Below are 111,666 nucleotides of genomic sequence, written 5' to 3' on the forward strand. Positions count from 1 at the left end.
AGGCCACGGTCTCGTTGGACATGCCGCAACTCGGCCTGGACTGGCACGAGTCGGTGCCGGTGCGCGACGAGCTCACCGGCGAGACCTACCACTGGAGCAGGAACAACTACGTGCGTCTGGAGCCGGGGCGGGCCCCCGCGCACGTCTTCCACGTCCAGTCGCCGCCCGCCGCGCAAGGGAACGGAGGGGCAGAAACGTCATGACCGTGAACGAGCCCGTGCTGGACACCTTCGAGGACACTCCTGTCAGGGACCGGGACCCGGAGTGGTTCAAGCGCGCCGTCTTCTACGAGGTACTCGTCCGCTCGTTCCAGGACAGCGACGGCGACGGCATCGGTGACCTGAGGGGCCTGACCTCGAAGCTCGACTACCTCCAGTGGCTCGGCGTCGACTGCCTGTGGCTGCCCCCGTTCTTCAAGTCGCCCTTGCGCGACGGCGGCTACGACGTCTCGGACTACACCGCCGTGCTGCCGGAGTTCGGTGACCTGGCCGACTTCGTGGAGTTCGTCGACGCCGCCCACCAGCGCGGCATGCGCGTGATCATCGACTTCGTCATGAACCACACCAGCGACCAGCACCCGTGGTTCCAGGAGTCGAGAAAGGACCCCGACGGGCCCTACGGCGACTACTACGTGTGGGCCGACGACGACAAGGGCTATCCGGATGCCCGGATCATCTTCGTCGACACCGAGACGTCGAACTGGACGTTCGACCCGGTGCGCGGCCAGTACTTCTTCCACCGCTTCTTCTCGCACCAGCCGGACCTCAACTACGAGAACCCGCGCGTCCAGGAGGAGATCCTGGCCGCGCTGAAGTTCTGGCTGGACCTGGGCATCGACGGCTTCCGGCTGGACGCGGTGCCGTACCTGTACGCGGCCGAGGACACCAACTGCGAGAACCTCCCGGCCACCCACGCGTTCCTCAAGCGCGTCCGCCGCGAGATCGACACGCAGTACCCGGACACGGTGCTGCTCGCCGAGGCCAACCAGTGGCCCGAGGACGTCGTCGACTACTTCGGCGACTACGCGGCCGGCGGCGACGAGTGCCACATGGCGTTCCACTTCCCGGTCATGCCGCGCATCTTCATGGCGGTGCGGCGCGAGTCCCGCTACCCCGTCTCCGAGATCCTGGCCAAGACCCCGGCCATCCCCTCGGGCTGCCAGTGGGGCATGTTCCTGCGCAACCACGACGAGCTGACGCTCGAGATGGTCACCGACGAAGAGCGCGACTACATGTGGGCCGAGTACGCCAAGGACCCGCGGATGCGCGCCAACATCGGCATCCGCAGGCGTCTGGCTCCCCTGCTGGACAACGACCGGCACACCATCGAGCTGTTCACCGCGCTGCTGCTGGCCCTGCCCGGTTCGCCGATCCTGTACTACGGCGACGAGATCGGCATGGGCGACAACATCTGGCTCGGCGACCGCGACGCCGTGCGCACACCGATGCAGTGGACCCCGGACCGCAACGCCGGGTTCTCCACCTGCGACCCCGGCCGCCTCTACCTGCCGGCGATCATGGACCCGGTCTACGGGCACCAGGTCACCAACGTCGAGGCGTCGATGTCGTCGCCGTCGTCGCTGCTGCACTGGACCCGCCGCATGATCGAGATCCGCAAGCAGAACCCGGCCTTCGGCCTCGGCTCGTACACCGAGCTGTCCTCCTCCAACCCGGCGGTACTGGCCTTCCTCCGGGAGTACGAGGACGACCTGGTGCTGTGCGTGAACAACTTCGCGCGGTTCGCCCAGCCCACCGAACTCGACCTGCGTGAATTCGCGGGGCGCCATCCGGTGGAGCTGTTCGGCGGGGTCCGTTTCCCCGCGATCGGCGAGCTGCCGTATCTGCTGACTCTCGGGGGCCACGGCTTCTACTGGTTCCGGCTCACTCGAGTCGCATCCCGCATCGGCAGGCGACTGTGAGCACGCGCCGACGAAAGGAGGCGTGACCATGCCGAAGACCGCATCCCTCCGCCCGAGTCTCACGCGCCTGGCCGAGCCCATGGAGTCGCTCGGCGGGCTGCTGCGCGACTGGCTGCCCCGGCAGCGCTGGTTCGCGGGCAAGGACCGGCCCGTGACGGAGCTCGGCCTGCTGTCCATGACCGAGCTGTTCCCGGGCTGTCTGCACCTGCTGGTCCACGCCGGTCACGCCGGTCACACGGGCGTGCCGTCCCCGGGCGGCGCTCCCCCGGCCGGCGACTGCTACCAGCTCCTGCTCGGCGTACGGGATCATCCCGCGCCACGTCTCGGGCGTGCGCTCATCGGGCAGGTGCAGGACGGGCCGCTGGCCGGTCTGACGGTCTACGACGCGCTGCACGACCCCCGTTCGGCCCAGCTGCTCCTGGACCGGCTGCGGCACCCCGGCACCGCCGGCCCCCTGCGCTTCGACTGCGACCCGGACCAGCAGGTGCCCGGCGGACTGGTGCCGCGGCTGCTGGACGCCGAGCAGTCCAACTCCTCGCTGGTGTACGGCGACGAATACATCCTGAAGGTCTTCCGTCGCATCCAGCCGGGCGTCAACCCGGACCTGGAGGTGCCGGGGGCGCTGGCCAGGCAGGGCTGTCACCGCGTGCCCGCACCCGTGGCCTGGTTCCAGACGAAGCATCCGTTCAAGGCCACCCTCGGCGTGCTCCAGCCGTATCTGCGGGACGCCTCCGACGGCTGGACGCTGGCGCTGCACGCCCTGGCCGCCGGGGACGACTTCACGGCCCAGGCGCGGGCACTGGGCGCGGCCACGGCGGAGGTGCACCTCGCCCTGGCCTCGGCCTTCCCGGTCGGCGAGCCCGGGGAGAACGGGCACACGGCAACCGCGATGTCCGAGCGGCTGGCCGCAGCCGCGCACTGCGTGCCCGCGCTCCAGCCGTACGTGCCGGGCCTGCGGGCCGCGTTCGCCGCCCTCGCCACCTGCGACGCCGGGCCGCCCGCCCAGCGCATCCACGGCGACCTGCACCTGGGGCAGGTGCTGCGGGCCGGGCGCGAGTGGTTCGTCATCGACTTCGAGGGCGAGCCGTCCCGGCCGCTCTCCGAACGGCGCAGCGCCCACTCCCCCGTGCGGGACATCGCCGGGATGCTGCGCTCCTTCGACTACGCCGCCCGGCAGCGCCGCCCCTGGCGCCCGGAGTGGGCGCGACGCTGCCGTGAGGCCTACTGCGCGGGCTATGCCGCCCGTGCCGGCTGGGACCCGCGGAAGAAGCACGGACTGCTCCGGGCCTACGAGACGGACCGGGCCGTGTACGAGGTGCTGTACGAGGCACGGCACCGCCCCGACTGGCTGCCTGTACCGATGGCGGCGATCGAGCGCCTCGCTGTGAGAGGAGACTGAGCCGTGGCCCTGCGCGACACCTCAATCCCGGAGCCTTCCGGCCCGGTCCCGGGCGCGACCGCGCCCGCCCTGAGCCCCGAGGACCGCGGGCGCCTGCTGGCGGGCGCCCACCACGATCCGCACGCGCTGCTCGGCGCCCACCCGGTCCCCGACGGGATCGCGTTCCGGACGCTGCGCCCCTTCGCCCGCTCGGTGAGCGTGGTGACCGGCGGCAGGCGCACCCCGCTCGTCTCCGAGGGCGACGGCCTGTTCTCCGGCGTGCTGCCGCTGACGGAGATCCCCGCGTACACGCTGCACGTGGCGTACGAGGGCGATGAGCAGGAGGTGCACGACCCGTACCGGTTCCTGCCCGCGCTCGGCGAGCTCGACCTGCACCTGATCCGCGAGGGCCGGCACGAGCAACTGTGGCAGGCGCTCGGCGCGCAGCCCATGACCCACGAGGGCGTGACCGGCACCCGGTTCACGGTGTGGGCCCCGAACGCGCAGGGCGTGCGGGTCGCCACGGACTTCACCTACTGGGACGGGACGCAGTTCCCGATGCGCTCGCTCGGCGCGTCCGGCGTGTGGGAGCTGTTCCTGCCGGGCGTCGGCGAGGGCACGGCGTACAAGTTCGAGATCACCTCCCGGTACGGCCACCGCTTCCTCAAGGCGGACCCGATGGCCCGCCGCACCGAGGAGCCGCCCAACACGGCGTCGATCGTGACGGCCTCGCACTACGAGTGGGGCGACGCCCAGTGGATGGCGCACCGGGCGGACACGCCGGTGCACGAGGCGCCGCTCTCGGTGTACGAGGTGCACCTGCCGTCCTGGCGGCCGGGTCTCGACTACCGGCAGCTCGCCGAGGAACTCCCGAAGTACGTCAAGGACCTCGGGTTCACGCACGTGGAGCTGATGCCGGTCGCCGAGCACCCCTTCCACGGCTCCTGGGGCTACCAGGTCACCGGCTTCTACGCGCCGACCGCGCGGCTCGGGAGCCCGGACGACTTCCGGTACTTCGTCGACGCCTGCCACCGGGCGGGCATCGGCGTGATCATGGACTGGGTGCCGGCGCACTTCCCGAAGGACGACTGGGCGCTGGCCCGGTTCGACGGGGATCCGCTGTACGAGCCCGGGGACGGGCGGCGCGCCGAACACCCGGACTGGGGCACGTACGAGTTCGACTTCGCCCGCACCGAGGTGCGCAACTTCCTCGTGGCGAACGCGGTGTACTGGTGCGAGGAGTTCCACATCGACGGGCTGCGCGTCGACGCGGTCGCCTCGATGCTCTACCTGGACTACTCGCGCGAGGACGGCCAGTGGGAGCCCAACGCCTACGGCGGCCGGGAGGACCTGGCGGCCATGGCGTTCCTCCAGGAGATGAACGCGACCGTGTACCGGCGCGCCCCGGGCGTGGTGACGATCGCGGAGGAGTCCACCGCCTGGGGCGGGGTGACCAAGCCCACCGACACCGGCGGGCTCGGATTCGGGCTCAAGTGGAACATGGGCTGGATGCACGACTCGCTGGAGTACCTGTCCCACGAGCCGGTGCACCGCAAGTACCACCACCACGAGATGACCTTCTCGATGGTGTACGCCTACAGCGAGAACTACGTCCTGCCGATCTCCCACGACGAGGTCGTGCACGGCAAGCAGGCACTGGTGTCGAAGGCGCCGGGCGACTGGTGGCAGCGGCGCGCGAACGTCCGCGCCTACCTCGGCTTCATGTGGAGCCACCCCGGCAAGCAGCTGCTGTTCATGGGGCAGGAGTTCGCGCAGGGCGCCGAGTGGTCGGTGGAGCAGGGGCCGGAGTGGTGGCTGCTCGACGACGGCTACCACTCCGCGGGTGACCACCGGGGCGTGCGTGATCTGGTCCGTGACCTGAACAGGGCGTACCTGGCGACGCCGGCGCTGTGGCAGTGCGACACCCGCCCGGAGGGCTTCCGCTGGGTGGCGGTGGACTCGGCCGACGACAACGTCTTCGCGTTCCTGCGGTACGACGCGCAGGGCGGGGCGCTGCTGGCGGTGTCGAACTTCTCCCCGGTCGTCCGGCACGACTACGGCCTCTGGGTCCCGGGTGACGCCGTCGCCTGGCAGGAGATCCTCAACACGGACGACCCGCACTACGGCGGCAGCGGCGTCACCCATCCGGATCCGGTCAAGCCGGAGGACGGCTGTGTCCGGATCACGCTGCCGCCGCTGGCCACGGTGTGGCTGACGCCGTTCGCTCCGTGAGGTCCCGCGGCCGCACCAGGTGTCCGACCGGCCTGTGAGGGGCACTGGGTGTCGTACCACCGGGAACACCCGGTGGTCGACGCGGCAGGGTCAGGGGAAGGGCGGGCATCAGGGTGCGCACCGTCGGAGTGGAGGAGGAACTCCTCCTGGTCGATCCGGAGACCGGGGAACCGCGGGCGATGTCCGCCGCGGTGCTCGCCCGGGCCGCGCAGGACGACGCGGACCAGGACGTCTTCGAGAAGGAACTCCACGAGCAGATGCTGGAGTTCGCCACCCATCCGCAGTCGTCCATGGAGAGTCTGCGCGCGGAGATCGTCCGCTGCCGCAAGGAGGCGGCCCGGCACGCCGGGGAGATCGGCTGCACGGTCGCGGCCCTCGCCACGTCCCCGCTGCCGGTCAGTCCCGCGATCGGTGTCAACCGCCGCTACCAGTGGATGGCCGACCAGTACGGCATCGCCACCCGGGAGCAGCTCGTCCTGGGCTGCCATGTGCACGTGTCCGTCGAGTCCGACGAGGAGGGCGTCGCGGTCATCGACCGGGTGCGGCCCTGGCTCCAGGTGCTGACGGCGCTCAGCGCGAACTCGCCGTTCTGGCAGGGCAAGGACACGGGGTACAGCAGCTACCGCAGCCGGGTGTGGCTGCGCTGGCCGTCGGCGGGCCCGACCGAGATCTTCGGCTCGGCCGAGCGGTACCACCGGCTGATCGCGGACATGGTGGCCACCGGCGCGCTCCTCGACGACGGGATGATCTACTTCGACGCGCGGCTGTCCCAGCGGTATCCGACGGTGGAGGTCCGGGTGTCGGACGTCTGTCTGCACTCCGGCACGGCCGCGCTGGTCGCCACGCTCGTCCGCGGACTGGTCGAGACCGCCGCCCGCGAGTGGCGGGCCGGCCGGGAACCGCTCGGCCACAGTGTCAGCCTGCTGCGGCTGGCCGACTGGATGGCCGCCCGGTCCGGTCTCTCGGGCGAGCTGCTGCACCCCGCCACCATGCGGCGCCTGCCCGCCGAGGCGGTCGTGCGTGCCCTGCTGGACCACGTCGAGGAGGCCCTCGCGGACACCGGTGACCTGGAGCGGGCCCGGGCCGCCTGCGAGGAGCTGCTGCGGGACGGCAACGGCGCACAGGTGCAGCGCGCGCTGATGGAGCGCACGGGGAGCCTGCGGGACGTCGTCACCGGGTGCGTGCGGCACACACAGGCGTGAGGCGTCCCGCGTGCTGCGGGAGACCGGCTCCCAACCGGCCGGACCTCAGATGATCAGGGCGAGGGCGTAGGCCAGGAAGAACGCCGCGATCAGCACCACCAGGACGATGATCACGGCCATCGGTGCCTTGGCCCAGCCCTTGGGCGGGTTGTGCGTCTCCCGGGGCCCCGCCTCGGGCAGGCTGCTCTCCGCCGGCGGGGTCTCGCCCGGCGGTACGCCGCCGCCCGGTTCCAGGCCGGAGCTGCGTTCGGGTTCGGGATCGGGACTGATGTGACTCATGCCGTCCGGGTCCCCCGATCACGCCGAGATCATCAGCGGGACGACTTCCGTATTTCCCGACCCCTGAGGGCCCCGGCTCGACTACATTCGAGCCCCGCCGATGACGCTACCCGTCGGCAACGTCACACCCCGTACTCGTCAGGAGCAGCATGCGCGACCTCGCCCTCGCTCCCCCGGCCGTCTCGCCCCTGACCGGCGGGCTCGCCGACAGCGTCTTCGAGACCGCGGACCGCGAACCCACCAGGCCGGTGCTCGCCCGCCGCGCCGACCCGGCCGCCGCGTCCTGGGAGGAGGTGACGGCGATCGAGCTGCGCGACCAGGTGGTGGACATCGCCAAGGGTCTGATCGCCTCCGGGATAGCGCCGGGGCACCGCGTGGCGATCATGGCGCGCACCCGGTACGAGTGGACGGTCCTGTGCTACGCGCTGTGGGCCGTGGGTGCCGAGGTCGTCCCGGTCTACCCGACGTCGTCGCGCGACCAGGTCGAGTGGATCCTGCGGGACGCCGGCTGTGTGGCCGTGGTCGTGGAGGACGAGCAGGGCGTCATGACCGTCGGCTCGGTGTGCGCGTCGCTGCCGCTGCTGCGCCACGTCTGGCAGCTGGACGCGGACGCGCTGGAGGACCTGGCGGCACGCGGGGAGTTCGTACCGCTGGCCACGGTGGACTCGATGCGCCGCATCGTGCTGCCGGACTCCACGGCCGTCATCGCCTACACCTCCGGCACCTCCGGCCACGCCATGGGCTGCGCCCTCAGCCACCGCAACCTCGCCGCCCCGTGCGACACGCTGCTGGCGGGCTGGGGGCACACGGCGGCGCCGCGCGGGGAGCAGGGCTCCGTGCTGGCGTTCCTGCCCTTCTCCCACGTGTACGGGCTGATGATCCAGGGCCTGTGCGTGCGCGGCGGACTGCTCATGGGCCACCAGGCCGAGCTGGGCGGGGAGGCACTGGCATCGGCGCTGCGCTCCTTCAGGCCCACGTACTTCTACGCGGTCCCGTCGGTCTTCGAGAAGATCTACAAGAACTTCCTGCGCACGGCCCAGCAGGGCGGCCACGGCGGTCTGTTCGAGCGGGCCGCCGAGACGGCGCGGGACTTCGCCGCGGCCCTGGAACGCCAGCGGCTGGGCCGGGGCCGCGGCCCCGCTTTCGATCTGCGGCTCCAGCACGCCCTGTACGAGCGCACGGTGTACCGCAGGCTGCGGGCCGCGCTGGGCGGCCGCGTGCGGCGGGCGACCTCGGGCGGCTCGCCCCTCAGCCGCGACCTGTCGCTCTTCTACGAGGGCATCGGCATCTACGTGCACGACGGGTACGGCCTGACGGAGACCGGCGGCGGGGTGACGATGCAGCCGCTGGGCCGGGAGAAGTCCGGGACCGTCGGGCAGGCCCTGCCGGGCACCGAGATCCGGGTGGCCGAGGACGGGGAGATCCTGGTGCGCGGCCCGTCGGTCTTCCAGGGATACGTGGGCGACGAGGCCGCCACCCGGGCCGCGCTGCGCGGCGGCTGGCTGGCCACCGGGGACCTCGGGCAGCTGGACTCGGAGGGCTATCTGACGATCACCGGCCGCAAGAAGGACATCATCGTCACCAGCAGCGGCAAGAGCGTCGCCCCGGCCGCCCTGGAGCAGCGGCTGCGGATGCACCCGCTCATCCACCAGGCGGTGGTCGTGGGCGACAACCAGCCCTGTGTCGGCGCCCTGATCACGCTGGACCCGGAGTTCCTGGCGCACTGGCGGGCGGCACTGGCGCTGCAGGGCGAGATGCGCGAGGCGCGGGAGGAGAACGCGCTGCGGGAGGAGGTGGCACGTGCCGTCGCCGCGGCCAACAGCTCCGTGTCACGGCAGGAGTCGATCCGGGTGTTCCGGGTGCTGCCGGAGCCGTTCGACGTGACCAACGGGCTGCTGACGCCCTCGATGAAGCTGCGCCGGGACGAGATCGTGCGGCACTACGCGTCCGAGATCGACGCGATGTACCAGTCACGCAGGCGTCCCGGGCGCCCGCTCACCGGGGACGAGGCCTCGCACTGGGACGACTCGGACAGCGTGTTCCGCTGAGCACGGAGCCGGACGCGTAGGCCTCGCCCCCTCGGGAACACGCAACAGTGGCGACGCATGAGAAAGGACGACAGCCCTGACGACAGCCCTTGCTGACGCCGGGCCGGAAAGGCGATATGTCAACCGAGCCGCGTGGGGATGACGCACTGACCTCCGAGGAGATTCCGAGCCGCACGAACAGCTTCGTGGGCGAGCCGCACGACGTCACGGGAGCGCGGCTGGCCGCGGAGGAGTTCCTGCGTGATCTGTCACGCTCCTCGCCGCCCTCTGCCCCCGAGTACTGGGACGACATCCTGTTGGTGGTGACGGAACTGGCCGCCAACGCGGTGCAGTACGCCCCGGGCCCGTTCGCGCTGCGGATGCGCCGGACCTTCGACGGGGTGCATGTGGTCCTGCACGACACCAGCTCCACGGAGCCGGCCCCGCGCCCCTTCGATCCGCGCAGCGGGGGCGGCGGCATCGGCTGGCATCTGATCCACACCTTGTGCGACCAGGTCAGCGTCGTGAGCGACGAGCGCGGCAAGGACGTGCACGTCTTCCTGCCCTGGTGAGCCGGGCGTGTCACGGGCGCGGCACGCCCGTGACCGGCTCCGGGTAGGGCCTGTTGCGAAAGTGACGTCGTCGCCCGGAGGGCGGCCGCGCGGCGTCCGGTGCGTGCTCTCGGCGTGCCGGCCGGAAGTCCTCGTACTGGGCGTACTCGGGCTTTCGGCCGGGGCGCCGAGAGTGCGTGCCGGGCGTCGCGCGGCAGGCGGCACTTTCGCAACAGGCCCTAGGCCGAGGCCGTCGTGCGGGGCGGCAGCCTGTCGTAGTAGTCGCCGACGGTCGTGAGGTAACCCGGGTCCCGGGTCTCGCTGTCGGTCTGGAAGCGGGGCGCCGCCTTGGCGTCTCCCCTGGTGCAGGCCAGTGTGATCTTCCGGCCCTGCGGGTCGATGCCGGTGACGACTCCGGCCGGCACCAGGACGCTGCGGCCGAACACCCACACGCCGGTGTCGACGACCAGGTGCCGCATGCCGTGCGGGGCGTCCTCCCGGTCCACGTGCCCGATCGTGCCGTCGGTCGCGGCGACGGTGAAACCGGTCAGGTCCTGCCCCTCGACGTGACCGCTGTCCGGCGCGTACGACCAGATTCTGTCGATGGCCACGCTGCTCCATCCTCCCTGACGGTGTGCGGATCGCGGAGTCCGGCCGACGGTTCCCGCCCGACCGCTCCACAGCAGCAACTACCCTCCTGCCGCAAGCGCATTCGGCGCACACACGTGCCACCGTACGCCGTCGGCGGCGGGCTTCGCCAAGGTTCGCCGGCGGGGGCATGGGAGGCGGTTTCCGGGGTAATCGCGGGGCGCGGTGAAAACGGAGCCCGGTGGCGAAGGGAGGCAGATGAAAAACCGCAGCAGAGCCCGCACCAGAACCGGCATCGCCCCGCACCGCGGTCATCCGCAGAGGTGACCCGCCCAGGCCGTAGCACTTGTTGGAGGTACCCGTGCCCCTCGCCCAGAACCCGCTGTCCGTGGAAGTCGAACTGCCCCGGGAGGACGTGGCCCTGATCACGGTCGACGGCTACCTGGACGTCGACACCGCGACCGAGTTCCAGGCCCATCTGGCCAACCAACTCCACCACGGCCGACGGCACTTCCTGCTCGACCTGTCGTCCGTCCCCTTCATGGACTCATCCGGGATGAACATCATCCTGCGGGTGTACCAGGAGACCCGCAGGACCGCCGGCAGCGTGCACGTCATCAACCCGACGCCGGCCGTGCGGCGCGTCCTCGACCTGACCGGCGTCAGCATCACGGTGCCGATATCCGAGAACGTCGACGAGGCTCTGACCCGCGCCGACGAGGTGCCGGACACCCCCGAGGAGCCGGGGGCGCAGAGCGCCTGACGGGCCGGGTGGCCCCTCGGGGCACGCCGTCGGCGGGACCGGCGGCCCGGTACCCTCGTCCGCCCTGCCCGGACGGCCGTTCGTCCTGTGCGCGCCGGTGACGGCGCCGGTCAAGTGCCGTTCCTCCGGACCGGATCGGTTGCGCCGGATCCGGTGTCGTACGAGGTCGGCGCATGGTTAGAGTTGTCGCCCGGCAAGTGTCACAGCACCGTCCCGTTGCCTTGAGGCGGGCTCGGTCGACGCAACGCGGATGAGGAGAGAACCAGGTGCCGGAGCACGAAGCGGACGGACAGCTCGCCACGCCGACACACGAGGTCAGGGACTTCCTGCACCGCAGGCGTGAGCAGATCGCCCAGCGGTGGGCGGACGAGCCCTTGTTCCGCACCGTGTTCACCGTCTCGCGTGACGAGGCGGTGGAGGCGAGCAAGGTCGTCGTGGACGCGCTGGCCCAGGTGGCCGACTCGGATCAGGTGGAGGACCCGGACGCCGCGGGATTCAGCGGCGTGCGTGAGCAGCTGGCCCGGATGGGGGCGGCCCGCTCGCGTGCCGGGCTGTCGAACACCCAGGTCGCCACCGAGCTGGCCGCCCTGCGGCCCCCCGTGGAGAACCTGCTGGCCGCCGATCTGGAGCAGGCGCCGCCCGAGCATCTGAGGGCGTGTTCGACGGTGCTGACGGTGCTGATGGGCACCCTGCGGCTGGTGGCCATGCAGACGGCGCTGAGCGAGTGGCAGGCGCTCAGCGACCGGCAGCGGCTCCAGCTGATGGAGGTGGCGACGCCCGTCATCCGGCTGTGGGACGGCGTCGTGGCCGTGCCGCTGATCGGGACGCTGGACAGTGCCCGCAGCCAGGTGGTGATGGAGACGCTGCTGAACGCCGTCGTCGACCAGCACGCCCGGTTCGCGATCCTCGACATCACCGGGGTGCCGACGGTGGACTCGCTGGTGGCGCAGCACCTGATGAAGACGGTCGCCGCGGCGCGTCTGATGGGCGCCCAGTGCATCGTCTCGGGCATCCGCCCCGCCATCGCGCAGACCATCGTCCATCTCGGGCTGGACCTGGACGTGATCACTCGCGCCAGCCTTTCCGACGCGCTGCGGTACGCGCTGCACGAGCTCGGCGCGGACATCGTGAACCCGGGTGCGGGTCAGCGGTGAGCGACGCGTACTCCCGTCCCGTCCCGGGCCACGTACCGGTTCTCCGGCTCGGTGACGTCCTGCTGGTCACGCTCCAGGGGGACCTGCACGACAGCACGGCACAGCAGCTCCAGCAGGATCTCGCGGAGACCATCTCCCGTACCGGGGTGCGCGGGGTCCTCATCGACATCTCCGGCGTGGAGATCGTCGACTCCTTCCTCGGCCGGGTGCTGGCCGAGATCGCCGCGCAGGCCAAGCTGCTGGCCGCGCGGACCGTGGTGGCCGGCATGCGCCCGGCGGTCGCCATCACCCTGGCGGAACTGGGCCTGACCCTGCCCGGGCTGAGCACGGCGCTGAGCACCGAGGCGGGCATGGAGCTCCTCACGCAGCAGACCCCGGCGTACCGTCCGGGCGGCCCGCGTCAGGAGAGTCCGTGATGCACACTGCCGCGGGCGTGGAGGCCTGCCTGCCCATCCGGTCGGACATGGACCTGGTGTGGGTGCGACAGCATGTGCGGCAGGCCGCGGCCCGGCTCGGCTTCGGCCTGGTGGAGCAGACCAAGCTGGTCACGGCGGCCAGCGAGCTGGCCCGCAACACCCTCGTGCACGGCGGTGGCGGACAGATGGAGGCGACGCACCTGTGCAGCGGCGGTGCGCAGGGGCTCCGGCTGGCCTTCACCGACGAGGGGCCGGGCATCGCCGACCTGGACCAGGCGCTCAGCGACGGCTACACCTCCGGCGACGGGCTGGGGATGGGCCTGAGCGGCGCCCGGCGCCTGGTACACGACTTCGAGATCGACAGCACGCCGGGCGACGGCACCACCGTGCGGGTGACCTGCTGGGCGGCCCAGCCGCCGCGTCCGCGCGAGGAGGCCTGATGCCGCGCGTGTGGGACGTCCCGGTGCGCGACTCGACGCGGGTGCGCGACGCTCGGGTCGCCGCGGAGAGCGCGGCCGCGCTGGCCGGGCTGGACGAGCGGCGCACCGCGGCCGCCGCGCTGGTGGCGACCGAGCTGGCCACAAATCTGCTCAAGCACGCCGAGGGCGGTCAGGTGCTCATCGACATCGTGACCGCGCCCGCGCTGCGGGAGGACGGTGCGGAGTCCCGGGTCGTGCAGATCACCACGATCGATCACGGACCCGGCATTCCGGACCTGCCCGCGGCCATGAGCGACGGTTTCTCCACGACCAGCTCGCTCGGCGCGGGCCTCGGCACGTGTCAGCGGCTCGCCGACGACTTCGCCCTGCACAGCACGCCCGGCCGCGGCACGGTCGCGGTGGCCCGCGTGGGCGGCACGCCGCGCGGTGGCGGCGGTCCGGCCCTGCGGGCCGGGGCCGGCTTCGTGTCGGACGGCCGGGGTCCGGCGACCGGTACGGCTGTTCCCGGCGCCCCGGCCCGCTCCGAGGTCGGGGCCTTCGCCGGCGGCTGGTGGCCGGGCGCTGCCGCACGGGCTGGCGACGCGCCGGTGGGAGCCGTGGCCTGCGGCACCCTGACGGGGCACGCGGCGGTGCCCGGCGGCGCGGCGGTCTTCCCCGGGCGGGCCGACGGCGAGGCCGGGGACGGCGGCGTGCCCGAGGTCAGTGGCCGGCCCGGGGTCGGCAGCGTGCCCGAGGTCAGTGACCGGCCCGGGGTCGGCAGCGTGCCCGAGGTCAGTGACCGGCCCGGGGTCGGCAGCATGCCCGAGGTCAGTGACCGGCCCGGGGTCGGCAGCATGCCCGGAGACGGCAATATGCCCGCGGACAGCGACCGGCCCGAGGTCAGCCGCGTGCCCGGAGACGGCAGCATGCCCGCGGACAGCGACCGGCCCGAGGTCAGCAGCATGCCCGCGGACGGTGACCGGCCCGAGGTCGGCAGCATGCCCGGAGACAGTCAGGGCCTCAGGGGCAGTCGGGGCAGGGACAGTCGGGGCCTCGGGGATGGTCCCGGCTCCCGGCAGGTCTCGGCCGTTCCGGACGGCGAGGTTCGGGGGGCCGGCGCAAAGGGGCGGGCAGGGCAGCCCGGCCCGTCGGGTGACCGGTCCGTGTCCGTCGCCGGTGTGCGTGCCGGAGGCGTGAACATTCCCTACGGCGGAGCCGAGTACTCGGGTGACGCCTGGGCGTGGGTGCGTTCCGGGGACCGGCTGACGCTGATGCTGGCGGACGGCCTGGGGCACGGCCCGGAGGCGGCCCGGGCCTCGTCCGCCGCGGTCACGGCGCTGCACCGCTGGGCCCACCTCTCCCCCGCCGAGTCACTGCGGCGGCTCCACGACGCCCTCAAGGGCACCCGGGGCGCGGCCGTCGCCCTGGCCCAGCTCGACGTGCGGGCCGGGCGGCTGCGGTTCGCCGGTATCGGCAACGTGGGGGCGCGGCTGCGCGCGGACGGCACCTGGCGTCCGCTGCTGTCGCGGCCCGGCATCGTCGGCGTGCACCGGCCCGGCACCCTCCGCGAGGAGGAGGCCGACTGGGCCGCCGACCGGCTGCTCGTCCTGCACACCGACGGCCTGCCCAGCCGCTGGACGCCGCCGTCCGACGCCGGTCTTTCCGCGGCCGACCCGGCCGTGACGGCCGCCTTGGCCATACGTGACGCGAGCAGTCCCGCCCGTCCGGTGCGGGACGACACCGCCGTGGCCGTGCTGACTCCGACCCCGCCGGAACACCCATGATGCGTACTTGGCAGATCACCACCGTCACCGATGCGGCGCGCGCCCGCATCGCCCTCGCGCGCCTGGCCGCCGCGTACGGTGTGCCCACCGTCGAACGGACGAGGCTGGCCGCCGCTCTCAGCGCCCACCTGCGGCAGTGCCTCACCAAGGGCGGCACCTGGCTGCTCACCCTGGACATGGCCGGGTCCCCCGCCGAGGAGGGGCTGCTGCACGCCGTGGTGACGCCGTCGCCGGACGCGTCGGCCGCCGCCGGGGAGCCGCCCTGGGAGGTCACGGTCCCCTGCCCCGAGACGGCCCGGGCCACGGAGGGCGGCGCCGTCGAGGACGATCCCGCCGCCCTCGCTCAGGCGCTGCTCGGCGCCGACGAGGACACGGCCGTGGTGCTGGACAAGCTCGGCGAGCAGGAGGATCTGGTCGCCTTCCACCGCGAGGAACTGCACCAGACGAACCAGGGCGTCCTGGCGCTGCACGCCGAGCTGGACGCGGCCGGCCGGGCCCAGCGCGAGGCCTTCGCCGCCGAGCGCAGGGCACGCAACGAGGCGGAGAGCGCCCGCCGCAGACTGACGTTCCTCGCGGACGCGAGCGCCGTACTGACGGCCTCGCTCAACCACGAGGAGATCGTGCGCCGGCTGCCGGACCTGCTGGTGCCCGAGTACGCCCGCAGCGTCGACGTCTGGCTGTTCGACCACGAGGACGACAAGCACCGGTCGGCGCCGCATCCGGCCGCCGCCGTGGTCGCGGCCCGGACCGGGCGGCCGCAGTACGCGGCCGACCATCCCGGCGGCCTGCCCGGCGTCGACGACCAGCCGCCGTCCGCGCTGGACCCCACCCGGCCGCTGCTGTGCGTTCCGCTGCCGACGCGCCGGGCCCCGCTGGGCGTGCTGACCCTGTCGCCGCCCGGTGCGCGCTGGGACCCGGACGACGCGGTGATGCTGATCGAGCTCACCCGGCGGGCCAGCATCGCGATCGACAACGCCCGGCGCTTCGAGCACAACCGCGACATCGCCGAGACGCTGCAACGCGCCCTGCTCACGGATCTGCCGGCCACGCCGGGCCTCAGACTCGCCGCGCGCTATCTTCCCGCCACCCACGGGCTGAACATCGGCGGTGACTGGTACGACGCGTTCCCTCAGCGGGACGGCGGTCTCATCACCGTCGTCGGTGACGTGACCGGGCACGGACTGCACGCGGCCGTCATGATGAGCCAGCTGCGCACGGCGCTGCGGGCGTACGCGGTCGACGGTGACAGCCCGGGCCGGCTGCTGACCCGGCTGCACCGGTTCCTGCACCATCTCCAGCCGGATCTGTACGCCACCGCGGTCATCGCCCGGTTCCACCCGGACGAGCCCACCATGACCTGGGCCGCCGCGGGCCATCCGCCGCCGGTGCTGCGGCTGCCCGACGGAACCGTGCGCACCCTCGACGCCAAACCCGGCGCCATGCTGGGCATCCCCCTCACCCAGGAGATCGGCGACCACACGGTGCGCCTGTCGCCGGGCTCGACGCTCGCGCTGTACACGGACGGGCTGGTCGAACGGCGTGCGCAGGGCATAGACCCGGGCATCGAGCGGCTGGCCTCGGCGCTCGGCGATTTCCGCTCGGCGGAGCTGGACGCCGATCTGGAGGGTTCGGCGGACCGGATCCTGCATCCGCTGCTGAGCGATTCCGAGCGCGACGACGACGTGTGTCTGCTGCTGTGTCATCTCCAAGGGGACGCCGCGTCCTGACGGCAGGCCGGCCGGCCGTGTGTGCACGCGTTCTTCACTCCCGCCTGGTGCTTTTCGGCCACGGGGCGGGCATGGTGGTGATCGACGCGTTCGTCTGCCTGCCGCGTCCGACTGGCGTGCCGGTCGGGGACGCGGTGGGATCAATGGGGTGCGAACCAGCGATCCAGGGGCAGTCGATAGGCGTTCGAGGCAGACCGCCTGGAGCCGCAGAAAGGGATGAACACCGTGACACGACCCAGGATCCTGGTGGTTGGCGCAGGCTTCGCCGGTGTGGAGTGCGTCCGCCGTCTGGAACGGAAACTCTCCCCGGACGAGGCCGACGTCACGCTGGTGACGCCGTTCGCCTACCAGCTCTACCTGCCGCTGCTCCCCCAGGTCGCCTCCGGCGTGCTGACGCCGCAGTCGATCGCCGTCTCGCTGCGCCGCAGCAAGAAGTACCGCACGCGGATCATTCCGGGCGGGGCCATCGGCGTCGATCTGAAGTCCAAGGTCTGCGTCATCCGCACGATCACCGACGAGATCGTCAACGAGCCGTACGACTACATCGTGCTGGCCCCCGGCAGCATCACGCGCACCTTCGACATCCCGGGGCTGACGGACCACGCGTTCGGGATGAAGACGCTCGCCGAGGCCGCGTACATCCGTGACCACGTCATCTCGCAGCTGGACCTGGCCGACGCCAGCCAGGACCCGCAGGAGCGGGCCTCGCGGCTGCAGTTCGTGGTGGTCGGCGGCGGCTACGCGGGCACCGAGACCGCGGCGTGCCTGCAGCGGCTGACGCACGCCGCCGTCAAGCGGTACCCGCGGCTGGATCCGGGCCTGATCAAGTGGCATCTGATCGACATCGCGCCGAAGCTGATGCCGGAGCTCGGCGAGAAGCTCGGCAGCAGCGCGCAGGAGATCCTGCGCCGGCGGGGCATCGAGATTTCCCTCGGCGTCTCCATCGCCAAGGCGGGCCCGGAGGAGGTCACCTTCACCGACGGGCGGGTGATCCCGACCCGCACGCTCATCTGGACGGCCGGGGTTGTCGCCAGCCCCCTCATCGCCACGCTGGGCGCGGAGACCGTCAAGGGGCGGCTCGTGGTCGCCCCCGAGATGAACCTGCCGGGCGACGACGGGGTGTTCGCGCTCGGCGACTCGGCCGCCGTGCCCGACCTGGCCAAGGGCGACGACAGCGCCATGTGCCCGCCCACCGCGCAGCACGCCCTGCGGCAGGGCAAGCACGTCGCGGACAACGTCATCGCGACGCTGCGGGGTCAGGCCAGGAAGCCGTACGTCCACAAGGACCTGGGGCTCGTCGTCGACCTCGGCGGCACCGACGCGGTCTCCAAGCCGCTGGGCATCGAACTGCGCGGCCTGCCCGCCCAGGCCGTCGCACGCGGCTACCACTGGTCGGCACTGCGCACCAACGTCGCCAAGACCCGGGTGATGACCAACTGGCTCCTCAACGCGGTCGCCGGCGACGACTTCGTACGGACCGGGTTCCAGGCCCGCAAGGCCGCCAGGCTGAAGGACTTCGAGTACACCGACGCCTATCTGACGCCGGAGCAGGTGCGGGCTCACGTCGAGGGAACCGCCCGGCAGGAGTAGGCCGGGCCGGACGGGGCCTTCCGCTCGTGGCATGTCATGCTGAGGTGCGGATCTTGGTGTGGTGAGTCGGGAGAGAGTGCGGCGGCGTGAGGGCAGCGGGACGGTCGGTGCGGGCACGACTGCGGGACCGGATCGCGGCGTCCGACCCGGGGCTGCTGCGCCTGACGGCCGGGCTGCGGACCGTCGGCGCCATCGCCCTCACGCTGGCCGTGCTCACCCTGTTCGGGGCCGACGTGCATCTCCTGGTGGCGGGGGCCATGGCGGCGATGGTCGCCACCTTCGCCATCCGGGAGAAGCAGCTCGGCGCCCAGGCCGTGACGCTGGCGCTGGGCCTGCCGGTGGCGCTGGTCTCCGTGACGCTGGGCGCGGTGCTCAACGCGCGTCTGTACGCCGGTGACGTCTTCTTCGTCGTCCTGATCTTCTGCGCGGTCTACGGCCGCCGGTTCGGCGACCGCGGCACGGCGCTCGGGCTGATCGGCTTCCAGATCTACTTCCTGTCGCTGTTCGTCGGCGCCAAGGTGTCCGCGCTGCCCACGCTGTGCGGTGCCATCGCCGTGGCGTTCTGTGCCAGTGCCGTGCTGCGCTTCGCGGTCGTGCCCGCGACCCCCACGGGGGTGCTGCTGCGGCTGCGGCTGGCCTTCCGCGCCCGGCTGGCCCAGCTGGTGTCCGCGCAGCTCGACCTTCTCGACGCCGCCCCTGACGAGATGGACAAGGCCCTGGAGGCCGTGCGCGAGGGCACGGCGCGGCTGCACGAGACGGCGATGATGATCCAGGCGCAGCTGGAGGAGGGCACCCCGGACGAGTCGGCGGCCCGTCTCGTGCAGCGGCGTATCGCGGACGCCGAGATCGCCGCCGAGCGGCTCGGTCTGCTGCTGCTGACCTCGCGCAGCGCCGAACGGGCCGACACCCTCACCCTGCACCTGCCGGGCGCTCCCGCGCCGTCGGTGGGGCAGCCGGCCGTGCCGGACGAGACCACGGCCACGCTCCGCCGTGATCTCCAGGCGCTGCGCGCCCTCGTGCTGCGGGCCGGGAGCGGGGATGTGGGGACCGGGCTGGCGCACGTGCGCAACCGTCTCCTCGGTTACCGGGACGAGGAGAACCTGCCGCCCGCGCCCGCGGCCGTCCAGGACGTGTTCCGTGGCATCGGCGAGGCGGCCCGCTCGGTGCTGGGTCTGCGGATCGCGCTGGACGGGCCGCAGGACGAGTCGGACGACACCCCCGCGACGGCCCGCTCCCGTGAGGAGCTGGACGCGGAGGACGCCGCGATCGACGGCGGCGAGGAGCCGTCGGAGGAGCAGGAGACGGGGCTGCGGCGGCCGACCACCCGCGCGGCCGTGCAGGTCGCCGTGGGGTCGGCACTGGCCATCGTGGGCGGTGAGCTGCTGTCCACGCAGCGCTGGTACTGGGCGGTGCTGACGTGCTGGATCGTTTTCCTGAACACCGCCTCGACGGGCGAGATCCTCGTCAAGGGGTACCGCCGGCTGCTGGGCACGGTGTTCGGCGTGGTGGCGGGCATCGTCCTGGCGGGTCTGGTCGGGCAGCACACCTGGACGGCGTTCGGGCTGGTCCTGGTGCTGATCTTCGCGATGTTCTACGTGGCGCCGCTGTCGTACACGCTGATGTCGTTCTTCGTGACCGCGATGCTGGGGCTGCTGTACACGCTGCTGCACACCTACAGCCTCGACGTGCTCCTGCTGCGGGTGGAGGAGACGGCGCTGGGTGCGGCCTGCGGTGTGATCGCGGCGGCGCTGGTGCTGCCGGTGCGGACCGACCGCCGGACGAACGAGTTGCTCGGCACGGTGCTGGAGCGGCTGGCCGATGTCACCGAGGCCGCGGTCGGCCAGCTCAGCGGCGGGCCGGCGGACGAGCTGCTGGACAAGGCGCGCGACCTGGACCAGGCGCTGGCCGACCTGCGGGCCGCCACGCAGCCGCTGACCCATCCGGTCACTCCGCTCCGGGCCCGACGCCACACGGCCCGCTACGTGGTGGCGCTGCTGGAGACCTGCGCGTACCACGCGCGGACGCTGGCGGCCACCGCCGAACTGTTGCCCACGCATCCCTCGATCGCGGCGGACCCCCGGCTGCGCGGGGCCGCGGGGCGCACGGTGCGCAACATCGAGACCATCGCGGCCCGGGTCGCGGACGAGCACGCGGGCGCCCGGGTCGAGACCGGGCCGAGCATCGCCTCGCTGCTGGGCTCAGACGCCGGCACACCACGCTACGGCCGGATCACCGACCGCGTGCTGCGACACCTGGAACGCCTCGACGAGGCCGTGGTGGGCCTCGCCCGGCCACTGGGCGTGCCGGTGGGGGAACCGCGGGCCTGAAGGACCGGGGACCGGAAGCCCGGGGCACGAGGCCGTGGTGGGACTTGCCCAGCCGCTGAGCGTGCTGGTGGCGGAACCGCGCGCCGGAAGGGCCGCGGGCCGGGCACCGGAGGGCCAGGGCCCCCGAGACCGGAGGCAGGAGAACTGGGAGAACCGGGGCACGAAGCCGCGGCGGGCCTTGCCCAGCCGCTGAGCGTGCCGGGTGGCCGAACCGGGTGCCGGAAGGCCAGGGCCGGAAGGCCGGGGCCGGAGACCGGAAACCGCGGACCGGGGACCGGGGACCCGAAGACCCCGAACCGGGGGTCGGGGCCCCGCAGGCCAGGGCACGAAGCCGTGGTGGGACTTGCCCAGCCGCTGAGCGTGCCGGTTGAGTGGCAGAACCGCGCGCCTGAAAGGCCGCGGACCGGAGGCCAAGGACCCGGAAGCCCTGCGACCCCACACGCGCAGCGGGGCCCGGAGGGCCGGGGCCTGGGCACCCGGGGATCGAAGGCCCAGAGGCCGAGGAGGCTGAGGAGCCCGAGGACAGGGGACGGGGCCCCAAGGGCCCGGCGCACTGGCCGGATCTCGGGGTCGAAGGCTGGCGCCAGGGGGCCCGCCGCCAGGGCCCGTCAGAAGTCCGTGGGCAAGCCGCTCACCTCGGCGATGCCCCGCAGTTCCTCCGTCTGCCGGTGGCGTTCCTTGATGTAGTCGGCGATCTCGCCGAGGCGGACCGGGTCGGACGCGGTGGACGCGTCCGTGACGATCCTGACCGGGCCGGTCTCGTCGACGTCGAGTTCGATCACTTCGTTGTCCAGGCGGCCGGTGACGGCGGTGGCGATGACGAGGGCCACCTCGTCACGCACCTCTTGGGGCAGTTCGTCGTCGGCCCCGGAGTCGAGCGCGAAGTCGAGGCTGGACAGGCGCTCCTCGTCGATCGCCTGGAGGACCGGTTCCACCACGCGCCTCAGGAGGCGGTAGTCCTCCGTGTCCATCCGGATGCGCAGGAGGTCCAGGTACACGTCCACGGGCCGGCCGTCGCCATGCGGAATCTCGGAATCGCTCATTGGCTTCGTGTTCCCCGGATGGCGCGGCTCAGACGCGGCGCCAGCGGGCCATGGCGAAGGAGAACACCCCGAACAGCACCAGGCCGACCGCGACGCAGACCAGCAGCCAGGGGCCGAAGGGGGTGTCCGCGAAGCTGCGCAGCGTGTCGTCCAGGCCCTTGGCCCGGTCGGGTTCGTAGTCGATCGCGGCGCGGACGGCGAACACGCCGGCCACGGCGAACACCAGCCCCCGGGCGGCGCCGCCGGCCATGCCCGTGACGTCCACCAGCCGTCGTGTCCGGGGGCTCATCTGCCCGAGCCGGAGCTTGTCGTGGTACTTCCGGAGCACCGCCCGTACGCCGATCCACCCGCCGACCGCGACGATCGCGAGGCCGGCCGCGCCGACCAGCCACTGGCCCGCGGGCATCTCCAGGGCCCTGGCGGTGGCGTCCTGGGACTGCCGGTCGCTGGATCCGCCGCCGCTTCCGCCCCGGTCCGCCGCGAACGACAGCACGGAGTAGGCGACGAAGACGTAGAAGAGGAAGCGGGCCGTCGCCAGCAGCCGCTTGCGGGCGCTGCGGCCGTCCTGTCCGACGGAGCCGAAGAGCGCCTCGGACAGCCGCCACAGGGCCATGCCGGCGAGGCCGATGCCCAGTGCCCACAGCAGCACCGCGCCGAACGGCTTCTGCGACAGTTCGGCCAGGGCTCCCCCGCGGTCGGCCTGCTCACCGGTGTCGCCGAAGGCGATCTGCACCGCCAGGGCCCCGACGAGCAGATAGATCACACCGCGGGCGGCCAGGCCCGCCCGGGCCGCCCCCTCGACCGCCGAACCCCGTGCCGCTCGCCGGGCCCGGATCCGACCGCCTTGTGCCAACGCACTCGTGTCCATGTCGACCTCCCGGCACTCCGGATGCCCCGGCTCGCCCGGCACACACCCGGCCCGGCCACCGGACCAGGGGATTCCGGTCAGAGCGGCGGCCCGCCGCGTGTGCTTCAGGACCGCCGGAACCTCGTCCCACGGCCGGCGCGGCCGAGGGCGTGCAGGTGCTCCAGGGCGTCCAGGACCACCGTGCGGTCGTGCCAGGCGACCCACCGGCCCGCCTCGCCCCCCACGGTGTCGAGGGCCTTGGTCTGGGCCGTCGTCAGTCCCTGGAGGGGCCGGTCCAGGTGGGCCGAGACCATGCCGACGCACAAGCCGGACGCGGTGGTCAGCGGGACGCTGTGACAGGCCCTGCTGCCCGCCGCGAGGATGGCCCGGCGGGCCGGCTCGCTGAACACCGGATCGCTCTCCACGTCCCGCACGGTGACCTGGGCGACGTCGCGGGCGGCCCGCGCGCAGGCGGTTCCGTCGTCGTCGACGTGGGCGAAGAAGTCGACGAAGTCGGGCGGGTGTCCGGTGTGCTCCTCGAGGCGCAGGCCGCCCCGGGCCCGGTCGGTGAGCTGGACGTTGCCCATGTCGGTGTCGACCACGGCAAGGGTGCTGCTCAGCACGGCCTTCAGGACGGCGCTGCGGCTGCCGGACCCGGACCGGTGGGCCGAGGTGAAGGTCAGGTCGGGTTCCGGCCGGCGGACCCGGCGCGGGAACCACAGCCGTTCCCGGCTGTCGGGAGGCGGTGCGGTCACCAGGAACCCCACCAGGGTCCGCAGCTTGACGTTGTACCGCTGGGAGGCCCGCTGCATCAGCGCGAAGGCGCTCTCCGCGTCGGGCAGCGCGTACCGCTCCTGAAGCATGCCCTGGGCCTGTGAGATCAGCGGGTAGACGCGAGCCCGGGCACGCAGGTCGCGCACTTCGGCGCGCAGGCGCTCCAGTTCGGCATCGTCGTCTGCGGCCTTCCGTCCCGCTGTGGACATGGAACTCCCTGGTCTAGGTGGCGTGACACAAGAGAGCCCGGCCTCGGCTGCCGCCGTCGGCCGGGCCCCTTCGGTGCCACGCCTTCCCCGTCACGTCATGCGCACACTCCCATCACGCGGGCTCCGGGGTCGGTGTGCGCTGCCCGGTGACGGTGGGCGGGGCGGACTCTCCGGCCGGTGCGGGTGCGGTCGCGAGCCACTGGTGAGCGACTTCCAGGGCGCGCTCGACGTTCCGGGTGCCGGTGGACACGCACAACGTGTACTCGAGGTCGCGTGCCCGCGCGCTCAGGTCGGCCGGTTCGCCCGGTCTCGCGGCGGCCGCCAGCGCTTCGTACTCGTCGACGAGACGGCGCAGCACGGCGGGATGGGGCCTCAGCATGGTTTCTCGCTCCTCGGTGGGTCGGGTGGTCAGGCCGTCGTGGAGGTGCCGCGGGTGCCCGTCCGCTGTCCCAGGACCTCGTCGCGCACGCGGGCGCAGCTGCGGCTGATGAGGCGGGAGACGTGCATCTGGGAGATGCCCAGGTGGTCGGCGATGCGGCTCTGTGTCATGTCCTCGAAGAACCGCATGTAGAGAATGGCCCGCTCGCGCTCCGGCAGGCGGCGCAGGCCTTCCTTGGCGGATTCGCGGTCGACGACGACGTCGTAGGACGAGTCCGCCGCGCCGAGGGTGTCCGCGAGGCTGTAGCCGTCGTCATCGGCGGAGAGTTCGGCGTCCAGTGACAGGGTGCTGAAGCTCTCCAGTGCCTCGAGCCCGGCGCTGACCTCTTCCTCGGTCAGGCCGGTGTGGGCGGCGATGTCCGCCACGGAGGGCTCGGGGCTGCCGGGGTTCTGGGTGAGTTCACGACGTGCAAGCCGCACCTTGTTGCGCAGTTCCTGCACGCGGCGGGGGACCCGCAGGGCCCACATACGGTCCCGGAAGTGCCGCTTGACCTCGCCGGTGATGGTGGGGACGGCGTAGCTCTCGAAGGCTCCCCGGCTCGGGTCGAACCGGTCGATGGCCTTGACGAGCCCGAGGGCGGCAACCTGCCGGAGGTCCTCGATCGACTCTCCGCGGTCGCGGAAGCGGCCGGCGATCCGGTGGGCCATGGGCAGCCACAGCGTGACGAGCTCGTCGCGGACGGCTTCCCGTTCGGGCCCTTCCTCCAGTTCCGCCAGCCGGGCGAAGAGAGCCGCGGTGTCCGGAGCGTCGTCGTGCCGCCGCCGACTGGCGGTGGTCGTCGTTTCGGGCGTGCCGGGACGGTTCGTGGGCGTATCGATGAGCATGCGGATTCGCTCCTGAACAACGATGGTCTCAGGGACTTACCGCGGGACGGTCGCTGCCCGGATCGCCTGGAGGGCCTCCGGGGCAGTCGTACATACCGCTCCCGCTGGCGCGCCTCCGGTCCGAAGCACGAGATTGCGTCTGCCCTGGCCCCGGTGGAACAAACTCCACTTTGCTGAGCAATGTGGAGCGAACCGGTCCCGGGCGTTCAGGTCAGGGGTACGACGGCGGTGATGCGCTTGCCGCCGGCGGGCAGATCGGACACGCGGACGTCACGGGAGAGCCGGCAGACGATGGGCCAGCCGTGGCCGCCGTGCCGCAGCCGTCCACGCGGATCGGCGGGCGGCGCGGTCACCGGCAGTTCGTCGCTGCGGTCGCTCACCGAGAGCCGTACGCCGGGCCCGTCGACGTCGACCTGGAAGTCGGTGACTCCGCCGCCGTGCAGGATGGCGTTGGTCGTCAGCTCCGAGGCTACTAGCAGCGCGTCCGACAGGGCGTCGGCGTCACAGGCGGTATGGGTCGTGCGGCAGCGCTCGGCCACGGCGCGCTCCACGGCCCGGCGTGCGTCGGCGGGTTTGCACGGCCGGGCCCGGTGTGCACCGGGCGGCTCGAATACTGATTCGATCATGTGCTCCTCGCACATCCTTAAGCTCCCTGCTCGGTCAGGACATGACCCGGGTCCGGATCCCGCACCGTGGCCGCCCGCCCGGGCACACCTCGGGCTCATGGACCGGCAATTCGGTGTTCTTTTCCTTCCACCGCCCGCGGTTTCGGGGCGCGTCGCGCGAGCACCGCGGGTCTCCTTAGTTCGGCTGACCTCTCCCCGCACCTGCAAACCTCGGTCCGCACCACTGTCGGAAAATCAACCCGAAAAGACCCCCTGGGAGATCCGGGGAACTCCGGGAAATCCGGGACGGCCGTGAATCGTTGCCATCACCACGCGTCGCCGGGGTACGCGGGGTGCATGACCGATGTGGTGGATTCCGACGAACTGCTGCGGCGCATCCAGCGCGCGAGGGCCTGCGCGGTGCGCGAGGAGCGGTCCTGGCGGACCAGGAGCGAGGAACTGGGCCCGACCGACCCGCAGGGGGCCCGGGACGCGACCGTGCGGCAGATGTCCTACGAGGCGGTGCTGACGGTGCTGGACGAGATCCTGACTCCGGGCAAACACACCGCGGAGGGCTGACCAGGAGGTCCGCTGCCCGCTGCCGGGCAGGGGCGGATTGTGCGGGCACCTGCCGGGAACCCGGTGCGCATGACAGCCGACCACACCAGAGCACCGGTCCTGGAAGCCCTGGACGAGTACCGCCGCAAGGGACACCTGTCGTTCACCCCACCCGGGCACAAGCAGGCCCGCGGCGCCGACCCGGCGGTCCGGGAGGTCCTCGGTGACGCGGTCTTCCACGGTGATGTGCTGGCCTCCGGCGGTCTGGACGACCGGCTCACCCGCGGGCGGGTGCTGCAACGCGCCCAGGAGCTGATGGCCGACGCGGTGCACGCCGAGCACACGTTCTTCAGCACCTGCGGCAGTTCCCTGTCGGTGAAGGCCGCGATGCTGTCGGTCGCCGGGCCGCACGAGAAGCTGCTGATCGGGCGTGACGCCCACAAGTCGGTGGTGGCGGGCCTGATCATCTCCGGCATCGAGCCCGTCTGGGTCGAGCCGCGCTGGGACGCCGAGCGGCACCTGGCCCATCCCCCGTCCGCCGAGGACCTCGACCGGGCCTTCGACGCGCATCCGGAGGCGCGGGGTGCGCTGATCACGAGCCCCACACCGTACGGCGGCAGCGCGGATCTGCGGGCGGTCGCCGAGGTGTGCCACCGGCGTTCGCTTCCGCTGATCGTGGACGAGGCCTGGGGCGCGCATCTGCCGTTCCACCCCGGTCTGCCGTCCTGGGCGATGGACGCGGGCGCGGACATCTGCGTGACCAGCATCCACAAGATGGGCAGCGGCCTGGAGCAGGGCTCGGTCTTCCATCTCCAGGGTGATCTGGTCCCGCCGGCGCTGCTGGGGATGCGCGCGGACCTGCTGGGCACCACCAGCCCGTCGGTGCTGATCTTCGCGGGTCTGGACGGCTGGCGGCGCCAGATGGCGCTGCACGGCGAGGAACTGATGGGCGGCGCGCTGGATCTGGCGGCCGACGTCCGCTCCGCCATCGAGGAGATCGACGGGCTGCACGTCAACGACCGCGACGACTTCTGCGGTCCGGGCCTGTCCGACGACCTCGACCCGCTGCCCGGCGTCATCGACGTCGCCGGGCTGGGGATCACGGGCTTCCAGGCGGCGGACTGGCTGCGCGAGCACCGGCGGATCGACGCGCATCTGGTGGACCACCGCCGCATCGGCGCGCAGATCACCCACGGCGACGACCGGGAGACGACCGGGCAGCTGCTGGAGGCGCTGCGGGACCTCGCGGGGGCCGCGCGGGAGCTGCCGCGGGCGCCGCGGGTGGAGGTGCCGTCGCCAGCGGGGCTGCGGATGGAACAGGCGGTGCTGCCCCGGGACGCGTTCTTCGGTCCCGCCGAGGACGTGCCGGTGGCGCGGGCGGCCGGACGGGTCGCGGCGGAGATGATCACGCCGTATCCCCCCGGCATCCCGGCCGTCCTGCCCGGCGAGCGCCTCACCGAGCCGGTGCTGGCGTACCTGCGGACCGGTCTGGCCGCGGGGATGCATCTGCCCGACCCCACCGACCCGGAGCTGGAGACGGTCCGGGTCCTCGCCGGGGACGCGGACTGAAGTGAAACGGGTCACGCGACCCGGTCCGGGGTGCACACAGGCCCCAGGGATGGTTTACGGTTCATCCATACGTGGTGACGGAGTCGACCCCCTGTCCTCCGCACCACCGCTTACGGCCCTGGCTGGTCTCCCCCGTCCAGCCAGGGCTTTTTCATGCCCCGGAAAAGTTCTGCACGCCGAGGTGCCCGGGGGCCCGGCAGCGGCTGAAATGGGCGTAGGGAAAGCACCGGAAGTCGACCGCCCGGCGAGGAGCTCCGCGTCATGACCAAAGCGATCAAACTCCTGACCGCCCTGCCCCCGCCCCAGCGGCAGCGCCTGACGACGCTCGCCCGGGAGGTGTCCTTCCCCGAGGACGCCCGGATCTTCGAAGCGGGCGGAACGGCCGACCGCTTCTGGGTCATCCGCTCCGGCGCGGTCTCCCTGGACCAGCAGGTGAACTCCCTCCAGCGGGTGACCGTGGCCAGCCTCGGCGCGGGCGACCTGCTCGGCTGGTCCTGGCTGTTCCCGCCGTACACCTGGGACTTCGGCGCCGTGGCGTTCAGTCCGGTACGGGCCTACGAGTTCGACGCGGCGGCCGTGCTGCGGCTGTGCGAGGAGGATCCGCAGCTCGGGCTGGTGCTGGTGCGCAATGTCGCCGAGGTGCTCGCGCACCGGCTGGAGATGACCCGGGGCAAGCTGATGGAGCAGTACACGCTGCACCGGCGAGGCGCCCTGTGAGGCGTCAGACGCGGTAGCGCCGCAGCGCCGGTACGGTGGCGGCCAGGACCAGCATCACGGCGACGACCAGCAGCCCACCGCCCGCGACGGCGGTCCGGGGGCCGAAGGCGGAGCCAGCGGTCCCGTGCAGCACGTCGGCCAGGCGTGGGCCGCCCGCCACGACGACGATGAAGACGCCCTGCATGCGCCCGCGCATCTCGTCGGTCGCGGCGGACAGCAGGATCGCCCCGCGGAAGACCATCGACACCATGTCGGCGACCCCGGCCACGGCCAGGAACGCCACCCCCACCCACAGACTGCGGCTCAGCCCGAAGCCCGTGATGGCCACGCCCCAGACGACGACCGCCCCGATGACCATCCAGCCGTGCCGGCGGGCCCGGGAGAAGGTGCCGGAGAACAGTCCGCCGAGCACGGCACCGATGGGGATCGCCGCGAACAGCAGCCCCAGCGCGAGCCCCTCGCCGTAGGGCGCGTAGGTCTGGGCGGCGAGCTGCGGGAACAGGGCCCGGGGCATGCCGAGGACCATGGCGATGACGTCGGCGAGGAAGGAGAGCAGCAGCACGGTGTGCCCGGAGATGTAGCGGAAACCGGCGGCGATCTCCTTCACGCCCGCGCGGCGCACCGCCGTTCCGGCCAGGGGCGGCAGCGACGGCAGCCGGTACACCGCCCACACCGTGACGCACAGGGCGACGGCGTCGATGAGGTACAGCTCGGGCAGGCCGATGACGGGGATGAGGGCACCGGCCAGCAGCGGGCCCGCCACCTGGCCGGTCTGCATCACGGTCGAGCCGAGGGCGTTGGCCGCGGGCAGTTCGTCCTCGGGGACCAGCCGGGCTATGGAGGCGTTGCGGGCCGGGGCGTTCAGGCCCCAGAAGGCCTGCTGCACGGCGAGCAGCAGCATGAGCGCGGTCACCGACTCCAGGCCGGTGAAGGCCTGGAGCCAGAACAGCAGCGAGGTGACGGCGATGCCGCTGTTGGTGATCAGCAGCAGCTTGCGCCGGTCCATGCTGTCGGCGATCGCCCCGCCCCACAGCGCGAACACGATCAGCGGCACCAGGCCGGCCATGCTCGCGGCACCGACCCACGCCGAGGAGCCGGTGATGTCGTAGATCTGCTTGGGTACGGCGACGGCGGTGAGCTGGCTGCCGACGGCCGTGACGACGGTCGAGCTCCACAGCCGCCGGTAGGCGGGGCGGCGCAGGGGGCGGGTGTCCATGGCCCAGCGCCGCCAGCCGCGCCGCCGGGGGGCCTCCGGCGCCGGATCCCGCTCGCCCTTCGTGCTCTCACTCGTGTCCACTCGCCGCTTCCTGGATGCTCGCTACACCGACCGGGCCGTGGATCACTATCGCACCGGCCGCCGGGCGCCGGATCTCCGAGGTCTCAGCTCCCGGTGATGAGCACGGCACCGAGCACGATCATGGTGGCGGCGACCAGGCCGTCCAGGACCCGCCAGGCGGCGGGCCTGGCGAGGAAACGGCCGAGCAGCCGGGCGCCGAAACCGAGGGCGGCGAACCAGCACAGGCTGGCCAGCACGGCGCCGAGGCCGAACGTCCAGCGCAGCGGGCCGTGGTCGGCGGCGACGGAGCCGAGCAGGAAGACGGTGTCGAGGTAGACGTGCGGGTTGAGCCAGGTCATCGCCAGGCAGGTGAGGACCGCCCGGCGCATCGATCCGGCCGCCTCCCCCTCCGTCTTCAGCGCGCCACCGTCCGGCCGGAACACCCGCCGGGCGGCCAGGGCGCCGTAGCCCAGGAGGAACGCGCCGCCGATCCAGCCGACCGCCTTCAGTGCGCCCGGCCAGGTCACCACCACCGCACCGACCCCGCCGACACCGAGGGCGATGAGCGCGGCGTCGGACAGGGCGCAGATGGCGACGACGGCGAGGACGGCCTGGCGGCGGATCCCCTGACGCAGGACGAAGGCGTTCTGGGCGCCGATGGCGACGATGAGGGACAGTCCGGTGCCGAATCCCGCGGCCGCGGCGGTGAAAGTGCTGGTCATGGCCGTGACGCTACGGACCGGCCCGGGCCGCGTACAGCTAAAGATTCTTACGTATCATTAGCAGATGTGATGACTGATCTGCCTCTGGACCAGGTGCGGACCCTGCTCGCGGTCGTCGACGAGGGGACGTTCGACGCGGCGGCGGCCGCGCTGCATGTGACGCCCTCGGCGATCAGTCAGCGCGTGAAGGCGCTGGAGCAGCGCACCGGGCGGGTGCTGCTGCTGCGGACCAAGCCGGTGCGGCCGACGGAGTCGGGCGAGGTGCTGGTGCGGCTGGCCCGGCAGGTGGCGCGGCTGGAGCACGACGCGTACGCGGAGCTCGGGCTGAGCGGCAGCGGGGAGCCGACGCGGGTGTCGGTGGCGGTGAACGCGGACTCGCTGGCCACCTGGTTCCTCCGGGTGCTCACCCGTGTGCCGGAGGAGCTGCGGCTGTACTTCGAACTGCGCCGCGAGGACGAGGACCACACGGCGGCGCTGCTGCGGGAGGGGGTGGTGATGGCCGCGGTGACCTCGTCGCCGGACCCCGTGCCGGGCTGTTCCGTCCGGTCGCTGGGGCGGATGCGCTACCTCCCCGTGGCCGCGCCGGACTTCGCCGCGCGCCGGCTCGGCGGGCCGCTGGACCGGGTGCTCCCCGACCTGCCCGTGGTGGCCTTCGACCGGCGGGACGACTTCCAGGACGGCTTCGTGCGCCGGCTCACCCGGGGGCGGAGCGGCGCGAGCGCGCTGCGGCACTACGTGCCGACGTCGGAGGGTTTCGTCGATGCCGTGGTGGCCGGACTGGGCTGGGGTCTGGCGCCCGAGGCGCAGGCGGATCCCCTGCTGCGCGCCGGGCGGCTGGTCGAATTCGCCCCGGGCCGGACGGTGGACGTGCCGCTGTACTGGCAGCAGTGGAAGCTCGACTCGCCCGCGCTGGCCCAGGTGGCCGAGACGGTGACGGCCGCCGCCGCGGAGGCGCTGCGGGTGTGACGGCCTACTCCCGGACACCCTCCAGCTGGGCGGCGGCGCTGTCCAGCAGCATGTCCAGGGCCGTCGGACAGGCGCTGGTGACCATGCGGGTGGCGAGCAGGGGTGACGCCTCCGCGATGCGGGGGTGGGTGGTGGCGGGCAGCCGGGCGTACGTCGAGCGCCACATCTCCTCGTCGGCCCGCAGCGAGGCGCTGGGCAGGGCGAGCGAGGCGGCGTCGAGGGCGGCGAAGGCCAGTGTGGTGTCGACGAAGGCGTGGTAGACGCGCACCGCGTCCGGCACCGGGAAGCCCGCCGTGCGCAGGATGTCCAGGACGGCCTCGTCGGCCGCGAGTTCGTGGGCCCGGCCGGAGACGCGGCTCGCGGTGAGCACCGCGGCCTGCGGATGCTCCACGTACGCGGCGTGGATGCGCAGCCCGACCGCCCGCAGGTCCGCCCGCCACTCCCCTGTCGGCTCCCAGCCGTCGAGCGCCTGCCCGATCAACGCGTCGCCGATGGCGAGCGTCAGATCGTCCATGCCCCGGAAGTACCGGTAGAGCGTGCTCGGGTCGGCGTCCAGGGCCAGACCGAGCCTGCGGGCGGTCAGCCCCGCGCTGCCGTGTTCGCGCAGCATGCGCAGCGCCGTCTGGACGATCAGCCGCTCGGACAGCACGGTGCCGCTCTTGGTGGGCCTGCGCCGGCGGCGTTTCTCCTCGGGCACCACGGGCTTCGGCACGACGGTCTCCCTCCTCCGGCGGCCTCCAACGCCTTATGCCAACGCCATTGACCTTAAAACACCTGGCGGCGTTGTATCTCCTCCGAGGGCGCGCCACGTTCTTCGCAAAAAGGGAGTTTCTGTCATGCGTGTACTGCTCGTGGGTGCCGGAGGCGTGGGCGGCGCGATCACCCGGATCGCGGCCCGGCGGCCCTTCTTCGAGGCGATGGTGGTGGCCGACCACGACCCCGGCCGGTCCGCCGCGGCGGTCGCGGCCCTCGGCGGCGACGCGCGGTTCACCGCCGAACAGGTCGACGCGGGCGACGAGCCGGCGGTCGCCCGCCTGCTGGCACGGCACCGCTGCGACGTCCTGCTCAACGCCACCGATCCCCGCTTCGTGATGCCGCTGTTCCGCGCGGCCCGCGCCGCGGGCGCCACGTATGTCGACATGGCGATGTCACTGTCCCGGCCGCACACCGAGCGCCCGTACGAGGAGTGCGGGGTCAAGCTCGGCGACGAGCAGTTCGCGCAGGCGGCCGGCTGGGAGAAGGAGGGTGTGCTGGCCCTCGTCGGCATGGGCGTCGAGCCGGGCCTGTCTGACGTCTTCGCGCGGTACGCCGCCGACGAACTCTTCGACGAGATCGAGGAGATCGGCATCCGTGACGGCGCGAACCTGACCGTCGACGGCTACGGCTTCGCGCCCTCGTTCAGCATCTGGACCACCATCGAGGAGTGCCTCAACCCGCCGGTCGTCTACGAGGCCGGCCGGGGCTGGTTCACCACCGAACCCTTCAGTGAGCCCGAGGTCTTCGACTTCCCCGAGGGCATCGGGGAAGTCGAGTGCGTGAACGTGGAGCACGAGGAGGTGCTGCTCGTCCCGCGCTGGGTCGACGCGCGCCGCGTCACCTTCAAGTACGGCCTGGGCCGCGAGTTCGTCGAGACGCTGAAGACGCTGCACCTGCTGGGCCTGGACCGCACCGAACCGGTGACCGTGCCGGGGCCGCACGGTCCGGTGGCGGTCTCGCCCCGGGACGTGGTCGCCGCGTGCCTGCCCGACCCGGCGACGCTCGGCGAGCGGATGCGCGGCAAGACGTGTGCGGGCACCTGGGTGCGGGGCGTGCGGGACGGGAAGCCGCGCGAGGTGTACCTCTACCACGTGGTCGACAACCAGTGGTCCATGGCGGAGTACGGCTCCCAGGCCGTGGTGTGGCAGACGGCCGTGAACCCCGTCGTCGCGCTCGAACTCCTCGCCTCGGGCGCCTGGTCGGGCGCGGGTGTGCTCGGCCCGGAGGCCTTCCCGGCCCGCCCGTTCCTGGACCTGCTGACGGCCTACGGCTCGCCCTGGGGCATGCGCGAGCAGTGAGCGGTTCCGGGGCGGCGCTGTTTCACCAGGCGTCGACAGGTGACCCGAAAAGGAGCACTCATCCGAACGGGCACGTTTCTACTGCGATCGCAGGTGACTTCGATGGACAACTGGCGAGACCACGCTGCCTGCCGGCACGAGGACCCCGAGCTCTTCTTCCCGATCGGCACCTCCGGCCCGGCCCTGCTTCAGACGGAGCAGGCCAAGGCGGTGTGCCGGCGCTGCCCCGTCCAGGAGCAGTGCTTGCAGTGGGCGCTGGACACGGGGCAGTCCATCGGTGTGTGGGGCGGGACCAGCGAGAACGAACGGCGTGCGCTGAAGCGGCGGGCGGCGGCCCGGCGCCGCTCCGGCTGACGCCTGGCACCACCTCCCCTGGGGGATTCAGCTGCGGCGCAGCGGCCCCCAGGGGTTCTCCTGCCGGGAGACCTCCGCCTTCGCCTCGTCGATCACCTGCTGGTCGATCCAGCACATCGGCCGGGCGTCGGTGACGAGTGGTTCGTTGTCGGGGCCGCGCGAGGTCTCCTTGCCCGCGAGCACCCAGGCCCGCACACCGGGCCCCTTCTCGTGCGGCAGATGGGCGTAGTCGTGCAGGCGGCGGGCCACCCACACCCGGACGGGCCGGTCCTCCCACCAGTCCTCGACGTCGAGAGGGTTGGCGGACAGGCCCGGCATGGACACGCCCGTCAGATCGTCGGTGCTGGACACGTCGCGGAGATCGGTCGCGGGGCCGCGCGACCAGCGGACGTACAGGCCTTGGTGCCGTTCGACCAGTTCGGTGAGCTCGGCGAGTGTGCGCACGACCGGCAGGTCGTCCGATCCACTCATGTCGTGACCTCCTCCCTCGACGCCGTCAGGCGGACGGAGTACCCGCTCGGCGTGAGCGGAATCGGCCTTCGGCGCGGCCGGGCGCCGGTGCCCGGCCGGGGTTACGCTCGCGGCACACCCGTCCGCCGGAGCAGCACAGTCGCCACAGCGAAGGGGCCGAGCATGAGCGTCCGCGTCCGCCGCGTCTACGATCCGCCCGAGCCGGAGGACGGGGTGCGGGTCCTGGTCGACCGGCTGTGGCCGCGGGGCCTGGCGAAGGACGCGGCCCGGGTGGACGAGTGGCCCAAGGCGATCACCCCGTCGACGGAGCTGCGCCGCTGGTACCACGCGGGCGAGGGCTCGTACGAGGAGTTCGCCGGGCGGTACGAGGCGGAGCTCGCCGCCGGCGAGGCGGCCGAGGTCCTCGACCACGTCCGTGACCTGGTCCGCGCGGGCGATGTCACGCTGCTGACCGCGTCGAAGACGCCGGAGCAGAGCCACGCCGCGGTGCTGGCCCGCCTCCTGCGGAGCTGAACGAGGCGGGCCGTCCGGGCACGGTCAGGCGGTCTGCTTCGCCGCCGCCCGCCCCGCCGCGCGGCCCGAGAAGAGGCAGCCGCCGAGGAAGGTGCCCTCCAGCGCGTTGTAGCCGTGGACACCGCCGCCGCCGAATCCGGCGACCTCGCCGGCCGCGTACAGCCCCTCGATCGGCTTGCCGTCGGTGCCGAGGGCGCGCGAGTCGAGGTCGGTCTGGATGCCGCCGAGCGTCTTGCGGGTGAGGATGTGCAGCTTGACGCCGATGAGGGGGCCGGCCGCCGGGTCGAGGATGCGGTGCGGGGTGGCGACCCGGCCGAGGCGGTCGCCGATGTAGCGGCGGGCGTTGCGGATGCCCTGCACCTGGGCGTCCTTGGCGTAGGGGTTGGCGATCTGGAGGTCGCGGGCCTCGATCTGGCGCTTGATCCCGGCCGCGTCGAGGAGCGGCTTGTCGGTGAGTTCGTTCATCTTCTCGACGAGCTGTTCGACGCTGGGGGCGGTCACGAAGTCGGCGCCCTTGCGCAGGAACGCGTCGACCGGTCCGGGCGCGCCCTTGCCGAGGAGGCGTTCCTTCAGGAACCCGGCGCGGTCCTTGGCGGTGATGTCGGGGTTCTGCTCGGAGCCCGACAGGGCGAACTCCTTCTCGATGATCTTCTGGGTGAGGATGAACCAGGAGTGGTCGTACCCGGCGATGTCCTCGGTGGTGCGCAGGTGCTTCAGGGTGCCGAGGGTGTCGTAGCCGGGCAGGTAGGGCCCGGGCAGGCGGCGGCCGAGGGCGTCGAACCACATCGAGGACGGGCCGGGCAGGATGCGGATGCCGTGGCCGGGCCAGATCGGGTCCCAGTTCTGCAGGCCCTCGGTGTAGTGCCACATGCGGTCCCGGTTGACCAGGCGTGCGCCCGCCTCGGCGCTGATGTCGAGCATCCGTCCGTCGACGTGGGCCGGTACGCCGGTGACCATCTCCTTCGGCGGGGTGCCGAGGCGCTCGGGCCAGTAGCGGCGGATGGTGTCGTGGTTGGCGCCGATGCCGCCGCTGGTGACGACGACGGCCTGGGCGGTGAGTTCGAACTCGCCGACGGCGTCGCGGCTGGAGGCGACGCCCCGGGGTGAGGGGTCCTCGGCCAGGACCGTGCCGCGCACGCCGCGGGCGCTGCCGTCCTCCATGACCAGTTCGTCGACGCGGTGGCGGTGGTGGAAGGTGAGCAGTCCGTCGCGCGCGGCCTGCTTGGCGTGGCGGACGAAGGGCTCCACCACACCGGTGCCGGTGCCCCAGGCGATGTGGAAGCGGGGCACCGTGTTGCCGTGTCCGTGCGCCGTGAGGTCGCCGCGCTCGGCCCAGCCGACGGTGGGCAGGAACGTGATGCCGTGCCCGTTCAGCCAGGACCGCTTCTCCCCCGCGGCGAACTCGACGTAGGCGCGCGCCCAGCGCACGGCCCAGGAGTCCTCGTCGTCCAGCCGGTCGAAGCCGGCGCTGCCCCGCCAGTCGCTCCAGGCCAGGTCGAAGGAGTCCTTGATGCCGAGGCGCCGTTGCTCCGGCGAGTCGACGAGGAACAGCCCGCCGAAGGACCAGAAGGCCTGTCCCCCGAGGTTGGCGGCGTTCTCCTGGTCGACGAGGGCGACCCTCCTGCCCCTGCTGGTCAGTTCGTGTGCCGCGACCAGGCCTGCGAGGCCCGCTCCGACGACGATGACGTCGGCGTCCATGGCGACGTTCCCTTCTTCAGTTCTGCCTGTGGTCGGGGGTGCCGCTGCCGTCGGTCAGCAGGGCCGTGAGCAGTTGCTTCAGCCAGGCACGGGCGTGTTCGACGTCCCGGTCCAGCAGCAGTTGCGTGGTGACGCCGTCGTAGGCCGCGACCACGGCGTGGGCGGCGCCGTCGGTGTCGCCCAGGACGGCGGGCAGTGCGGTGTGCCCGCGGGCGCGGGCGAGCCGGTCGGCGATCGCCTGCCGCAGCCGCGCGCGGTGCTCCAGCAGGCTCCGGGCCACCTCCGGATCGCGGGCGGCGTGCACCAGGAAGTCCGTCTTCACCAGGAGCCAGTCCCGGTCGAGGAGCAGCACGTCGGTGACGCGGTCCACGGCGGCCGGCACGTCGAGCCCGGGCCCGTCGAGGGCGAGGGCCCCGGACACCTGTTCCGCGATGAGGTCGGCCCGCTCCTGGTAGAGGGCGAAGAACAGCTCGTCGAGGCTGGAGAAGTTGGAGTAGAAGGCGCCCCTGCTGTAGCCGGCGGCCTCACAGACCTCCTCGATGGAGACGTGCCCGAAGCCCTTGGCCGCGAACACGGAGAACGCCGCGTCCAGGAGGTTGGCGCGGGTGCGGACACGGCGCCTGGTCACCCGCCCGGTCGTTCCCTCCACGGCCATGTCCCGCCCCCTTTCGATACAGGACTGTATTCGATACACCGATGTATCGAAAGGCCGTCATCCCCTCGGCGTACCAGGAAATCAATGGAACACATTTTCGATTAAGAGGTACTCTGAGTCCATGCACCTCCAGGGCTCCCTCTTCGACCAGACCGACGAGCTGCGGCTCGGGCCTCTCGACGGGATCAGCCGTACCCAGCTCGGTTTCGGCGCCTGGCTCGACGTCCTGCCCGGGTGGCTCAGCGGTTCCGACACGCTGTTCGAACAACTGGCCGCCGAGGTGCCGTGGCGGGCGGAGCGGCGCACGATGTACGACCACGTCGTCGACGTCCCCCGGCTGCTCGCCTTCTACGGCGCCGAGGACCCGCTGCCGCACCCGGTCCTGACCGAGGCGCGCGACGCGCTGAGCTCCCACTACGGCGAGGAACTGGGCGAGCCGTTCACGACGGCCGGCCTGTGCTACTACCGCGACGGCCGGGACAGCGTTGCCTGGCACGGCGACCGGATCGGCCGCGGGGCGCGCGAGGACACGATGGTCGCGATCCTTTCGGTGGGAGCGCCCCGGGACCTGCTGCTGCGGCCGATGCGGGGCGGTCGCGACACCGTGCGCCGGCCGCTGGGCCACGGCGACCTGATCGTGATGGGCGGCTCCTGCCAGCGCACCTGGGAGCACTCCATCCCCAAGAGCACGCGCGCGACGGAGCCGCGCATCAGCATCCAGTTCCGCCCGCACGGCGTGCACTGAGCCCGAACGGCCATGCCCCGCCGGTCCGTTGAGGCGGACCTGGCCATTCCACCCGCCGTGGGTCTGCTTTCCTACTCTCGTCGGAACGGGACCACACCAACGCGGGGCGATCATGCGGGCAGACGTACACCACGTCGCGGACGGCACCTACCTGGTGCACGGCTCCCACACCAACTGGGTGATCCTCGCGGAGGGGGACGCCGTCACGCTCGTCGACACCGGCTACCCCGGCGACCGCGAAAGGCTCCTCGCCTCGCTCGCCGAGGTGGGAAGCTCCCCGGAGGCGGTGGCGGCCGTGCTGATCACGCACGCGCACAACGACCACCTGGGCTCCGCCGAGTACCTGCGCGCCACGTACGGCACCCCCGTCCACCTGCACGAGGCCGAAGCACCGCACGCGCGCCGGGAGTTCCTGCACCAGGTGTCCATCGGGACGGTGCTGAGGAACGGCTGGCGGCCGGGTGTACTGCCCTGGGCCGTGCACGTGCTGCGCTCCGGCGGTACGACGCACAACCCCGTCACGGCCCCCGAGCCGTTCCCGGCGGCGGGCCCCCTGGACCTGCCCGGGCGGCCCGTGCCGGTGCACACGCCGGGCCACACCGACGGTCACTGCGCTTACCACGTGCCCGGCAGCGGTGTGCTGATCTCCGGAGACGCCCTGGTCAGCGGGCACGCCACCTCGCGGGTCGAAGGACCGCAGCTGCTGCCGGACATGTTCCACCACGAGCGTTCGCGCGCCGTGGCCTCCCTGGACGTCCTCGCGGAACTGGAGGGCGAGCTGCTGCTGCCCGGGCACGGCCCGGTCCACCGCGGCCCGTTGAAGGACGCCGCACACCGGGCCCGGGAGCGCGCCCTCTAATCTGAGGTGACGATCAGCGGCGAGACAAGGACACCCGGCTCATGGCACTTCAGATCAGCGCGACCAACCCGGAGCATCCCGCGCTTCTGCTGGAGCTGCCGTGGGACCTGCCCCTGGAGGAGTGGCCGGAGGAGTACCTCGTGCCGCTGCCCCGCGGCATCTCGCGGCACGTGGTGCGGTACTCCCGGGCCGGCGACGAGGTGATCGCCGTCAAGGAGCTGGCCGAGCGGCCCGCGCAGCGCGAGTACGGGCTGCTGCGCGACCTGGACCGGATCGGCATCCCGGCGGTGGACCCGCTGGCCGTGGTCACCGGCCGTACCGACGCCGACGGCGCCCCGCTGGAGAGCGTGCTGGTCACCCGGCACCTGGGCGGCTCGATGCCGTACCGCTCGATGTTCGAGACGACCATGCGCCCGGCCACCATGCACCGGCTGATGGACGCGCTCGCCGTGCTGCTGGTGCGGCTGCACCTGGCCGGGTTCGCCTGGGGCGACTGCTCGCTGTCCAACACCCTCTTCCGGCGCGACGCGGGCGCCTACGCCGCGTATCTGGTGGACGCCGAGACCGGCGACCTTCATCCGCAGCTCAGCTCCGGGCAGCGCGAGTACGACCTGGACCTCGCCCGCGTGAACATCAGCGGGGAACTGCTGGACCTGGAGGCGTCCGGGGCGCTGCACCCGTCGGTGGACCCGGTCGAGTTCGGCATGGAGATCTGCGCCCGCTACCGCGGCCTGTGGGACGAACTGACCCGCACCTCCGTCTACCCGGCCGGCAAGCACCACTACATAGAACGCCGGATCCGCCGCCTGAACGACCTCGGTTTCGACGTCGCCGAGATGCAGATCGAGCACGCCTCGAACGGCGACACGGTCACCTTCGTGCCCAAGGTCGTCGACGCGGGCCACCACCAGCGCCAGTTGCTGCGCCTGACCGGGCTCGACGCCGAGGAGAACCAGGCTCGGCGGCTGCTCAACGACCTCGAGAGCTGGATGGCGACCCAGGAGGACTACGCCCCGGGCGATCCCCTGGGTGCCCGCCCGGAGGTGCTGGCCCACCGCTGGGTGCGGGAGGTGTTCCGGCCCACCGTGCGGGCGGTGCCGCCCGAACTGCGCGGTTCCATGGACCCGGCGGAGATCTACCACCAGCTCCTCGAACACCGCTGGTACCTGTCCGAGCGGGCCCAGCACGACATCGGCATCGACACGGCGGTCGAGGACTACATCAAGAACATCCTCCCCAAGGCCCGCAAGACGCTCCAGCCGACGGCGGAATGAGCCACCGCCACCGTCAGGCGTGCGGGACCACGGCCACCGGGCAGTCCGCGTGATGCAGCACCCCGTGCGCCACCGAGCCGATGCGGGCACCGACGGCCGTACGGTGGGCCCGCCGTCCGACGACCATCAGCTGGGCCGTCCCGGCCACCGACAGCAGCACCTGGCCGGCGCTGCCCATCTCCACGTGCTCCTCCACCGGCACGTCGGGGAAACGCTCCCGCCACGGCCGGACCGCGGCGGCCAGTGCCTTCTTCTCGTACGGCTCCAGTCCCCCGGCCTCGTCGAGGAGCTTCAGCGAGCCGGGGCTGTAGGCGAAGACGGGGGGCAGGGTCCAGGCCCGTACGACCCGCACGGTCGCCCCGCGTACGGCCGCCGTCTCGAACGCGAACCGCAGCAGGTCGGCGCTGTCCTCCTCGTCGCCCTGCTGGCCCACGACGATCTCCCGCCCGGCGGCCTCGGCCGAGGGCTGGTCACCGGCCCGGACGAGCACGACGGGCCGGGTGGTCCCGGCGATGACCTGCTGGCCGACCGAGCCGAGCAGGAAGCCGACGATCGGCCCGTGCCCGCGCGAGCCGAGCACCAGCAGCTCGGCATCGGCCGCCGCGGCGACCAGGGTGTCGACGACCGGGCCCTCCACGACATCGGTGGTCACCTCCAGCTCCGGGTGCCGTTCGTTGATGGTCCCGACGGCTTCGGTCACCGCGCTGTGCACCCACTCCGCCTGGCTGTCCGCGTCCCCGGCGATCCCGGCTTCGAGCGCCTCCTGCGGCTGGAACCGCCAGGCGTGCACCACGCGCAGCGGCCGGTCGCGCCGCACCGCCTCGCGGGCCGCCCAGGCCAGCGCGGCCAGGCTCTCCTGCGATCCGTCGACGCCTGCCGCGATCGGACGTGTCATGCAGCTGCCTCCATCGTGTTCAAGGTCCTTGCGTGCCGCCCAGTCTTCACCACTCTGCCCCTACGACCTCGGAGCGGGGCTGCGTGCTGAGGGTTCACCGGAGTTGATCTCCTTATCGGAGCGCGGCGCGGCGATCGAACATACGATGGGCGGAGGTCGGCGCGGTGCCCCGGGGCGCCGTGCCGTGAGTCGACCGCCCGGTGTGGGGGACGTATGGCACAGGCCGCCGATGCGGCGCGGACCGTCATCATGACCGTGGACGACGATCCGGGGGTCTCCCGGGCCGTGGCCCGTGATCTGAGGCGGCGGTACGGCGCGTCGTACCGGATCGTGCGCGCGGAGTCCGGCGAGTCCGCGCTCGGCGCGCTGCGGGAGCTGAAGCTGCGCGGCGATCTCGTGGCGGTGATCCTGGCCGACTACCGGATGCCGCAGATGAACGGCATCGAGTTCCTCGAACAGGCCCTGGACGTCTACCCGGGCGCCCGGCGGGTGCTGCTGACGGCGTACGCGGACACGAACGCGGCGATCGACGCGATCAACGTCGTCGACCTCGACCACTACCTGCTCAAGCCGTGGGACCCGCCCGAGGAGAAGCTCTACCCGGTCCTGGACGACCTGCTCCAGGCGTGGCGGTCGAGCGACTACCGGCCCGTGCCCAGCACGAAGGTCGTCGGGCACCGCTGGTCGGCGCGCTCCTCGGACGTGCGGGAGTTCCTGGCCCGCAATCAGGTGCCGTACCGCTGGTACTCCTCCGACGAGCCGGAGGGGCGGCGGCTGCTGGCCGCGGCCGGTGCGGACGGGATGCGGCTGCCGGTGGTGATCACGCCGGACGGGACGCCGCTGATCGAGCCGGAGGCCGTCGACCTCGCGGCCCAGGTCGGGCTGGCGACGACCCCGACGGCCGACTTCTACGACCTGGTCGTCATCGGCGGCGGTCCGGCCGGGCTCGGCGCGGCGGTCTACGGCGCATCCGAAGGGCTGCGGACCGTGCTCGTGGAGCGATCGGCGACCGGCGGGCAGGCGGGCCAGAGCTCCCGGATCGAGAACTACCTCGGCTTCCCCGACGGGGTGTCGGGGGCCCAGCTCACCGACCGGGCCCGGCGGCAGGCGGCGAAGTTCGGCGCCGAGATCCTCACCGCGCGCGAGGTCACGGCGCTGGAGGTCAACGGCGCCGCCCGGATCGTACGGTTCTCGGACGGCTCGGCGGTCGCCGCGCACAGCGTGATCCTGGCGACCGGCGTGTCCTACCGGCAGTTGTCGGCGCCCGGCTGCGAGGACCTGACCGGGTGCGGGGTGTTCTACGGGTCGGCCCTGACGGAGGCTCCCTCCTGCCAGGGGCAGGACGTGTACATCGTCGGCGGCGCCAACTCCGCCGGGCAGGCGGCGATGTACCTGGCGCGGGGCGCCAAGTCGGTGACGCTGCTGGTGCGCGGCGAGTCGTTGTCGGCGTCGATGTCGCACTACCTCGTCCAGCAGATCGAGGAGTCCCCCAACATCCAGGTGCGCGCCCGCACGGTCGTCGAGGAAGCGCACGGCGACGGTCACCTGGAGCGGCTGACCCTGCGGGACGTGGACACCGGAGAGACCGAACAGGTCGACGCGCAGTGGGTGTTCGTGTTCATCGGCGCGGCCCCGCTGACCGACTGGCTGGACGGCACGGTGCTGCGGGACGAGCGCGGGTTCATCCTCGCGGGGCCCGACCTGACCGCCGACGGCCGCCCGCCGGAGGGCTGGGAGCTGGACCGGCCGCCGTACCACCTGGAGACCAGTGTGCCCGGCGTGTTCGTGGCGGGCGACGCCCGCTCCGAGTCCGCCAAGCGGGTCGCGTCCGCCGTCGGAGAGGGAGCCATGGCCATGATGCTCGTCCACCGTTATCTGGAGCAGTCGTGAGCGGGCAGCCCGCGCCGTGCAGCCCGCAGGAGATCGGCTCGCTGTTCCTGTTCGAGAAGCTCACGCCCGAGCAGCTGGGGCGGTTGTGCGGCGAGGGGCGGGTGGAGACGTTCGAGCCCGGCCCCGTCTACACCGAGGGAGACCCCGCCACCTGCTTCTACGTGCTGCTGGAGGGCACGGTCGTGCTGTACCGCCGGGTCGGCGGTGACGACGTGGAGGTGACGCGGACCTCCCAGCGCGGGGTGTACGCGGGGTCCATGCAGGCGTATCTGGGCGACCGGGTTCCGCAGGTCTACAACAACTCCATGCGCGTCACCGAGCCGACGCGGTTCTTCGTGCTGCCCGCCGACACGTTCGCGGGCATCATGCAGGACTGGTTCCCGATGGCGGTGCATCTGCTGGAGGGGCTCTTCTTCGGTTCGCAGAGCACCCAGCGGGCCATCGGGCAGCGCGAACGGCTGCTGGCGCTCGGCTCGTTGTCCGCCGGTCTCACCCACGAGCTCAACAACCCCGCGGCGGCGGCAGTACGGGCGACCGCGACACTGCGGGAACGGGTGGGCAAGATGCGGCACAAGCTGGCGGTCATCGCGCAGGGCTCGTACTCCCCCGAGGTCATGGCGAACCTCATCGACCTCCAGGAACGCACCGCCGAGCGCGTCGCCAAGGCCCCGACGCTGAGTCCGCTGGAGGCCTCCGACCGCGAGGACGCGCTCACCGACTGGCTCGACGACCACGGCATCCCGGACGGCTGGCGGATCGCGCCCGTGTTCGTCCAGGCCGGTCTGGACGAGGACTGGCTGGACCAGGTCGCGGCGGCGGTGGACGAGGAGCTCCTGCCGAGCGCGATCGGGTGGCTCAACTACACCGTCGAGACCGAGCTGTTGATGGACGAGATCAACGACTCGACCACGCGCATCTCGCATCTCGTCGACGCGGCCAAGCAGTACTCCCAGCTCGACCGGGCGCCCTTCCGACACGCCGACGTGCACGAACTCCTCGACAGCACGCTGCTGATGCTGTCGGGCAAGATCGGCCGGCAGATCAAGGTCGTCAAGGACTACGACCGGACGCTGCCGAGGATCCCGGCGTACCCGGCGGAACTCAACCAGGTGTGGACCAACCTGGTCGACAACGCGGTCTCGGCGATGAACAGCGTCGGCGGGGAAGGGACGTTGACCGTACGGACGGCCCGGGACCACGACCGGCTGCTGGTGGAGTTCCGGGACACGGGCGTCGGCATCCCGGCGGAGGACCGGGGACGGATCTTCGATCCGTTCTTCACGACGAAGCCGGTCGGTGAGGGGACCGGGCTCGGGCTCGACATCTCCTGGCGGATCGTGGTCAACAAGCATCACGGGACGATTCAGGTGGAGTCGGAGCCCGGGGACACGCGGTTCCAGGTGCTGCTTCCGCTGACAGCGGTCGAGGAGGAGTCGGCATGAGTGGTGGGAACGGGATCGACGGGGTCGACCCGGGTGCCGCGCCGAGCGGCAGCGGGTGTGCGGAGTGCGAGGCGGCCGGCGGGTGGTGGTTCCACCTCCGGCGGTGTGCGCAGTGCGGGCACGTGGGGTGCTGCGACAGTTCGCCCGCGCAGCACGCGACGGCTCATTTCAGGGAGTCGGGGCATCCGTTGGTGCAGAGCTTCGAGCCGGGTGAGGGCTGGTACTGGGACTACTCGACGAACGAGTTGTACGAGTCCGGGCCGGAGCTGGCCGGGCCGGTGAGTCATCCTGCGGATCAGCCGGTGCCGGGGCCTGCGGGGCGGGTGCCGGATGATTGGGCCAGGGTTTTGCGGGCCTAGGAGCTCGGGAGCTTCTGTTCGGTGGTGGCTGCGGGTTGTGTGTGGTTGATCGCGCAGTTCCCCGCGCCCCTGAAAAGAGAGTTGGTCCTGTGCCGCAGGCTTCATCTGTCACGCCGGTTGTCGGGCGGGAAGCCGAACTCGACCGGCTCTCCGGCGTGCTGGAACGTGTGCGTGCCGGTGAGGCGCGGGCCGTGCTGATCGCCGGGGATGCCGGGGTCGGTAAGACACGGCTGCTGGACGAGGTCGGTGGGCTGGCCGCTGACGCCGGGATGACCGTGGTCACCGGGCACTGCGTGGATCTCGGTGATGTGGGGCTGCCGTATCTGCCGTTCACCGAGATCCTGGGCGTGCTCGCCGCCGACGAGCGGTTCGCTTCCGCGCTGGCCGCTCATCCGGTGGTCGAGCGGCTGCTGGGGGCCGGGACCGATTCCGCTCGGGACGTCGACGGGCGGTTGCGGCTGTTCGAGGGGATGGCGGGGCTGCTGGCCGATGTGGCGGACGCCGCGCCGTTGCTGCTCGTGCTGGAGGACCTGCACTGGGCCGACCAGTCGTCGCGGGATCTACTGCGGTTCCTGCTCGCCCGGGGCGTTCTGCGGCACCGGCTCGCGGTGTTCGCGTCGTACCGGGCGGACGACCTGCACCGGCGCCACCCGCTGCGGCCGCTGCTGGCGGAGCTGATACGGCTGCCCTCGGTGGAGCGGCTGGAGCTGCGGCCGCTGGGCGACTCGGATGTGGCCCGGCTGGTGCGTCACCTCGAACGGCGTCCGCTGGCGGACGCCACGGTGCGGCGGATCGTGGAGCGGGCCGAGGGCAACGCCTTCTACGCGGAGGAGTTGCTCGCGGCGACGGACACGGAGTCCGGCGGGGTGCCCAGCGGGCTGGCCGAGGTGCTGCTGATCCGCTTCGAGCAGCTGTCCGACACCGCGCAGCAGGTGCTGCGGACCGCGGCCGTCGCCGGGCGCCGCGTGGAGCACGAGCTGCTGCGGCAGGCGGTGGGGCTGCCCGAGGAGGAGCTGGAGTCGGCGCTGCGGGAGGCGGTGGGGCGGCAGTTGTTCGTCGCAGGGGACGACGACACGTACTCCTTCCGGCACGCCCTCGCCCGTGAGGCCGTCTACGCCGATCTGCTCCCCGGGGAGCGGGCGCGGCTGCACGGCGCGTTCGCCCGGCTGCTCGCCGCGCAGGGCCGGGCCGCGGAGAGCGCTGCCGAGCGGGCCCACCACTACCGGGAGAGCCACGATCTCGCCGAGGCGCTGACCGCCTCCCTGGAGGCCGCCGATCACGCCCAGCGGGTCGGGGCGCCGGCCGAGGAGCACCGGCACCTGGAAGCGGCCCTCGACCTGTGGCCGGCGGTGAGTGCCGAGGCGCGGCCCAAGGGCGGGGGCGTCGACCGGGTGACGCTGACGTTGCGGGCCTCGGCGGCGGCCGCGCACGCCGGGGAGTTGCACCGCGCGGTCTCCCTCACGCGGTCCGCGCTGGCGGAGCTCGGCCAGGACGCCGACTCCGAGCTGGCCGCCCGGGTCCGCTACACCCTCGCCGGGAACCTGCTGAGCGTGGACAGCCTGACGGCGGCGTTCGCGTACAGCAGCGAGGCCCTGGCGATGATCCCCGAGGATCCGCCGTCGCGTACATGGGTGTGGGCCGCGGCCACGCATGCCATGGCCGCACGCCACGTCGGGGGGAACGAGACCGCGCTGCGGGTCGCCCGGAGGGCCCTGAGCGTGGCCGAGGAACTGCGGATGACCGACGCCCAGGCGGACCTGCTGATCTCCCTGGCCGTCTTCGACGGAGGCGGGCGGCGCGGCCCCGAGGGCCGTGAGCGGCTGCTGCGGGCCCGGGAGCTGGCACGGAGCTCGGGCAACGCGGCCGTGGAGCTGCGCGCCCTGTTCAACCTCGCCATGGGCTACTACGAGTCCGGTGCGCTGGCGGAGTGCGTGCCCTGGCTGACGGAAGGCCTGGACCGGGCCCGGCGCGCCGGGCTGCTGTCGTCCCCGTATCCGCTGGAGATGCGGTACCTGCGGCTGGTGGTGCTCCATGTGCTGGGCCGCTGGGACGAGTGTGTGCGGGCGGCGGCGGCCGATGCCGAGCTGCTGCCGGCCGCCGGCGCGTACACGGTCGGTCCCGCGCTGTACGTCGCCCTGGCGCGGGGCGACCTGACGGCCGCCGACCGGGCGCGTGCCCTGCTGGAGGGGCCCTTCGACTGGATGGCCACCCTGGTCGCGGGCATCGTGCTCACCGACGCCGCGGCGCTGCGCCGCGATCCCGAGGACGCGGTGCGGTGGACCCGGTCCACGGTCGCGGCCCTCACCGACGAGGCGGGGACCCGCCCGGACGTCGCGGTCAGGCTCGCCGCCCTGGCGTTGTCAGCGGTGGCCGACGCGGCCGCCGAGCTGCGGTCGGCCGGTGACGAGGCCGGGGCCCGGCGCTGGACGGACACCGCGGCCGAACTGGTGGAACTGGCACGGCCCACCGCGGCCCGCGGCCAGACCGGCACCCCGCAGGGGCCCGAGGGGCAGGCGTGGCTGGCCCGTGCGGAGGCGGAGTTGCTGCGGGCCGTCTCGGGGCCGGACGCCTCCGCCTGGTCGGCGGTGGTGACGGCGTTCGGCTACGGCGACGTCTACGAGCAGGCGCGCTGCCGGTTGCGGTACGCCGAGGCCCTGCTGGCGGCGGGGCGTCGTGAGGAGGCGGCGGTCGAAGCCGACGAGGTCCGCGAGACCGCCGACCGCCTCGGCGCCACGCCGCTGCGGGAGCGGGTGGAGGCCCTGGCCCGGCGCGGCCGCCTGGCGGACACGCCGGACGCCGATCAGCGCGCCGGGGTGCTCACCGCACGCGAGCGGGAGGTGCTGCGGCTGCTCGCGCTCGGCCGCAGCAACCGGCAGATCGGCGAGGAGTTGTTCATCAGCGGCAAGACGGCGAGCGTCCACGTCTCCAACATCCTGGCCAAGCTGGGTGCGTCGAGCCGCGGCGAGGCGGTGGCGGTCGCCTACCGGGAGGGGCTGATCACTCCGGAGCCGTCGGCGTCCGGCTGAGGGGCCGGACGCCGGTGCGAGCCGCCGCGCACCCCCGACCCGGGCTACCGGCCCGGGCAGTCGAGGCTCTCCGGATCGACGGCGTCGGCCATCGCCCGCATGCCCTTGTCGTTGGGGTGCAGATGGTCGCCGCCGTCGAAGGCGGGGCGGATCCGCTCGGGGTCGTCGGGGCTGCGCAGGACCCGGTCGAAGTCGGTGACCGCGTCGAACGCGCCGCCGGTGCGGAGGAACGCGTTGACCTTCCGGCGCACGGCTTCCCCTGCGGGGTCCCATTCCCGCCAGCCCTTGTAGGGCGCGATCGTGGCGGCGACGACGCATTTCCCGGCGGCGTGCACCCGGCCGGCCAGCGCGCGGTACCCGGCGATGAGCTCCTCCGCCGTGGCGCCGGGCTCGGCCTTGATGTCGTTGACGCCCTCGAAGAGGAACACCGTGCGCAGGCCCGGCAGTGCGAGCACATCGCGTGACAGGCGGTTCAGGGCGCTCTGTCCGGGGCCGTCGGCGACGACCTTGTTACCGGCGATGCCCGCGTTGGCCACTGCCTTGACGGTCGTCGTGGGGGACGCGCGCAGCCGACGGGCGAGGTAGTCGGGCCAGCGGCGGTTGAGGTCGGTCGTGGAATGCCAGCCGTCGGTGATGGAGTCGCCGAGGGCGGCCACGGCGCCCGCCGCGGGGCGGGGCCGCACGGTGACGGCATCGAGGTAGAACCAGGAGCCGGTCCGCTGCGCCCAGTGGGCGCCGCTCTCCTCCGCGGTGTGGTCGCCGTCGGTGGTGTACGACGTCTGCATCGCCAGCCAGTGCCCGGTGAGCATCCCGCCCGCCCGGGGCACGTAGAGGCTGACGGCGAGATTGCTCGCGGCGGGGACGCGGACGGGCAGCGGGTCGCTGTAGACGATGCCGCCGGCGGGGACCGTGACGGAGCGGGCGCCGCCGAAGGTCAGGCGCCGGTTGCTGCCGGGGACGAGTGCGGCTCCGTCGCGCTGGAGCCCCGCGTGGACGCTGCCGAACGTCACCGGCTGGTCCCCGAAGGCGTTGGACAGCCGCACCCTCAGGCCGGTGCCGCCGACGCTGGTGTGCACGACCAGCCGGTAGCCGCGGCCGTCGACCGCCGCGCCGAAGCGGCCGGCGGAGGCGGCCCAGGTGACCACGTCGTTCCTGGCGCCCGCCGGGGCGCCGGCCGGCGGGGACGGTCCGTCGCCCTGGGGTGTCCCGCCGGAACCGCAGCCCAGTGCCAGGCACAAGGAGAGGGCGGCCGGGGCGGTACGGCCGCGGGGGCGTGCGGTGCGGGGCATCGTGGGCGCTCCTTCGGCCGGTGTGCACGGTCGGGCGGTGTCAGGGGGCGAGTTCCCGCAGCGTCGCGGAGCCACCGGGAGCGAGCCCGGCACTGCGTGCCGTCCCGGCGTACGACACGCTAGTGGTGCCGGCCTCCGGCACGGCGCGGGGGTGCCGATGCCTGCGCCGGTCCGGGAGTTGCCGACCGGTCTTCGAGATGGCCACGGGCGGACACCGGCTTCACGGCCGTGGGTTGGCACCGGCCTCACGGCCGCGGGTGGCCGCCGGTTGCACGGCCGCGCGCGGACACCGGCCTCACGACCACGGGCCGACACCAGCCTCACGACAGTCGGGCCGACACCGGCCTCACGGCCGTGCGTGGACCCCGGCTACACAGCCGTGGGCAGGGGCTGACGTGGGAACCCTCGCGTCGCCACGGCCGTTGTCGGGGCACGGTGTCCTCGCGGGGAGGCCGGTACGACGAGGAGCAGGGGGGCGTGATGAACGAGTTGGTCCCCGGTGGAAATCTCCCGCTTCCGGGCGGGGCGGTGACCGTCCGGGTGCCCGGCCCGTTCGACGTGTCCGCGCTCGTCACGGACGACGGCGGAAAGGTGCGGGGCGACGGCGACTTCGTCTTCTACAACCAGCCGGCCGCGCCGGGAGCGGCGCTGCGGGACGGCGCGCTCACCGTGGACCCGGCGAGGCTGCGTGCCGGCGCCACCCGGGTCACCGTCGCCGTCAGCCCCGCCGAGCCCGGAACCGCCCTCGGTCTCCTGCCCTCCCCCACCCTGCACGTCACCGACGCGGCGGGCCGCCCGCTCGCCCGGTTCACCCCGCCACACCCCCGGCAGGAGACGGTCCTGCTGCTCGCGGAGCTCTACCGGCGCGGCGACCGCTGGAAGCTGCGCGCCCTGGGCCAGGGGTACGCCGACGGACTGGCGGGACTCGCCCGGGACTTCGGCGTCGACGTCGTGGACGACCCGCCCGCACCCGTGCCGGGCTCGGCGGGGATCGGCGGGCCGGGCGCCGCGCGGCCCGGCCGGTTCGACGGCGGGGCTCAGCGAGCAGCCCACGCACCCGTCCCCGGGCCGACGGCGGTCCCGTCCGCGCGGCGTCCGGCCGGGAGCGGGCCCCCGGGTCCTCCCGCCGCCGCACAGCACGCCCCCGACCCGGACGGCTTCGCCGCGCAGGTCAACTCCGCCCGCGACGCAGCCGGTTCACCACCGGTCTCACTCGACGCCCGGCTCGTGTCCGCGGCGCGGGCCCACGCCGCGGCCATGGCCGCGTCCGGACGACTCGGCGTGGAGAGCCGGGACGGCGTGTCGGTCTACCAGCGGGCCGTCGGCGCCGGGTACGCGTACCTCACCGTCGGCGAGCACCTGGTGTCCGGCCCGCGCACCACCGCCGAATTCGTCGCGTACTGCCTGCGCGCGGACGGGCCCCGCCGCACGCTGCACGATCCGGCGTTCACCCACACCGGAGTGGCCCACGTCCACGACGGACCCACCGGCGACACCTACTGGACCGCGCTGTGGGCCAGGCCCCTCACGCCGGAGGGGCTGGCCGGCGCGGCGGCGGCCGTCACCGACCTCACCAATCGCGAGCGCGCCCGCGCCGGACTCCCGCCCCTGGCCGCCGATCCCCTGCTCACCGCCGCCGCCCAGGCGCACAGCGCGGACATGGTGGCCCGCGACTTCTACGCGCACACCGCGCCCGGCGGCAGCCAGCCCTGGGACCGGGCCGCCGCCGCGGGCTCCACCCGGCGTTCCATCGGCGAGAACATAGCCTGCGGCCAGCGTTCCCCCACCGAGGTGGTGGAGGGCTGGATGAACAGCCCGGGCCACCGGGCCAACATCCTCAAGCCCGGCTTCACGCACCTCGGCGTCGGTTTCGCGGGCGGCGGCCGCGCGGGCACGTACTGGACGCAGCTCTTCGGCGGCTGACACCGCGCCCCCGCACGCCCTGCCCGTCACTCGCCCCCGATCTTGGCGGAGGGGAACGCTCCGGGCGAGGATGCGCGTATGAAGGGTGACCTCTTTTCCAGCAGGCACATGGCGCAGCCGGCCGTCGCACCGGGTATGACGGTCGAGAACGCCAAGTGCCTCCGCTACACGGTGAACGGCGAGATGCTCGCCCGACAGGGCGCGATGATCGCCTACCGCGGCAACCTCCAGTTCGAGCGCAAGGGCCAGGGCGTGGGCGGCATGCTCAAGCGAGCGGTCACCGGGGAGGGACTTCCGCTGATGGCGGTGCGCGGGCAGGGTGATGCCTGGTTCGCCCACGAGGCGCAGAACTGCTTCATCGTCGACATCGAGCCCGGCGACGAGTTCACGGTCAACGGCCGCAATGTCCTGTGCTTCGACGCCACGCTGTCCTACCGCATCGCGACCGTGAAAGGCGCCGGCATCACCGGCGGCGGCCTCTTCAACAGCGTCTTCACCGGGCACGGCAAGCTGGGGCTGATCTGCGAGGGCAACCCGCTGGTCATCCCGGTCTCACCGCAGTATCCGGTGTACGTCGACACCGACGCGATCGTCGGCTGGACGGCGGGTCTCCAGACCACGCTGCACCGCTCCCAGTCCATCGGCTCGATGCTGCGCGGCGGCTCCGGCGAGGCCGTCCAACTGGTGCTCCAGGGCGAGGGATACGTCGTCGTGAGGCCGAGCGAGGCGACCCCGCAGAAGGCCGGCCAGCACTGAGGTCCCCACAGTGATCTGCGCCTCACAGGCAACCCCGTCCGTACGGTCGTCGTCTTGATCCACAACAGGTGATGCCCTGGCCCTGGTGGCCAGGGCAGGTTTCCACCCTTCTATACACACCATGTATACGCTCTGTGTATACATGGCGTGTATACGGACCGAAAGGCATCGATGTACGGCAAGGCATTCGCCCCGGAGTACCAGGGCGCGCTCACCACCCTGTCCGTCAACTCCTCCCTGACCGACGTCCTGGCCGCCGGTACCGAGCAGTTGAGGGCGGCCGAGCGCGCCGGGAAGCCCGGGGAGGCGGCGCGTTCCGGACTCGCGGTGGCCGAGGCACACCGCCGGCTGGGCCGGGTCGAGGACGCCGACCGGGCGTGGAAGGCGAGTTACCGCGCCGCCCGCCAGGCCGAAGACGTGGCGGCGATGGCCTGGGCGCTGTGGAGCGGCGGCACACTGGCCCGGCAGCGCGGGGCGCTCCGGCTGGCCCGCCGGCTGCTTCAGCTCGCGGCGGACCTCGGCGAACGGGGCGGGGACATCGTCGTACGCGGCTACTCGCTGGCGGGGCTGGCCGAGACCGGCCGCATCCAGGGTGACTACGAGGCCGTCGGCCGGCTGCACGAGCAGTTGCTCGCCGAGGCCCGGCGGCGGGGGGAGGCGCGGCACACGGTCTGGGCGCTGGAGGGCATCGCGCAGATGCACCGCAACACCGGGGACTACGACACCGCGTACGCCCTGTTCGAGGAGTCCGCCGAGATCGCCGCGCGCGCCGACGACCGGCGCGGTCACGCCTGGGCGTTGCGCGGCCTGGCCGACGTGGTGTCGGTGCGTGACGGGGACACCGAGCGGGCGCTGGAGCTGTTGGGCGAGGCGGAGGCGACGTGCCGCGACATGCGGCTGTCCAGCGCGCTGGCCTACAACCACAAGATGCGCGGCAACGTCCTGTACCGGGCCGGGCGTTACGCCGAGGCGCGCGCCCTGTACGAGCAGGCCCTGGCGGAGTTCCGCGAGATGAGCGAGCCGCGCGGGGAGGCGCTGTCCCGGCTGGGCCTCGCCAAGTCCCTGGCCCGGCTGGGCCGCGACCGCGCCGAGACGGCGGCCGAACTGGCCGAGCTGGCCGGCACGCTGGAGCGGATCGGCCTCCAGCACGCCCGCAGGATGGTGGCGCGCGCGTACGACGAACTCGGCATACCGGACACCGGGGTCGTCGAGGCGAGGATGGCGGAGGTGACACGGTGACGGTGTCCTCCACGGCGGTAGAGGCGGCACGGCAGGACACGGTCCCGCACGGCGGACGGCGGCACGACGCGCTGAGCCCCAGCCTCTCGGCCGAGCCCCACCGGATCCTCCACCGCTGCCGCACCCTCGTGCGCCCCGCCCTCGCCGAAGCCGTCGGCCGGCTGCACCCCTGGGTCGGCGAGATGGCCGCGTACTCCTTCGGCTGGTGCGAGGTGGGCGGCACCCCGGCCGCCGCCCAGGGCGGCAAGGGCGTACGGCAGGCGCTCGCCGTGCTCGGCGCCGAGGCGGCCGGTGCGTCCGGGCGGGACGGGGTGGCCGCGGCCGTCGCGGTGGAGCTGGTGCACGCCTTCTCCCTGCTGCACGACGACATCATGGACGGCGACGCGGACCGGCGCCGCCGCCCGGCCGTGTGGAAGGCCTACGGCACGGGCCCCGCGGTCCTCGCGGGCGACGCCCTGTTCGCGCTCGCCGTCGAGACCCTCGCCGCACAGCCGGGCGGAGCCGCGGCCGTGCGGACGCTGTCCGTCGCGCTGGGCGACCTGGTGCGCGGACAGGCGGACGATCTGCTGTTCGCCGACCGTCCCTGGACGGGGCCGGAGCGGGTCCGGCCGGACGAGTACCGGGCCATGACGGAGCACAAGACGGGCTCGCTGCTGGGCTGCGCGGCGGCGCTGGGCGCCGTGCTGGGCGGCGCCGCTCCCGAGACGGCCGCCGCGCTCGACCGGGCCGGCCGGCACCTCGGGATCGCCTTCCAGATCGTCGACGACGTGCTGGGCATCTGGGGCGATCCCCGGGTCACCGGCAAACCCGTCCACGGCGATCTGCGGGAACGGAAGAAGACCCTCCCGGTGCTGGTGGCGCTCGATTCCCCGCACGGCGGCCGGCTCACCGCGCTCCTGGAGACGGGCGACGATCCCGGCGCCGCCGCGGAGCTGATCGAGCGGGCGGGCGGCCGTGCGGCGGCCATGGCGGAGGCCCGGCACCATGCCGCCGCCGTCGAGTCGGCGCTCACCGGGGTGCCGCTGGAGGCGAGGGCCCTCGGTGAACTGCGGTCCCTGCTCGGCTTCCTGGTGCGGCGCGACGTCTGAGCCGACCCCCCGGATAATCCGTCGCCGAATTGATCGGAGGGGTGTCGAGTTCGATCGTCGGACACCTTCGCATTTACCGCCGGTTACCGGCAGGCCAGGCGGGGATTCGGGAATCCGCGGGCCGCGGAGGTCAATTCTCCGCACCCGCGGCGCCACCCTCGACGGCCCCGGGGCGGCCGAGGTGAGCCGCTCCCGAGCCTCGAAAGACCGTTTTCTCTCGCACACTTGATCCCCTCTCTTGAATAAAAGACAAGAATGAACGCGGAGTTGCGATCCAGTTGAACGCAGCACGGCTCATCCCCCGTACTTCTGGAAAAGGTGAGAGCCAGGTTTCCAGCGAGGGATGGCCATGGGCAGGGCGCACGTCTCCACACACCAGTTGGTCGCCGGCCGGTACCGGCTGCTCGAGATCATCCAGCGCGAGACCAACCGCATCTGCTGGTACGCCGAGGACCTCGGCGCCGGGGAGATCTCCCGTCCGTGTCTCGTCACGCAGATCGGGCTCCCGGACGACGCGTACGAGACCGAACGCCGGGCCGCCGGCCGCCTGCTGCGCACGTCCGAACGCATGGCGCTGCTGTGCCCCGGCCGGATCGCCACGGTGGTCGACGCCGTCGAGGAGGCCGGCACCCTGTGGACCGTCACCGAGTGGATCGACGGCAGCCCGCTCGGCGAACTCCTCTCGGAGCAGGGCACGTTCAACTACGTGCGGGCCGCCCGTATCGGCCTCGAGCTGCTCGACGTGCTGGACGCCGCGCACGCCGAGGGCGTCACGCACGGCGAGCTCAGCCCCGGCCAGGTGTTCGTACGCGAGGACCAGTCGGTCGTCGTCACGGGCTACGGCCTGGTCGGTGCGACCCTCGCGCCCCGGCTCACGGCCCCCGCGTTCGCCTCCCCGGAACAGGCCCGCGACCAGCACATCGGGCCGGCGGCCGATCTGTGGGCGCTCGGCGCGATCCTCTACACGATGGCCGAGGGCCGCCCGCCCTTCCGGGACCGGGGCCGGCCCGAGAACACCCTGAAGGGCGTGGACCGGCTGCCGCTGCGGACGCCGGTGCGCGCCGGGCCGCTCACCCAGGTCGTGCAGGGGCTGCTCCGCAAGGACGCGCGGGAGCGGCTGACCCGCCCGGTGGTCCGGGAGGCGCTGACCCGTGCGCTCAGCGAGGACCCGGAGGCGGTCATGGGGTCGGTGCCCGTGCCGCGGCTGCGCGGCGCGTACGCCGCGATGCGGCCGGGGGGCCCGGTCTGGAGCAGACGGACCATGGTCGCCGGGACCACCCTGGCCGTGATCACCGTCGCGGTCGCCGTGCTCGCCGCGACCCAGGGCCTGCCCGGCAGCGACACGGGCAGTGACGCGGCGGAGTCCCCGGCCCGGCCACCGGCCTCCGCCGCCCCGCCGGGCGAGGGCACCGGCGGCGTCCCCGACCCGTCCGGGCCCCCCGGCCGGACCGGCTCCCCCTCCCCCACGCCCTCTCCGTCGTCCCCCGACCCCAAGCCCACACCCACACCGACTCCCACGCCGACGCCGTCCGCCCCCACCACGGCCCTGCCGCCCGGCTTCCACACCTACCGCGCGCCGGAGGGCTTCTCCGTCGCGCTCCCCGCGGGCTGGGAGCCGCTGGACACCGATCGCCAGGGCGATCTGCGGTACCGCGTGACCTTCGGTGCCGACGGTGACGACCGCACGCTGGCCGTCACCTACAGCGAACGCGTGGGGCCGGACCCCGTGGCCGTGTGGCGCGACGAAGTCGAACCCAACCTGGAGCGGTCCGGCGACTACCGGCGCATCGGCGAGATCCGCGCGACGACGTACCAGGGGCGCGAGGCCGCCGACATGGAGTGGACGGCGGACGTCGACGGCACGCGGGTGCACACCTTCGGCCGGGGCTTCCTGCTGGGCGGGGGCCGGAGCTTCTCGCTGCGCTGGACGACCCCGGACGCCGACTGGGAGGACGAGGCGAACCAGCAGGCGCTGCGAACCCTCCTGAAGACGTTCCGGCCGGACTCAGACTGAGCGGCGCGGGGCGCGCAGGGAGGTGAGCGGGCCGGGGCGGAGCGGCTCGGTGCGCCAGCTCGCGGTGAGCGTGCGGTCCGCGAGGGTGCAGGTCAGCGCCAGGCGGTGCGGGGTCTCCAGGAACGCGACCTCCACGGTCAGCGTGCCCGCGTCCGTCCAGCCGCCGCTCACCGCGGTCGGCAGCGGCTCCTCCGCCACCGTCCAGCTCTCCCCTCCGATCCGCAGGTCCAGCCGGTGCTCGCCCTCGGTGAGCCGGAGCATCCAGCCGTCCGCGTCCGGTACGAGCCGGGCCGACCGAGCGGGGCCGTCCTTGTCGGTGGAGGACGTGAACTCGGCGGCCGCCCAGGTCTCCGCCCGTTCCGGCGGCGCCGGCCTTCCCGGGGCGGGCGGCAGCGCGAGCCCGGCGAGGCGCTCGCGCAGGGCCTCGTCGGCGCTCTCGCGTCCGGGCAGCGGCTCGGGGCCGAAGGCGGGCAGCAGGTGCCGCCAGACCAGGTTCAGGACGTCCTGCATCCGTTCGGTCGCCGCGGTCATGGCGATCACCGCGTCCTCCTCGGGCAGCACCAGGCAGAACTGGCCGTAGGCGCCGTCGCCCCGGTAGCCGTGCCGGGAGATCCAGAACTGGTACCCGTAGCCCCGGTCCCAGTCCTGCCGGTCCTCGTCTCCCATGGCTCCGGCGGTGGGTATGTGCGGGCGCGTGGCCCGGGCCACCCATCCCTCGGGCAGCAGCCGCTCGCCCTCCCAGACCCCGTCGCGCAGGTACAGCTCACCGAGCCGGGCGATGGCGTCGGTCGTGGCGTGCAGACCGCTGAAGCCGATCTCGCGGCCGGACCGGTCCCGCTGCCAGAACACCTCGCCGATGCCGAGCGGATCGAGCAGCCGGGGGCGCAGATAGGCGGAGAGCGGCTGCCCGGTCACCCGCTGGACGATCGCGGCAAGGGCGTAGGTGGCGGGCTGGTTGTAGGCGAAGACGGTGCCCGGGTCGCGGTCCGGCGGCAGCAGCAGGAACCCTCGCACGGGCTCCGCCCTGTCCAGCCGGTAGACCTCGTCGACGGTCTCCCGCTCGTGGCCGCTCGACATGGACGCCACGTGCCGGACGAGCATGGCACGGCTGCGCGGGTCGGTGATCTCGGCCTCGAACTCCGGGAAGTAGGAGATCACCGGCGCGTCGAAGTCGAGCAGCCCCTCGGCCTCGGCCAGGGCGGCGGCGGTCCCGGTGAAACTCTTGCTGAGGGAGTACAGCAGGTGGGGGCGGTCGGGGGTGTACGGCGCCCACCAGCCGGAGGCGACCAGCCGGCCGTGCCGCATGATCATCAGGCTGTGCGGCTCGAGCTCCGGATCCGCTTCGAGGGCGTCGAGGAAGGCGTGGACACCGGACGCGTCGACGCCCTGGGCGGCGGGGCTGTCCGCAGGCAGAGAGGAGGCACTCATGGGGGCATCCTGCACCGCCGACGGACCTTGATCGAGCAGTTTTCACGCCTGCTGTCAGGGGACTCGGCGGTTATGGTGCAAATCGGATACACGATGATGACCGAGCAGGCCGGCCCCCGAGAGCTCGTCGACCACGTGGTGCGGGCCGAGGAGGCGGGCTTTGACTTCTCGGTGACCTCTGACCACTACTTCCCGTGGCTGCGCTCGCAGGGTCACTCGCCCTACGCGTGGGCGGTGCTCGGCGCGGCCGCCCAGGCCACGTCACGTATCCCGCTGATGACGTACGTGACGTGCCCGACGTTCCGCTACCACCCGGCGGTGGTGGCGCAGAAGGCGGCGACGGTCCAGTTGCTGTCCGAGGGGCGGTTCCGGCTGGGGCTCGGCTCCGGCGAGAACCTCAACGAGCACGTGGTGGGCGGCGGCTGGCCGTCCGTCGACGTCCGGCACGAGATGTTCGAGGAGGCCGTGGAGATCATCCGCGCCCTCTTCAAGGGCGGCCACGTGAACCACCGCGGCACGCACTTCGACGTGGAGTCGGCCCGGCTGTGGGACCTGCCGGACGAGGCGCCGCCCATCGGCATCGCCGTCTCTGGCGAGCAGTCGTGCGAACTCGCGGGCCGGCTGGCTGATCTGGTGATCGCCACGGAGCCCAAGGCGGGGCTGCTGGAGGCGTTCGACCGGCACGGCGGCGAGGGCAAGCCTCGCGTGGGCCAGTTGCCGGTCTGCTACGACCCCGACCGGGACACGGCGATCAAGCGGGCGCACTCCCAGTTCCGCTGGTTCGGCAGCGGCTGGAAGGTCAACTCGGAACTGCCGCATCCGGATTCCTTCGAGGCGGCGACCCAGTTCGTCACGCCCGACGACGTCGCGGACTCCATCCCGTGCGGTGACGACCCGGACGCGTTCGTCGAGGCCGTGCGCCCCTACGCGGAGGCCGGCTTCACCGAGATCGCCCTGGTCCAGATCGGCGGTGATTCCCAGCCGGCGTATCTGGACTGGTCGGAGAAGACCCTGCTCCCGGCCCTGCGTGACGCGTTCGGCTGAGATCCGCCCCTTCCGGTCCGGGCCACAGGCACGTATAGGCTGCCGACCTGCACATACTCAACCGGCCAGCCTATTCAGGAGAGTCGTCCGTGACCCTGGTGATCACCCCGTCCGAAACCTCCCCGGCGCCCGTCTCCGAACCGATCGCGCGGGACGCGCGGGAGTTCGGGGCGTACGCCCGGACCGGAGGGTGGGCCTTCGGGTTGAAGGTGGCGCGCAGCGTGCGGCCCGGCGGGCAGGGCCCGGACGAGACGCCGAAGGTGTCGGCGAAGGAGTTCGCGAAGCTCGCCGAGTGCTCCCCGGAGCGGGTCATGCGCTACTACAAGGCGTGGGACCGGGCGGCCGACGACGGACTGGTCCCGCACTTCGAGGCGCTGACGCCGGGTCAGGAGGTGGAACTGCCGGACGCCGACGTGTGGCTGAGCTACTACGTCTCCCGCTCCGGGGCCACGTCCGAGCGCGGCACCGCCATCGCCGAGGCCGCCGAGGCCGAGGGCATCCGGCCCACGAAGGCGCTGGAGGTCGCGGAGAACCCCACCGCGCTGCGCGCCGCGATCCTCGCCGACCCCGCCACCGCCCGCGCGGCCCGCCAGGCCCTGCTGGACCGGGTAAGGGAGGACCCCGAACTCCAGTCGGAGCTGGCCCGTGACGTCGTGCGCACCGACGAGCTGAAGAAGGCCGTCGCCGGCGAGAGCAGGGCGGCCGACCGGATCGGTTACGTGCGCCAGATCGCCGAATCGGGGCAGATCAAGACGCCCGCCGGGCAGACTCTGGACGCGCCGGCCGATCTCCGTCAGGAGGCCGAGCGGCACCTGTCCCTCATCGACGAGCTCGACGAGGACGAGGACGCCGGCGAGTGGGCCGCCGAGGCGTACGACACCATGAAGTCCCTCGTCGTCGAGACCGTCGAGACCGACCCGGCACTGCGGGTACGGGAGCGGCGCACGAAGTTCTACAGCAGCCTCCAGAAGGCGACCAAGGTGTTCGAGGAACTGACCTTCGACGACGCCGGGGAGTTCTACGAGGACGACATGGTCCAGCGCCTGGAGGAGCTCCAGCGGGCCGTGGCCGTGTGCATCGAGTCCCTGCGCGGTGCCCGGGGGAATCACCCGGAGGGCTGAGCATCTTGTGCGTGTGGGGGGTACTAGAGGGCTCTACGTCGGTTGGTTCTTCCCGGAGGCCCTTTCGTGAACTCCTTCGTGCACAAGACCCTGGTGGTGCAGCTCCAGGCGGGTGACACGGACCGTTTCTCCGTGCTCGCCCACCTGAGCTACGACGCCGCGGATCCGTTCGCCGTCACCGTGGTCTTCAGCCACGACGGCCGTGTGCTCGCCCGCTGGCAGCTGGACCGCGAGATGCTCGGCGAGGGGCTGCGGCGTCCGGTCGGGGTGGGGGACGTGCGGATGCGTCCCGAGTCGCTGGGCATGTGGCAGGAGCTGCGCATGGAGTTCCTCGGTGACGCCCGCCCCGACGGCGGCCGGCACCACGCGGTGGTGTTCGCGTGGGCCCCGGCGTTCGCGGCGTTCCTGCGGGAGACCCACGAGATGGTCCCGCCGGGCCGCGAGGAGGTCCGCGTCGACGACTTCCTCGCGGACGTCATCGCCGGGGGCTGATCAGGGAGTTCCCGCTGGCGAACCTGCGGTGCCGTCCGCCGCCGGACGGACGCCGCCGCAGGTTCGTCACTTCGACGTGTGGCGGTGCCGGGTCCACAGAGGCAGGGCGAACCAGCACAGCAGGTACCAGCCGACGACGCCGGCCACGATGTAGGGCACGAAGCCGTCGTGCGTCGCCACGCGCAGGATCAGCAGCAGTGAGGCCGTCGTCGTGGCGAGCAGCAGCACGAGGCCGAGCAGCGTGAGCCTGGAGGCCAGCCGCACCGCCTGGGGCTTGACGCGCCGCCCGGACACCAGGCGGTGCAGGGACACCGGTCCGATGAGCGCCCCCGTCGCGCACGCGCCGAGGACGACCGTCACCAGGTAGATCGTCTGGTCCGTGTCGGTCAGGTCGTCGTACTTCGCGGTGAATACCACGGTGAGCAGAAAGCCGAACAGGATCTGCACGCCCATCTGCGCAACGCGGACCTCCTGGATGAGCTCCTGCCACATCCGGTCCGCTCTCTCCTCCTCCGTCTCGTTGCGTCCCCGGCGCCTGGGCGCGCCGTCTGCCGTGTCCGCCACTGTGACTCCCCGGTGTGAGACGTGGGTGCTTGTCTCACGCGGGTTCCCCGTAAACGGCCGTCGTCCCCGCCCGCACGGCGGTTTGAGCGATCAGCGGAGGGTTACACGGACGGCGACTGACGCACAGCCCGAGGAGGTCGTGGACGCATGTCCGGTACGCAGCTCACCGTCACGCTCAGCGGCGGGGGCGCCGACGACGCACGAGCGGTCGTCCGGGCCCTGCAAGGCACGTTCGGGGCGCCGGACGAGCTGCCCGCCGACGAGAACGCGACGGTGCACATGGCGACCTTCGACGACGGCACGGACGCGAGTCCCGCCGGCGCCCCCGGCGCGGGGCCCGAGCGCCTGTCCGCCCCGGTGACCGTCACGGTGCAGGGCGCCCCGGAGGCGGTCCGGCGGGCGAGCGACACACTCACCCGGGCCTTCACGGCCCGCGACGACGGTGCCGCCTCCGGCGACCAGGAGCAGGAGAGGCAGCTGCTCCTGGTGCCGTGAGGGGCGCGCCTCACCAGCGGGATTCCACCTGGTCCTTGATCCGCCGGTCGTAGAGGTCGCGGATCGCCGTGAGCGTCTCGCCGGGCAGTTCCGGCAGACGGGCGGCGGCCGCGTTGGCGCGGGCCTGCTCGGGTGAGCGGGCGCCAGGGATCACGGTGGTGACGCCGGGCTGGTCGATGATCCAGCGCAGGGCCAGCTGGGCCGGGGTGTACCCCGCCGGAGCGAGCGCGGCGAACTCGGCGGCGGCCTCGACGCCGGTGGCGTAGTCGACGCCGGAGAAGGTCTCGCCCACGTCGAAGGACTCGCCGTGCCGGTTGTAGGTGCGGTGGTCGTTCTCGGCGAAGACCGTGTCCCGCGTGTACTTGCCCGACAGCAGGCCGGAGGCCAGCGGGACGCGGGCGATGATGCCGACGCCGGCCTCGCGGGCGGCCGGGAGCACCTCGCGCAGGGGCTTCATGCGGAACGGGTTGAGGATGATCTGCACGCTCGCCACGTTCGGCCGGGCGATCGCGGTCAGCGCCTCCGCACAGGTCTCGACGCTGACGCCGTACGCGGCGATCCGCTCCTCCTCGACCAGGGTGTCGAGGGCGTCGAACACCTCGTCCGTGGAGTAGACGGGCGTCGGCGGGCAGTGCAGCTGCACCAGGTCGACGCGGTCGACGCCGAGATTGCGCCGGGAGCGGTCGTTCCAGTCGCGGAAGTTGTCGAGCACGTAGTTCTCGGGGATCTGGTCGACCCGGCGGCCCATCTTGGTGGCGACCATCACGTGCAGGTCCGGCCTGCCGCTCAGGAACGCGGCGATGGTCTGCTCGCTGCGGCCGTCGCCGTACACGTCCGCGGTGTCGAAGAAGGTCACCCCGGCCTCGGCCGCCGCCTCCAGCACCGCGAGGGCTTCCTTGTCGTCGACGTCTCCCCAGTCGGCTCCCAGCTGCCACGTCCCGAGACCGACGACGGAGGCGTGCTGACCCGACCTGTCGAATGTGCGCTCGTCCATGGCGTCAGTCTGTCATCCGTCACGGCCCCGCGCGGAACATCCGGCTCCGGGACCCGACCCCGCCCAATTCACTCACACGAGTGAATAGAGTCGACAGGTATACGTCACGTGTCAACGGGCCCCTAGCGTGACTCGACGTGACAACTGGTGCAGTGAACAACTTTCCGTCGGACGAGGCGCGTTGGTCGCGCCGGGGTTTCCTCCTCACCGCGGCGGCGCTGGCCGCCGTGCCGGGCCTGCCGGCGGATCCGGCCTCCGCCGCGGCGGAGGTGCCGGACTTCCCGGCGGACGTCGCGCTGTACCGCTCGGTATACCGGAACTGGGTCGGCGAGATCACCGCCGACGGCCTGTGGGCCTGTGCGCCGGCAAGCCCCGCCCAGGTGGTCGAGGTCGTCAACTGGGCCTGGCGGCACGGGTGGCGGGTGCGTGCCCGGGGCGCCGCGCACGGCTGGTCGCCCCTGACGGTGACGGAGGGGACGCCGTCCGGCGCGCCGGTCCTCCTCGTCGACACCGCGCCCCACCTGACCGGCCTCGCCCTGGACTCGCCGACCGCCGTACGCGCGGGCACCGGCGTGACCATGGAGGCCCTGCTCACCTTCCTGGAGGAGCACGGCCTCGGGGTCACGGCGACTCCCGCTCCCGGGGTCCTCACCCTGGGCGGCGCCCTGGCGATCGACGCGCACGGCACCGCCGTTCCCGCCCGGGGAGAGCAGCGTCCGCCGGGGCACACGTACGGCTCGCTGAGCAATCTGATCCTGTCCCTGACGGCGGTGGTGTGGGACTCCCGGGCCGGCACGTACGCACTGCGCACGTTCCACCGCGACGAGGCCGACTGCGCCGCGCTGCTGACCCATCTCGGGCGGTCCCTGGTGACCGAGGTGGTGCTGCGGGTGGGCGCCAACGCCGACCTGCGGTGCGTGAGCCGTACGGACATCCCGGCCGGCGAGTTGTTCGCCGCGCCCGGCTCCGGGGACGGGCGCCGGACGTTCGCGAGCTTCCTTGAGGAGGCGGGTCGGGTCGAGGCGATCTGGTTCGCCTTCACCGAGCACCCCTGGCTGAAGGTGTGGAGCGTCTCCCCCACCCGACCGCTGACCTCACGGCACGTGACGCGGCCGTACAACTACCCGTTCTCCGACAACATCCCGGCCCCGGTGGCGAAGCTGGTCGGCCGGATGACGTCGGAGGCGGCCTGGTACCTGGCGCCGCTGCTCGGCACCGCGCAGTACGACGCGGCCGCGCTCGGACTGGTGGCGACCCTCTCCGGCGACATCTGGGGACCGTCCAAGAACACCCTGCTGTATCTGAAGCCGACCACACTGCGGGTCCACGCGAACGGCTACGCCGTGCTCACCTCCAGGGACCAGGTGCAGCGGGTCGTGGCCGAGTTCGCCGCCTTCTACCGGGAGCGGCTGGCCGCGTACGCGGCCCGGGGCAGCTTCCCCGTCAACGGGTCGGTGGAGATCCGGGTGACCGGACTGGACGATCCCGGCGACTGCGGGGTGGCCGGGGCCCGTCCGCCGCTGCTGTCCGCGCTCCGGCCGCGCGAGGACCGCCCCGAGTGGGACACGGCCGTGTGGCTGGACATCCTGACGCTGCCGGGCACGCCGGACGCGGAGGCGTTCCTGCGCGAGATCGAGCGGTTCCTGCTGCGCGCGTACGACGGCGGATCCGCGCTGACCCGGGTGGAGTGGTCCAAGGGGTGGGCGTACACGGACGACGGAGTGTGGAGCGACGAAGAGGTGCTGGGCACGGTCGTGCCGGCCGCGGTCGGCACGACCGAGTGGGCCGAGGCGGGCGCGGTGCTGGACCGGCTGGACCCGCACCGGGTGTACGGCAACGCCTTCCTGGACCGGCTGTTCGGGCAGGGCGCCGAGAAGTGAGGCCGCCTCACCCTTGCGTCTGTTCACCTGCCGCCAGGGCCCGCGTGTGCACGCTCCGCGCGACCTTCGGGCCGAGCCAGCGCTTGAACCGGCGCAGCGGCTCCAGCTGCCCGGCGGCCCGGTCGAGCCGGTAGTACAGCTCCGGCGGGACGTGCGGCAGCAGGGGTGAGTGGCGCTGGCCGAGCAGGGCGAACATCCGCTCGGGTGGCAGGTGCATGTAGCGCGCGAGGTTCTCGTACCACTGGGCGCTGTAGCGGGCGGCGCTCTGCGCGGGCAGCAGGGCGGTCTTGCGTTCCCGCTCGTAGTGGGCGAGGGCCTGCGGGAGCGCGGCGTGCTCGCGCAGCGCGGCGGCCAGGGCGATCGCGTCCTCCAGGGCGAGGGTGGTGCCGGCGCCGATGGAGTAGTGCGTGGTGTGGGCGGCGTCGCCGAGCAGGACGAGGTTGTCGCGGTACCAGGTGCGGTTCGTGAGGGTGCGGAAGGTCTGCCAGGGCGTACCGCCGGAGCGGCCGAGCAGCGGGTGGCCGTCCAGGACGTCGGCGAAGAGTTTCTCCAGCAGGGCCCGCCCGTCGTCCTCGCCCGCCCGGTCCAGTCCCAGTCCGGTCCAGGTCTCGGGCGCGCACTCGATGACGCAGGTGCTGCGGCCGGGGCCGTATCCGTAGCCGTAGCACCAGATCCAGCCGTGGCCGGTCTCGACGAAGGCGAAGGTGAAGGCGTCGAAGACCTTCGTGGTGCCGAGCCAGACGTAGGGGTTGCGCCCGGCCGTGACCTCCGTGCCGAAGTGTGCGGCGTGGCGGCTGCGCAGGGCGCTGCGGACACCGTCGGCCGCGACGACCAGGTCGGCGTCGGCGGGCAGGTCCTCGGCCGTGATCTCGCGCTCGTACTCCAGGCGTACGCCGAGCTCGCGGGCTCGGGCGGCGAGGATCTCCAGCAGCCGGTGGCGGCCGATGCCGTGCCCCTGGTCGCCGCTGTGCCGGGCCGTCAGGTCCCGGACGTGGGCGACGCCGTCACTCCAGCGGACGGAGTCGCGGTCGAGGGCGCGCGCCGACTCGGGGTCCTGCTCGTGGAGCCGGTCGTACAGCCCGCGCCAGTACGTCACGCCCCAGCCGTAGGTGGAGCCCTCCGGGTCGCGTTCGTGGACGGTGATGTCGTGGGACGGGTCCTGCCGCTTCAGCAGGATCGAGAGATACAGACCGGCGGGCCCGCCGCCGACACAGGCGACCTTCACGCACACCCCTGAGGATTACCGAGAGCTTTCGATGGGGGACGCAGAGTAGCAGGACAAAAGCATCATCGTCCGGACCGCCGAATCGCGTCAGTTTCCCGGCGTGACGCGCACCACGGGCAACCGGTCGCACGGGGAGAAACATCCGTCACAGCGCCCTGCTCGGGCGGAACTTCCCCTTCCGGACTCACCCGGGCGCCTCCCACGGCAAGATCATCTTGGTTCAACCTTGCACGACAAAAGGGGAATTGCCCGAATCGCAGCCAACCGGCTCGCGTGGATTTCTCCCGGTACCGGACGGGCCGATAGGCATGCGGGGTCATCACCCGAACGAACCCAGGAGGTCCGCATGCCGGAACTCAGCCGTCGCCGCGCGCTCACCGCCGCGGCCGTCGTCGCCACGACCACGGCCACGTGGACGGGGTCGGCCAGCACCCCGGCCACCGCCGCCGGGCACCACGACTCCCACCAGACCTTCGACGAGGTCTACAAGGGCCGCCGGATACAGGGCCGGCCGGCCGCCGGAACCGGTCACCACCAGCACGGCGCGGGATACGCGGTGTTCGTCGACGGTGTGGAACTGCACGTGATGCGCAACGCCGACGGCACCTGGATCAGCGTCGTCAGCCACTACGACCCGGTGCCCACCCCGCGCGCCGCCGCCCGGGCCGCGGTGGACGAGCTGCAGGGTGCGCCGCTGCTGCCCTTCCCCGCCAACTGACCCACCCCGCAAGGCATCTGGAGCACCCGCACATGACCGTCCGCAAGAACCAGTCCGCCCTGACCGCCGACGAGAAGCGGCGTTTTGTCGCCGCGCTCCTGGAGTTGAAGCGCAGCGGCCGCTACGACGAGTTCGTCACGACGCACAACGCGTTCATCGTCTCCGACACCGACGACGGCGAGCGGACGGGGCACCGCTCACCGTCCTTCCTGCCCTGGCACCGAAGATTCCTCCTGGAGTTCGAGCGGGCGCTGCAGTCGGTGGACGCGTCGGTGGCCCTGCCGTACTGGGACTGGAGCGTCGACCGGTCGCCGCGCGCCTCGCTGTGGGCGCCCGACTTCCTCGGCGGCACCGGGCGCGAGCGGGACGGCCGGGTGACGGACGGGCCGTTCTCCGCGTCGTCGGGGAACTGGCCGATCAACGTGCGGGTCGACGGCCGCACGTTCCTGCGGCGCTCCCTCGGCGCCGGGGGACGCCAGCTGCCGACGCCGGCCGAGGTCGAGTCCGTGCTGTCGATACCCACCTACGACATGGCGCCCTGGAACAGCGCCTCGGACGGTTTCCGCAATCACCTCGAAGGGTGGCGGGGCGTCAACCTGCACAACCGCGTCCACGTCTGGGTCGGCGGGCAGATGGCCACCGGGGTCTCCCCCAACGATCCGGTGTTCTGGCTGCACCACGCCTACATCGACAAGCTGTGGGCCGAGTGGCAGCGGCGGCACCCCGGCTCCGGCTATCTGCCGGCCGCGGGCACGCCGAACGTGATCGACCTGCGCGAGACGATGCGGCCGTGGCACGACACGAGCCCGGCGGATCTGCTGGACCACACGGCGCACTACACGTTCGACGCCTGATCAGACGGTCGCACCAGCGCGGCACTCCGGGTGGCCCCAGCCGCTGTCGTTCTTGGCGATGGACTCACCGGCCGCGTAGGAACGGCCGCACTGGCAGCGGCCGGGGAACTTCGCCTTGATCGTGCGCGTGGAGCCCTTCGCGGCCGACGCCTTGCCGGTACGAGCAGCGCCGCCGCGCGAGCGGGACCGCGGGGCCTTGGCCGGGGTGTCGGGGGCGGGCGGCGGCTCGGGGGAGCCGAGGCCGCTGCCCGCGGGCTCCTGGACGGTGGCGGCCTGGCTGGCGGCGCGGTCGGCGAAGTCGTTGAGCCGGTCGCCGTCGACCTGGTGGGCGGGCACGTAGCGGAACTCGACCGAGCGGCCGTCCAGAAGCTCGTCGATGCGCACGACGAGGTCCTGGTTGGCGACCGGCTTTCCGCCGGACGTCTTCCAGCCGTTGCGCTTCCAGCCGGGCAGCCAGGTCGTGACGGCCTTCATCGCGTACTGCGAGTCCATCCGGATCTCGAGCGGCACGTCCGGGTCGGTCGCCGCCAGCAGGCGCTCCAGCGCGGTGAGTTCCGCGACGTTGTTGGTCGCCTTGCCGAGCGGCCCGGCCTCCCAGCGCACCGGGATCTCGGAAGCGTCGGCGACGACCCAGGCCCAGCCCGCGGGCCCGGGATTTCCCTTCGAAGCCCCGTCACACGCGGCCACAACACGTTCACGCATGGGCTCGATCATGCCATGGCCGCGTGGGCCGTCCGGCCCGAGGTCTCAGCTCACGTCGGTCATCTTCGGCATGTCGCCCTCGGTCCTGGTGATGTCGATGACCGAGAAGTTGGCGCCCTGCGGGTCACTGAGGGCCGCGAACCGGCCGAACGGGGTGTCCATGGGCCCGAACCGCAGGACCCCACCGATCTTGGTGGCCTTCGCGACGGCGTCGTCGCAGTTGTCGACGGCGAAGTAGACGTTGATGTAGGGCTGCACCTCGGGCGGGAAGTCGTCCGTCATCTTCATCCGGCCCAGCACGCTGCGGTCGCCGAGGTCGTAGACCCGGAAGTCCATCGCCTCGCCCTCCATCTCCTTCTGCCGGTAGGAGAAGACGGCGGGGAAGAACGCGTCGGACTTCTCGGGCTCGCGGGTGAAGACCTCCGCCCAGGTGTAGGCACCCGGTTCGGCCATCGTGTCGAAGCCCTCGTGCGTGCCGGCCTGCCAGACGCCGAAGACGACACCGCCGGGGTCGCGGGCCAGGCACATGGTGCCGAAGTCGCCGACCTGCATCGGCTCCATCAGCACCTCGCCGCCGTGGTCACGGATCCGGGCGGCGGTGGCGGCGGCGTCCCGGGCCGCGATGTACAGGCACCACTGCGACTGGCCCTCCTGGCCGGGCATGGGCGGGACGACGGCGGCGACCGCCTTGCCGTTCGCATAGGCCTGGGTGTAGTTGCCGAACTCCGTCGACGCCTCGGCGAAGGTCCAGCCGAGGACGTCTCCGTAGAAGCTCTTGGCGCCTTCGAGGTCGCTGAACATCGCGTCGGCCCAGCACGGGCTTCCTTCAGGTTGCACGGCCATGACTGCGGCCCTTCCGAATGAGTGGATAGTCCGTTTCCTCACGCTAGTCACCCGCGCACCGACCCGCGCGCCGAACGGGCGGTTCCGTCAGCCGGGCCCGGTCGAGGAGGGGTCTCTGAGGCTGGTCGAGAAGCCGGTTGCGGTGCCCGCGGACGACGAGCTGCTGGTACGGGTGCGGGCCTGCAGGGTGTGCCGGACCGACCTGCACGTCGTGGAGGGCGACCTGCCCGTGCGCCGGGTGGGCGTCACGCCCGGTCACGAGGTCGTCGGGGTGGTGGCCGGGGTGCGGCGGTGCGCGGCTTCGCGCCGGGCGACCGGGTCGGTGTGGCCTGGCTGCGCCGCACCGACGGCACCTGCGCGTACTGCGCGCGCGGCGCGGAGAACCTGTGCCCCCGCTCCGCGTACACGGGCTGGTACGCCGACGGCGGCTACGCGGAGTACACGACGGTGCCGGCGGCGTTCGCCTACCGGCTGCCGGACGGCGTGCCGGACGTGGCCCTGGCTCCCCTGCTGTGCGCGGGCATCATCGGCCACCGGGCGCTGCGGCGGGCCGGGCTGCCGCCCGGGGGACGGCTCGGGTTGTACGGCTTCGGGGGCAGCGCCCATCTGTGCGCGCAGGTGGCGCTCGCCGAGGGCGCCACCGTGCACGTCATGACGCGTGGTGCGGCCGCCCGGCGGCTGGCCCTGGAGCTGGGCGCGGCCTCCGCCCAGGACACGTACGCACGGCCTCCGGAGCCGTTGGACAGCGCGATCCTCTTCGCCCCCGCCGGCGAGCTGGTCCCGGTCGCCCTGCGCGCCCTGGACCGCGGCGGTGTCCTGGCCGTCGCCGGCATCCACCTCACCGACACACCTCCGCTGCACTACGAGACCGAGCTCTTCCACGAGAAGGAGTTGCGCAGCGTCGCCTCCAACACGCGTGAGGACGGCCGCGAGTTCCTGACCCTCGCGGCGAGGTACGGCGTGCGCGCGACCACCCATCCGTATCCGCTGTCGCGGGCCGTGGCAGCGCTCTCGGACCTCAAGGCCGGGCGGTTCGACGGGGCGGCGGTGCTGGTGAACGACTTGTCGTGAAGCCCCCCGCGGACCGCGTTCCGTGGCCGACGCGTGTCTTCCCCCCGGGGTCCGGCTGTGCTTGCCTGGGGAGCCGTTTCACCGGCCCGGGGCGGGAGTTGCCGTATGCGCAGACCGTGGATCGTGGGTGTGCTGGTGGCGGGGTTGCTGCTCGGTGCGTGCGGCGATCCGTCGTCCGGGCCCGGGACTCCCCCGCCGTCCGCTCCGGCGGTGTCCGCGACCACGCACCAGCGTGCCCCGGCCTCGCCCAGCGTCCGGGCCCCCGTGAAGGCGCCCACCGTGCTGTACCTCGGCGACTCGCTCGCCACGGAGAACCACAAGGTCCTCGGCCAGGAGCTGCGCCGGGACCTGCGCGCGAAGTACACGAGCGCCCCCTACTCGGGCACCACCCTGTGCGACTACCTGGAGGGCACGGCCGAGCGGTCCCTCGTCCCGGCCCGGGCCAAGGCGGCCGCCCTGGTGCGGTCGCTGCGTCCGGACTACGTGGTGCTGCAGTTCTGGGGCAACGCCTGGGACTTCACCTGGTGCATGGACGGGATCACGTACGACGGTTCGCGGGAGCGGTACTTCCAGCGGTACGAGGCCGACGCGCGCAGGCTCGTCGAGCAGATCGCGACGGCCGGCGGCTCCCACCGGCCACGGATCGTGTGGGTGCTCCAGGGCCCGGACCCGATCACGCCCGACCGGGTGCGCCGGGTGAACGGACTGTACGAGCGGCTGGCCGCGACGACGGGCGGCGTCGTCGCCGACGCCGGGAAAGCGGTGAGTCCGGGCTCGGACCGCTACGCCTGGACGCAGTACCTGCCGTGCACCGCCTACGAGCGGGCCCATCCCGACTACTGCACCCAGCCGTCCCGCGACCGGACGGCCCTGCACCGGGACGACGACTACCTGCACTTCTGCCTGGCGCCCACGACGTCCACGCCGAAGCCCTGCCCGGTCCGCTCCCCCGGCATCCTGCGCATCGCCCGGGAGATCACGAAAACCATTCGACACTCGGCGAGTTGACCGCTCGAATGACGCCATGTGCGCGGTGCGAATGCATGAGGACGAAGTGGACATCGACGTCTCGCTCGTCGGCCGGCTGGTAGCGGAACGGTTTCCGCGGTGGGCCGGGCTGCCCCTGCGGCGCCTGGAGTCCTCCGGGACGGAGAACGCCATGTTCCGGCTCGGCGCGGACAAGGTCGTACGGCTCCCCCGGCATCCCCGCGCCGTCGAGGGCATCACGCACGAACTGCGCTGGCTGCCCCGGCTGGCTCCCGGGCTGCCCGCCGCCGCGCCGGAGCCCCTCGGGCAGGGTGAGCCCGGCGACGGTTTCCCGTGGCCCTGGGCGGTGTACAGCTGGCTGGACGGCCGCAATCCGGTGCCCGGCGCGCTGGAACGGCCCGGACTGCTCGCCGAGGACCTGGGGGCGTACGTCACCGCCCTGCGCCGGATCGACGCGGCGCAGGGCCCGGTCGGCTACCGGGGTGTGCCGCTGGGGACCCGGGACCGGTTCATGCGGGAGGCGCTCGCGCGGCTGGCGGGGCGGATCGACACCGCGGCGGTGACGGACCTGTGGGAGCGGGCCCTGCGCGCCCCGGAGTACGCCGGACCGCCGCTCTGGGCGCACGGCGATCTGATGGCCGGGAACCTGCTGGTCAGGGACGGGCGGCTGGCGGCGGTGATCGACTACGGCACGGTGGGGGTCGGTGACCCCGCCGTCGACCTCATCAGCGCCTGGTGTCTGCTGCCCGCCGAGGTCCGCGGCGTCTTCCGCGAGGCCGTGGGCGCGGACGAGGCCGAGTGGGCGCGCGGCCGGGGCTGGGCCCTGTCGATCGCGGTCATCGCGCTGCCGTACTACTGGGACACCAACCCGCCGGTCGCGGAGAACTCGCGGCATGTGATCGGGGAGATCCTGGCCGAGTCCCGGTAGAGGCGGAAAAAGTCTCCGCCCCTCCCGGGGTGCGTCATTCGCCCGCGTACGCCTTCTCCAGGGTCGCGATGTCGAACTTGCTCATCGCCATGAACGCCTGGGTGACCCGGGCCGCCTTCGCCGGGTCCGGGTCGGTGATCATGTCGTCGAGCCGGTCGGGGGCGACCTGCCAGGACACGCCGAACCGGTCCTTGAGCCAGCCGCACGGGCCGGGCTCGCCGCCGCTCTCGGTGAGCTTGGTCCAGTAGTAGTCGATCTCCTCCTGGTTCTCGCAGAAGATCATGAAGGAGACCGCCTCGGTGAACTTGAACTGGGGGCCGCCGTTGAGTGCGAGGAACCTGTGGCCGTTGGCCGTGAACTCGACGGTCATCACGCTGCCGGCGGGCTGGGGCGCTCCCTCCGGGTAGCGGGCGGTCTTCCCGATGCTGGAGTTCTTGAAGACGGAGACGTAGAAGTGGGCGGCCTCCTCGGCCTGGCCGTCGAACCAGAGACACGTGGTGAAACCGTCGGATGCCATGAGTACCTCCCGGAGCGTGGATCGCTGTCATCTGTGTCGACCGGTCCACGCCCGGAAACTCATCGGCCGGGCGGGCGGCATTTTCGGCGGGGCGGCGTCACGGCCGGCGTTCGGCACCGGCTGTACGACGGCGTGCTCTGCCGGGAGCGGATCTGCCGAGGGCAGAGAATCGGTCTGCGGGCATCGTCCGAGGCCAAGAGTGGAGTCGACGGCACGCTCGCGGCACGTCCGCGGGCCTTCTGCCACGACTGTCCCACGACGAGGAGAACCGATGACTCCACTCTCGACACTCGCCCCGCGGGCGGAGGAGGGCGACACCCCTCCGACCCGGTTCGACGACCATCTGGCCGCCCAACTGCTCGCGCAGCGCATCGTGCTGCTGGGCACGCAGGTGGACGAGGTCTCCGCGAACCGGGTCTGCGCCCAGCTGCTGATCCTTTCCGCCGAGGACCCGCGCACCGACATCAGCCTGTACATCAACAGCCCCGGTGGGGCGGTGCACGCGGGACTCGCCATCTACGACACGATGCGGCTCATCCCGAACGACGTCTCCACGCTGGCGATGGGCTTCGCCGCCAGCATGGGCCAGTTCCTGCTCAGCGTCGGCGCGCCGGGCAAGCGCTACGCCCTGCCGAACGCTCGGATCATGATGCACCAGCCGTCGGCGGGCATCGGCGGCACCACCGCCGACATCGAGATCCAGGCGGAGAACCTGGAGTTCACCAAGCGGACCATCGAGCGGATCACCGCCGAGCACACCGGCCAGAGCCCGGAGACGATCTCCCGGGACGGCGACCGGGACCGCTGGTTCACGGCCGAGGAGGCCAGGGAGTACGGCATGGTCGACCGGGTCGTGGAATCCCTCGACGACGTCCGCCCGGCCACGACGCGACGCAGGATGGGGCTGCAGTGATGGGGAGCTACACGATTCCGAACGTCATCGAGCGCACCCCGCAGGGCGAGCGGTCCTTCGACGTCTTCAGCCGGCTGCTCAACGAGCGGATCATCTTCCTCGGCACCGAGATCGACGACGGCGTCGCCAACGTCGTCATCGCGCAACTCCTCCATCTGGAGTCGTCATCGCCGGAGAGCGAGATCTCGGTCTACATCAACTCCCCCGGCGGCTCGTTCACCTCCCTGATGGCCATCTACGACACGATGTCGTACGTGCGGACGCCGATCTCGACGTGCTGCGTCGGGCAGGCGGCCTCCACCGCGGCAGTGCTGCTGGCCGGCGGGGACCCCGGACGGCGGTTCGTCCTGGAGCACGCGCGCGTGCTGCTCGGCCAGCCGGCGGCCGGCGGGCAGCGCGGCATGGTCTCCGACCTGGCCCTCCAGGCCAAGGAGATGGTGCGGATCCGCTCCCAGGTGGAGGAGGTGCTGTCCCGGCACACCCACCACGACGTGGCGACCCTGCGGGCCGACATGGACCGCGACAAGGTGTTCACCGCGCAGGAGGCGGTGAGTTACGGACTGGCCGACGAGGTGCTCAGCCGGCGTCTCGTGCGGGTCTGAGACGCCGGCCGGCCCACCGGGCTCAGGCGGCCATGCACAGTCCGTCGCGCGACGGGACGGACGCCCCGCGCCGGCCGCCGCCCGTGTACCGCGAGGTGACGCGGGTCAGTTCGCCCTGCGCCCTCGACAGCAGGTCGCCGAGGCCCAGTCCGAGGGCGTGGGCGGCGGCCGCGAGGACCTCCGAGGAGGCCTCCTTGCGGCCGCGTTCCACCTCCGACAGGTACGGCATGGAGATCCGGGCCGCGTCGGCGACGTCCTTCAACGTGCGCTCCTGCGCGAGACGTTCGCGCCGCAGCACGTCACCGACGAGGTCGCGCCACAGGGGCTCCTTCGGGGCGGGAGGCGGCGGCGCGTGGCGTGGCGGAGCGATGACCGGACGGGCGGCCTGAGGGCGCGCGCCGGACGGGCGCAGGGGGATGACGCGGGCTTCGTTCGGCACGTGGTTGCTCACTTCTCCAGCCTAGGAGTCATGGTCGCCAGGGGAAGGGGACGACGTTCCGCTCTGGGTGGAATCGCCGAACGGGCCGCGGTCCGGGCGGTGTTGGGAGGCCGTGCCTCCGCCGTACGGTCCGTCCGCCCCTGCCCCGCGCACCCGGCGCCGGTCATGCCCGGTACCCGGATGCGGAACGGCCGCGCATGTGTGGCACGGAACCGGGTACCCGCAACCCGGAGGGACCTAGGCAGATGTCCGCCGAGTTCATGGGAGAGGTAATGGAGACCGCCGTGATCCGGTCGCAGGCACAGGTCGTCGAAGAGAACGCGGAGGCCGGCACGGGTGACGGAACACTGCCGGGAGTGGTGGATCCGCGGTCGGTGGCTCCACGGGACGCCAGGGAGCTGTCCCGCCAGTTCTTCCAGCGCCTGACGGAACTCGAAGAGGGCACCCACGAGTACCAGTACGCGCGCAACACGTTGATCGAGATGAACATGTCGCTCGTGCGGTTCGCGGCCGGCCGGTTCCGGGGCCGCGGCGACGACATGGAGGACATCGTCCAGACCGGGATGATCGGTCTGATCAAGGCCATCGACCGGTTCGAGCTGTCGCGCGAGGTCGAGTTCACCTCCTTCGCGCTGCCGTACATCGTCGGTGAGATCAAGCGGTTCTTCCGGGACACGACGTGGGCGGTGCACGTGCCGCGGCGGCTTCAGGAACTGCGCGTGGAGCTGGCCAAGGCCCGTGAGGAGCTCGCCAGCCGGCTGGACCGCGAACCCACGGTCACCGAGCTGGCCACCCTGATGAACATCTCCGAGAAGGAGGTCGTCGAGGGGCAGATCGCCGCGAACGGGTACAACTCGTCGTCGCTGGACGCCGCGCTCACCGGCGACGGCCCCGAGGGCGGCGAGGCCGTCCTGGCCGACTTCATCGGCGTGGAGGAGGACGGGCTGCGGCTCGTCGAGGACTTCCACTCGCTCGCCCCGCTGATGGCGGAGCTCAGCGAGCGGGACCGGCAGATCCTCCACATGCGGTTCGTGGAGGAGGCCACGCAGGCGGAGATCGGGGAGCGGCTGGGCTGCTCGCAGATGCACGTCTCCCGCCTGATCAAGCGGATCATCACGCGACTGCGCGAGGGCATGCTGGGCGAGCTGGGCTGCGCCTGACGCGGCCGGCGGACCAGCGGGTGCCGTCCCCACACGCGGGAGTGGGACGGCACCCGCCTCCGTGCCGGCTCCGGGCGGGCGTCGGTGGCGTCGGTGGACGGCCCAGTGAGCGATGTGATCGCTGTGGACGGCTCAGTGATCGGTTTCGTCGGCGAGCGGCAGCACGGCGCGTACCCGCTTGCCCACCGGCACCCGCTCGACGCTGACCTGCTCCGCGAGCGCGTGGACGATCTCCAGGCCGTGCCGTCCGACGCGCTCGGGGTTGCGGGGGAAGATCCGGGGCAGTGCGGAGCTGCTGTCGTAGACCGACACCGTCACCGCGGTGTCCGTGCCGACGAGCTCGAGGATGTACGGCCCGTTGCTGTGCCGGTCGGCGTTGGTGACCAGCTCGCTCACGACGAGCTGGACCGCCCCGCCGGCCCGGTCGTCGATGCGCGCGCACCACTCGGTCCTGAGCTGGTCGAGGAAGAGCGCGGCGAAGGACCGCGCCTCGGCGATGCAGCCCTGCTCGCCGGTGTAGTGTGCCGCCCGCCTCAGCGGTTCCACGGGCACGTCGAAACCAGTCGGTATCACTGCCCCGTCCAGGTGGTCGATCATTCGTTTCTCTCTGGGAAGCCGGACTGGCCGGACGCTCTGCACTGTGCTCGTACCCCGAGCCGGGCTTCGCAGTCCTGACAGGTCTTCGGCCCGTCCGGTGCCCCGGGCATTGTCCCCTGTCCGCGGGGCACTCGGCAGGAACCGGGGCCGGCAGCCGGCGGGTGACGGCCGGGGACGGTGATCGCGGTACGGGCCCGCCCGGTGCGGAGGTCGCGCGATGAACGAGCTGAGGGCGGCACGGAGCCTGACGACGCTGCCGGTGGTCACCCTGGGCGGCGACGCCGTCGCGCAGGTCAAGGACACCGTCTTCGACACCGCCGCCGCGCGGGTCACCGGCTTCACGCTCAGCGGCCGGGGACTGATGTCGGGCCCGCTGAAGCAGAGCCTGCCCTGGACGGCCGTGCACTCCCTGGGCCATGACGCGGTCATGATCGTGGACGCCGGTGCCCTGGCGGACACGCCCGTCGCGGTGGCGCGCCGCGCGGCCCTGCAGGGCCGGGTGCTGCACGCGAGGTTGCTGACCGACGAGGGCGCCGAGGTGGGCACGGTGCTCGACGTGGTCGTCGAGGGCGGCACCAGCGGCCGGGTCGTGGGCTTCCGGATCGCCGCGGGCAAGGCGCTGACGCGGGGCTCCGGGCGGCGCCGGCACCGGGTGTACGTACCGCGCGGCGAGACGCTCGCGGTATCCGGCCGGACGCTGGTGATCCCGGCGGACGCCATCCGGTACGCGGCCGCCGACCTGCCCGCCTTCGCCGCCCAGGTCGGCGCTTTCCATGAGGGCCATGAGGGGCATGAGGGCCGCAGGGGGCACGCGGGGCCTGAGGGGACACCGCCGTGATGCTGTTCTCGCAGGCCCGAGGGCTGCCGGTGCGGACGATGGCCGACGCGGACGAGATCGGCGTCCTCAAAGCCCTGACGGTCGACGCCCCGGCCGGTGTGGTCACCCACGTCCGGGTGCGCCGCAGGCACTCCCGCAAGGAGTCCGTGCTGGCCTGGGGTGCCCTGCACGCCATCGGCCCGGACACCGTGCTGGTCCGCTCGGCCGCCGCCCCGTCCGAGGTGCCGCCGCACCACGAGCTGCCGGGCGTCAGGATCCTCACCGAGACGGGTGACGGGCTCGGCACGGTCCAGGACGTCGTCTTCGAACCCGAGACCGGCCGCATCGAGGCGATCCGCACCGCCCACGGCGACCTGCCGGCCGATCGCCTGGTCGGGCTCGGCGACTACGCCCTGGTGGTCCGTGCCGGCTGAGCCGAGCCGAGTGAGCCGGTCCGGTTGAGCCGGTCCGGTGAGCTGGTCCTGTTGAGCCGGTCCTGTTGAGCCGGTCCTGTTGAGTCAGCCCGGTCAGGAGGCCGGGGGCTGGTCCGTCGTGTCGCCCCCGGTGGTGTCCCCGGGCGGAGGCGGGGGCGGGGGCTCCGACGACGTCTCCGGGTCCGAGGCGGGCGGCTCCGACGACGTCCCCGTGTCCGAGCCGGGCGGTTCGCTCGTGGGGGGCTCCGACGAGGTCGTGTCGGCCGGTGACGTCGGCGTGGTGACGCTCACCGACGGCGAGGGCTTGTCGGGCTTCTCGGTCTTGCGGTCCTTCTGGCCCGTGTCACCCGGGTGCCGCTTGAACCACTCGCCGTCGGGCTCGCACACGATGAAGGCGTCGACCGGCTTGGGAGCGGGCGTGACCGCGACGACGTTCGAGTGCTTGAATCCCGGCCACGCCTTCCCGGTCGTCTTCGGCGCGCTCTGCTGGGCCACCGGCGCGGACAGCGGGTTGCCGCACGCGCAGCGCACCCGGGGCACTCCGCGGTCGTCGACGAGGACGGCGGTGCCGGACTGGAGGACGGCCTGATAGCTGGTCGCGCGGCCGTCGCTGTAGCCGTGGTTGGTGACGCGCGTGTCGATGCGCAGCACGACGGGCGTGAGCGAGCGCAGGTAGGCGGGGACGTCCGGCGGGTCGACGCGGGCGACGGAGGCGAACGCCCGCTGCTTGTCCGGAGCGCCCTGGAAGTACGTGATCTGCTTCTCGACGTCACAGCTGGCGACGTTACGGGTGCCGCCGTACAGGCCGGGCGCTCCGCCCTGGACTCCCTGTACGGCGTTCTGCGTGGCCAGCTCGGTGGGCGAGGGCGAGACCGGTGAGGCCGAGCTCTCCTTCGCCGTGGACTCGGTGAACGGGTCCGGGCCGGTGTCGGCCGCGGGCTGGAGGAAGACCTCCCCCTCCGACGTACTGGTACCGCCGTCGGACGCGCCGGTGCCGCCGCCGTCGGGCCGGGTGAGCACCACGGCCAGGATCACGGCGGCCACGACGGCGGTGGCGATCAGGGCCACGCGGGGTACCGACCCCCACCAGGGGCGGCGGGGTTCCGGCGCCGGCCCTCCCCCGCTCGGCGGCTCGGGGGGCGGTCCGCCTCCCGACGGCGGCTGGGAGGGACCGGACAGCGGGCCCGACGGGGGCCCTGTGGGGCGGCCGGACGACGGCGGTTCGACGCTCACGAGCTCTTCTTCCCACGTGGGTTCTCTGCGGCCTGCACACATCCGGGCGATAAATCCCGGTGTATACCGCTCTTTTCGCTACGAGTTCTTTTTTGCCACTACGAGTTCATTGTGTGCTCTGGTCCCGTACGGCTCGCAAGCCGACGCGGACGGACCTCCCGACGGGCGTCCGGCGCGGGTGCTGCTTAGCGTGACAGCGTGAGTTCACGCATCTCCTCCGGCCGGGCACGTACCTCCGGCGAGCGGGCCGTCGCCCGCCACGGCTGGGCGCATGCCCTCCTCACGGTGCTCGGCGGGCTGCTCGCCATGGCGGTGGTGGCCGCGCTGGGCCTGTGGGCGGCCGGGGCGGCGGACCTCCCGGACGGCGCGTTCGCACCGGTCGTCGCGGCGACCGTGGTCACCGCCGTCGGCGGCGCCGTGAAGCTCTCCGGAAGCGCGGGTGACCTAGCCGACACGCAGGCGGGCCTGACCGTCATCCCCCTGTCCGTCACTCTCACCGGGGCACTGGTGATCGTCTGGGGCTTCCTGCGGCCCCTGCGGCACCGCGCGGTCGCCGGAACGACGGAGCTGGCCGGCTGGGCCGCGAGGATCGCGGCCCTGTGGCTGCTCGCGCTGATCGGTCTGACCCTCGCCGCCCGCCACACGTTCGACATCTCCCTCGGGAACGACGACCTGGGCGAACTGGGCGATCTGTTCGGCGCCTCGCCGAAGGTCGGTTTCACCACCGACGTACCGCTGTCCGTGTTCGTCGGCGTGGTGTGGCTGGCCGGTGTGCTGGTGCTGGCCCTGCTGGTGTCGCGCGGCGCTCCGCTGCCGGCCCGGCTGCTGCGCTTCCAGGCCTCGGTGCGGCCGGCCGCCTACGCGATGGTCGCCCTGCTGCTCGCCTACGTCGTCATCGGCGTGGTCGTCGCCCTGGTCGTCGCGGCGACCCGGGGGCACGCGGCGGAGACGTTCGCCGTGATCCTGCTCGGCATGCCCAACCTGGTGTGGCTGGCGCTGACGATCGGACTCGGCGCCACCTGGAACGGCCGGGTGGAGGGGCCGTTCGGGCTGCCGATGCCGCATGTGCTCGACCAGGTGCTGCGCACCCCGGACATCTCCGAGCTGAACCTGCGGACGCTCTCCGAGCACGACGGCAGGGTGTGGTGGCTGCTGGTCGTCGACGTGGTGCTGCTGCTCGCCGCCGCGTTCGTGATGGCGGCCCGGTCGCCGGCCCGGGTACGGGCCTGGGAGCACGCCCTGCACATGACCATCGCGCTCGTGCTCACGGTGTTCATGATCTGCCTGGTCGGGCGCGTCTCCGCGCACTTCGGTCTGTCCGTGCTCGGCATCGGCGACCTGGGCGGCGGCCTCTCGGGCGAGCTGTTCCTCAGACCCCGGCTGTGGGGAGCCGTGGGCCTGGCCGTCCCGTGGGGGCTGCTGACCGGGTTCGCCGGGGCGCTGCTGGCGCGGCACGTGCGGCGTCGGGGCGAGGTGCGCGCCGAGCGGGCGGGCTGACACCGGGCACACCGACTGCGCTGCGGGTCGCCGGGCTATGTCCGCTGCACGAAGACCGGTTCGGCCCAGCGCGGGGGCGGCTTCGGCCCCTCCTCCCCCGGCGGCCGGCCCATCCGGGCGGGGGCGGGCCCGGCGCCGGATCCGGCACCGGTCGTCGCGGCGCGCAGGGCGGCGACGAACGTCAGGCAGGAGGGGTAGCGGTCGTCGGGGCGCTTGGCGAGGGCCTTGGCGAACACCGGGTCCAGCTGGGACGGGAGGTCGGGCCGGGACTCGGTCAGCGGCGGCGCGTCGTCGTACTGGTGGGCCCACAGCAGGGCCATGTCGTCGTCCCGGAGGAAGGGCGGGTGGCCGGCGAGGGTCTCGAAGACGACACAGGCGAAGCCGTACACGTCGCAGCGGGCGTCCACCGGCTTGCCGGAGATCTGTTCGGGGGCGACGTAGTCGAGGGTGCCGACGAACTGGCCGACCGTGGTGAAGCCGGTCAGCGACAGCGACTTCTTGGTCAGGCCGAAGTCGGTGAGGTAGACGTGCTCGGGGTGGTCGCTGTCGGTGCCGCGGGAGACCAGGATGTTGCCGGGTTTGACGTCCCGGTGCACCAGCCCGTGGTCGTGGGCGGCGTCGAGCGCGGAGGCGACCTGGGCGGCGACGCGTACGGCGGTGGCGGGCGGCAACGGGCCCTCCCGGTCCAGGAGATGACGCAGGTCGCTGCCGGCGACGAACCGCATGGCGATGTACAGCACTCCGTCCGTCTCGCCTGCTTCGAAGACCGGCACGATGTGCGGGTGGTCGATCGCGGCGGCGGCCCGGGACTCGTGGGTGAAGCGGCGTCGGAAGGTGTCGTTGCGGGCGAGTTCCGGGGCGAGCAGCTTGAGCGCGACGGTGCGCTCCAGACGCAGGTCGCGGGCCCGGTAGACCACGGCCATGCCGCCGCGCCCGATCTCCTGCTCGATCCGGTACCCGGCGATCTGCTGCCCGATCAGCTCGGAGGGCCGCCCCGAGAACAGGCTCGTCTCGCGGTTCAACGGACGTCACCCTCGGGCGACACGATCCGCGTGGGCTCGGCCCCCACGACCCGCGTGGGCGCCGCGTCGGCCGCCCCACCCGCCTCCTCGTCCGAGGCCGCGTCGCCGTCCTCCTCAGGGGAAATGACCCGTGTGGGCGGCGCCTCGGGGGATACGAGCCGGGTGGGTGGCGCCTCGGGGGGCACGCCCCGCCTCGGTTCCGGCGCCTCGGGAGACACGACCTGGGTGGGCTCGGGCGCCTCCGGAGACATGACCCGTGTGGGCTCAGCGGTCTCAGAAGACGCGCTCTGTGGCGGTTCCGGCGCCTCGCGAGACGCAGCCCGAGGGGGCTCAGGAGCCTCCGATGACACCACCCGCGTGGGGGCAGGGGCTTCAGGGGGCACGGACGGCGCCGGCTGGGACGCCTCAGGAGACACAACCCGCGTCGGCTCGGCGGACTCAGGCGACACGGCCCGAGGGGGCTCGGGCTCGGCAACGCCCGGCGACACCACCCGTGTCGGCTCCGGGGCCTCGCGGGACGCGGCCGGCGAGTCCTCGGGAACCTCCGATGACACCACCCGCGTGGGATCGGGAGCCTCGGGAGGCACGAACTCCGAGCGGGGTGGCTCCTCGACGGCCTCCGCGGGGACGACCCTGGTCGGGGTGCGTGCCGGGGCCGGGGGTTCGACCGGGCGGGGTTCGGGGTCGGAGCGGGGTGTCTCGTCCGTCGCGTACGTGGTCGCCCGGGTGCCGTCGGCGTACACCCAGTGCCCGTGCGCGGCGTCGTAGAGCCACACGGACTCGCCGTCGACGACGACGCCGATCCGCAGCCCGTGCGTACGGGCGTGAAAGGACTCCCGGTCCGAACCGCCCGCGAGGTCCTCGACCGCGGAGCGGTAGCGCGCCAGGGCTTCCTGCGCCCGGCTCAGCAGCGGACGCGGATCGGCGCTGCGGGTGAGCGGCCCGTCCGCGGCGGGCGGATCCTGCGGTACGGCGACCAGGCGGCGGCCGTCGACCCAGGCCGACCAGCCGTTGAAGCACAGCACGTGCCCCCAGTCGCCCTGCCGCTCCAGCAGCTGCACCGGCAGCAGCGGGTCCAGGTCCACGGTGGGCCGGGACGGGTCGGGGGCCTCCCAGGCGGGCATCCCGTTCTGCGGGACCACGTGCGTGGGCCGGAATCCAGGAGTCGTCACAGGCGCTGCCTACTTCCGCATCACGGCCGGTTCGTGGCGGCGCAGCAGGCGGGACACCAGGAAGGCGAAGAGCGCCGACAGCACGAGCAGCATCCCGACGTCGAGCAGCCACGTGCCCGCCGAGTGCTCGAAGAGCGGATCCTTGGTCAGGTCGTCGGGCACGATCCGGTCCAGCCCGACGGTGCCGGCCATCGCGGCCAGCGCCCAGCGCGCGGGCACCAGCCAGCCCAGTTGCTCGAGCCCGGGGACACCGTCCAGTTTCAGCAGGGCGCCGCAGAAGACGACCTGGACGATGGCGATGAGCACGAGCAGCGGCATCGTCACCTCCTCCTTGCGCACCAGCGCGGAGATGAACAGGCCGAGCATCATCGCTGTGAACGCCAGCAGGGCGACGGCGACCGTGATCTCCACCAGGGGCGACATCAGCACGCCTTCGCCACCGGGTGCGTTGAGGTCCACGCCGAGCAGCGCGACGAGGGTCAGCACCACCGCCTGGAGCACGGTGATGACGCCCAGGACGACGACCTTGGACATCAGGTACGCCGATCTGGACAGGCCCACCGCCCGCTCACGCTGGTAGATCACCCGTTCCTTGACGAGTTCCCGCACGGCGTTGGCGGCCCCGGTGAGCACCGCGCCGACGCACAGGATGAGCAGGGCGTTCATCGCCGTGTCCTGCGTCAGCTTGCCGCCCGCTAGGGCCCGCGCCATGATGCCCATCACGAACGGCAGGGCGATCATGATGATCAGGAAGGTGCGGTCGGCGCCGAGCGCGGCCGCGTACCGCCGCACCAGCGTGCCGAGCTGGGCGCCCCGGCTGCGCGGCCGGGGCGGCGGAGCGATGACCACGGGCCCGGACCGGGGCTGCTGGGGCTGGGCGGTGGCGTCGGCGACGTACCGGCCGTGGAAGGGCGAGGCGCTGTAGTCCCCGGCCCAGTCCCGGTCCGCGTCCCGGTCGAAGGCTTCGAAGGCCTCCGGCCACTGCTCGAAACCGAAGTACGCCAGGGCGTCCTCGGGCGGCCCGTAGTAGGCGATCTTCCCGCCGGGTGCGAGCACGAGCAGCCGGTCGCACACGTCCAGGCTGAGCACGCTGTGGGTGACCACGATGACGGTCCGGCCGTCGTCGGCGAGGCCGCGCAGCATGTGCATCACCGAGCGGTCCATGCCGGGGTCGAGTCCGGAGGTCGGCTCGTCGAGGAAGAGCAGCGACGGCTTCGTCAGAAGCTCCAGGGCCACGCTGACGCGCTTGCGCTGACCGCCGGACAGGCTGTGCACGTGCTGGTCGGCGCGCTGCTCCAGGCCCAGTTCGCGGATCACCTCGTCGACCCGGGCGCGCCGCTCGGCCTTGGCGGTGTCCTGCGGGAAGCGCAGCTCGGCGGCGTAGGAGAGGGCTTTGCGGACGGTCAGCTGGGCGTGCAGGATGTCGTCCTGCGGGACGAGGCCGATGCGCTGGCGCAGCTCGGCGTAGTCGCGGTAGAGGTCGCGGCCGTCGTAGAGGACGGTGCCGTGGTCGGCGGGCCGCTGGCCGGTGAGGGCGTTGAGGAGCGTGGACTTCCCGGCGCCGCTCGGGCCGACGACGGCCAGCAGGCACTTCTCCCCCACCGGGAACGACACGTGGTCGAGCAGCGTCTTGCGGCCCCGGTCGACGGAGACCGCGAGGTCCTGCACGTCGAGCGAGACCTCACCGGTGTCGACGTACTCCTGGAGCTGGTCGCCGACGAGGCAGAACGCCGAGTGGCCGATGCCGACGATGTCGCCCTGGCCGACCGCGGCGCTGGTGACGCGGCTGCCGTTGAGGTACGTGCCGTTGTGGCTGCCGAGGTCGGTGATCTCGTAGGTCCCGTCGGGCAGGGCGCGCAGTTCGGCGTGCCGGCGGGAGACCACCAGGTCGTCGATGACCAGGTCGTTGTCGGTGGCACGGCCGATGCGGACGGTGCGGGCGGGCAGCGGCCGTACGGTGGTGGGCTGCCGGTAGGTGCCCGTCATGGCCGGCATGGAGACGGCGGAGGGGCGTTCCGGGGCCGGTGCGGGGCGGCCCGTCAGGACCACGCGCGGCCCGTCGGCCGGGTTGCCGAAGCGGATGACGCTGCCGGGGCCGACATCCCATTCGTGGATGCGGCGGCCCTCGGCGTAGGTGCCGTTGGTGCTGTTCTCGTCCTCGATGGTCCAGTGTCCGTCGTCGGGTCTCAGGACCGCGTGGTGCCAGGAGACCCGGTCGTCGTCGATGACGATGTCGCTCATCGGGTCGCGTCCGACGTGGTAATCGCGGCCCGGGATCATCACTGTGGAGCCCGTCTCGGTCTCCAGGACGAGTTCTGGTGTTACCGACGACTGCGCCATGACCAAGATTCTACCGATTTGCCTGATATCTGACTCGGCGAGCCGCTCAGGCCACGGGCACGCCCAGGGTGGGAGCCGTCCGCTGCATCCGCAGGGCATCCACGGACTCGGCGAGCAGTTCGTACTCGGTGGTGTCGTCGCTGGTGGCGATGCGCACCAGCCGTCCGGCCGCCAACTCCTCGGCGACTCGCTCCTGTTGGGCGGGATCGGCGCACCAGGCGCGCAGCAGGGTGGGCACGTCCGGCACGGTCTCGGCGACCGGCACGAGCGCGCCCGGCGGTAAGTGCTCGGCGTCGGGCCGGGGGTCGAGGCGCTGGGCGATCCAGGAGGCGCGGTCGCGCAGCCACCACAGGGCGAGGGCGAGGGTCGGCGCCCGGTAGGTGCCCAGCGGGACCCCGATGCGGCGGCCGTCGCAGACTCCGTACGCCGTGACATGGCACAGAAACTCGTCGTGCACGTGACCCTCCCCCGTTGCCCTGCCCGCCTGCCTGCCCGGCCTTGCCTGTCCTGCGGCTCGCGTGCTGTGCGTGAGGGCGCCGTCGCTGGATGTGAAGCGCTCTCGCTGGTCAGTATGTTCACTACTGAAACACTGTCACCATGTCTTTCCGGCCAGTCTCCTGGCATATTCACACCCGGAGTTGGCCGAAACGCTGCGGGCGGTCGCCGCCGCGAGCGGTGGTCCGGGGGCTGACCATCCCCATCGCGTGCTTCGATGAGTTTTCCGGAGTCCGGCGGTCTGGTGTGTGAGAGGCGACCGAACAGCGGAGGACACCATGGCCACGACCGGAAACACGACCGGAAGACTGGACGCGGAATTCACCGCGGTCCTGCGCAGGAGCCCCGCCGAGGGCGGCTGGACCTACCTGGTCTGGCCCCCGTCGGCCGAGTACTTCGGCACCCGCGGCCTGGTCAAGGTCCGCGGGACGATCGACGGGCACCCGTTCCGCAGCTCGTTCATGGCCCTGGGCGACGGCACGCACAAGCTGCCCGTGAAGGCCGACGTCCGCAAGGCCATCGGCAAGGAGGAGGGCGACACGGTGACGGTGCGCCTGGAGGAGCGGATCGGTCCCTAGACCTCCTGGAGCCTGCCCGGGGGCGGTCGCCGCCCCCGGGCAGGCGGGGAACGGCTACTGCTTGACGATCGCGTCGATGCGGGCCAGCTCGTCCGCGTCGAAGTCCAGGTTGGCGATGGCCCCGACGCTGTCCTCCAGCTGCTGCGGGCTGCTCGCGCCGACCAGCGCGGAGGTGACCCGGCCGCCGCGCAGCACCCAGGCCAGCGCCATCTGGGCCAGGGTCTGGCCGCGCGTCTTGGCGATGTCGTTCAGGTCGCGCAGCCGGCCCACCAGCTCCTCGGTGACCGCGTCGGAGTTCAGGAACGGGCTGTCGCTCGCAGCCCGGGAGCCCTCCGGGATGCCGTCGAGGTAGCGGGCGGAGAGCAGGCCCTGCTCCAGCGGGGAGAAGACGATGGAGCCCACCTGCAGCTCGTCGAGGGCGTCCAGCAGGCCCTCGTCCTCGGGGCGGCGGTCCAGCATCGAGTAGCGCGGCTGGTGGATGAGGAGCGGGGTGCCCAGCTCGCCCAGGATGCGGGCGGCCTCGCGGGTCTGCTCCGCCGAGTAGTTGGAGATACCGACGTACAGCGCCTTGCCCTGCTGCACCGCCGAGTGCAGCGCGCCCATCGTCTCCTCCAGCGGAGTCTCCGGGTCGGGGCGGTGCGAGTAGAAGATGTCGACGTAGTCGAGGCCCATCCGCTTGAGGCTCTGGTCCAGCGAGGACAGCACGTACTTGCGCGAGCCCCACTCGCCGTACGGGCCCGGCCACATCAGATAGCCGGCCTTGGTGGAGATGACCAGCTCGTCGCGGTAGGCCGCGAAGTCCGACTTCAGGAACTCGCCCAGCGCGGACTCGGCGGCGCCGGGCGGCGGGCCGTAGTTGTTGGCGAGGTCGAAGTGGGTGACGCCGAGGTCGAAGGCGCGGCGCAGGATGGCTTCCTGGGTCTCGACCGGCCGGTCCGGGCCGAAGTTGTGCCACAGGCCGAGCGAGAGCGCGGGGAGCTTCAGGCCGCTGCGTCCGGTGCGCCGGTAGGGCATGTCCGCGTAGCGGTCGGGGTGTGCGGTGTACAACGCGACTCCAGAGGGTTGGCTCGGTCGGGAGGAAACCGGTGTCCACTCTGTCGTGACCTGCTCCCATGCGTCCAACAGAAGAATCCGATGGAATTCAGCGGCTACGCTTCTCAGTCATGGAACTGCGCCACTTGCAGCACTTCGTCGCGGTCGCCGAGGACCAGCACTTCACCCGGGCGGCGGAGCGGCTCCTGGTGTCCCAGTCCGGCCTGTCGGCCTCGATCCGGGCGCTGGAGCGGGAGCTCCAGACGCCCCTGTTCGTGCGCACGACCCGCCGGGTGACGCTCACCCCGGCCGGGCGGGCGCTGCTCGGTGAGGCGGAGCGGATCCTGGCGCAGGTGCGGGCCGCCCACGAGGCGGTGGCGGCGGTGCAGGGCGTCCTGCGCGGCATGCTCGCACTCGGCAGTGAGCAGTGCATCGCCGGGGTGCATGTCGCGGGGCTGCTCGCCGCCTTCCGGCACCAGCATCCGGACGTGGAGATCTGTCTGCGGCAGGCCGGGTCGGGCGCGCTCGCGGAGGAGGTCGCGGCCGGGCGGCTCGACCTGGCGTTCGCCGTACGGACACAGGCGGACAGCGACCAGCTGCGGTCGGTGCCGCTGACCAGCGAGCCGATGACGCTGCTGTGCCACTCCAGCCACAGGCTCGCCGCGGCCGGTGCGGCCGTCACGCCGGAGGAGCTGGGCGGGGAGGTGTTCGTCGACTTCCACCCGGACTGGGGGCCGCGCCGCACCACCGACACGGTGTTCGCCGCCGCGGGGGTACGGCGGACCGTGGCCCTGGAGGTGAACGACGTGCACACCCTGCTCGACCTGGTCGACGAGAACCTCGGCGTCGCCGTCGTGCCGCGGCACTTCGCGCACAAACGGGCCTCCCTGACCGCGCTGCCGGTGAAGGGCACCGGCGAGGCGGTCTACGAGACGGTGGCCCTGCTGCCGCCCCGGCAGGCCACGAGCCCGGCGGCCCGGGCACTGATGGCGCTGCTGGAGACCACGGGCGGGTCGACGGGGAGCACGGGCGCGTCGGCGGGGAGCACTGGCCCGTCCCTGGGGGCCGCGGCCGGCCCGCCGGGGGCCGACAGCGCGGCACCAGGGGCCGCGAGCGCCTCGCCGGGGGCCGCGGACATGACACCAGAGGCCATGGGAACGTAAGACGCAGACCACAGGCCGCAACACCTGAGACCGCGAGGACGCAACTGGGGACCCAAGCGCGACACCGGAGACGGTGGGTGCGTCACGGGAGACGGCGAGCACACCGCCGAAGAGGCCACGGCACACGGCGAGCACGCAGCAGCACCCACCCAGCGCGCCACAGAGGACTCCGGGCTCACCGCGAGACGCCGTGCACGCTACGGAAGACTGCGAGCACGCCACGGACAAACAGGCGCGCACGCGGAGACCACCGGCGTGCGCACCCGGGGGCGCACAGGGCGCGGGGATGCGCCATGGTGGAGGCATGCATGCGAAGGACATCCTCATCGACGGCTACAACCGCATCCGGGAAGAAGTCCACGCCACCGTCGAGGGCCTCGGGCCCGACGAACTGAGCGCCCGCCCCTCCCCCGACACCAACTCCATCGCCTGGCTGGTCTGGCACCTCACCCGTGTCCAGGACGACCACGTCGCCGACGCCTTCGGCCTCGACCAGGTGTGGCTGTCCCAGGACTGGGAGAAACGCTTCGGCCTCGGTCTGCCCCGGCATGACACGGGCTACGGCCACAGCCCCGCCAAGGTCGCCAAGGTCCGGGTCGACTCCGGCGAGATGCTGACCGGCTACTACGACGCCGTGCACGACCAGACCCTGGAAGCCCTGCGTGGCCTGGCGGCCAAGGATCTGGAGCGCGTCGTCGACGAGCGCTGGGACCCGCCGGTCACCCTGGGCGTCCGGCTGGTCAGCGTCCTGTCCGACGATCTCCAGCACATCGGACAGGCCGCCTACCTGCGAGGAATCCTTCAGAGCGCGGCCTCGTAGCCGGGCAGGACCACGTCCCGGATCAGCGCGTTCCGCTCGTCGAACGGGAGGAACGCGCTCTTCAGGGCGTTCACCGTGACCGTGCGCAGGTCCTCGACGGTCCAGCCCGCCTGCTCGACCAGCAGGGACATCTCGCGGGTCATCGTGGTGCCCGACACGAGCCGGTTGTCGGTGTTCAGGGTGACGCGGAAGCCGAGGTCCTTCAGCGCGGTGATCGGGTGCTCGGCGATGGAGGCCGCGGCGCCGGTCTGGAGGTTGGAGGTCGGGCACATCTCCAGGGCGACACGCCGGTCGCGCACCCAGCCCGCGAGGCGGCCGAGCTTGCCGGAGGTGAGGTCGGGGATGTCGTCGGTGATGCGCACCCCGTGCCCGATGCGCTGCGCGCCACAGACCTGAAGGGCCTGGTGGATGCTGGGCAGGCCGTGGGCCTCCCCGGCGTGGATGGTGAACGGCACGTTCGCGCGGCGCAGGTGCTCGAAGGCGGCGAGGTGGTCGGCGGGCGGGAAGCCGTCCTCGGCCCCGGCGATGTCGAAGCCGACGACACCGGCGTCCCGGAACGCCACGACCAGGTCGGCGATCTCCCGGCTGCGGTCGAACATCCGCATCCCGCACAGCAGCGTCCCGACGCGCACGGGCGTCCCCGCGGCCGCCGCCTTGGCCATCCCCGCCGCAAGGCCCTCCTGCACGGTCTCGACGACCTCGGGCAGGGCCAGCCCGCCCTTCACCATCAGCTCCGGGGCGTAGCGCACCTCGCCGTAGACGACACCGTCCGCGGCGAGGTCGAGCACGTACTCCTCGGCGGTGCGCAGCAGGCCCTCGCGGGTCTGCATCACGGCGAGGGTGTGCTCGAAGGTGGCTATGTAGCGCACCAGGTCGCCGGAGTTGGCGGCGTCGTAGTACCAGGCGGCGAGTTCGGCGGGGTCGGTGGCGGGCAGGGTGTGGCCGACCGCGTCCGCGAGCTCGACCACGGTGGCGGGGCGCAGGCCGCCGTCGAGGTGGTCGTGCAGCACGGCCTTGGGCAGCCGGCGGAGGGTGTCGGTGTCGATGCGGGGCGCGGTCATGTGCGTGTTCCTCGGCAGTGCGTACTCGGTGGGAGTCGGAGTTCTAGTCGGTGGCGGGCTGGAGCAGGTCCCAGCGGTTGCCGTACAGGTCCTGGAAGACGGCGACGGTTCCGTACGGCTCGTGCCGCGGCTCCTCCAGGAACGTGACGCCCGCGGCGGTCATCCGGGCGTGGTCCCGGGCGAAGTCGTCGGTGTGCAGGAAGAAACCGACCCGCCCACCGGTCTGGTCCCCGACCCGGTCGGCCTGCGCCTCCCCCTCGGCACGGGCGAGCAGCAGGCCGGTGCCCGTGCCCGGATTCCCGGGTTCGACGACGACCCAGCGTGATCCGCCGGGCCGGGGAGCGTCCTCGGCGAGCCGGAACCCGAGGGCCTCGGTGTAGAAGCGGATCGCCTCGTCGTAGTCGTCGACGACGAGGGTGACCAGGGCGATACGTCGCATCAGGACCTCTCGGAGCGGGTGGTTGACGGGAGAGGTTATACGTAACACCTGCGTGACGCAAAACAGCCCGCCTGCGTGACGAAAACAGCCCGCGCTCGGGGCGCGGCGGGCGCGGGCCTCGCTCCCGCGACGACCTAGGTCCGCGGCCTACGCCCCCAGCCCGAGGCGGTGCGCCCGGCCGACCGCTAGCGTGCCGCCCATGAAGATCACCGAGCCTCCCCGCACCCCAGAACAGCGCAAGGCGGACCTCCTGGACCGTATGGAGCGGGAGATCGACATCTGGGTCGCCACGGCGGACACCGAGGGCGTGCCGTGTCTGGTGCCGCTCTGGTTCGTGTGGCACGACGAGGCCGTGTGGCTGTGCACTCGGCTGACCAATCCCACCGGCCGTAATCTGCGGGACGGCCGGCGGGCCCGGCTGGCCTTCGGGGACACCCGGGACGTCGTGCTCCTCGACGGTGACGTGGAGACCTTCACGACGCCCGAGGTGCCGCCGGCGGCTGCCGAGGCGTTCCGCGCGAAGACCGGCTGGGATCCTCGCGAGGACCACGCGTCGTACGCGTTCTTCCGGGTGCGGCCGCGCGCGGTGCAAGCCTGGTGCGAGGTGCACGAGTTGCCGCGCCGGCATCTCATGCGGGACGGGGTCTGGGTGGTCTGACGGGTCAGCCGGCCGCCGAGCGCAGCCCGTTGAGCCGGTCCAGCTCCCCGTCCGTGAGGCGGATCGCGCCCGCCGCCACGTTCTCGGTGAGGTGGTCGGGGTTGCCCGTGCCGGGGATGGCGAGCACATGCGGGCTCTGGTGCAGGGTCCAGGCGATGCGGATCTGCGCCGGGCTCGCCCCGTGGGCGCGGGCGACGGCGCGTACCTCCTCGTCATGGGCGGTGGCGGCTCCGTGCTCCCCGCCCTCGCCGGCGACGGCGTAGAACGGCACGAAGGCGATGCCCTGTTCGGCGCAGATCCGCAGCAGTTCGTCGGTGACGGGGTCGGGGCGGTCGAGGGCGTACCGGTTCTGTACGCAGATCACCGGTGCGATGGCCTGCGCCTCGGCGAGGTGGCGGGGCTCGACGTTGGAGATGCCGAGGTGGCGTATCAGCCCGGCCTCGCGCAGTTCCGCGAGTGCGCCGAAGTGCTCGGCGATCGAGTCGTACTTCGGCATCCGGCGCAGGTTGACCACGTCGAGGTGATCGCGGCCTAGCTGGCGCAGGTTCTCCTCGACGTGTCCGCGCAGGTCCTCGGGGCGGGCCGAGGTGCCCCACTGCCCGTCGTAGGTCCGGTGGGGGCCCACCTTGGTGACGATGACCAGGTCGTCGGGGTACGGCGCCAGCGCGCTGTTGATGAGTTCGTTGGCGGAGCGCAGCGACGAGAAGTAGAAGGCGGCCGTGTCGATGTGGTTCACGCCGAGGTCGATCGCCTTGCGCAGGACGGCGATCGACCGGTCGCGGTCACTGGGGGTGCCGAGATGGAAGGCGGCGCTGCCCGTCAGCCGCATCGCGCCGAAGCCGAGGCGGTGGACGGGCAGGTCGCCGAGTTTCCAGGTGCCGGCGGCGTCCGCGGTGATCGTCTGTGAGCTCATCGACGGAGTCTCACACACGGCTCGCTCTCAGCAGTAGAGATTGCCTCCGGGCGAGGTTCCGAGGATCTGCGTGAACCGCTGGTAGTTGGTCACGCGGCTCTGCACCTGCGCCGGGTTCTTGCCGTCGCACTCCAGGGAGCCGTTGATGCTGCGGATCGTCTGGCCGAATCCGGCGCCGTTCACCATGGCGTTGTGCGGGGTCATGCTGCCGGGGCCGGTCTGGGTGTTCCAGTACCACAGGGCCGTCTTCCAGGCGACGGCCGCGTCGTTCTGGACCAGCCAGGGGTTGTTCAGCAGGTCGATGCCGAGCGCGTCGCCGGCGGCCTTGTAGTTGAAGTTCCAGCTGAGCTGGATCGGTCCGCGCCCGTAGTAGGCGGCCTGGCCGGCCGGGCAGCCGTAGGGCCGGCTCCAGTCGCAGTAGTGCGGGTAGTTGGCGGTGTTCTGCTCCACCACGTGCACCAGGCCGCCGGTCTCGTGGCTGACGTTGGCGAGGAAGGCGGCGGCCTCCTGCTTCTTCACCGTGTCGCTGCCGGTGTTGGCGAAGCCGGGGTAGGCGCTCAGGGCCGCCGTCAGCCCGCGGTAGGTGTAGAAGGGATTCCGGTTCGGGAACATCTGGTTGAACTGCGCCTCGCTCACGACGAAGCGCGCGTCGGGCGTGCCCGGACCGCTGTCGCAGGCGTACGGCTCCCAGTACCAGGTGCTGATGGTCGGGTCGTAGCCCGGGTTGGCGTGCTCGGCTCGGTACGCCTTGCCGTCGGTGTAGCGGACGATGTCGCCGGCGGCGTAGGACTTGCCCGCCACCCAGTTGGGATAGCTGGAGCACGCGGCGGCGGAGGCGCTGGTGGCCGGCAGGAGCACCGGCGCGGTGCCGGCGAGGGCGAGGGCGGCAAGGACAGCGGAGACACGGCGTCTCGACACGGGTTCAACTCCTTTGCGGGACACGGCCGCACCCGGCCAGGCAGGGTGAAGCACAGCCGTGGCGCGGCCGTGGTGGGGGGTTGTCGGAGGCACACTCAACCGCGTTGGTCTGTACCAGTCAAGGGTGTAGACCAGTCATCGTGCGCAGGGAGCCGCTCGGCGGCTCGCAGGTGTCCGCGGGGCCTGCACACGCCCCGGACGCTCACACGTGTGCCGACTCCGTCAGCGTCGCGGCCAGCCGGTCCAGCAGGGACCGCAGCAGTTCGTCGTCGCCCTCGCCGAGCGGGGGCCAGCCGGCGCGCACCGCGCGGTCGAGCCGCTGCCGGTACTGCCGGCCGCGAGGAGTGAGGTGGGCGAGGACGCGACGGCGGTCGAACGGGTCGACCCGGCGGTGGACGAGGTTCTGGTCGACGAGCTGGTCCACGAGCTTGGTCAGCGTCGGAGGCGGCAGAAAGGCGGCCTCCGCGATCGCCGTCATGTGGTGCCCCTCGCCGTCGGCCAACAGCGCCAGCACCCGCCACGCGTCGAGCGAGCAGCCCTCCTCCTCCAGCACGGCCTGCAACCGCCGAGCCGCCAGCCGCTCGGCCCGCGTCAGCAGCTGCACGAGGTCGTCGGGCCGGCGCGGGGGCGGGGTGGGCATCCTGCTCCTCGGGGCTGTTGCGACAGGAAGTGCGTCCATCCTAGGAGACGCGCTGGAGTTCGTACGGCGGAGCCGGAATCATGACGCCATGGTCCGGCACGACCTCCCCGCACCCGAGTGGTTCACGGCCGACGACTCCGTCCTCGGCGTGGCGCTCGTCTTCCCCCTGCAGGGGCCGGCCGGGATCTTCGGGCCCACCTGTGAGCTGTGTGCGCGGCTGGCCGCCGAGGAGGTCAACCGGGACGGCGGCGTGCTCGGCAGGGAGCTCCGGCTGGTGCCGGTCGACGGCTCGGGCGCGCCCGGCGAGGTCGCCGGCCAGGTCGAGGCGCTGGTGGACCTGGGTGTCGTGCAGGGCGTCACGGGCTGGCACATCTCCTCGGTGCGCCGGGCGCTGGCACCGCGGATCGCGCACCGCGTCCCGTACGTGTACACCGCGCTGTACGAGGGCGGTGAGGACACCGCGGGCGTGTTCCTGACGAGCGAGACGCCGCGGGACCAACTGCGGCCCGCGATGGACCTGCTGGCGCGTGAACGCGGGGTGCGGCGGTGGTTCGTCGTCGGCAACGATTACGTGTGGCCGAGGCGGACGGCACGGTCGGCCCGGCGGTACGCGCACACGTCCGGCGGATCCGTGGCCGGCGAGGTCTATCTCCCGCTCGGCACCCACGACTTCGAGCCGGTGCTGCGCGGCATCGAGCGCTCGGACGCCGACGGGGTGCTGATGCTGCTCGTCGGCAGCGACGCGGTGCGCTTCAACCGGGCGTTCGCGGCGCACGGCCTGCACGCGCGGTGTCTGCGGCTGAGCACGCTGATGGACGAGAACATGCTGCTGGCGAGCGGCCCGTCGGCCACCGAGGACCTCTACAGCACGGCCGGTTTCTTCGCCTCGCTGGCCAATCGGGACACCCTCGATTTCCAGGGGCGGTACGCGGCCCGCTACGGCGTCGAGGCACCCGCCCTGGGCAGCCTCGGCGAATCCTGCTACGAGGGCGTGCTGTTGCTGGCCGCGCTGCTGAAGCGGGCCGGGACGCTGGACGTGTCGGCGATCGGTGCGGCGGCCGGCGCGGTGTCGTACGAGGGTCCGCGCGGACTGCTGCACCTGCGGGACAGCCACGTCCGCCAGCGCATCTATCTGGCCCGCGCCGACGGGCTCGACTTCGACGTGCTGACGGAACTGGATCTGCGCGGCGCGCATTCCTGACGGTTCCGGGCGAACGACATACCCCGGGGACGGCACCCCGCGCCGCACGACCCGCGAGAATCTGTCCCATGAGCTCCATGCCCCTCGCCTCGTCGCCGCACCCGTCCCACCCGCTCGTCATCCGCGCACAGCGACTCGCGCGCGATCTCCTCGTCCCGCACGCCGAGCGCGTCGACCAGGAGGGGGTGCCGGTGAGCCACATCGAGGCGGTGCGGCGGTCGGGGCTGCTCGGACTGGGCGCGCCGACGGAGTACGGCGGGGCGGACGCGCCCGTCGCCGTGGCCCGGGAGGTCGCCGAGATCCTGTCCGGGGCGTGCTGCTCCACCTGGTTCGTGCAGACACAGCACCACACGCCGGTGAAGCTGCTCGCCACCTACGACTCGCCGGTCCGGGAGAGGCTGCTGCGCCCGCTGGCGACCGGCGAGTCGCTGGCCGGCATCGCGTTCGCACACGTCCGTGCCTTCCCCCGGGTGCCCGTGCGGGCGGTCCCCGAGCGGGGCGGCTGGCGCTTCGAGGGCACGGTGCCCTGGTACACGGGCTGGGGTCTGAACGACGTGATGCTGCTGGCCGGTGTGACGGACACGGCCGAGGTGGTGTTCGTCGTCGCCGAGGCCCGCGAACAGCCGGGGATGCGTCCGTCGGCGCCGATGCGGCTAGCGGCCCTCACCGCCGCCCGTACGGTCTCCCTGGAGCTGGACGGCCTGTGGGTGCCGCAGGACGCCGTCGTGCTGCGCACCCCGCGGGAGCAGTTCGCCCTGATCGACCTGCCCAGGGCCGCCAACACCAGTCCGGCCGTGTTCGGGGTGGCGAGCGCGGCGCTGGACCTGGTGGCGGACACCCCGGACGGCCGGGAGCCGGCCCGGGCGCTGCGGGCCCGGCTCGACGAGGTGCGGCGGGAGGCCTACGCCCTGGCCGACCACCCCGCCCCGCACGAGTGCGTCCCGGAACGCCTGGCGCTGAAGACACGGGCGTACGGCGTGCTGCGGGCGGCCACGACCGCGGCGATCGTGGCCGGGGGCGGCCGGTCCATGGCCCTGGACAGCCGGGCGCAGCGGCTTGCACGCGAGGGGATGTTCCTGCTGGTGCAGGCCCAGACGGCCGAGGCACGCCGGACGCACCTCGGCGCACTGGCGGCCGGTTAACCGAGCCGGGGCAGCGCCGACGGTTCGTCCGTGCGGGACGGGACGCTGCCGCAGAACTCCGCTTCGATCACGTTCGTGTAGAGCGACGGGTCCGGGAGCCAGTCACCGTTGATGTTGAACGTCAGCTGGTGCTTCCCGTCCGGGGTGCCGACCATCGCGGACAGGGAGCCGTTCGTGCGGCCGCTCTTGCCCACGACCTTCACGCCGCAGGACAGCTGCGCGAACTCGACTCCGAGGCCGTATCCGAGCCCGCCCCCCGCGGGCACCTCGTCGAGCATCTTCTCCATCTGCTTCCGAGGCAGCAACTCGCCCTTGGTCAGGGCGCGTTGGAAGCGGTTGAGGTCGCCGCTGGTGGAGATGACGTCGCCTGCCGCGCCCAGCCAGGTCATGTTCTGTTCGGTGGCGTCGTGGATCGGGGCGTCGGGGGCGTCCTGGTGGAGTCGGGAGTAGCCGACGGGGTGGGGTTTCGGCATGTGGGGCGACGTGCCCGGGAACCATGTGCCGCGCAGCTTCAGGGGCCGCACGATACGGCGGGTGATCTCCTGCTCGTACGAGCGGCCCGTCGCCTTCTCGATGACCATCCCGGCGATGACGAAGTTGGTGTTCGAGTACACCGGCGCCGTCTCCGGGTCGGGCAGCGGCGGATACTTCAGGGCAATCGCCACGAGTTCCTCGGGCGTGTGCGTGTCGTACCGGTGCTCCGGGAAGCCGGGACCGGCGGCGTCGTGGAGGAAGGCGGGGTCGTCGGTGTAGTTGGCGATGCCGCTGGTGTGGTTGAGGAGCTGACGCAGCGTGATCTCGTCGCCGTCGTAGCCGTTGCCCCGCACCAGGCCGGGCAGCCATCGCTCGACGGTGTCGTCGAGGCTCAGTCTGCCTTCCGCCTCCAGCTGGAGCAGGACGGTCGCGACGAAGGTCTTGGTGATGCTGGCTCCGCGGAAGTGGTCGCCGGGGGAACGCTCACGGCCCGTGGCGGTGTCGGCGTGGCCGGCCTCCGCGAACCAACTCGCCTTCCCCTCCTGGACCTTGGCGGCCACTCCGGGCAGTCCGCCCTTGTCGACGAGATCACGCAACGCGGTCCGGGTCGCCTCGTGGCCGCGCGGCGACTGGGCCGCGTGCGCGGACGGGGCGAGTGCCGCCACCCCGGCGCACAACGCCACGGCCAGGCCGAATGAGATGGTGCGTGAAGCCCGCTGCTTCATGATGTGTGCCTCCCGTTCACCGAGGGGCAGGGCTGCCCCTCGGGACGGAATGACGCCCAACGCGGGCCGGAGGGTTGATCGTTGGGGCGGGAGGCCGACGAGCTGGGGCGGGAGGCCGCCGAGCCCTAACTCGCGAAGGGCGCGAGCACGGCGGGCTCGGTGGGCGTCGCGGGTGCGGTGCCCTGGTCCGCGGGATGCCGCCACAGCCCCTGCGCGGCGAGGCGCGGCAGCACGCCCTCCCCGAACCAGTACGCCTCCTCCAGATGGGGATAGCCGGAGAGGATGAACTCGTCGATGCCGAGGGCCTGGTACTCCTTGATCCGCTCGGCGACCTCGTCGTGGCTGCCGACCAGGGCGGTGCCCGCGCCGCCGCGCACCAGGCCGACGCCGGCCCACAGGTTGGGGTGGATCTCCAGGCTGTCGCGCCGGCCGCCGTGCAGGGCGAGCATGCGCCGCTGGCCCTCCGACTCGCTGCGGGCGAGCCCGGCCTGCACCGCTGCCACGGTCTCCGGGTCGAAGCCGTCCAGCAGCCGGTCCGCCTCGGCCCAGGCCTGCTCGGCGGTGTCGCGGGTGATGACGTGCAGCCGGATCCCGAAGCGGAGGGTGCGCCCCTCGGCGGCGGCCAGCGAGCGGATCCGGTCGAGCTTCTCGGCGACCTGGGCGGGCGGCTCGCCCCAGGTGAGATAGACATCGGCGTGCCGGGCGGCGATCTCTCCCGCGATGGCCGAGGAGCCGCCGAAATACACCTGGGGAACGGGGTCGGGCACGCGGGCGAGCTTCGCGTCCTGCACCCGGAGGTGCTCACCGTGCAGACCGACGGTTCCGCCCTGCCACAACTCCCGTACGAGGTGCAGGAATTCACCGGTACGGCGGTACCGGCTGTCCTTGTCGAGGAAGTCGCCGAAGGCCCGCTGTTCCCGGTTCTCGCCGCCGGTGACGACGTTGAGCAGCAGCCGTCCGCCGGTCTGCCGCTGGAACGTGGAGGCCATCTGCGCGGCGAGGGTGGGCGAGATCAGCCCGGGCCGGAAGGCGACGAGGAACTTCAGGCGTTCGGTGTGCTGGCTGACCATGGCCGTGGTGAGCCACGCGTCCTCGCACCAGGCGCCGGTGGGCGTGAGGGCACCGGCGAAGCCCACCTCCTCGGCGGCGCGGGCGATCTGGCTCAGGTAGGCGACCGTCGGGGGCCGGTCCCGGCCGGAGGCGGTGGCCGGGGAGCCGTGGCCGCCGCCGACGACATGACGGCTGTCGCCATTGGTGGGCAGGAACCAGTGGAAGGTGAGGGACACGGGGAGTCTCCGATCGAGGGGGGAACGTGCGGCGGCGTGGCGGTGAGCGGGTGTCAGCCCGCCACGGCGAGCAGCGGGGTGCGGCCGAGCGCCGTGGAGAACTGGTCGACGACCTGCGTGAGCGCCTCGTCTGCGGCCGGTGCGACGGTCAGGGATCCGTCGTCGTGCACGGTGATGTCCTTGTCGAGGGTGAACCAGCCCTGCACGGTGTGCGCCGCACCCATGGAGGTCAGCACCGGGCGCAGGGCGTAGTCGATGGCCAGGACATGGGCGACGCTGCCGCCGGTGGCCAGCGGCAGGACGGTCTTGCCGGTGAGTGCGTACTGCGGGAGCAGGTCCAGCAGGGCCTTGAGGACACCGGAGTAGGACGCCTTGTACACAGGGGTGCCGACGACGACACCGTCGGCTCGTGCGAACAGGTCGGTGGCCTCGACGATCGCGGGGTGACGGAAGTCCGCGCCGAGCAGGGCCTCGGCGGGGATGGTGCGGACGTCGAGCGGGATCACGTCATGGCCCTGTGCGGTCAGCCGCTCGTCCAGGTGGCGCAGCAGTCGGCTGGTGCGGGATGCGGCGGAGGGGCTGCCGGAGACGGACAGGACGGTGGCCATGGGGTCTCTTTCCGGGAGGGGGCGCGAGCGCGCGCGGCGACACCGAAATCGGGGACGCCGTGCTCAACGGGCGTGGCAACGGGCGTGACTACGCGCGACTACGGGCGTGGCTGAGCACCGGATTCAGGCGTGAGTGACGCCGAATTCAGGCATGAGGGAAATGCACCGCGCAGGACGTCCCGACGGCGCGACGGTGTGCGGCCGAGGGCGAATACGGCGGTGGGGAGAAGCGGCGAGCCGGGAGACTCAGGCTGCGGCGCGACAGGAAGCGCTGGAGACGCGTGCGAGGTCGACGTGGCGTCGCCGCGTGAGGTCCAGTCGCATGGTCATGCCATGGATCGTGGCAGCGGTGGACGACGGCCGTCAAGGAAATCCCGGCTCATCTCGCATCCCGGACCCTGGATTTGGCGGTCCGGGGATTTCGGGGTCCGGTTCCGTTCAGTCCTCGTCCGACGGAACCACCACGAGGAAGGCGTCCGACTCCAGGTCCATCACGACGGTGGCCGGTTCGCCCTCGGCCCGGCGGCGTGCCGCGTACTCCTCCGCCGGCCATGATCCGCGCGGAGCTCCCGCCGGGAACCGCTCCAACACCTTCGCGCTGATGGCCGCAGACACGTCCGCTGCCCTCCCCTGTCCCGCGCCGCCTGCCGGCGACGCCGATCGGTCACTGTCGTACACATCCGCTTGCCCCCGATCCCCCCGGACATGTACCGCCCGGTAGAAGTTCACGTCTCTACCAACCTCTACACATAAAGGAAAAATAAGAGCAGAATGTGCTTACGCGGCGCTTACCGCACACCCCACCAGACGCGGTCGCCCTGCAAGACGAAGGAGACGAGTCATGGCCAACGTCTCGCCCACCAGGGGTGACATCACCAGCCACCCCGATGCCTCCGAGATGCGGGATCGGTACGCCCGCGTGCTCGGTGGTCGCGATGTGGCGCTCGTGGACGGACCGGTGTTCCTGCTCGGTCTGTACTGCGCGGCCTCCCCGTGGATAGTCCATTACACGACCAGCCAGCCGCCGCTCGTGACCCACAACCTGATCATGGGCATCGCAATCGGCCTGCTGGCGCTCGGGTTCACTCGCGCTCCGGAGCGCATGTACGGCCTGAGCTGGGCCATGTGCGCACTCGGCGTATGGATGATCATCTCGCCGTGGGTCGTCGGCGACAGTCCGGACGCCGGCGTCGTGTGGAACAACATCATCATCGGCGCGCTGGCCGTGATTCTGGGTCTGGCGTGCACCGCCACGGCGGCGAAGGCCTCCAGCACGAGGCCGTAGACCCACCGGAAGGGACGACCCACCGGAAGGGAAACCGAAGGCCGGTCCGCACCCCGGGCCGGCCTCTCCGTGTCCGCGCCGGAGTGTCCCGGCCGACCGGGGGCAAAAGCACTACAGCGGGGGTCCTGAAGAAAAGGGGCGGAGATGGAGATCGACGGCATCATCAGTGCCATCGTGATCGGCATCGTCATCGGCGTCCTGGGCCGGCTCGTGGTCCCGGGCCGTCAGCGGATCGGCATCCTGTGGACGATCCTCGTCGGCATCCTCGCCGCGTTGGCCGGTTCCGCGATCGCCGGCGCGTTCGACGTCGCCGACAGCAAGGGCGTCGACTGGGTCGAGTGGCTCATCCAGATCGGGCTCGCCGCGCTCGGCGTCGCCGCACTGGACCGCTCGAAGGCGCGCCGCTGACGCGCGCCCGCGGCATCAACGGCCCGCCGACCGCAGCGCGGCGAGCCCCTCACGGCTGGACGGGTACCGCGGGGTCCATCCCAGCTCGCGTTCCGCCTTGGCGCAGGAGACCACCAGCCGCGACGACATCACCGTGTGCATGTACGACATGGGCTTCACCAGCCACAGCGGTACGGTCATCGGCCTCGGCAGTCCGAACGACTCGACCACACACTCGGCATGGGCGCGCAGGCCGAGCGGGGTGCGGTCGGCGATGTTGTACGCCTGTCCGGGCCGGCCGCGTTCCACGGCGGCGAGCACCGCGCGGGCCGCGTCGGTGAGTTCCACCCACGGCAGCACCCGGTCCCGGTCGGCGGGCAACGGCATCTGCCGCCTGCGCAACAGGGGCAGGAGGGCGTCGGTGCCGCCGGGGCCGTAGAACAGGCCGAAGCGCAGGGCGATGCCCTCCAGCCCCTCGGTCTCGAAGGCGAGCCGTTCCTTGGTCCGCATGCCCGCGATGTGCCGCTCCAGCTGCGGGGTCCTGCCACGCGGGCCGAAGGGGTCGTCCTCCGTGATCGGGCGGTCGCCGTGGTCCCCGTAGCCGTAGCCGAAGACCATCGACTCCACGACGAAGCGGCGGGCCCCGGTGAGGCGGGCGGCTTCGACGAGGTGGGCCGTGCCCTCGGTGCGCAGCGCGTCGGTGGTGAACATGTCGCGGTCGCGCATGGGGGGCTTGCGCAGTGCGGTCGCGGCGTGGATCACGGTGTCGAAGTGGTGTCCGTCGACCTCGCGCAGCAGTGCGTCGCGGTCCATGAGGTCGGCGCGGATGCCGTTGCCGGGGCTCCTGCCGAGTCCGGTGACCTTGTGGCCCGCCTCGGTCAGGGCCCGGGTGACGTGCCGGCCGAGGACGCCGCTCGCGCCGGCGAGGAGGATGCTCTGGTTCTTCTGGTTCGTCGTCATGACCATGCGACGGATCGGGCGGGCGTGGATGTGACATCCGGGCCGGGTCGGGGCGGACGGCTACGGCGTGTACACGTACGGCGTCGTCGTGGTCAGCGGTGTGAAGCCCAGGCGTTCCAGGATCGGGCGGCTCTGGTGGGAGGCGTCGACCTGGAGGTAGCGGTGGCCGCGTGCCGCGGCGGCGTGGGCGCGGTGGGCCACCAGGGCGCGGTAGATGCCGCGGCCGCGCCAGCCCTCGACGGTGCCGCCGCCCCACAGCCCGGCGAACCGCGTGCCGGGCACGAGCTCCATGCGGGCCGCGCTCACCGGCTCGTCGCCGGCCATCGCCACGACGGCGACGACGGTGTCCGGGTCGGCCGAGAGCCGGGCGAGGAGCTGGTCGCGCAGCCAGGCGCTGTCGGCGCCGAACGCCTTCTCGTGGACGTCGGCCACGAGATCCACGCCTCGCGGACCGGTGACCGGCACGAAGCGGACGCCCTCGGGAGGTTCGGCGTCGAGGGAGAGGGTCGCGATCTCGCCGATCATCAGCGTCTCGTCGGGTTCGGGCCTGAACCCGGCCGCGCGCAGCCGCTGCCCGAGGTCCGCCGGCCGGTCGTGCCCGTACAGCTTCCACTCGAATGCGAGGCCGAGCCCGGCGTAGTGGGCGATCTGCCCGGCGATGGCCGCGTCCGCCGCCGCCTCGTCGAGGGCGGACCACAGGACGCCGTTCCAGCCCTGTGCGCCGGCGACCTGGCGCACCACGTCGCCGGTCCGCTCGACGCGGGCCCCGGGGCCGTCCGGCCGCGCCCCCTCGCGCAGCTCATGGTCGAACAGGGCGAGCAGCGCGGTGTGATCCTTCTGAGTCATGGGCACACCCCAGCACGCGCCGGGCGGCCCGGCAACGCGTTTACCGGTGCGGCCGCGGACCCCGGCGGCCGTACAGTCCTGTTGATCACACCGTCACCAGGAAGGGGCCCGGCACCATGGTCGTGAAGGACACGGAACTGCCGTACCTGCGCCGCTGCGTGGAGCTCGCGGCGGAGGCGCTCGAAGCCGGGGACGAGCCGTTCGGTTCGGTCCTGGTCGGCGGGGACGGCACGGTCCTCGGCGAGGACCACAACCGGGTGGCCTCGGGCGATCGCACGCGGCATCCGGAGTTCGAACTGGCGCGCTGGTCGGCGGCCCGGCTCACTCCCGAGGAGCGGGCGGCGGCCACGGTCTACACCTCCGGCGAACACTGCCCGATGTGTGCGGCCGCGCACGCCTGGGTCGGCCTGGGCCGCATCGTCTACGTCGCCTCGTCCGCACAACTCGCCTCCTGGCTGGGTGAGTTGGGCGTACCCGCGCCGCCGGTGCGAACGCTCCCCGTCCAGGAAGTCGCACCGGGTGTGGTCGTGGACGGCCCCGTGCCCGAGCTGACGGACCGGGTGAGGGAATTGCACGTGCGGTTCCACCGGGGACGCGGCTGAGGGACCCGGGCGACCCTGGCCCGCCGGGCAGTTTCCCCTCCGCCGTGCCTCGCGGGACCGGCAGCCCGAGATGCAGGACCGCGCGGGCGAATTTATGATCGAATTCAACAGACCGGGTCTACGCCTCGGTCTCCCCGACGGGGGGAGGCGCATGTCCTTGCTGTCAGCACGTCGGCTGATGGCCGCCCAGATCGCCCTCGTCACGGCCGCCACAATCGTGTACATGACCGTCCCGGCGGCGGGTCCCGCCCTGTGGGCCGTCATCGGGCTCGCCGGCGTCGTCGCCGTGGTGACCGGCATCCGCGTCCACCGGCCCGCCCATCAGTGGCCCTGGTGGTTCCTGGCCGGCGGGCTGCTCACCTTCATAGCGGGCGACACGTACTACAACGTCATGGAGGAGTACTTCGACGCCTCCAACCCGTTCCCCTCCCCCGCCGACGCCTGCTACCTCGCCACCTACCCGCTCTTCGCCATCGGGCTGTCGGGGCTCGTCCGGCACCGGTGGGCCGATCGCGACCTGCCGAGCCTGCTCGACGCGCTGATCATCACCGCGGGCCTCGCGCTGCCGGTGTGGGTGTACCTGGTGCAGCCGCTGACAGTGGTGCAGGGGCTGACCTGGGAGCAGCGCGCCATCAGCATCGCCTATCCCCTCGGCGACGTCCTCGTGCTGGCCCTGCTGGCCCGGCTGCTGACCCCGAGTCCGGTCGACGGGCCCAACCGTGCCGTGCGGCTGCTGGTCGTGGGCACGGTGACACTGCTCGGCTTCGACATCGCGTACGGGATGCTGCAACTGAACGACCTGTGGCAGACCGGCACCCTGCTGGACCTCGGCTGGATCGCCTTCTACACCGCCTGGGGCCTGGCCGCCCTGCACCCCTCGATGGTCACGCTGACCGCGGCCGTGCCGCAGCGGGAGTCCCTGCTGCCGCCGCCGCGCCGGCTGGTCGTGCTCGCCGTGGCCACGCTCATCGCGCCGGGGATCCTGCTGTACGAGGGGCTGAGCAAGCAGACGCGGGACGCCGCCGTGATCGCGGCCTTCTCGGGCGTGCTGTTCCTGCTGGTGATCGCGCGGCTGGCGGGGATGGTCGTGGCCCATCGCCATGCGGTGACACGGGAACTCGCGCTGCGCGGGGCCGCCGCCTCGCTGGTCTCGGCCTTCCGGCAGGAGGAGGTCGACCAGTCCTGCCGTACGGCGGTCGACCGGCTGATGGGGCCGGAGGTTCCGCACCGGACGCTGCTGCTGCCGACGGAGCGCGCGGCCGACCTCGGCGCGCACGGCAGTCACCTCGTGAGCCCGGCCGCCCTCGGACCCGACCTCGCCGCCGAACTGGACGGTCTGCCCTCCGTCCTGGCCTGCCCCATGACCCAGCCCGACCGTCCGGCCGGGACCGCCCCGGGTGTCCTGCTGGTCGCCGCCCCCGAGCGGCAGCTCACCGAGACCTGGGGCTCGCTGGAGATCCTGGCGTCGCACGCGGGCCTGGCCATGGAGCGGGTCAAGCTGCGCCAGGAGGTCTTCCGGCGGGAGAGCGAGGCGTACTTCCGCACCCTCGTCCGCAACGCCTCCGACGTCATCCTGATCCTCGAGGAGGACGACACGATCCGCTACGCCAGCCCGTCCGCGCTGTCCGTGTTCGGCACCGACGACCTCATCGGCGTCCCGCTGCCGGACCTGGTGGACCCCGGGGACCGGGAGCGGGCCGCCCGGGAGCTGGCCGCCGTACGGGAGCGGGGGGCGCGGGCCGGACACGACCACTGGTGGGTGCGCCGCCGGGAGGGACGTGTCGAGGTGGAGGTGCGGTGCAGCGACTTCCGGGACGAGCGGACCGTCTCCGGCCTGGTGGTGACGCTGCGGGACGTGACCGAGCAGCGGCGGCTGGAGCAGGAGCTGACGCAGCGCGCCTTCCACGACTCGCTGACGGGTCTGCCCAACCGGACCCTGCTGCTGGAGCGGATCGAGCGCGCCCTGCTGCGCGGCCGCCGCGAGTCGTCCCTGACCTGTCTGCTCTACATCGACCTGGACGACTTCAAGCTGGTCAACGACACGATGGGGCACCGGGCGGGCGACGATCTGCTGATCGCCGTCGGCAACCGGCTGTCCCGGACACTGCGGCGCACCGACACCGCGGCCCGGCTCGGCGGGGACGAGTTCGCCGTGCTGATGGAGGGCGCCAAGCAGCCGCTCGACGCCGAGCTCCTGGCGGCCCAGGTGATCCAGACACTGGGCCGGCCGTTCGACCTGGTCGACGAGTCGGTGACGGTGTCCGCGAGCGTGGGCGTGGCCACCGCGCGCGACAGTACGGACGCGGAAGAACTGCTGGGCCACGCCGACCTCGCGCTGTACGCGGCGAAGTCGGCGGGCAAGCGGCAGTGGCGCCGCTACCGGCCGCTGCTGCGCAGCCGCATGGTCGAGCGGCACGACCTGCAGTCCCAGCTGGCCCAGGCGGTCGCCGACAAGGCGTTCGCGCTGCGCTACCAGCCCGTCGTGGACATCGCCGGAGGCGAGGTCGTCGGGTTCGAGGCCCTGGTCCGCTGGCCGCACGAGCAGCGGCCGTCCGTCGAGCCGGACCAGTTCATCAGTCTGGCCGAGGAGACCGGGCAGATCGGCCCGCTGGGCTCGTGGGTGCTGGAGAACGCGGTCAGCGACATCGCCGATCTGCAACGGCTGCCGGGTCCCGCCCGTCCGCCGTACGTCAGCGTGAACGTCTCCGCGCGCCAGTTCCGCGACGCCGGCTTCGTCGAGCAGGTCGGCCAGGCGCTGAGCACGCCCGGGCTGGAGCCCGGGTCCTTGCAGCTGGAACTGACGGAGACGGTGCTGCTGCACCGCGACGACCGACTCCAGACGGTGCTGCACACGCTGAAGGAACTCGGGGTGCACATCGCGGTCGACGACTTCGGCACCGGCTTCTCCTCGCTGCGCTACCTGCGGGACTTCCCCATCGACGTGCTGAAGATCGACAAGTCGTTCATCGACGACATCGCGAGCGACGCCCAGCAGGTCGCCCTGGTCGAGGGCATCGTGCGGATCGCCGACACCCTGGGCCTCCAGGTCATCGCGGAGGGCATCGAGGACACCGCGCAGCGGGACCTGCTGGCCGGGATGGGCTGCCGGTTCGGGCAGGGATACCTCTTCGCCCGGCCCATGACGGTGGAGCAGAGCGCGCAGACGCTGCGGGAGCCGAGCGCCCACCCCTTCGCGCCGCCCCGGCCGCGGCGGCCGCGTGTCGACGCCGCCCGGGGACGCCGGGAGGCGCGCTGGGCGGACCTGGAGCACCTGCGCCGCACCAGCCCGATGAGCGACGCGGTCCTCGACGAGGTGCGCGGCCGGCACATCCGCAGCGGCGACCACTGGCTGATCGACTTCGCGTCCTGCAACTACCTGGGTTTCGACTGGGACCCGGAGATCATGGAGGCCGTCGATCCCGCGGTGCGCGCGTGGGGCACGCACCCCAGCTGGTCGCGGCTGCTGGGCAGTCCGCGGCTGTACCCCGACATCGAGGAGCGGCTCGCCGCGCTGCTGGGCGCGCCGGACACGCTGCTGCTGCCGACCCTGACGCTGGTGCACGCCTCGGTGATCCCGGCGCTGGCCGAGGACGGGCACGTCTTCGTGGAGGCGACCGCGCACCGCACCGTCTACGACGGCTGCGTGGTGGCCCGCGCACAGGGCGCGACCCTGCACCGCTTCCACGCCGAGCGGCTCGACGAGCTGCGCGCCCTGCTGGCCGGGGTGCCGCCGGGCACGCCCCGGCTGGTGTGCCTGGACGGCGTCAACAGCATGAGCGGCAACATCCCCGACCTGCCCGCGCTGGCCGCGGTGTGCCGGGCCGAAGGAGCGACGCTGTACGTCGACGACGCGCACGGCTTCGGCGTGATCGGGGAACGCGGGCCGGACGAGTCCTGCCCGTACGGCATGCGCGGCAACTGCGTGGTGCGGCACACCGGGGAGTCGTACGACGGGATCGTGCTCGTGGCCGGTTTCTCCAAGGCGTACTCGTCGCTGCTCGCGTTCCTGGCGCTCCCGCCGGAGCTCAAGAACCGCCTCAAGACCGCCGCGGCCCCCTATCTCTACTCGGGGCCGTCCCCGACGGCGTCGCTGGCCACCGCGCTGGCCGGGCTGGACGTCAACGAGCGGCGCGGCGACGCCATCCGGGCCGACCTGTACCGCAAGACGGTCCGGGTGCTCGCTCACCTGGAGGGCCTCGGGGTGAACACCCTCAACACGGACCGGCTGCCCATCGTGGAGGTTCCGCTGGCCAACCCCGCGGACCTGGACGCGGTCGCCGCGTACCTGTGGGAAGAGGGCATCTACGTGACGCTCGCCGCCTATCCGCTCGTCCCCCGCGACCGGGTCGGCTTCCGTGTCCAGATCACGGCACTCAACTCGGACGACGACATCGACCGCCTGAACGGGACCCTGACGCGGCTGTCCGAGCGCTTCCCCCTGCGGCTGAAGGGCTAGAGGGCCATGACGACGCACAACGACGACGTGGACTGGGACCGCTGGCCGGTCGCCGACTACCTGCGCGAGAACTACCGCGAGGTGCATCCCGCGGACGCGGCGGTCATCACCCACCACAGCGCCTTCTACCGCCGCTTCCGGCCCGGCGCCGTCGCCCGCTCGGTGGAGTTCGGGGCGGGACCGAACCTCTACCCGCTGATCCTCGCGTCCGCCGCCAGTCGCAGGATCGATGCCGTGGAGGCGGGCGCGAGCAACGTCGCCTATCTCCGGGACCAGATCTGCCACCGCCTCGACGCGAGCTGGCTGCCCTTCCACGCGCTGTGCCGACGGCTCAACCCGGACGTGCCGGCGACCCTGGCCGGGGCGCTGGCGCATGTGAACGTCGTCCACGCCGACGTCCGGACCCTGTCCCCCGGCTCGTACGAACTCGCCTCCATGCACTTCGTCGCCGAGGGCGCGACGGAGGACTTCGCCGAGTTCGCGGAGTTCTGCCGCACGTTCGTCCGCGCCGTCGAGCCGGGCGGCCATCTGGTCGCCGCGTTCATGGAGAACATGCCTACGTACCGCATCGGCCCGGCGTCCCGCTGGCCCGGCTGCCCGGTCAGTCCGGACACCGTGACCGAGGTCTTCACCCCGCTGACCCGGGACCTGGACGTCACCCACATCGACCCGGACCCGACCCTGCCGGACTACGGCGATTCCGGGATGGTGCTGCTGACGGGGGTGGCGGAGGCGGTGTGAGGGCACCGCCTCCGTGACGGCTCCCGCAAGGCGCGGGCGAGCCGTCCCTTCAGTTGTCGGTCCCCGGGCGGAACCGCCGGCGCAGGACGACTCCCCCCAGCACCAGCGCCGCGCTCGCGGCGACGGCCTGGAGGGTGTGGTCCGTACCCGTGTGGGCCAGGGCGCCGGTGGCATGGGGGGCCATGGCATCGGGGGCGGTGCGCGGGGCCGGTTCGGGGGCCGGGTGCGGCCGGGGCGGGGTGGGCGGCTCGGCGTCCGGCTCGGCGGGGTGGTGGGGGCGGACCGGCCGGTCGCCGGGGGTGTTCGAGGACTCGTTGCCGGTCGACGGGTTGCCGATGCCGACCACGTCCACGGTGTTGCCGGTGACGTTGACCGGCAGGTCGACGGGCAGCTGCACGCCGTTGCCGGAGACCACGCCCGGTGAATCCTTTCCGCTGCCCTGCGCGAGCGCGCCGCCGGGCTCGCCGGGCCGGCCGGCCCGCCCGTCGTCCTTGTTCGCGCAGCTGTTGCCCGCGGCGGGATTGAGGAGCCCCACCACGTTCACGGTGTTCCCGCACACGTTCACCGGGACGTGCACCGGCAGCTGGACGGTGTTGCCGGAGACCACACCGGGCGAACCGGCCGCCGAGCCCTCCGCCCCGGAGCCGGCGTACGCGGGGACGGTCAGAGCCATCGCGCCCGAGGCGGCGGCGACGGCGATCACTCCGTTTCGGGTAACCCGTTTCATAGGTTCCCTGCCTTCCAGACATCGTCGCGGGCGCTCACCCGCACGAGATAAAACGCGGACGGCCCATCCGAGTTATGGCTTATCCGCCTTTCACTCCATCGAGCGGCCCGGTTGTCGAACTAGCGGTAAAGCCCTTCGTATGCGCGACGCGGCCGCGCAGGATAAGGCACTCCTCCCCCGGCCGCTCGTCCGGAGGCGAGGCTTCCGGTGCGCGCTTATGGTGAGCGAGGGCGCCGGTCCCCGGTCCGCTGTGGGGCGCCCCTGGAGGCATCGATGCTGGCCAAGCTGTCCACGCGCTCCTCGGTGAGGCGTTGCGCGGTTCCGTGTGCGGCCGGGCTGGCCCTGCTGGGTGCGGGGCTGCCGGCCGCGGACGGTCCCGGGCCCGGTCTGGGGCGCTTTTACGACCAGAAGGTGAAGTGGTCGGCGTGCGAGGGCGAGGACATGCCGAAGGACCTCCAGTGCGGCAAGGTCACCGTCCCCCTCGACTACACCCGGCCCGGGAAGGGCACCCTCGATCTCGCCTTGGCCCGCTACCGGGCCACGGGAAAGTCCCGGGGTTCGCTGCTGCTGAACTTCGGCGGCCCGGGCGGTCAGGGCGTGGGCCAACTCGCCATGGCCGGCAAGGACTTCATGGGCCTGACGAACGGCTACGACGTGGTCGGCTTCGATCCCCGGGGCGTCGGCCGCTCCTCGCCGGTCAGCTGCGGCAACGCCCCGGACGACCCGCTGGACGCGACGGACGGCGACGCGGCCGTGGCCGACCCGCAGGCGGTACTCGACAAGCTGCGCGACGCGGCGGCCGAGTGCACCGAGCACTCCGGTCCCGTCCTGCGCCACATCGGCACGGTGAACGCCGCCCGCGACCTGGACGTCATACGCGACGCGCTCGGCGACGGCAAGCTCAACTACCTGGGCTTCTCCTACGGCAGCCGGCTCGGCGCGGTGTACGCGGCCCAGTTCCCCGGCAGGGTCGGCAGGATGGTGCTGGACGGCGTCGACACCCTCACCGAGCCGCTGGCCGAGCAGGGTGTGGTGAGCGCACAGGGGCAGCAGACCGCGCTGGAGAACTTCCTCGCCTGGTGCACCGAGGACATCGCCTGCCCGTTCGGGCAGAACCCGCGGGAGGCCAGGGAGCACGTCGTCGAGGTGGTCGAGTCGCTCGACCGGGACCCGGTGCCGACCGACTTCGGTGAGGCGTTCTCCGGGCAGGACTTCGCGGGCGCCCTCGCGCAGGGGCTGTTCAGCAGGGAGCTGTGGCCCTCGCTCCAGCGGGCCGTCGCGCAACTGCTCGAGGACGGCGACACCAGCCGCCTGGAGGCCTTTGCCTCCGGCGGCGTCGCCCACCCGCCGTGGCGGGCGGCGCACACCGGGCTCACCGACCCGCAGGAGGTGCCCATGGACAACCTGCCGGCGGCGCTCATGGCGGTGAACTGCGCGGACGATCCCGACCGCCCCGCCGCCGCGCAGATCGGCAGGGACCTCGGCCGGCTGCGCGCCCGGTACGAGCGGGCGTCGCCGGTCTTCGGCCGGTACCGGCTCACCCAGGTGCTGATGTGCTACGGCCGCCCCAAGGGCACCGACTTCATCCGTGACGAGGTCAAGGATCTCGACACCCCGCGGATGCTGCTCGTCGGCACCCGGGGCGACCCGGCCACGCCGTACCGCTGGACGGTGGAGACGGCCGAACGGCTCGGGTCGTCGGCCGTGGTGCTCGACAACCGGGGCGAGGGCCACACCGGCTACGGCTCCTCCAAGTGCGTGCACCGCAAGGTCGACGCGTTCCTGCTGTACGGCACACTCCCGCCGGACGGCAGCTCCTGCGGCTCCGACCACGACACCGAGTGAGCCGGCGCGGCCACGGGTCCCCCGGTCAGCCGAGTGACACCTCGGGTGCGTACAGGTCCAGCCACATCGCCAGGTCCAGGGCCCGCTCCAGCCCCCGGCGCGCGGCCTGGCCGCTCACGGGCGTGTCGCGGTGCGCGGCCTGCCGCAGCCGCTCGGGGTCGACGAGGTCGAAGACCGGGTGGTCCGGCCGTGCCAGGAGGTCCTTCGCCTGGTTCCGCAGGGCGTCCGCGTACTTCGGGTCCTGCGTGGACGGGTAGGGGCTCTTGACCCGGTCGTACACGGACCGGGGGATCAGGTCCGCGGTCGCCTCCCTGAGCAGGCTCTTCTCCCGGCCGTCGAAGGACTTCAGCGCCCAGGGCGCGTTGTAGACGTACTCGACGAGCCGGTGGTCGCAGAACGGCACCCGGACCTCCAGGCCGACGGCCATGCTGGCGCGGTCCTTGCGGTCGAGCAGGATCCGGACGAACCGGGTCAGGTGCAGGTGGCTGATCCGCCGCATCCGGAACTCGAAGTCGCTCTCGCCGTCGAGGCGCTGGACCCCGGCGACGGCGGAGCGGTAGCCGTCGGCGACGTACGTCTCCAGGTCCAGGGCCTTGACCAGCTCCGGGCGCAGGACGCCGGCGTCGTCGCCGAAGTGCCGGCCGAGGCTCACCAGCCAGGGGAAGGTGTCGGCCCGGCGGGCCTCCTCGTCGAAGAACTGCTGGTAGCCGCCGAAGACCTCGTCGGCGGACTCGCCGGACAGGGCCACCGTGGACCGTTCGCGGATGGCCCGGAAGAGCAGGTAGAGGGAGGCGTCCATGTCGCCGAGACCGGCCGGCAGGTCACGGGCCCTGATCACCTTCTCCCGTACGCCGGGGTCGGCGAGGGCCTCCGCGTCCAGCACGATGTCCTGGTGATCGGTGCCGGCGTCCCGGGCCACGTCGTGCACGAAGGGGGTGTCGGGGGTGGCGCGCAATTCGTCGGCGACGAAGTGGTCGGCCTGGCCCGCGAAGTCGACGGCGAAGCTGCGCACGCGCTCGCCGTGCGCGGCCAGCTGCCGGGCCGCGAGCGCCGTCATGGCGGAGGAGTCGAGGCCGCCGGAGAGCAGGGTGCAGCGGGGCACGTCGGCGACGAGCTGGCGGCGCACGATGTCGTCGAGGAGCGAGCGGACGGTGGCGACGGTGGTGTCGCGGTCGTCGGTGTGGGGCCGGGTCCGCAGCTCCCAGTAGACGCGGTGGCGCACGCCCGCGCGGTCGACGGTGACGACGGTGCCCGGCTCGACCTCGTGCATGCCCTCCCAGAGGGCGTGTCCGGGGGTCTTGATCATGGTGAACAGCTCGCGCAGGCCGTCGAGGCCGACGCGTCGGCGGGCCAGCGGGTTGGCGGGCCAGCGGGTTGGCGAGGATCGCCTTGGGCTCGGAACCGAACAGGACGCCGTCCGGCGTGGGGTGGTAGTAGAGGGGCTTGATGCCCATGCGGTCGCGGATCAGCAGGAGCCGGTCGGTGCGGCCGTCCCAGACGGCGAAGGCGTACATGCCGTTCAGGCGCTCGGCGACGGCGTCGCCCCATTCGAGGTAGCCGCGCAGGACGACCTCGGTGTCGGAGTCGGTGGTGAAGCGGTGGCCGCGGGCGGTGAGCTCGCCGCGCAGTTCGCCGAAGTTGTAGGCCTCGCCCGAGTAGACCAGGGCGACGGTGCCGTGCGGGGTGGCGGCGGTCATGGGTTGGCGGCCGCCGGGCAGGTCGATGATCGCGAGCCTGCGGTGGCCGAGGCCGGCGGGTCCCTCGGCCCAGACACCGCGGTCGTCCGGGCCGCGGCAGGCCATCGTCTCGGTCATCGCGTCCAGGGCCGCCCCCTCGGCACTCAGGTCGCGGTCGAAGGAGACCCAGCCGGTGATGCCGCACATACGCGTACCTCCCGCAAATCAGTTGTATTGACCATCTAGATTTCGAGCGTGTGACAGCGACCGGTGTGCGGTCAACTCGCCCGTAACGTGAGCGCGGCCCGCGACCCCCGCTTTCGGCCGGACTTTGCACGCGCAATATCCGGTGACCCGCTCTCCGTCGGGGCCGCCTCCGGCGGAAATCAGCCAGCGGCAAAAACTTCCCCAACTTCCGGGGCGCCGACGGCTCGACGGGCGGGTACCGATT

General features: G+C 72.5%; 104 protein-coding genes and 5 pseudogenes. 63 read left to right on the forward strand and 46 right to left on the reverse strand.

The features are described from left to right. From ACZ3I3_RS30640 to ACZ3I3_RS30660, 5 genes are all read left to right on the forward strand, one after another. On the forward strand, positions 1-203 hold a 203-nt coding region (locus ACZ3I3_RS30640), incomplete at its 5' end, for a hypothetical protein (protein WP_467370381.1). After that, positions 200-1,918, forward strand: coding sequence for a maltose alpha-D-glucosyltransferase (treS, locus tag ACZ3I3_RS30645; RefSeq protein ID WP_467370383.1), 1,719 nt, complete (start codon positions 200-202; stop codon positions 1,916-1,918). The genes ACZ3I3_RS30640 and treS, both read left to right, overlap by 4 nt. A 28-nt stretch (positions 1,919-1,946) precedes the next feature. After that, positions 1,947-3,317 (forward strand): maltokinase N-terminal cap-like domain-containing protein, encoded by a 1,371-nt coding sequence (locus ACZ3I3_RS30650; protein ID WP_467370385.1) that lies wholly within the window; start codon positions 1,947-1,949, stop codon positions 3,315-3,317. 3 nt (positions 3,318-3,320) lie between these two features. Next, on the forward strand, positions 3,321-5,528 hold the full coding sequence (gene glgB / locus ACZ3I3_RS30655) for a 1,4-alpha-glucan branching enzyme (protein ID WP_467370386.1): 2,208 nt from the start codon (positions 3,321-3,323) through the stop codon (positions 5,526-5,528). 113 nt (positions 5,529-5,641) lie between these two features. Next, on the forward strand, positions 5,642-6,730 hold the full coding sequence (locus ACZ3I3_RS30660; RefSeq protein ID WP_467370388.1) for a glutamate--cysteine ligase 2: 1,089 nt from the start codon (positions 5,642-5,644) through the stop codon (positions 6,728-6,730). Positions 6,731-6,775: 45 nt separating this feature from the next. Here ACZ3I3_RS30660 and ACZ3I3_RS30665 read toward each other — a convergent pair whose 3' ends face one another. After that, positions 6,776-7,009, reverse strand: a complete 234-nt coding sequence (locus tag ACZ3I3_RS30665; protein ID WP_356927297.1) for a DUF6480 family protein — start codon at positions 7,007-7,009, stop codon at positions 6,776-6,778. A 149-nt stretch (positions 7,010-7,158) separates the two neighbouring features. Here ACZ3I3_RS30665 and ACZ3I3_RS30670 point away from each other — a divergent pair, with 149 nt between their 5' ends. After that, on the forward strand, positions 7,159-9,057 hold the full coding sequence (locus ACZ3I3_RS30670) for an AMP-dependent synthetase/ligase (RefSeq protein WP_467370390.1): 1,899 nt from the start codon (positions 7,159-7,161) through the stop codon (positions 9,055-9,057). A gap of 116 nt (positions 9,058-9,173) precedes the next feature. Then, a complete protein-coding gene (locus tag ACZ3I3_RS30675) occupies positions 9,174-9,608 on the forward strand; it encodes an ATP-binding protein (protein ID WP_010033269.1) in 435 nt (144 codons plus the stop codon). A 218-nt stretch (positions 9,609-9,826) separates the two neighbouring features. Here ACZ3I3_RS30675 and ACZ3I3_RS30680 read toward each other — a convergent pair whose 3' ends face one another. Then, positions 9,827-10,198, reverse strand: a complete 372-nt coding sequence (locus tag ACZ3I3_RS30680; protein ID WP_467370392.1) for a PRC-barrel domain containing protein — start codon at positions 10,196-10,198, stop codon at positions 9,827-9,829. Between the two features lie 338 nt (positions 10,199-10,536). On the opposite strand from ACZ3I3_RS30680, the gene ACZ3I3_RS30685 reads away from it, so the two are divergent. From ACZ3I3_RS30685 to ACZ3I3_RS30725, 9 genes and pseudogenes are all read left to right on the forward strand, one after another. Next, positions 10,537-10,938 carry an STAS domain-containing protein gene (locus ACZ3I3_RS30685; RefSeq protein WP_467370394.1) on the forward strand — a complete coding sequence of 134 codons (402 nt, stop codon included), beginning with the start codon at positions 10,537-10,539 and terminating at the stop codon, positions 10,936-10,938. Positions 10,939-11,204: 266 nt separating this feature from the next. Continuing rightward, complete coding sequence (locus ACZ3I3_RS30690) at positions 11,205-12,092, forward strand: STAS domain-containing protein (protein ID WP_467370396.1); 888 nt, start codon at positions 11,205-11,207, stop codon at positions 12,090-12,092. Next, a complete protein-coding gene (locus ACZ3I3_RS30695) occupies positions 12,089-12,508 on the forward strand; it encodes an STAS domain-containing protein (RefSeq protein ID WP_086558899.1) in 420 nt (139 codons plus the stop codon). The genes ACZ3I3_RS30690 and ACZ3I3_RS30695 overlap by 4 nt, the downstream gene beginning before the upstream one ends. Beyond that, on the forward strand, positions 12,508-12,948 hold the full coding sequence (locus tag ACZ3I3_RS30700) for an anti-sigma regulatory factor (RefSeq protein ID WP_467370585.1): 441 nt from the start codon (positions 12,508-12,510) through the stop codon (positions 12,946-12,948). Before ACZ3I3_RS30695 ends, ACZ3I3_RS30700 begins: the two co-directional genes overlap by 1 nt. Continuing rightward, positions 12,948-13,292 (forward strand): annotated as a pseudogene (locus ACZ3I3_RS30705) (ATP-binding protein); the annotation flags it as partial. The gene ACZ3I3_RS30700 and the pseudogene ACZ3I3_RS30705, both read left to right, overlap by 1 nt. A gap of 762 nt (positions 13,293-14,054) precedes the next feature. Further along, positions 14,055-14,711: pseudogene (locus ACZ3I3_RS30710) on the forward strand (PP2C family protein-serine/threonine phosphatase); the annotation flags it as partial. Then, positions 14,708-16,438, forward strand: a complete 1,731-nt coding sequence (locus ACZ3I3_RS30715) for a PP2C family protein-serine/threonine phosphatase (protein WP_467370399.1) — start codon at positions 14,708-14,710, stop codon at positions 16,436-16,438. The pseudogene ACZ3I3_RS30710 and the gene ACZ3I3_RS30715, both read left to right, overlap by 4 nt. Positions 16,439-16,654: 216 nt before the next feature. Next, positions 16,655-18,028 (forward strand): NAD(P)/FAD-dependent oxidoreductase, encoded by a 1,374-nt coding sequence (locus tag ACZ3I3_RS30720; protein ID WP_467370401.1) that lies wholly within the window; start codon positions 16,655-16,657, stop codon positions 18,026-18,028. 86 nt (positions 18,029-18,114) lie between these two features. Further along, a complete protein-coding gene (locus ACZ3I3_RS30725) occupies positions 18,115-20,355 on the forward strand; it encodes an FUSC family protein (protein WP_467370402.1) in 2,241 nt (746 codons plus the stop codon). Positions 20,356-20,963: 608 nt separating this feature from the next. On the opposite strand, the gene ACZ3I3_RS30730 is transcribed toward ACZ3I3_RS30725, so the two are convergent. From ACZ3I3_RS30730 to ACZ3I3_RS30755, 6 genes are all read right to left on the reverse strand, one after another. Continuing rightward, complete coding sequence (locus tag ACZ3I3_RS30730) at positions 20,964-21,398, reverse strand: hypothetical protein (RefSeq protein WP_467370404.1); 435 nt, start codon at positions 21,396-21,398, stop codon at positions 20,964-20,966. A gap of 28 nt (positions 21,399-21,426) precedes the next feature. Beyond that, positions 21,427-22,266 (reverse strand): DUF1206 domain-containing protein, encoded by an 840-nt coding sequence (locus ACZ3I3_RS30735; protein WP_467370406.1) that lies wholly within the window; start codon positions 22,264-22,266, stop codon positions 21,427-21,429. 104 nt (positions 22,267-22,370) lie between these two features. Continuing rightward, the gene (locus ACZ3I3_RS30740) at positions 22,371-23,228 is read right to left on the reverse strand and encodes an ANTAR domain-containing protein (RefSeq protein WP_467370408.1); all 858 of its coding nucleotides are present in this window, start codon (positions 23,226-23,228) and stop codon (positions 22,371-22,373) included. Positions 23,229-23,340: 112 nt separating this feature from the next. Continuing rightward, a complete protein-coding gene (locus ACZ3I3_RS30745) occupies positions 23,341-23,607 on the reverse strand; it encodes a DUF5133 domain-containing protein (protein WP_467370409.1) in 267 nt (88 codons plus the stop codon). A gap of 29 nt (positions 23,608-23,636) precedes the next feature. Then, positions 23,637-24,491 carry a SigB/SigF/SigG family RNA polymerase sigma factor gene (locus ACZ3I3_RS30750; RefSeq protein WP_467370411.1) on the reverse strand — a complete coding sequence of 285 codons (855 nt, stop codon included), beginning with the start codon at positions 24,489-24,491 and terminating at the stop codon, positions 23,637-23,639. Positions 24,492-24,697: 206 nt separating this feature from the next. After that, complete coding sequence (locus ACZ3I3_RS30755; RefSeq protein WP_467370413.1) at positions 24,698-25,132, reverse strand: ATP-binding protein; 435 nt, start codon at positions 25,130-25,132, stop codon at positions 24,698-24,700. A 321-nt stretch (positions 25,133-25,453) separates the two neighbouring features. Between ACZ3I3_RS30755 and ACZ3I3_RS30760 the strand changes: the two genes are divergently transcribed. The 3 genes from ACZ3I3_RS30760 to ACZ3I3_RS30770 all read left to right on the forward strand — a co-directional run bounded on the left by ACZ3I3_RS30760 (position 25,454) and on the right by ACZ3I3_RS30770 (position 27,940). After that, positions 25,454-25,675 (forward strand): hypothetical protein, encoded by a 222-nt coding sequence (locus ACZ3I3_RS30760; RefSeq protein WP_356927312.1) that lies wholly within the window; start codon positions 25,454-25,456, stop codon positions 25,673-25,675. A 69-nt stretch (positions 25,676-25,744) separates the two neighbouring features. After that, on the forward strand, positions 25,745-27,223 hold the full coding sequence (locus ACZ3I3_RS30765) for an aminotransferase class I/II-fold pyridoxal phosphate-dependent enzyme (protein WP_467370415.1): 1,479 nt from the start codon (positions 25,745-25,747) through the stop codon (positions 27,221-27,223). A gap of 261 nt (positions 27,224-27,484) precedes the next feature. Continuing rightward, positions 27,485-27,940, forward strand: coding sequence for a cyclic nucleotide-binding domain-containing protein (locus ACZ3I3_RS30770; RefSeq protein WP_467370417.1), 456 nt, complete (start codon positions 27,485-27,487; stop codon positions 27,938-27,940). 4 nt (positions 27,941-27,944) lie between these two features. On the opposite strand, the gene ACZ3I3_RS30775 is transcribed toward ACZ3I3_RS30770, so the two are convergent. Beyond that, the gene (locus ACZ3I3_RS30775; protein ID WP_467370419.1) at positions 27,945-29,237 is read right to left on the reverse strand and encodes an MFS transporter; all 1,293 of its coding nucleotides are present in this window, start codon (positions 29,235-29,237) and stop codon (positions 27,945-27,947) included. Between the two features lie 83 nt (positions 29,238-29,320). After that, positions 29,321-29,938 carry a LysE/ArgO family amino acid transporter gene (locus ACZ3I3_RS30780; protein WP_467370421.1) on the reverse strand — a complete coding sequence of 206 codons (618 nt, stop codon included), beginning with the start codon at positions 29,936-29,938 and terminating at the stop codon, positions 29,321-29,323. 69 nt (positions 29,939-30,007) lie between these two features. Between ACZ3I3_RS30780 and ACZ3I3_RS30785 the strand changes: the two genes are divergently transcribed. Continuing rightward, entirely contained in the window at positions 30,008-30,904 is an 897-nt protein-coding gene (locus ACZ3I3_RS30785; RefSeq protein WP_467370423.1) for a LysR family transcriptional regulator ArgP, read from the forward strand. 4 nt (positions 30,905-30,908) lie between these two features. Here ACZ3I3_RS30785 and ACZ3I3_RS30790 read toward each other — a convergent pair whose 3' ends face one another. After that, positions 30,909-31,616: a TetR/AcrR family transcriptional regulator gene (locus ACZ3I3_RS30790; protein WP_467370424.1), complete on the reverse strand. Its 708-nt coding sequence runs from the start codon at positions 31,614-31,616 to the stop codon at positions 30,909-30,911. Positions 31,617-31,740: 124 nt separating this feature from the next. Between ACZ3I3_RS30790 and ACZ3I3_RS30795 the strand changes: the two genes are divergently transcribed. Further along, entirely contained in the window at positions 31,741-32,958 is a 1,218-nt protein-coding gene (locus ACZ3I3_RS30795) for a saccharopine dehydrogenase family protein (protein ID WP_467370426.1), read from the forward strand. Between the two features lie 102 nt (positions 32,959-33,060). After that, positions 33,061-33,312, forward strand: a complete 252-nt coding sequence (locus ACZ3I3_RS30800; RefSeq protein ID WP_467370428.1) for a WhiB family transcriptional regulator — start codon at positions 33,061-33,063, stop codon at positions 33,310-33,312. Between the two features lie 27 nt (positions 33,313-33,339). On the opposite strand, the gene ACZ3I3_RS30805 is transcribed toward ACZ3I3_RS30800, so the two are convergent. Further along, entirely contained in the window at positions 33,340-33,783 is a 444-nt protein-coding gene (locus tag ACZ3I3_RS30805) for a DUF6098 family protein (RefSeq protein ID WP_020269227.1), read from the reverse strand. A 162-nt stretch (positions 33,784-33,945) separates the two neighbouring features. Here ACZ3I3_RS30805 and ACZ3I3_RS30810 point away from each other — a divergent pair, with 162 nt between their 5' ends. Continuing rightward, entirely contained in the window at positions 33,946-34,296 is a 351-nt protein-coding gene (locus ACZ3I3_RS30810; RefSeq protein ID WP_467370430.1) for a DUF488 domain-containing protein, read from the forward strand. 24 nt (positions 34,297-34,320) lie between these two features. On the opposite strand, the gene ACZ3I3_RS30815 is transcribed toward ACZ3I3_RS30810, so the two are convergent. Together ACZ3I3_RS30815 and ACZ3I3_RS30820 are read right to left on the reverse strand one after the other, a co-directional pair. Continuing rightward, positions 34,321-35,994 (reverse strand): FAD-binding dehydrogenase, encoded by a 1,674-nt coding sequence (locus tag ACZ3I3_RS30815; protein WP_467370432.1) that lies wholly within the window; start codon positions 35,992-35,994, stop codon positions 34,321-34,323. Positions 35,995-36,010: 16 nt separating this feature from the next. After that, the gene (locus tag ACZ3I3_RS30820; RefSeq protein WP_467370434.1) at positions 36,011-36,649 is read right to left on the reverse strand and encodes a TetR/AcrR family transcriptional regulator; all 639 of its coding nucleotides are present in this window, start codon (positions 36,647-36,649) and stop codon (positions 36,011-36,013) included. A gap of 121 nt (positions 36,650-36,770) precedes the next feature. On the opposite strand from ACZ3I3_RS30820, the gene ACZ3I3_RS30825 reads away from it, so the two are divergent. The 3 genes from ACZ3I3_RS30825 (at position 36,771) to ACZ3I3_RS30835 (ending at position 39,527) form a co-directional block, all read left to right on the forward strand. After that, a complete protein-coding gene (locus ACZ3I3_RS30825) occupies positions 36,771-37,394 on the forward strand; it encodes an alpha-ketoglutarate-dependent dioxygenase AlkB (RefSeq protein WP_467370435.1) in 624 nt (207 codons plus the stop codon). 112 nt (positions 37,395-37,506) lie between these two features. Next, positions 37,507-38,253, forward strand: coding sequence for an MBL fold metallo-hydrolase (locus ACZ3I3_RS30830; protein WP_467370437.1), 747 nt, complete (start codon positions 37,507-37,509; stop codon positions 38,251-38,253). A gap of 41 nt (positions 38,254-38,294) precedes the next feature. Beyond that, complete coding sequence (locus ACZ3I3_RS30835; RefSeq protein ID WP_467370438.1) at positions 38,295-39,527, forward strand: DUF4032 domain-containing protein; 1,233 nt, start codon at positions 38,295-38,297, stop codon at positions 39,525-39,527. A gap of 13 nt (positions 39,528-39,540) precedes the next feature. Here the strand turns inward: ACZ3I3_RS30835 and ACZ3I3_RS30840 are convergent, their stop codons facing one another. Continuing rightward, positions 39,541-40,422, reverse strand: coding sequence for a universal stress protein (locus ACZ3I3_RS30840; protein WP_467370440.1), 882 nt, complete (start codon positions 40,420-40,422; stop codon positions 39,541-39,543). Positions 40,423-40,635: 213 nt separating this feature from the next. Here ACZ3I3_RS30840 and ACZ3I3_RS30845 point away from each other — a divergent pair, with 213 nt between their 5' ends. From ACZ3I3_RS30845 to ACZ3I3_RS30860, 4 genes are all read left to right on the forward strand, one after another. Continuing rightward, entirely contained in the window at positions 40,636-42,312 is a 1,677-nt protein-coding gene (locus tag ACZ3I3_RS30845) for an NAD(P)/FAD-dependent oxidoreductase (RefSeq protein WP_467370442.1), read from the forward strand. Next, positions 42,309-43,754, forward strand: a complete 1,446-nt coding sequence (locus ACZ3I3_RS30850) for an ATP-binding protein (protein WP_467370443.1) — start codon at positions 42,309-42,311, stop codon at positions 43,752-43,754. Before ACZ3I3_RS30845 ends, ACZ3I3_RS30850 begins: the two co-directional genes overlap by 4 nt. Continuing rightward, positions 43,751-44,113, forward strand: a complete 363-nt coding sequence (locus ACZ3I3_RS30855; RefSeq protein ID WP_467370445.1) for a UBP-type zinc finger domain-containing protein — start codon at positions 43,751-43,753, stop codon at positions 44,111-44,113. Before ACZ3I3_RS30850 ends, ACZ3I3_RS30855 begins: the two co-directional genes overlap by 4 nt. 89 nt (positions 44,114-44,202) lie before the next feature. After that, positions 44,203-47,139, forward strand: a complete 2,937-nt coding sequence (locus ACZ3I3_RS30860; RefSeq protein WP_467370447.1) for a helix-turn-helix transcriptional regulator — start codon at positions 44,203-44,205, stop codon at positions 47,137-47,139. A 44-nt stretch (positions 47,140-47,183) separates the two neighbouring features. On the opposite strand, the gene ACZ3I3_RS30865 is transcribed toward ACZ3I3_RS30860, so the two are convergent. Further along, the gene (locus tag ACZ3I3_RS30865) at positions 47,184-48,428 is read right to left on the reverse strand and encodes an SGNH/GDSL hydrolase family protein (protein ID WP_467370448.1); all 1,245 of its coding nucleotides are present in this window, start codon (positions 48,426-48,428) and stop codon (positions 47,184-47,186) included. Between the two features lie 40 nt (positions 48,429-48,468). After that, entirely contained in the window at positions 48,469-48,633 is a 165-nt protein-coding gene (locus tag ACZ3I3_RS30870) for a hypothetical protein (RefSeq protein ID WP_467370450.1), read from the reverse strand. Positions 48,634-48,908: 275 nt separating this feature from the next. On the opposite strand from ACZ3I3_RS30870, the gene ACZ3I3_RS30875 reads away from it, so the two are divergent. The 5 genes from ACZ3I3_RS30875 to ACZ3I3_RS30895 all read left to right on the forward strand — a co-directional run bounded on the left by ACZ3I3_RS30875 (position 48,909) and on the right by ACZ3I3_RS30895 (position 55,448). Continuing rightward, on the forward strand, positions 48,909-50,351 hold the full coding sequence (locus ACZ3I3_RS30875) for a CAP domain-containing protein (RefSeq protein WP_467370451.1): 1,443 nt from the start codon (positions 48,909-48,911) through the stop codon (positions 50,349-50,351). Between the two features lie 78 nt (positions 50,352-50,429). After that, complete coding sequence (locus ACZ3I3_RS30880; protein WP_467370453.1) at positions 50,430-51,107, forward strand: AIM24 family protein; 678 nt, start codon at positions 50,430-50,432, stop codon at positions 51,105-51,107. 171 nt (positions 51,108-51,278) lie between these two features. Then, positions 51,279-52,346: a tetratricopeptide repeat protein gene (locus ACZ3I3_RS30885; protein ID WP_399416095.1), complete on the forward strand. Its 1,068-nt coding sequence runs from the start codon at positions 51,279-51,281 to the stop codon at positions 52,344-52,346. Continuing rightward, positions 52,343-53,434 (forward strand): polyprenyl synthetase family protein, encoded by a 1,092-nt coding sequence (locus tag ACZ3I3_RS30890; protein ID WP_467370455.1) that lies wholly within the window; start codon positions 52,343-52,345, stop codon positions 53,432-53,434. The genes ACZ3I3_RS30885 and ACZ3I3_RS30890 overlap by 4 nt, the downstream gene beginning before the upstream one ends. Before the next feature lie 349 nt (positions 53,435-53,783). Next, positions 53,784-55,448, forward strand: a complete 1,665-nt coding sequence (locus ACZ3I3_RS30895; protein WP_467370456.1) for a serine/threonine protein kinase — start codon at positions 53,784-53,786, stop codon at positions 55,446-55,448. Here ACZ3I3_RS30895 and ACZ3I3_RS30900 read toward each other — a convergent pair. Beyond that, a complete protein-coding gene (locus ACZ3I3_RS30900; protein WP_467370457.1) occupies positions 55,440-56,876 on the reverse strand; it encodes a serine hydrolase domain-containing protein in 1,437 nt (478 codons plus the stop codon). The genes ACZ3I3_RS30895 and ACZ3I3_RS30900 overlap by 9 nt on opposite strands. A 72-nt stretch (positions 56,877-56,948) precedes the next feature. Between ACZ3I3_RS30900 and ACZ3I3_RS30905 the strand changes: the two genes are divergently transcribed. The 3 genes from ACZ3I3_RS30905 (at position 56,949) to ACZ3I3_RS30915 (ending at position 59,533) form a co-directional block, all read left to right on the forward strand. Beyond that, on the forward strand, positions 56,949-57,920 hold the full coding sequence (locus ACZ3I3_RS30905; protein ID WP_467370459.1) for an LLM class F420-dependent oxidoreductase: 972 nt from the start codon (positions 56,949-56,951) through the stop codon (positions 57,918-57,920). Between the two features lie 89 nt (positions 57,921-58,009). Continuing rightward, positions 58,010-59,041, forward strand: a complete 1,032-nt coding sequence (locus ACZ3I3_RS30910) for a hypothetical protein (protein WP_467370461.1) — start codon at positions 58,010-58,012, stop codon at positions 59,039-59,041. Between the two features lie 66 nt (positions 59,042-59,107). Then, complete coding sequence (locus ACZ3I3_RS30915) at positions 59,108-59,533, forward strand: SsgA family sporulation/cell division regulator (RefSeq protein WP_467370462.1); 426 nt, start codon at positions 59,108-59,110, stop codon at positions 59,531-59,533. A gap of 66 nt (positions 59,534-59,599) precedes the next feature. On the opposite strand, the gene ACZ3I3_RS30920 is transcribed toward ACZ3I3_RS30915, so the two are convergent. Beyond that, entirely contained in the window at positions 59,600-60,025 is a 426-nt protein-coding gene (locus tag ACZ3I3_RS30920; RefSeq protein ID WP_467370587.1) for a DUF6328 family protein, read from the reverse strand. 219 nt (positions 60,026-60,244) lie between these two features. On the opposite strand from ACZ3I3_RS30920, the gene ACZ3I3_RS30925 reads away from it, so the two are divergent. Next, the gene (locus ACZ3I3_RS30925; protein ID WP_467370464.1) at positions 60,245-60,592 is read left to right on the forward strand and encodes a hypothetical protein; all 348 of its coding nucleotides are present in this window, start codon (positions 60,245-60,247) and stop codon (positions 60,590-60,592) included. Positions 60,593-60,602: 10 nt separating this feature from the next. Here the strand turns inward: ACZ3I3_RS30925 and ACZ3I3_RS30930 are convergent, their stop codons facing one another. Continuing rightward, positions 60,603-61,586, reverse strand: coding sequence for an aldo/keto reductase (locus tag ACZ3I3_RS30930; protein WP_467370466.1), 984 nt, complete (start codon positions 61,584-61,586; stop codon positions 60,603-60,605). A gap of 137 nt (positions 61,587-61,723) precedes the next feature. Between ACZ3I3_RS30930 and ACZ3I3_RS30935 the strand changes: the two genes are divergently transcribed. Then, on the forward strand, positions 61,724-63,466 hold the full coding sequence (locus ACZ3I3_RS30935; RefSeq protein WP_467370468.1) for a cholesterol oxidase substrate-binding domain-containing protein: 1,743 nt from the start codon (positions 61,724-61,726) through the stop codon (positions 63,464-63,466). 7 nt (positions 63,467-63,473) lie between these two features. On the opposite strand, the gene ACZ3I3_RS30940 is transcribed toward ACZ3I3_RS30935, so the two are convergent. Beyond that, positions 63,474-64,697: an FAD-dependent monooxygenase gene (locus tag ACZ3I3_RS30940; RefSeq protein WP_467370469.1), complete on the reverse strand. Its 1,224-nt coding sequence runs from the start codon at positions 64,695-64,697 to the stop codon at positions 63,474-63,476. A gap of 340 nt (positions 64,698-65,037) precedes the next feature. On the opposite strand from ACZ3I3_RS30940, the gene melC1 reads away from it, so the two are divergent. Both melC1 and melC2 read left to right on the forward strand, forming a co-directional pair. Further along, positions 65,038-65,409, forward strand: a complete 372-nt coding sequence (melC1, locus tag ACZ3I3_RS30945; protein ID WP_467370471.1) for an apotyrosinase chaperone MelC1 — start codon at positions 65,038-65,040, stop codon at positions 65,407-65,409. Positions 65,410-65,441: 32 nt separating this feature from the next. Further along, positions 65,442-66,263: a tyrosinase MelC2 gene (gene melC2, locus ACZ3I3_RS30950; protein WP_467370472.1), complete on the forward strand. Its 822-nt coding sequence runs from the start codon at positions 65,442-65,444 to the stop codon at positions 66,261-66,263. On the opposite strand, the gene ACZ3I3_RS30955 is transcribed toward melC2, so the two are convergent. Beyond that, a complete protein-coding gene (locus ACZ3I3_RS30955; RefSeq protein ID WP_467370474.1) occupies positions 66,264-66,977 on the reverse strand; it encodes a ribonuclease H family protein in 714 nt (237 codons plus the stop codon). 33 nt (positions 66,978-67,010) lie between these two features. Further along, complete coding sequence (locus tag ACZ3I3_RS30960; protein WP_467370475.1) at positions 67,011-67,808, reverse strand: VOC family protein; 798 nt, start codon at positions 67,806-67,808, stop codon at positions 67,011-67,013. Positions 67,809-67,923: 115 nt separating this feature from the next. Between ACZ3I3_RS30960 and ACZ3I3_RS30965 the strand changes: the two are divergent. From ACZ3I3_RS30965 to ACZ3I3_RS30975, 3 genes and pseudogenes are all read left to right on the forward strand, one after another. Next, positions 67,924-68,879: pseudogene (locus ACZ3I3_RS30965) on the forward strand (zinc-binding alcohol dehydrogenase family protein). Positions 68,880-68,984: 105 nt separating this feature from the next. After that, positions 68,985-69,887: an SGNH/GDSL hydrolase family protein gene (locus ACZ3I3_RS30970; protein WP_467370476.1), complete on the forward strand. Its 903-nt coding sequence runs from the start codon at positions 68,985-68,987 to the stop codon at positions 69,885-69,887. Positions 69,888-69,918: 31 nt separating this feature from the next. Then, complete coding sequence (locus tag ACZ3I3_RS30975) at positions 69,919-70,794, forward strand: aminoglycoside phosphotransferase family protein (protein WP_467370478.1); 876 nt, start codon at positions 69,919-69,921, stop codon at positions 70,792-70,794. Positions 70,795-70,828: 34 nt separating this feature from the next. Here the strand turns inward: ACZ3I3_RS30975 and ACZ3I3_RS30980 are convergent, their stop codons facing one another. After that, entirely contained in the window at positions 70,829-71,311 is a 483-nt protein-coding gene (locus ACZ3I3_RS30980) for a VOC family protein (RefSeq protein WP_467370479.1), read from the reverse strand. Positions 71,312-71,582: 271 nt separating this feature from the next. Between ACZ3I3_RS30980 and ACZ3I3_RS30985 the strand changes: the two genes are divergently transcribed. Both ACZ3I3_RS30985 and ACZ3I3_RS30990 read left to right on the forward strand, forming a co-directional pair. Next, positions 71,583-72,224, forward strand: a complete 642-nt coding sequence (locus ACZ3I3_RS30985; RefSeq protein WP_356927349.1) for an ATP-dependent Clp protease proteolytic subunit — start codon at positions 71,583-71,585, stop codon at positions 72,222-72,224. Beyond that, positions 72,224-72,826 carry a ClpP family protease gene (locus ACZ3I3_RS30990; RefSeq protein ID WP_467370481.1) on the forward strand — a complete coding sequence of 201 codons (603 nt, stop codon included), beginning with the start codon at positions 72,224-72,226 and terminating at the stop codon, positions 72,824-72,826. Before ACZ3I3_RS30985 ends, ACZ3I3_RS30990 begins: the two co-directional genes overlap by 1 nt. Before the next feature lie 22 nt (positions 72,827-72,848). Here the strand turns inward: ACZ3I3_RS30990 and ACZ3I3_RS30995 are convergent, their stop codons facing one another. Continuing rightward, positions 72,849-73,277, reverse strand: coding sequence for a helix-turn-helix domain-containing protein (locus tag ACZ3I3_RS30995; RefSeq protein WP_467370482.1), 429 nt, complete (start codon positions 73,275-73,277; stop codon positions 72,849-72,851). A 260-nt stretch (positions 73,278-73,537) separates the two neighbouring features. On the opposite strand from ACZ3I3_RS30995, the gene ACZ3I3_RS31000 reads away from it, so the two are divergent. Next, positions 73,538-74,425, forward strand: coding sequence for an RNA polymerase sigma factor SigF (locus ACZ3I3_RS31000; protein WP_467370589.1), 888 nt, complete (start codon positions 73,538-73,540; stop codon positions 74,423-74,425). A 132-nt stretch (positions 74,426-74,557) separates the two neighbouring features. Here ACZ3I3_RS31000 and ACZ3I3_RS31005 read toward each other — a convergent pair whose 3' ends face one another. Continuing rightward, a complete protein-coding gene (locus ACZ3I3_RS31005) occupies positions 74,558-75,022 on the reverse strand; it encodes an ATP-binding protein (RefSeq protein ID WP_467370483.1) in 465 nt (154 codons plus the stop codon). A 217-nt stretch (positions 75,023-75,239) separates the two neighbouring features. Here ACZ3I3_RS31005 and ACZ3I3_RS31010 point away from each other — a divergent pair, with 217 nt between their 5' ends. Both ACZ3I3_RS31010 and ACZ3I3_RS31015 read left to right on the forward strand, forming a co-directional pair. Next, positions 75,240-75,860: a PRC-barrel domain-containing protein gene (locus ACZ3I3_RS31010; RefSeq protein WP_467370484.1), complete on the forward strand. Its 621-nt coding sequence runs from the start codon at positions 75,240-75,242 to the stop codon at positions 75,858-75,860. Next, positions 75,860-76,273 (forward strand): PRC-barrel domain-containing protein, encoded by a 414-nt coding sequence (locus tag ACZ3I3_RS31015; RefSeq protein ID WP_467370591.1) that lies wholly within the window; start codon positions 75,860-75,862, stop codon positions 76,271-76,273. The genes ACZ3I3_RS31010 and ACZ3I3_RS31015 overlap by 1 nt, the downstream gene beginning before the upstream one ends. A 93-nt stretch (positions 76,274-76,366) precedes the next feature. Here ACZ3I3_RS31015 and ACZ3I3_RS31020 read toward each other — a convergent pair whose 3' ends face one another. Beyond that, a complete protein-coding gene (locus tag ACZ3I3_RS31020) occupies positions 76,367-77,506 on the reverse strand; it encodes a DUF6777 domain-containing protein (protein ID WP_467370486.1) in 1,140 nt (379 codons plus the stop codon). A gap of 198 nt (positions 77,507-77,704) precedes the next feature. Between ACZ3I3_RS31020 and ACZ3I3_RS31025 the strand changes: the two genes are divergently transcribed. After that, positions 77,705-79,003 carry a streptophobe family protein gene (locus ACZ3I3_RS31025; RefSeq protein WP_467370488.1) on the forward strand — a complete coding sequence of 433 codons (1,299 nt, stop codon included), beginning with the start codon at positions 77,705-77,707 and terminating at the stop codon, positions 79,001-79,003. Between the two features lie 35 nt (positions 79,004-79,038). Here the strand turns inward: ACZ3I3_RS31025 and ACZ3I3_RS31030 are convergent, their stop codons facing one another. The 4 genes from ACZ3I3_RS31030 to ACZ3I3_RS31045 are packed head-to-tail and all read right to left on the reverse strand — an operon-like array spanning position 79,039 to position 83,994. Next, positions 79,039-80,025: a serine/threonine-protein kinase gene (locus tag ACZ3I3_RS31030; protein WP_467370489.1), complete on the reverse strand. Its 987-nt coding sequence runs from the start codon at positions 80,023-80,025 to the stop codon at positions 79,039-79,041. Continuing rightward, complete coding sequence (locus tag ACZ3I3_RS31035) at positions 80,022-81,197, reverse strand: hypothetical protein (protein WP_467370491.1); 1,176 nt, start codon at positions 81,195-81,197, stop codon at positions 80,022-80,024. Before ACZ3I3_RS31035 ends, ACZ3I3_RS31030 begins: the two co-directional genes overlap by 4 nt. A 9-nt stretch (positions 81,198-81,206) precedes the next feature. Beyond that, on the reverse strand, positions 81,207-83,537 hold the full coding sequence (locus ACZ3I3_RS31040) for an FHA domain-containing protein (protein WP_467370492.1): 2,331 nt from the start codon (positions 83,535-83,537) through the stop codon (positions 81,207-81,209). 46 nt (positions 83,538-83,583) lie between these two features. Next, a complete protein-coding gene (locus ACZ3I3_RS31045) occupies positions 83,584-83,994 on the reverse strand; it encodes a hypothetical protein (protein WP_467370493.1) in 411 nt (136 codons plus the stop codon). A gap of 316 nt (positions 83,995-84,310) precedes the next feature. Between ACZ3I3_RS31045 and ACZ3I3_RS31050 the strand changes: the two genes are divergently transcribed. Continuing rightward, entirely contained in the window at positions 84,311-84,610 is a 300-nt protein-coding gene (locus ACZ3I3_RS31050; protein WP_467370494.1) for a DUF1905 domain-containing protein, read from the forward strand. Between the two features lie 54 nt (positions 84,611-84,664). Here the strand turns inward: ACZ3I3_RS31050 and mgrA are convergent, their stop codons facing one another. After that, on the reverse strand, positions 84,665-85,657 hold the full coding sequence (gene mgrA / locus ACZ3I3_RS31055; RefSeq protein WP_467370496.1) for an L-glyceraldehyde 3-phosphate reductase: 993 nt from the start codon (positions 85,655-85,657) through the stop codon (positions 84,665-84,667). A 116-nt stretch (positions 85,658-85,773) separates the two neighbouring features. Between mgrA and ACZ3I3_RS31060 the strand changes: the two are divergent. Next, positions 85,774-86,646 (forward strand): annotated as a pseudogene (locus ACZ3I3_RS31060) (LysR family transcriptional regulator); the annotation flags it as partial. A gap of 463 nt (positions 86,647-87,109) precedes the next feature. Continuing rightward, positions 87,110-87,625 (forward strand): mycothiol transferase, encoded by a 516-nt coding sequence (locus ACZ3I3_RS31065; protein ID WP_467370497.1) that lies wholly within the window; start codon positions 87,110-87,112, stop codon positions 87,623-87,625. On the opposite strand, the gene ACZ3I3_RS31070 is transcribed toward ACZ3I3_RS31065, so the two are convergent. Then, positions 87,607-88,686 (reverse strand): adenosine deaminase, encoded by a 1,080-nt coding sequence (locus ACZ3I3_RS31070; protein WP_467370499.1) that lies wholly within the window; start codon positions 88,684-88,686, stop codon positions 87,607-87,609. The genes ACZ3I3_RS31065 and ACZ3I3_RS31070 overlap by 19 nt on opposite strands. 43 nt (positions 88,687-88,729) lie before the next feature. Continuing rightward, the gene (locus ACZ3I3_RS31075) at positions 88,730-89,125 is read right to left on the reverse strand and encodes a VOC family protein (protein ID WP_467370501.1); all 396 of its coding nucleotides are present in this window, start codon (positions 89,123-89,125) and stop codon (positions 88,730-88,732) included. A 199-nt stretch (positions 89,126-89,324) separates the two neighbouring features. On the opposite strand from ACZ3I3_RS31075, the gene ACZ3I3_RS31080 reads away from it, so the two are divergent. Further along, positions 89,325-89,783, forward strand: coding sequence for a pyridoxamine 5'-phosphate oxidase family protein (locus ACZ3I3_RS31080; RefSeq protein ID WP_467370502.1), 459 nt, complete (start codon positions 89,325-89,327; stop codon positions 89,781-89,783). Between the two features lie 4 nt (positions 89,784-89,787). On the opposite strand, the gene ACZ3I3_RS31085 is transcribed toward ACZ3I3_RS31080, so the two are convergent. The 3 genes from ACZ3I3_RS31085 to ACZ3I3_RS31095 form a co-directional block, all read right to left on the reverse strand. Next, a complete protein-coding gene (locus tag ACZ3I3_RS31085; protein WP_467370504.1) occupies positions 89,788-90,696 on the reverse strand; it encodes an oxidoreductase in 909 nt (302 codons plus the stop codon). Positions 90,697-90,723: 27 nt separating this feature from the next. Beyond that, a complete protein-coding gene (locus ACZ3I3_RS31090) occupies positions 90,724-91,614 on the reverse strand; it encodes a glycoside hydrolase family 19 protein (RefSeq protein WP_467370506.1) in 891 nt (296 codons plus the stop codon). 202 nt (positions 91,615-91,816) lie between these two features. Further along, positions 91,817-92,254, reverse strand: a complete 438-nt coding sequence (locus ACZ3I3_RS31095) for a MarR family winged helix-turn-helix transcriptional regulator (RefSeq protein WP_467370507.1) — start codon at positions 92,252-92,254, stop codon at positions 91,817-91,819. 88 nt (positions 92,255-92,342) lie between these two features. Between ACZ3I3_RS31095 and ACZ3I3_RS31100 the strand changes: the two genes are divergently transcribed. Then, a complete protein-coding gene (locus ACZ3I3_RS31100; protein ID WP_467370509.1) occupies positions 92,343-93,455 on the forward strand; it encodes a substrate-binding domain-containing protein in 1,113 nt (370 codons plus the stop codon). Between the two features lie 68 nt (positions 93,456-93,523). Then, positions 93,524-94,597: an acyl-CoA dehydrogenase family protein gene (locus ACZ3I3_RS31105; RefSeq protein WP_467370511.1), complete on the forward strand. Its 1,074-nt coding sequence runs from the start codon at positions 93,524-93,526 to the stop codon at positions 94,595-94,597. Here ACZ3I3_RS31105 and ACZ3I3_RS31110 read toward each other — a convergent pair. The 5 genes from ACZ3I3_RS31110 to ACZ3I3_RS31130 form a co-directional block, all read right to left on the reverse strand. After that, positions 94,594-95,796 carry a serine hydrolase domain-containing protein gene (locus ACZ3I3_RS31110; RefSeq protein WP_467370513.1) on the reverse strand — a complete coding sequence of 401 codons (1,203 nt, stop codon included), beginning with the start codon at positions 95,794-95,796 and terminating at the stop codon, positions 94,594-94,596. The two genes, ACZ3I3_RS31105 and ACZ3I3_RS31110, sit on opposite strands and share 4 nt — an antisense overlap. A 125-nt stretch (positions 95,797-95,921) precedes the next feature. Continuing rightward, a complete protein-coding gene (locus tag ACZ3I3_RS31115; protein ID WP_467370515.1) occupies positions 95,922-97,082 on the reverse strand; it encodes an LLM class flavin-dependent oxidoreductase in 1,161 nt (386 codons plus the stop codon). 53 nt (positions 97,083-97,135) lie between these two features. Then, complete coding sequence (gene ssuE, locus ACZ3I3_RS31120; RefSeq protein WP_467370517.1) at positions 97,136-97,690, reverse strand: NADPH-dependent FMN reductase; 555 nt, start codon at positions 97,688-97,690, stop codon at positions 97,136-97,138. A gap of 246 nt (positions 97,691-97,936) precedes the next feature. Next, a complete protein-coding gene (locus ACZ3I3_RS31125) occupies positions 97,937-98,020 on the reverse strand; it encodes a putative leader peptide (RefSeq protein ID WP_350710819.1) in 84 nt (27 codons plus the stop codon). A 108-nt stretch (positions 98,021-98,128) separates the two neighbouring features. Next, complete coding sequence (locus ACZ3I3_RS31130; protein ID WP_466351831.1) at positions 98,129-98,305, reverse strand: hypothetical protein; 177 nt, start codon at positions 98,303-98,305, stop codon at positions 98,129-98,131. 226 nt (positions 98,306-98,531) lie between these two features. Between ACZ3I3_RS31130 and ACZ3I3_RS31135 the strand changes: the two genes are divergently transcribed. Together ACZ3I3_RS31135 and ACZ3I3_RS31140 are read left to right on the forward strand one after the other, a co-directional pair. Further along, positions 98,532-98,975 carry an SPW repeat protein gene (locus ACZ3I3_RS31135; RefSeq protein ID WP_467370519.1) on the forward strand — a complete coding sequence of 148 codons (444 nt, stop codon included), beginning with the start codon at positions 98,532-98,534 and terminating at the stop codon, positions 98,973-98,975. Positions 98,976-99,119: 144 nt separating this feature from the next. Next, a complete protein-coding gene (locus tag ACZ3I3_RS31140) occupies positions 99,120-99,383 on the forward strand; it encodes a GlsB/YeaQ/YmgE family stress response membrane protein (RefSeq protein WP_467370521.1) in 264 nt (87 codons plus the stop codon). A gap of 15 nt (positions 99,384-99,398) precedes the next feature. Here the strand turns inward: ACZ3I3_RS31140 and ACZ3I3_RS31145 are convergent, their stop codons facing one another. Further along, positions 99,399-100,322: an NAD-dependent epimerase/dehydratase family protein gene (locus ACZ3I3_RS31145; RefSeq protein ID WP_467370593.1), complete on the reverse strand. Its 924-nt coding sequence runs from the start codon at positions 100,320-100,322 to the stop codon at positions 99,399-99,401. Positions 100,323-100,382: 60 nt separating this feature from the next. Further along, positions 100,383-101,168, reverse strand: coding sequence for a GNAT family N-acetyltransferase (locus ACZ3I3_RS31150; RefSeq protein ID WP_467370522.1), 786 nt, complete (start codon positions 101,166-101,168; stop codon positions 100,383-100,385). 116 nt (positions 101,169-101,284) lie between these two features. Here ACZ3I3_RS31150 and ACZ3I3_RS31155 point away from each other — a divergent pair, with 116 nt between their 5' ends. The 3 genes from ACZ3I3_RS31155 (at position 101,285) to ACZ3I3_RS31165 (ending at position 106,967) form a co-directional block, all read left to right on the forward strand. Further along, a complete protein-coding gene (locus tag ACZ3I3_RS31155; RefSeq protein WP_467370524.1) occupies positions 101,285-101,770 on the forward strand; it encodes a nucleoside deaminase in 486 nt (161 codons plus the stop codon). A gap of 151 nt (positions 101,771-101,921) precedes the next feature. Next, positions 101,922-106,226, forward strand: a complete 4,305-nt coding sequence (locus tag ACZ3I3_RS31160) for an aminotransferase class I/II-fold pyridoxal phosphate-dependent enzyme (RefSeq protein WP_467370525.1) — start codon at positions 101,922-101,924, stop codon at positions 106,224-106,226. Between the two features lie 6 nt (positions 106,227-106,232). Next, positions 106,233-106,967 carry a class I SAM-dependent methyltransferase gene (locus tag ACZ3I3_RS31165; protein ID WP_467370527.1) on the forward strand — a complete coding sequence of 245 codons (735 nt, stop codon included), beginning with the start codon at positions 106,233-106,235 and terminating at the stop codon, positions 106,965-106,967. A 49-nt stretch (positions 106,968-107,016) separates the two neighbouring features. Here the strand turns inward: ACZ3I3_RS31165 and ACZ3I3_RS31170 are convergent, their stop codons facing one another. Next, a complete protein-coding gene (locus ACZ3I3_RS31170) occupies positions 107,017-107,694 on the reverse strand; it encodes a chaplin (protein WP_467370529.1) in 678 nt (225 codons plus the stop codon). A gap of 273 nt (positions 107,695-107,967) precedes the next feature. Between ACZ3I3_RS31170 and ACZ3I3_RS31175 the strand changes: the two genes are divergently transcribed. Then, positions 107,968-109,539, forward strand: a complete 1,572-nt coding sequence (locus ACZ3I3_RS31175) for an alpha/beta hydrolase (protein WP_467370531.1) — start codon at positions 107,968-107,970, stop codon at positions 109,537-109,539. Positions 109,540-109,564: 25 nt separating this feature from the next. On the opposite strand, the pseudogene asnB reads toward ACZ3I3_RS31175, so the two are convergent. Further along, positions 109,565-111,422, reverse strand: a pseudogene (gene asnB, locus ACZ3I3_RS31180) (asparagine synthase (glutamine-hydrolyzing)). Positions 111,423-111,666 lie beyond the last annotated feature (244 nt).

Source organism: Streptomyces sp. NPDC016851, from assembly GCF_055562795.1.

Bases quoted from the DNA above. Each gene is read 5' to 3' on its own strand.
- treS (WP_467370383.1), top strand. From the start codon at position 200: ATGACCGTGAACGAGCCCGTGCTGGACACCTTCGAGGACACTCCTGTC.
- ACZ3I3_RS30650 (WP_467370385.1), top strand. From the start codon at position 1,947: ATGCCGAAGACCGCATCCCTCCGCCCGAGTCTCACGCGCCTGGCCGAG.
- ACZ3I3_RS30665 (WP_356927297.1), bottom strand. From the start codon at position 7,009: ATGAGTCACATCAGTCCCGATCCCGAACCCGAACGCAGCTCCGGCCTG.
- ACZ3I3_RS30670 (WP_467370390.1), top strand. From the start codon at position 7,159: ATGCGCGACCTCGCCCTCGCTCCCCCGGCCGTCTCGCCCCTGACCGGC.
- ACZ3I3_RS30675 (WP_010033269.1), top strand. From the start codon at position 9,174: ATGTCAACCGAGCCGCGTGGGGATGACGCACTGACCTCCGAGGAGATT.
- ACZ3I3_RS30700 (WP_467370585.1), top strand. From the start codon at position 12,508: ATGCACACTGCCGCGGGCGTGGAGGCCTGCCTGCCCATCCGGTCGGAC.
- ACZ3I3_RS30715 (WP_467370399.1), top strand. From the start codon at position 14,708: ATGATGCGTACTTGGCAGATCACCACCGTCACCGATGCGGCGCGCGCC.
- ACZ3I3_RS30720 (WP_467370401.1), top strand. From the start codon at position 16,655: ATGAACACCGTGACACGACCCAGGATCCTGGTGGTTGGCGCAGGCTTC.
- ACZ3I3_RS30730 (WP_467370404.1), bottom strand. From the start codon at position 21,398: ATGAGCGATTCCGAGATTCCGCATGGCGACGGCCGGCCCGTGGACGTG.
- ACZ3I3_RS30735 (WP_467370406.1), bottom strand. From the start codon at position 22,266: ATGGACACGAGTGCGTTGGCACAAGGCGGTCGGATCCGGGCCCGGCGA.
- ACZ3I3_RS30740 (WP_467370408.1), bottom strand. From the start codon at position 23,228: ATGTCCACAGCGGGACGGAAGGCCGCAGACGACGATGCCGAACTGGAG.
- ACZ3I3_RS30745 (WP_467370409.1), bottom strand. From the start codon at position 23,607: ATGCTGAGGCCCCATCCCGCCGTGCTGCGCCGTCTCGTCGACGAGTAC.
- ACZ3I3_RS30750 (WP_467370411.1), bottom strand. From the start codon at position 24,491: ATGCTCATCGATACGCCCACGAACCGTCCCGGCACGCCCGAAACGACG.
- ACZ3I3_RS30755 (WP_467370413.1), bottom strand. From the start codon at position 25,132: ATGTGCGAGGAGCACATGATCGAATCAGTATTCGAGCCGCCCGGTGCA.
- ACZ3I3_RS30760 (WP_356927312.1), top strand. From the start codon at position 25,454: ATGACCGATGTGGTGGATTCCGACGAACTGCTGCGGCGCATCCAGCGC.
- ACZ3I3_RS30765 (WP_467370415.1), top strand. From the start codon at position 25,745: ATGACAGCCGACCACACCAGAGCACCGGTCCTGGAAGCCCTGGACGAG.
- ACZ3I3_RS30770 (WP_467370417.1), top strand. From the start codon at position 27,485: ATGACCAAAGCGATCAAACTCCTGACCGCCCTGCCCCCGCCCCAGCGG.
- ACZ3I3_RS30780 (WP_467370421.1), bottom strand. From the start codon at position 29,938: ATGACCAGCACTTTCACCGCCGCGGCCGCGGGATTCGGCACCGGACTG.
- ACZ3I3_RS30785 (WP_467370423.1), top strand. From the start codon at position 30,008: ATGACTGATCTGCCTCTGGACCAGGTGCGGACCCTGCTCGCGGTCGTC.
- ACZ3I3_RS30795 (WP_467370426.1), top strand. From the start codon at position 31,741: ATGCGTGTACTGCTCGTGGGTGCCGGAGGCGTGGGCGGCGCGATCACC.
- ACZ3I3_RS30800 (WP_467370428.1), top strand. From the start codon at position 33,061: ATGGACAACTGGCGAGACCACGCTGCCTGCCGGCACGAGGACCCCGAG.
- ACZ3I3_RS30805 (WP_020269227.1), bottom strand. From the start codon at position 33,783: ATGAGTGGATCGGACGACCTGCCGGTCGTGCGCACACTCGCCGAGCTC.
- ACZ3I3_RS30810 (WP_467370430.1), top strand. From the start codon at position 33,946: ATGAGCGTCCGCGTCCGCCGCGTCTACGATCCGCCCGAGCCGGAGGAC.
- ACZ3I3_RS30815 (WP_467370432.1), bottom strand. From the start codon at position 35,994: ATGGACGCCGACGTCATCGTCGTCGGAGCGGGCCTCGCAGGCCTGGTC.
- ACZ3I3_RS30820 (WP_467370434.1), bottom strand. From the start codon at position 36,649: ATGGCCGTGGAGGGAACGACCGGGCGGGTGACCAGGCGCCGTGTCCGC.
- ACZ3I3_RS30825 (WP_467370435.1), top strand. From the start codon at position 36,771: ATGCACCTCCAGGGCTCCCTCTTCGACCAGACCGACGAGCTGCGGCTC.
- ACZ3I3_RS30830 (WP_467370437.1), top strand. From the start codon at position 37,507: ATGCGGGCAGACGTACACCACGTCGCGGACGGCACCTACCTGGTGCAC.
- ACZ3I3_RS30835 (WP_467370438.1), top strand. From the start codon at position 38,295: ATGGCACTTCAGATCAGCGCGACCAACCCGGAGCATCCCGCGCTTCTG.
- ACZ3I3_RS30840 (WP_467370440.1), bottom strand. From the start codon at position 40,422: ATGACACGTCCGATCGCGGCAGGCGTCGACGGATCGCAGGAGAGCCTG.
- ACZ3I3_RS30845 (WP_467370442.1), top strand. From the start codon at position 40,636: ATGGCACAGGCCGCCGATGCGGCGCGGACCGTCATCATGACCGTGGAC.
- ACZ3I3_RS30855 (WP_467370445.1), top strand. From the start codon at position 43,751: ATGAGTGGTGGGAACGGGATCGACGGGGTCGACCCGGGTGCCGCGCCG.
- ACZ3I3_RS30865 (WP_467370448.1), bottom strand. From the start codon at position 48,428: ATGCCCCGCACCGCACGCCCCCGCGGCCGTACCGCCCCGGCCGCCCTC.
- ACZ3I3_RS30875 (WP_467370451.1), top strand. From the start codon at position 48,909: ATGAACGAGTTGGTCCCCGGTGGAAATCTCCCGCTTCCGGGCGGGGCG.
- ACZ3I3_RS30880 (WP_467370453.1), top strand. From the start codon at position 50,430: ATGAAGGGTGACCTCTTTTCCAGCAGGCACATGGCGCAGCCGGCCGTC.
- ACZ3I3_RS30885 (WP_399416095.1), top strand. From the start codon at position 51,279: ATGTACGGCAAGGCATTCGCCCCGGAGTACCAGGGCGCGCTCACCACC.
- ACZ3I3_RS30895 (WP_467370456.1), top strand. From the start codon at position 53,784: ATGGGCAGGGCGCACGTCTCCACACACCAGTTGGTCGCCGGCCGGTAC.
- ACZ3I3_RS30900 (WP_467370457.1), bottom strand. From the start codon at position 56,876: ATGAGTGCCTCCTCTCTGCCTGCGGACAGCCCCGCCGCCCAGGGCGTC.
- ACZ3I3_RS30905 (WP_467370459.1), top strand. From the start codon at position 56,949: ATGGTGCAAATCGGATACACGATGATGACCGAGCAGGCCGGCCCCCGA.
- ACZ3I3_RS30920 (WP_467370587.1), bottom strand. From the start codon at position 60,025: ATGTGGCAGGAGCTCATCCAGGAGGTCCGCGTTGCGCAGATGGGCGTG.
- ACZ3I3_RS30925 (WP_467370464.1), top strand. From the start codon at position 60,245: ATGTCCGGTACGCAGCTCACCGTCACGCTCAGCGGCGGGGGCGCCGAC.
- ACZ3I3_RS30930 (WP_467370466.1), bottom strand. From the start codon at position 61,586: ATGGACGAGCGCACATTCGACAGGTCGGGTCAGCACGCCTCCGTCGTC.
- melC1 (WP_467370471.1), top strand. From the start codon at position 65,038: ATGCCGGAACTCAGCCGTCGCCGCGCGCTCACCGCCGCGGCCGTCGTC.
- melC2 (WP_467370472.1), top strand. From the start codon at position 65,442: ATGACCGTCCGCAAGAACCAGTCCGCCCTGACCGCCGACGAGAAGCGG.
- ACZ3I3_RS30955 (WP_467370474.1), bottom strand. From the start codon at position 66,977: ATGATCGAGCCCATGCGTGAACGTGTTGTGGCCGCGTGTGACGGGGCT.
- ACZ3I3_RS30960 (WP_467370475.1), bottom strand. From the start codon at position 67,808: ATGGCCGTGCAACCTGAAGGAAGCCCGTGCTGGGCCGACGCGATGTTC.
- ACZ3I3_RS30970 (WP_467370476.1), top strand. From the start codon at position 68,985: ATGCGCAGACCGTGGATCGTGGGTGTGCTGGTGGCGGGGTTGCTGCTC.
- ACZ3I3_RS30975 (WP_467370478.1), top strand. From the start codon at position 69,919: ATGCATGAGGACGAAGTGGACATCGACGTCTCGCTCGTCGGCCGGCTG.
- ACZ3I3_RS30980 (WP_467370479.1), bottom strand. From the start codon at position 71,311: ATGGCATCCGACGGTTTCACCACGTGTCTCTGGTTCGACGGCCAGGCC.
- ACZ3I3_RS30985 (WP_356927349.1), top strand. From the start codon at position 71,583: ATGACTCCACTCTCGACACTCGCCCCGCGGGCGGAGGAGGGCGACACC.
- ACZ3I3_RS30990 (WP_467370481.1), top strand. From the start codon at position 72,224: ATGGGGAGCTACACGATTCCGAACGTCATCGAGCGCACCCCGCAGGGC.
- ACZ3I3_RS31000 (WP_467370589.1), top strand. From the start codon at position 73,538: ATGGAGACCGCCGTGATCCGGTCGCAGGCACAGGTCGTCGAAGAGAAC.
- ACZ3I3_RS31005 (WP_467370483.1), bottom strand. From the start codon at position 75,022: ATGATCGACCACCTGGACGGGGCAGTGATACCGACTGGTTTCGACGTG.
- ACZ3I3_RS31010 (WP_467370484.1), top strand. From the start codon at position 75,240: ATGAACGAGCTGAGGGCGGCACGGAGCCTGACGACGCTGCCGGTGGTC.
- ACZ3I3_RS31015 (WP_467370591.1), top strand. From the start codon at position 75,860: ATGCTGTTCTCGCAGGCCCGAGGGCTGCCGGTGCGGACGATGGCCGAC.
- ACZ3I3_RS31040 (WP_467370492.1), bottom strand. From the start codon at position 83,537: ATGGCGCAGTCGTCGGTAACACCAGAACTCGTCCTGGAGACCGAGACG.
- ACZ3I3_RS31050 (WP_467370494.1), top strand. From the start codon at position 84,311: ATGGCCACGACCGGAAACACGACCGGAAGACTGGACGCGGAATTCACC.
- ACZ3I3_RS31065 (WP_467370497.1), top strand. From the start codon at position 87,110: ATGCATGCGAAGGACATCCTCATCGACGGCTACAACCGCATCCGGGAA.
- ACZ3I3_RS31070 (WP_467370499.1), bottom strand. From the start codon at position 88,686: ATGACCGCGCCCCGCATCGACACCGACACCCTCCGCCGGCTGCCCAAG.
- ACZ3I3_RS31075 (WP_467370501.1), bottom strand. From the start codon at position 89,125: ATGCGACGTATCGCCCTGGTCACCCTCGTCGTCGACGACTACGACGAG.
- ACZ3I3_RS31080 (WP_467370502.1), top strand. From the start codon at position 89,325: ATGAAGATCACCGAGCCTCCCCGCACCCCAGAACAGCGCAAGGCGGAC.
- ACZ3I3_RS31085 (WP_467370504.1), bottom strand. From the start codon at position 90,696: ATGAGCTCACAGACGATCACCGCGGACGCCGCCGGCACCTGGAAACTC.
- ACZ3I3_RS31095 (WP_467370507.1), bottom strand. From the start codon at position 92,254: ATGCCCACCCCGCCCCCGCGCCGGCCCGACGACCTCGTGCAGCTGCTG.
- ACZ3I3_RS31100 (WP_467370509.1), top strand. From the start codon at position 92,343: ATGGTCCGGCACGACCTCCCCGCACCCGAGTGGTTCACGGCCGACGAC.
- ACZ3I3_RS31105 (WP_467370511.1), top strand. From the start codon at position 93,524: ATGAGCTCCATGCCCCTCGCCTCGTCGCCGCACCCGTCCCACCCGCTC.
- ACZ3I3_RS31110 (WP_467370513.1), bottom strand. From the start codon at position 95,796: ATGAAGCAGCGGGCTTCACGCACCATCTCATTCGGCCTGGCCGTGGCG.
- ssuE (WP_467370517.1), bottom strand. From the start codon at position 97,690: ATGGCCACCGTCCTGTCCGTCTCCGGCAGCCCCTCCGCCGCATCCCGC.
- ACZ3I3_RS31125 (WP_350710819.1), bottom strand. From the start codon at position 98,020: ATGACCATGCGACTGGACCTCACGCGGCGACGCCACGTCGACCTCGCA.
- ACZ3I3_RS31135 (WP_467370519.1), top strand. From the start codon at position 98,532: ATGGCCAACGTCTCGCCCACCAGGGGTGACATCACCAGCCACCCCGAT.
- ACZ3I3_RS31140 (WP_467370521.1), top strand. From the start codon at position 99,120: ATGGAGATCGACGGCATCATCAGTGCCATCGTGATCGGCATCGTCATC.
- ACZ3I3_RS31145 (WP_467370593.1), bottom strand. From the start codon at position 100,322: ATGACGACGAACCAGAAGAACCAGAGCATCCTCCTCGCCGGCGCGAGC.
- ACZ3I3_RS31150 (WP_467370522.1), bottom strand. From the start codon at position 101,168: ATGACTCAGAAGGATCACACCGCGCTGCTCGCCCTGTTCGACCATGAG.
- ACZ3I3_RS31155 (WP_467370524.1), top strand. From the start codon at position 101,285: ATGGTCGTGAAGGACACGGAACTGCCGTACCTGCGCCGCTGCGTGGAG.
- ACZ3I3_RS31160 (WP_467370525.1), top strand. From the start codon at position 101,922: ATGTCCTTGCTGTCAGCACGTCGGCTGATGGCCGCCCAGATCGCCCTC.
- ACZ3I3_RS31165 (WP_467370527.1), top strand. From the start codon at position 106,233: ATGACGACGCACAACGACGACGTGGACTGGGACCGCTGGCCGGTCGCC.
- ACZ3I3_RS31170 (WP_467370529.1), bottom strand. From the start codon at position 107,694: ATGAAACGGGTTACCCGAAACGGAGTGATCGCCGTCGCCGCCGCCTCG.
- ACZ3I3_RS31175 (WP_467370531.1), top strand. From the start codon at position 107,968: ATGCTGGCCAAGCTGTCCACGCGCTCCTCGGTGAGGCGTTGCGCGGTT.